Raw genomic sequence first — 115,343 nt, forward strand, 5'->3', positions numbered from 1 at the left:
ACACATCAATCTAACCGGGGAATATCGCTGGCCCAAATCCTTAGCGTAGGATTCCGCCCCCTCCCGCAAACGCCCCCAACATCAGCATATGGGCGACCCCCCGCTGAAATCCTGGCGTATTCGCGCCAAGGAGGATGATCGGCCGTTGCGCGCCAATGCCGAAAATCCGCACGCCGGGATACAGAAATAATGTCCGGCTGATGCGATAGGTGCCGGCGGGCAGGAAAACGATACCGCCCCCGGCAGTCGCGGCTTGGTCGATCGCTTGCTGGATTGCGGCGCTGTCGTCGGCACGACCGTCGCCTACGCCCTTCACTGTGACGGCGCGGGGTTCATCCGGGGCCGTCATGTAAACGGATGGCGACGCCAGCGCCGGCTGCGCGCCCGCCAGGCACAACAGCATGGATGCGCAAGCTCCACTCAATCCGTATTTCATGCAACGCTCTCCACTGGGAAAAATATGTCCCGGCCGTGCAGGGCCGGGACAGGTGGGTGGGGACTGGGAATATCAGATCAGAAGTTGAAGCGCACACCCGCACGATAGATGCGGCCCAATGTGTCATAGAGCGCCGGGTTGATGTCCAGACCGGTGTTGGTCTGCGGCGATGCGACGGGATCTTTATCGAACAGATTGTCGACCTTGCCGTAGATCGATACCTGATCGGTGATCTTGTAGGTCGCGCCCACGTCCATGTAGAAGGCGCCCTTCATCTTGTTATAGTTGATCGTCGGGTGGTTGCCGGTCGACACGGGGCAACTGGACTTACAGACGACATATTGGTTGCCAAAAGTGCCGTCGCTGAACCAGCGTTCCTGCACCGTCAGCGTCAGCTTGCCGGTGTCGTAGGTCTGGACGGCCAGCCATTTCCAATCCGGGGTGGCGCCATTATTGGCCCCGGCCTGATCGACTGGATCGACCCCGGCGATGCCCGCATCGACGATGAACTTGCGGATGTGAGTGCCCAGCGCGCGAACGGTGAAAGTGCCGGGCAGGCCGAGCGGCTGTTGCCACTGGTAGCTTGCCTCTATGTCAAAGCCACTGGTCTTCCAGGAAGCCAGGTTGAACGGCTGGACGTTAACGAAATTCTGCTGCTGGTTCGCATTGTCGAGACTGAATCCCCCGCAGAAGGCTTGATTGCCTTCAAAGCAGAATTGCACGATCTGCTGCGCGGAAAGGCTGGACACGACGCCGTTCAGCTTGATGTTGTAATAGTCGAAGGACAGGCTCAGGCCAGGCGCCCAGGACGGCCGGGCAAGGACGATGCCGACTTCGGTGTTGCGCGCAATCTCCGGCTTCAGGTTCGGATTGCCGATCGTGTTCTGGAAGGTCGATACGGCGACGTTGCGGAACGGGTCGTTGAAGTTGGGCAGCGTCGTCACGGTCGGCGCGGCAAACAGTTCCGACAGGTTCGGCGCCCGCACGTCGCGCGATGTGACGGCGCGCAGGCGAATGCCGTCCAGCGGCGTGTCCCATGTGCCGCCGACCTTCCACGCCCAGACCGTGCCGGACGTGCTGTAGTGGGTGCCGCGGCCCGCCGCATTCAGGTTCGCGCGGCCCGCCCCCTGACTGTCGAAAAGCGGGAGATTGATTTCCAGGAAGCCTTCATAAACTTCATATTTGCCGCGGCCATTCTTGTAATTGCCCGCCGCCCAGTTGCTGCCGAGTTCCGAATTGAGCAGCGGATCGGCCGGATAATTTTCATCATTAGGGCTGAGCGGCGACACGCCCGCCCCATAGGGATCGGCGTTGACGCGATAGAATTCGCGCCGATATTCAGCACCGAACGCGACTGCGAGCGGGCCTGCCCATAGCTCGACCGGTTCGCCCGAAAAGTTGGCGCTGACCACGTCCTGCGTCAATTTGGTGTGTTGGAACGGGCCATTTTCATGCGGCGCGACATAAGCCAGCGCTGACGCGGAAGGTGTGAAGTTGCCGAAGATGTTCATCGGCACACAGCCATTGGCCCGCGCGACCGGATCACGGCACACGACTGCGCCGTTCAGGTTAATGGCATCGGCCGTTGCGACATAGCGATTTTGCAGGACGATATCGCGGACGCGAATGTCGGAAATGGTGATACCATGTTCATAATAGGCGTCGTAATTCCAGTCAGTCCCGCCCAAACCGAACTGTCCCTTGAGGCCGCCAACGAAGCGATATTGTTTGCGGTCAGTATAGACCTGCGGATCGGGCAGTTGCGCGTTGGAGGAGCCGAAGGCGAAGCTAGTGACACCCGCCGCTGCACATTGGTCGCGGATCGTCTGCGGCAGGAAGGCATTGTCGCACTGGACGGTCAGGTTGGCGCGGCCATAGCCGGGGCTTGGCTGGTTGTTGGTCTTCACCTGCGCGATATTGACCGTCAGATAAGCTTCATTGTTGTCGGCAAAGTCGTAGCCCAGGCGCGTATAGCCATTGATCCGCTCCAGCGATGATTTGAGCGATGCGCCAGAACCTGGCGCGCCCGACAGGTCGCCGCCCTGGCAGAAGCTGTTCCCCTGAAAACAATTGCTAACCCGACCATTGCCGAGTGGCTGGCCATTCGATCCATATTGGAAATTATAGGGCGTGCCGTTGGCATCGAAGGCAATGCCCTGGAGCGGGCCATTGTTGATCAGGCCATAGCGAGCATATTGGTATGGCTGCGCATAGTCGCCATAGACATATTGTGGCAGGCCATTGTTGGTCTGCCCCGTATTGAACAGCGTCGTGGCGCGATACCAGTCGCGGCTGCCGGCAAGGTCGGTGCCGAAATCTCCTGCGTCCACGCCGCCTTCATGGTCATATTCGCCACTGACGACGAAATGCAGCCGTCCATCCATCGCCGATGTACCATAGGCCGCCTGGACCAGCGCGGTTTCATCGTCGCCATATTTGGTGATGCTGCCCAGGATGTTGCCCTTGAACCCTTCAAATCGGGTGTCAGTGATGAAGTTGACAACGCCGCCAACCGCGTCCGATCCATAGGAGGCCGATGCGCCGCCCGTCACCACGTCAACGCGCTTGACAAGCAATTGCGGGAACATCGAAATGTCGGGAACGCCGGTCACGTTCGCGCCGACGACACGCTGCCCATCCAGCAGGGTGAGGGTGCGGATGGTCCCCAGTCCGCGAAGGGAGAAGGAGCTGAGGCCTTGCTGGCCGCTCGACGTGCTGAACGTACCGGTGGCGGCGCCCGTCGATCCCTGAAGCGACGGCAACTGTGCGATCGTGTTGAACACATTGGGCTGCGCGTTATTGGCGATCTGCTCCTCGCCGATCACCGTTGTGGGCGTGGGCGCGGTGAAGCCGCTCGTCGTGATACGCGATCCGGTGACTACGATATCCGCCGCTCTCTGCTCGGACGTGGTTTCAGCTTCGTCCTGGGGAGCGACGTCGGCGACGGCCTGTGCGTGCGCCAGGCTCGACAAAGCCATGAACGTTACCGCTACCAGACTTGCGCCCATGCGATGGCGACTGATGGACTTCCTCACCTTCCTTGATCCTTCCCTCTGTCAGCCGCCCTCCCAGGGTCGGCCTCGCCTTGTGCGGCGATTATCGGTGTTCCTATCGCAGCTGCGGTTCCAGGGCACTTACGACATAGGTCGTAGACGCCCCGAAAGCGCCTGATTTCATGGCTTTGCCGCGTACAGCGCGTGATGCGTCAGGATGAAAAGCGTTCGCTTGTCCGGGCCGCCGAACAGGATCTGAAGTGGTCGATCGGGCACATCGATCCGACCCATCTGCGCGCCGTCGGAACCGTAGACAAAAATCTGTCCATTGGCGACAAAGACGCGCCCCTGTCCGTCCACCGCAACGCTTTCCCCGCCGCGATTGGCGAAGGGCTTGAGGTCCACAAGCGCGCCACCCTTTCCGATCGCCCCGCTATAGGTGACATTTTCGGATGCGTTCGTCACGAATATCCGCTCACCCATTTTCCCACTGACAAAGCCGTTCGCATTGAGCCCGTCGGACCAGCGCCAACCGGTGTGATCGATCGGCCCTTGCTGCCACACGCGAAAAGCCGGCAGCGCCAGGCTGCCGTCGGGGGAAACATATTCCTGTGCCTTGGGCGTGCCGACGTCGCGCGCGAACATTTCGGCCAAAGTCGTGAACTCGTAGCTTTTGTGATCGAGCTGATCGCGAAATTCGCCATTATTCCACCAGTTGACTGGCAGCAGCGTGCGCTTCCGGGCGGTAGCCCGAACCGGGGTCGGCTGGATGAGCGTCAGCTGGTCGAGCGGCCCTTCGGGATCTATCGAATAGACTCCGGCCTTAGGACCGAGCGAAGAGAGCACGAGCAGGTGGTCCGATGCGTCCACCGCCAGATTGACCGGATCGAGCGCCTGGTCACGGACGATCTCCAGTCCCTTCGCCTCGCTCCAGCGGTGGATGCGCTGGAACCGCCGGTCGATGAAATAGAGCGCGCCCTTCGTGTCCACCGAGGCCCCGGAAATGGACCAGAAGCCATCTTCCAGCTTCTCGACCGGCGCCATGCTCGCAGTAGGTGTCGGAATCGTCCGGCCGGCCGCGCCGATGTCGAGCTTGGCGAACTCCCGCTCCCGCACGAACAATTTACGGGACACATCCTCGATCGCGTTGTCGAACGGATATTTGCTCGCACGCAGGAACGTTCCGCACCCTTCATCGTCGCAGGTCGCATAGCCGCTTTCGGCATTCACATGGACATTGCGGAAACGAATGTCGCTGGAGTTATACAGCTTCACCGCGCTCTTTTCAGGCGCATAGGTGCGGGTGACGCGATAGCCGTGATAATTGGCGAACAGCAGATTTTTCGAATTGCGGATGTCGAGCGAAACGGCATCCGGCCCATCGCCCACTTCCTGCTCGGTCTGGGGCGCCAGAAATTCCCAGTTCTGCACATTGTCGAGCACGAACTCATTGCGGGCATGATGTTCGACCGACATTTCATAGACATGACCGGGCGTGCTGGTATCGCTGATGTAGAAGCCGGCCTGGGCAAAGCTGTTGGGGCTCCAGACGTCTGCAAATGTTCCCCCGCCCCCATCCGTTACCCAGATGCTGGGATATTGCGCATCCAGCCGATGGTCGGTGACGGGGTCGCCGGTATGCACCGTCAATGATCCCAGCATCTTGCCATCAGCGGTGGGCGTGCCGCCCCCGCCCATGATCTTGACGTCCTCTACCAGGCTTTTTTCGCCCGACCGCCACAAAAGGGCCGACGCACGCGGATTGACGCGGCCCGTGAACAACCCCAGTCCCGACAGGATATTGTCCCCGTCCTTGCGGCTCTCCAGAATCGGCAGCACCGATCCCAGCCCGGCATGACGCGGATTTTCGTCGGGAATATAGAGTTGCGTGATGGCAGGGTGCAGGCCAATCAAAATACTGTCCGGCCGCAGCGTCAGCCTGTCCGTGACCTTGTAGAAGCCGGTCGGAAAATAAAGGATCGGATGGGCATTGATCGCCTTTTGTATAGCGGCGGTATCGTCCGCCTTGCCGTCGCCTACGATCCCCAACGTGCGGACATTGACCCAGTCCTGCATCGGCGGCAGGTCGCGAATGGCAGGCGCGCGCCGCGCCGGCAGGGCGGGCAACGCCTCGATCTCGGCATCGGTGCGATATTCGCCGACATGACCCAGATCCGGCACCATCAAGCCATAGGAAAAGGATGCGACCTTATAGGCATCGCCCTTGCCATCGACCGTGCGCCCGCTCTGGCGGAAGCGCGCGAAGACCGGGCTGTTCTTGGCCAGCGCATTTTCAAAACCGATCTGGGTGAAAACGTTGTTTTCATTTGAGATGACCACGCCTGCTTGGCTGACATTTTCGAACCGGACATCCTTGCCCCACAGGCTATCACCATAGCCCCGGTCGACCTCGATCCCCACCGGCGTGTTGCGGATGGCGACATTGACCATGGTGAGATCAACTTCATGCTCGCGGATCGCAGCGTCGCGCTGGCCATCGAAGGTTGAATCGATCAACGTGAATTGCCAGGCGGGAGAGGTCTTTTCCGTGACGATGCCATAGCGGCCGCCCTGGAAATGGACATTCTCTATGATGTTGCCGGCCTGATAGACGCCGGCAAATCCATCGCCCAGGCGAAATTCCATATGGCTGAGGAAGGCGTGCTGCGCCATGTGGAAGCGCACCCCGGCAGCCGCAGGATTACCCGCGCCAATCTCTATATCGACATTGCTCATCGCCGAATAGAAAGTGCCGGAATTGGCATCGCGCACGACCTTGTCGCGCGGAACGATGGTGGGCACCGGCACGGGCACGTCGCCGACGCGATATTGATCGCCGCCGCCAAACACCATCATCGTCGACACACCCTGTTGGAAACCGGGAGTCCTGGCCCCCAGCAGGATGACGGGCCGCGTCGGCCCCACGCCATAGATGCGCACGCCTGGCGGCACGATGAGCGTGCGGGTGATCCGATAGGTGCCCGAAGGCAGGAAGACCATGCCGTGGCCGGTCTTGTCACGCGCGCTGTCGAGCGCTTGCTGGATCGCGTCGCTGTCATCCGCCCGACCGTCGCCCTTGCCCGCGACGGTGACGGCGGTTGGCTCCTGGGGCGCGGTGGGAAAAACCGAAGGTTCGGCGGCATGTGTCGCGTTCACGCCTGCCATCGCGGTTGCGGTCAGCAGCGCCGCCATGATGTTGCGTCGGATCATCATCGCCTCTCCCAAATATCATTGCATCCAAGGATAAGGGCTAAAGGAGCATGGCGGCTGGGGCACTTGCGACAAAGGTCGTAGTTTTCAGGGGTTGGCCCCAGATCCTATAGCATGGTCGACCATGGCGATGCCTGTGCAGGGGTTGTCGCGCCGATTGCGAGGACCTGCTTTGCCGCCCCTATCCGCCTCTGACACCACCCCGCATTTTGCCGTCATCGTCATGGGGGTCAGCGGTTGTGGTAAATCCACGCTCGGATCGCTGCTGGGAACGGCTCTCGACGCCCCCTTTCTGGAAGGGGATGATTTTCACGCGCCCGAAGCGGTAGCCAAGATGCGGGCGGGCCAGGCGCTGACCGACGATGATCGCTGGCCCTGGCTGGATCGCATTGGTGTGGCCGCCAATGCCGCTATTACCGATCGGGGCCGAACGGTAATAGCCTGTTCCGCGTTGCGCGCGGCTTACAGGGCTCGGCTGCGCGCCGCCATGGCAGCGCCCGTGCGGTTCATCCTGCTAGAAAATAGCCGCGAACGCCTGCTTGCGCGACTGGCGGCCAGGGCGGACCATTATATGCCGACTAGCCTGCTCGACAGCCAGCTGGCTACGCTGGAGCGCCCCGACGAGGACGAGGGCGCCATGATCCTGACGACGGATGCCGACCCTTGCGCCCTGCGCGATGCTGCGCTGCGCTGGCTGCGCTGAGTCGTCGCGGCGTCAGGGCATCAGCCTCCGGCGCCCCTCCCATAAATGCCAGCGCATCGCCAGCGCCGCACCCTCGGGGTCTTGCGCCCGGATGGCGGCGACGATCACCTCATGTTCGCGCAGCATTGTTTCGACGACTTCCGGGGGGCGAGACCGCGAAATGTCGACGCCCGCGCGCATGATCTTTTCCACATCGGGCCACAGCGCGTCGAACGCCTGAATGAAGGCGAGATTACCGGTCGCCGCCGCGATCCGCCGGTGCAGGTCCATGTCTTCGGCATGAGCCGGCTCACTGGACAGCAAAGCCTCGCGCAGCAACGCCATGCCTTCCTCCACATGCGCCATTTCCTGCGCGGTTCGGCGTGTTGCCGCCAGCCGGGCGGCCTCCGCCTCCAGCACAAAACGCACTTCATAACTGCCCAGCGTCGTGGACAATTCACTCATCGGCATGAAGGCCGCCAGCCGCTCGGAAGGCCGGCTCTTGACGAAGGACCCGGCGCCTCGCCGCGCCTCCGTGATGCCGTCTGACGCCAGCCGCACCAGCGCTTCGCGCACGATCGCGCGCGACACCCCAAAGGTTTCCGCGAGCTTCGCCTCCGATGGCAGCCGCGCGCCAACCTCCAGATTTTCCGACTTGATGATCTCGACGATGCCGGCATAGGCCTGATCGGATAACCGGATCTGGCTCATGACGTCGCTCGTCTCGCTGCGATGGCCATGGCGGCTTCGCTCCCTAAAATATGCTGCTCGCCAGCATTACCAGCAGCAGGCCGACCACCGCCACCACCGTTTCCATGATGGACCAGGTCTTGAACGTCCCTGCCATGTCGGTGCCGAGATAGCTTTTCACCAGCCAGAATCCGGGATCGTTGACATGGCTGAAGAACAGCGATCCTGCGCCAATCGCCAGCACCATCCATTCGGGCTCCACGCCCGACGCGGCGACCAGCCCCTGCATCACGCCCGCCGTGGTGATCGTCGCCACCGTCGCCGATCCGGTCGCAAGGCGGATGCAGACCGATACGCCCCAGGCCAGCACCAGCGGCGAAATCGCGCCGCCGTCGGCCAATCTCACGAGAAGGTCGGACAGGCCGGCGGTAACCAGCACCTGCTTGAGCGCGCCGCCCGCACCGATCGCCAGGATGATGCCGCCGGCCGGCGTCATGGCCTCGGTCCAGATCGCGCCCTGGATACGGCTTTCGGTGATGCGCCGGCCAAACAGCAAGGGCAAAGCGACGAGCGTGGCCACCAGCAACGCGACAACCGGGTCGCTGACCCAGGCAAGCCAGGCGAAATGAACCGCAACGGACGCTGGCATAAGCGCGACCGCCTGGCCCGCGGCGATCAGGACCACGGGCAGCAGCACGGCCGTCAGCGCCCGTCCCACCGATGGCGTGGGTACATCGGCGCGGACCGGGTCTAGCAGCGGGGGGCTAAGTTTCACCCCCGGCGCGGTGAAGCGCGCCAATAATGGTCCCGCGATGATCGCGGTCGGAATGCCAACCATTAGGCCGTACAGAAGCGTCAGGCCCAGATTGGCGCCCAGGGCATTGACCGCCAGCAATGGCCCCGGATGCGGAGGCACCAGTGCGTGGACAACGGACAGGCCCGACAGGGCGGGGAGCATCAGGCGCAGCTTTGCCGTATCGCCATTCTGTCCCGCTGGCAGTGCCGCCGCAGCCGACGCGACGATCGGCAGCAACAACACCAGGCCCGTCTCGAAAAACAGCGGCAGGCCGATGACGATGGCCGTGAGAAGGCTCGCCCAGGGTGCCCCGCGCGCGCCCGACAGCCGTAACGCCGCACGGGCAAGGCCGCCCGCCCCGTCGGACAATTGCAACATTGCTCCCAGCCCCAGGCCAAGCGCGACCACCAGTCCGGTGCCGCCAAGGATGGCGCCCGCGCCCTTTTCGACCGCCTTGGCCGTTTCCTCCATCGGAAGTCCTGCCAGAAGGCCCACGGTAAATGCGCCGCAGAGCAACCCCACGAAGGGATGCAACCGCCCGCGTATGATCAGGATGATGGACAGCGCAATGCCGACGATGGCGGCAGCGATCAGGCGATAATCGGCGGGGGTCATGGGCGGCACTCCCTCAGGTCGTGAAAGCCGCGATCAAACCGACGCAACGCTATCGTCATCCTCTCCCCCCATGTTGTCGCTATCCTGAGACTCGCTGCAAATCTGGAACTTGCCTCTGAATCTGTTAGACAGATTTAGTCCATTTCAGGCCGATATCCAGACAAAATATGGTAATATGCAATATTTATGCTTGAACCTGTATGACTAGTCCTCATAAGATACCGCTAACGAGTCCTATTCAGAAGCTCATTGAAAATTTCCGGATCGGAACAGGGAGAGGGAAGATGCACGTCGCCTCGAATCCGCACGGCTATCGCGTTCAGGACAAGGGCCCGCCTGCGCCCGCGGCTCTGGCTCCGCCACGGCTCACCCCAACCCAGATGAAGGTCATGCGCTGCGTCTATTCCGGCCTGCTCAACAAGCAGATCGCCTATGAATTGGGCATGGCCGAAGCGACGGTAAAGGTGCATATGACCGCTCTCATGCGCAAGCTCAACGTGCGTAACCGCACCCAGGTAGCGATTGTCGCCAGTTCGCTCGCTTGGCTGCCGGACGCATCAGAACGGCCCGCTGACCACGTCTCGGACTGAACGCGAAGGCCACTATTCGCTGCTCGAAAGGGGCACGCGCGACGCCAGGGGAGGATGGGTTATGGACGGATCGCGACGGTCGATACTGAAAACTGTCGGCGCAGGGCTCGCGCTCTCTGGCCTTGGCGCCACGCGCGTCCGCGCAGCGCAGCGACCGATCGGCTATGCCATTGTCGGGCTTGGTTCTTATGCGACACGGCAGATCATGCCCAATTTTGCCGGCTGCGACCATGCCCGACTTGTGGCGCTGGTCAGCGGCACGCCCGAAAAATTGCAACGCTATGGCGAGCAATATAATATCCCTGCGACGCACCATTACAGCTACGCCGATTATGATCGCATCCGGAACAATCCAGACATCGACGTGGTCTATGTCGTGCTGCCCAACAGTATGCACGCCGAATATAGCATTCGCGCGGCGCAAGCCGGAAAGCATGTCATGTGCGAAAAGCCCATGGCCATATCGGTCGCCGAATGTCAGGCGATGATCGGCGCCAGCCGCAAGGCGGGCAAGCTGTTGATGATCGGATATCGGTCGCGGTTCGAGCCCTATAACCGTTTGGCTATTGATCTGGCGCGGCGCGGTCATGTGGGGCCGACGCGCATCATCACGTCCGAACATGGGTTTCCGATAAAGCCTAATCAGTGGCGGCTCGATCGGCCCTTGTCGGGTGGCGGATCACTCATGGACATCGGCATATATAGTCTCAACGCGACGCGATATCTGAGCGGCGAAGAGCCGGTTTCGGTCAGCGCGATCGAGGCGACTGATCGATCCGATCGGCGTTTTCGCACCGTGGAAGACAGGATCAGTTTTCTGCTGCGCTTCCCTTCGGGGATCGAGGCGACCTGCGTGTCCAGCTACAGTTCGGCGCATAATGCCTATCGCGTTGTTGGCACCCAGGGCTGGATCGATATGGAACCCGCGACCCCTTATGAAGGCCATGCCATGCGTATCAGGAAGGACGGCGTGGTCAGCCCGCGCGTGCTACCAGCACCGTCTAAAAATCAGTTTGCTGGCCAGCTTGATCATCTTGCGGAATGCATCATGAACGGAACGACCCCGATCGTGCCGGGTGAGGAAGGCCTAGCCGACCTGCGCGTCATCGAAGCCATCTATCGCTCGGCCGCAGAGGGGCGCACCATCGCCATGACTGCATGATAGGCCGTCGGACATTCGTCACGGCTCTGGCCATGCTGCCACTGGCGCAAACGCTGGCACGCGCGGCGGACGATGCCACAACGCCCGGAATCGACCGGTTGGATCCCGCACTGGATCGCATCCTCGCGCCGGACGCGCGGGTCGACATCATTGCACGGGGCTATCGCTGGGCTGAAGGCCCGGCCTGGGTCTCTCAGGGCAACTATCTGCTGTTCAACGATCCCCCCTCCAACATACTATATCGTTGGACCAGGGCGCAGGGCGTGACGCCCTTTCTATCCCCGTCAGGTTTGCAGACATCCGTACCGGAAGGAATAAGAGAACCGGGTCTCAACGGCATTGCGATCACGGCTAGCGGCATGCTGGTGGGCGCGGACAGCGGTACGCGCGCGATCGTTCAGATCGACCTGCGCACCCGGCAGCGCAGGATTTTGGCGGATCGTTATGAGGGGAAGCGGTTCAACAGCCCCAACGACCTGTGCGTCGCGCCGTCCGGGGCGATCTATTTCACGGATCCGCCCTATGGATTGGCGCAGGCGGATGATTCGCCGTTGCGCGAACTGGATTTCTGCGGGCTTTACCGACTTGATCCGGACGGCAGTGTCACTTTGCTCGATCGCAGCCATCGGCGTCCCAATGGCGTCGGCCTTTCGCCTGACGGAACCACCCTTTATCTCGCATTGTCCGATGAAAAGCGCCCTGTGCTGCTGGCCTATCCGCTCGACGCAAAAGGACAGACAGGCACGCCTCGCCTGTTCCTGGATATGCATGCCGAGCTTGCCACCGGCGATCCGGGACTGCCCGACGGCATGGACGTTGGGCCCCACGGCCATGTCTTTGCCACCGGCCCGGACGGCGTGCATGTTTGCGCGCCTGATGGCCAGCGGCTTGGCATCATCCGCACTGGCAAGGCAATCGCCAATTGCTGCATCGGGGAAATGGGCCGGACGCTATTCCTGACCTCCTCCGACATGCTGGCGATGGTGCCTTTGCGCACAAGCTGAACGGGTTCGACTGCATTTACGTCCAAGGCTCGACAGCTGGAACTGATAGCGCTATCAGTTTTGTAATTCGACGGCTTTCCATACGGGGGCACGGCAAGCAGGGGAGAGAATGTCAATGCGCCATCGCAGGAAAGCCATGTTCGGAGCGCTGCTGCTGGGGGTTTCGAGCGCACTCAATGCCGCCCCTGCCCGGTTCGATATGTTTCACTACAATGGTCAGGCGGATGAAGGCGTTGCACCGCAGGCCGGGGAATTTCGCAACCCCATCCTGGCCGGCTATTATCCCGATCCCTCGGTAACCCGCGTTGGCGATGATTATTATCTCGTCAACAGTTCGTTCGCGCATTTCCCCGGCCTTCCGATTTTTAGGTCGAAAGACCTTGTGCACTGGACCCAGATCGCCAACGCGATCGACCGCCCCGGTCAGCTCGATTTTACCGGCCGGCGCATTTCGCAGGCCGTCTTCGCGCCTGACATCAGCTGGCATGACGGCCGTTTCTACATCGTCAACACCTGCGTTGAATGCGGCGGCAACTTCGTCATCACCGCTGACGATCCTGCCGGGCCATGGTCAGATCCTGTCTGGCTCCCCTTCGAAGGCATCGACCCATCCATTTATTGGGAGGGGGATAAGGCCTATATCGTCAATAATCGCGCGCCCGACGAACCACCTCGCTATGACGGGCATCGCGCAATCTGGATTCAGGAATATGACTGGCGCGCGGGCAAAATGGTGGGCGAGAGCACCCAGTTGATCAACGGTGGTGTCAATATCAGCAAGAAGCCGGTTTGGATCGAAGGCCCGCATATTTTCCGCAAGGATGGCTATTATTATCTGACCGCAGCGGAAGGCGGCACCAGCGTCAATCATTCGCAGGTCGTCTTGCGCGCCAAGTCGCTGTGTGGGCCTTATGTGCCATATGAGGGCAACCCCATCCTGACGCAACGCGATCTGGATCCCGCGCGGCCCGACCCCATCGGGTCGGCCGGGCATGCCACATTGGTGCAAACGCAAAAGGGCGACTGGTGGGCCACCTTCCTGGCGGTCCGGCCCTATGCGGATGATTTTTACAATATCGGGCGGGAAACATTCCTATTGCCGGTGACGTGGAAGGACGGTTGGCCGGTCATTCTCCCAAAGGGGCAGGCCATTCCACGGACGCTCAGAGCCCCTAACCTTGCCCGGCAACCCGCGCCGGCGCTGCCGACCAGCGGCGATATCAGCTATACCGAAACATTCGGCGGCCCCGCGCTGCCGATGCAGTGGATCGGCATTCGCACGCCCAAACAGCCTTTTTATCGCCTGACCAATGGCATGCTGGAACTTGATAGCGGCGCGCCGCTCGGAAATCTTGATGGCGTGCCGGCGTTCATCGGGCGACGGCAACAACATGCAAATGCCACCTTCTCCACAACGCTGCGCTATGTTCCGGAAAAGGATGGCGACCGCGCCGGCCTGGCGGCGGTGCAAAGCGACCGCAGCCACGTCTTTTTCGGGCTTACCCAGATTGCAGGGCGTCCGGTGGTGGCGCTTTATACGCGCGATGCGGCGGACGCCGATATGTTGGTAAAGTCCGCCCCTGTCGCCACCAAGGGTCCGATCACCCTCACCATCCGCATGACCGGCGGAACGATGGGATTCGACTATAGCGTCGGTGGCCATGTCCAGACGCTGGCCGACAATATCGACGCGACGCTGCTCAGCACCCAAAAGGCCGGCGGCTTTGTCGGCACGGTGGTCGGGCCTTATCACTATACGCCCGCGTCATGAGCAGCCGAACATGGTTTCGCCTCGGCGCGCTGCTGCTTTCGGCCGGATTCGCTGTCCCGCTGGCTGCGCAGGTCTGGCGATCGGACCAGGGCGACGGCACCTATCGCAATCCGGTACTCTACGCTGACTATCCCGATCCCGACATCATCCGCGTTGGCGAGGATTTCTATTTCGTATCCACCACCTTCGCCAATGCACCCGGCGTGACCATTCTTCATTCGAAGGATTTGGTGAATTGGCGGATCGCAGGTCATGTCGTCGATCGGCTTGATGGCGACCCGCGCTATGATCTGACCCAGGGCGATGCGTACCGCCGTGGCTTTTATGCCGCCAGCTTGCGATACCATGACGGCCTCTTTTACGTCGCCGTGACGCCCGTCGGTCACAAGACGCGCATCTATCGCGCAAGGACGATCGCAGGTCCCTGGACTTACAGTGAACTGGATCGCGAGGCTTTCGATCCTGCCTTGTTCATCGACGATGACGGCACCGCCTATCTCGGCACCTCAATCGGCAGCGACGGCACCGTCACGCTCCTGACATTGAACAAGGATCTGACCGCCGTCACCGCCGCACGGAAAGCCTATTACAACAAGGGCGCGGAAGGATCGAAGATCATCCGTCGCGATGGCTATTATTATCTGTTCAACGCCATCCCGGGCAAGCTGGCGATGACCGTGTCGCGCGCGCGCAGCCTATGGGGTCCATGGGAGACGAAGCCGTCCATCGACGATAAGAGCGGCGGCCATCAAGGCGCTATCGTCGATATGCCGGACGGCAGCTGGTATGGTTTCGTCATGGTCGATGCTGGCGCGATCGGCCGGATGACCAATATCAGCCCGATTTTCTGGAAGGATGGCTGGCCCTGGTGGGGGGCGCCCGACCGACCCGATTTCGTTCCCGAACGATCGCCCAAGCCGATCAGGGGGCACGGTTTTGCCGAACCGCCCTCGTCCGACGATTTTTCGAACCCGGTATTGGGATCGCAATGGCAATGGAATCATAATCCAGATGACAGCAAATGGTCGTTGACGCAGCGGCCCGGCTTTCTGCGGCTTCACGCCACGCGGGCCGACGGCATCTGGACAGCGCGCAATACGCTGACGCAAAAGGCGCAGGGACCGCGCATGCGTGCGATTGCAAAGGTTGATGTGCAAGGCCTCCAGCCGGGCGATCTGTGCGGTTTTGGCAGTTTCGGCAAATATAGCGCGCAACTGTCGGTGGCGGCAGCCGCCGTCGGGCATCGCAGCGTGCGGATGCAGGTCACGGACAGCACGCAGGACGGGCCGCAGACCGAGATGCGCGTGCCCTCGCTCGCGATCGATGCGCCCACCATGTGGCTGCGCGTCGACCTCGATTTCGAGACGGATCTGGGCCGCTTCGCCTACAGCATCGATAACCGGCAATGGCGTGATGTGGGCACCCCCTTCCCGCTCGCCTTCGATTGGCGCACGGGCACATTTCAGGGCCAGCAGATCGCTTTGTCCTGCTATAATTCCGGCCCGGATGGGGGCTATATGGACATCGACAGCGTCACCGTCTCGCCCCTTGCCGGAACTGTCCAGCCATGACTTCTCGCCCCGGCCCATACCAAGGACCCTGCATGACGCTGCTTCGCTCTGTCTTACCGGTCGCATTGCTGGCAGCAGGCACCGCGCTGTCCGCGCAAAGCCCCGCCCCCCTTGCGCCAACCGCGCGATGGACCGCCTATCAAGGGGGCCGCGCGCAATTGCCGCCGATGGGGTGGAACAGCTGGAATGCCTTTTTCACCGAAATCGATGAGGAAAAGCTCATGGGATCGGCCCAGCGCATCGTCGATACGGGCTTGGCGAAGAAAGGCTATCGCTACATCAATATCGATGACGGCTGGTGGCTGAAGCGCCGCGCAAGCGACGGGCGACTCATCATCCGCGCCGACAAATTCCCGTCTGCCCGCGTCGGTAATGGCGATCCGACCTTTCGACCCCTGACAGATCGGCTGCATGGCATGGGTTTCAAGGCCGGCATATATTCCGACCTTGGCCGCAACAGCTGCTCGCAGGCCTATTCGGAAGGCCCCGCGCAATTGCCCGAAGGCAACATGGCCGAACGGGAGGTCGGGCTGTATGGCCATAGCGATCAGGATCTTCGCCTGTTCTTTGCGGAATGGGGTTTCGACGCGATCAAGGTCGATGGGTGCGGTATTCGCGCCTTCGCCGCCGACGCGCCGCGCGTGCGCAATGGTCAATATCGGGCCCTGCCGCCGCTCATTGACCAGCATAGCGTCACGCGATCGGATATCCCGGCGGTCAAGGCGCTATTCGCAGACATCAACCGGTCGCTCGCACGCTACAATCCCGATGGCGACTATATGCTCTCGCTCTGCATCTGGGGCAGCGCCAATGTGCGCGCCTGGGGCAAGGATGTCGGCAATATTTCCCGAACCAGCGACGATATTTCGCCGGACTGGAGCCGGATGCTGACCAATTATGACAGCGCCGTGCGCCGGGCCTTCTATGCGCATCCGGGTAGCTGGAATGATCCCGACATGCTGTTCATTGGCAAGGGCGATTTCGATGCCGCGCACCTTACCGAGGCGCGATCGCATTTTGCGCTATGGGCGATGATGAATGCCCCGCTCCTGATCGGCGCCGACCTGCGCACCGTGCCGCAATCGTTGCTCGACATTTTTGGCAATGGCGACCTTATCGCCATCAACCAGGATGCAGCCGGCAATCAGGCCACAATCGCCTTCGATAGCGATGATGTGCAAATTTTGGTGAAGGCTCTGGCCAATGGCGACAAGGCCGTCGCGCTGTTCAACCGCACCGCCACGGCGGCACAGGCCGTGCTGACGGCCGATCATTTGAAATTCGGTGCGGACAAGACGATCGCGCTCAAGGATATGTGGACCGGCGCCGTCAGCCGGTTCACAGGCGAGCAGGCGTTCAATCTTGCGCCGCGCCAGACGCTGGTGTTCAGGGCCACCGGCCAGAGACAACTTGCGGACGGCCTTTATTTGTCGGAACAACCTGGCCGTGTGAACCCGGCGGTCGACGGTGTCAGCCATCCCGAACCGGATCCGACCATTCATCGATCAATCCCCGGCTGGCGCGGCACGCGCGGCATGGGCGAACGCCCCCTTTATGCCGGCTGGGGCGGTGCCATGCCGGACGCCACACCCTATAACCAACCCCTGGCGATCGCAGGGCAGAATTTCGGATCGGGCGTCGGCGTCCTCGCAAATTCGCGCCTGGAGGTCCGCAATCAGGGCTTTAGCCGCTTCACGGCGAAAGTCGGCGTTGACGACAGCGCCCGCGATGCCACCCATCCCGTTCGGTTCGCCGTCTATGGCGACGGTCGCCTGCTGGCGAGCGAAACCGCCCGTCGGGGCGAGGCTGCCAAGCCGATCGACGTGGACGTGCGCGGCGTTGCGATTGTCGAACTGATCGCGCTGGCGCCGAACGCGCCCGGTGAAATGCTGCCAATCAGCTGGGGGGACGCGGCGCTGCGGCGCTGAGCGGCGGGCGAACCGGCGGATCACTCGGCTCCTCCAGAGCGGTCAGCCTGCGCAATCCGCGCCGCGCCATCGGCGTGGTCAGCATGGTGCTCGCCAGCGCCATCAGCAACAGCGCGGTGAAGCTGCCGCTGCTGACAACCTGCCGGTCAAGCAGGATGTTGACGAAGATGATCATGATCAGCGCCTTGGTCTGCAACAGCCAGCCGATGACGCTGGCCTCCCCCCGCCGCCATCGAAGCAGATGTCCGGCGATGCGTAGACCGATCAGCTTGCCGCCAACCGAAGCAGCAAGCAGAAGGGCGGCCACGGCGATGAGGTCCACGCTACCTATCGACCAGCTTGTGCGCAGACCGGTGCTAAGGAAGAATATGGGCATTACGGTCAACAGCAGCATATCGCGCAGCCGATCCAGCGCCGCTCCATCGAACCAGGACTGGTCGAGGATCACCCCCGCCAAAAATGCACCCACCATGAAATGCAGACCAGCCCAGTCCGCTGCCAGCCCCGCCGCCGCCAGCCAGACCATCGATGCGCGCAGCCGTTCCGGCTGCGCCAGCCGGCGCATAGCCATGCGCACGGCCCACGCCACGACGGGAAAGACGCAGATGAAGCCAAGCTGCCGCTCCATCCGCGACCAGTCCAGCAGGATGATCGCCAGCACTGCCCAAATGGCGATATCGTCCAAACTGGCATAACGCAGCACCCGCTGCCCCAGCGGCGTGCGCAAAATCGCGAGCCGGTCCATCAGCAGCATCAATATCGGAAGGGCCGTCACCGCGCAGGCCATGCCGATCCCGAGGATCGCCTGCCACGGCTCACCCTTCGGCCCGATCCAGCCCGGATTGATCAGAATCAACCAACCTGCGGCGCTGCCGAGAGCCAGCGGGGTCAGCAGCGCCAGCCCGGAGGCCGTCCAGCTGTCCCGCCGCGCCGCCCAGGCCGCGCCCAGATCAAGTTCGATCCCGGCCAGCCATACGAACAGCATCACGGCCCATAACGCGATGCCGTTCAGCATGGTGATCGCGACCGGCGGGAATATCTGGGCATGGAGCGCGGGAGCGGCTGCCCCCAGCACGCCCGGCCCCAGCAGCACACCGACGACAATCTGCACGACCACCAAGGGCGCGTGATCGGCATCGCCCAGCAGCCGCCATATAAGCCAGGGCAGACCCATGACGAGCATGAGGATCAGCAGAAATAGCTCATTGTCCGTCATGCCCGTCTTGGTCCGCTATTCCCACGGCCTCAACGCGCGATCGGCACCTCAGATGGTCCGATCGGCAGAGGCGTTCCATCGTAAAGGTTCATGACAGGATAATCGGCCCAGGCATAGCGGACGCGCTCCGCCGGCTTGCCATCGCCGGTCAGGATGACATGATCCCCTTGCACCTGCGCCTGAACGTAACGGCAAGTGTCGTCGCCTGAACCGCACATTTCAAACCCCAGCGCTTGCACACCGCTCCTAAGGTGCAGCCCACCCTCGACGCCGGTGAAGCGTACGATGACGGCGCCATCGCCGCTTTTGACCGCGCCGGCGGCTTGTGGCCCTGATTTCGCGATGGGCGCACCATAGGCAAGCGCCCGCATCACCCGGGCCAGCCGACGGCCCAGCTCCTGCTTTTCGCCCGGATGGATATCGAAGGGATCGCCCAGATCAACGGCGGTCGCGAGCCCCGCATGGGCGTCGGCCGTCACGGCTGTTCGCTGCGCGTCCCGCAACTGGGCCCAACCGCTCTCGCCCGGCCGGGTCGCCGGCTTGCCATAGCCGGCCAACTGGACGATCGCAAAGCCAAGGTCGGGCTGCCCGAACTGCTGTCGCCAATCCGCTATCATCGCTGCCAGTCGGCCGGCATAGCCGGGAATGTCGGTGTCGGATTCGCCCTGATACCAGGCGACCCCCTTCAGCTTGATGCCGCCAAGCGGCGCGATCATCCCGTTGTAGAGCGTGCTGGTGCCCGTGACGTCGCTCCACGGCACGCGCGGCGCGCCCGGCGGGGAGGTGCGCGCGACCGCATAGCGCCAGCCATCGCCCAGCGGCACGGCATCGCCTTGCGACGGCCGCAGCGCCATATCGTCGGCCGGCCCCAAAAGACCGCCCTTGTCATAATTGTCGACGACATTGACGATCAGCATGTTGCGCCCGGCCTTGAGGATGCCTGGAGGCACACTCAGCGTCGTGGGCTGCCAGGCGCGCGCACCCATCCCGACCGGCTGACCGTTTATCCAGGCGCGGCCCACATCGTCCAGTGTCCCCAGCGACAGCGCCGCTTCGCCCTTGGCCTGTGCCGCGCTCAGGGTGAAGTCGCGGCGAAACCAGACCATGCCATTATAGCTCGCCAATGGGGGGATGCCCCAATCTTCCCACGCGCTCATCGCCGGCGCATCGGCCCAATCCATCTTCGCGCCGGGCTGCCACGGCTCTGCGCCGGCGCGGTCGCCGGTTGCCTTGCGCCACCAACTTTCCCATTGCGCACTTGCCGCCCGCTCGCCTTCTGTCGCGTTGCGAGCGTGGAGCGCCAGCAAGTCAGATTGCGCGCTGTTGCCGACCGCCGCTTGCGCGCGTTCGCCCATCCATGGACTGATCTGCGATCCGCCCCAGCTGCTCGCAATCGCGCCGATTGGCACGCCTGCGCTCTTGCGCAACTCCCGAGCCATATAATAGCAGGCTGCTGAAAAGTCGGGGACGCTGTCTGGCCCGGCGGTCTTCCAAATCGGCGCTTGCGCGAACGCCTGTCGGGGCTGGTCTGCAACCGCGCGAGGGATCGTCATCAACCGGAGCGCCGGATCGGCCGAGTTCCGAATTTGCCCCATCGCATCCTGCGCATGCCGCACTTCCAGCTCCATGTTGGATTGGCCGGAACAGAGATACACGTCGCCCGCGAGCACATCATGCGACACGACGCGACCGGATGGGCTGCGCGCCTCGATATCAAACGGCTGACCTGCGGTGACGGGAGGGAAAGTCGCTGCAAAGCGGCCATCCTTCCCCGCTTTCGCCGAACGCTCCACGCCGCCCATAGATACCGTTACCAGATTCCCGGCTGACGCGGAACCGGTGATGGTGATGGGCTCGTCCCGCTGAATCACTGCATTGCTCCCAAACATCGGGTCAATGCTGAGCAATATGCCCCCATGCGCCAAGGCGACCGATGGTATCGCCGCAGCCAAGAGAAATGATATCGTCAGCGCCTTGCGCATCGCCTTCTCCCTATTTCCAAGTTCGTAAATATGGTATCGCTACCACATGCCCGTTATCCGCCCCGTAGCATCCGCATGACAAGCGCGCGGATACGCCGATAATTGCCCTCTTTCAGCGGCCCCAATATGCCGTGCCGTTCGGCGGGCAGGTGCGCCAGCGGATGGCCGTCCGGCCTGAACACATAATGATCGAAAAAGGCGCGCCACGCGGCCCGTTCCGGCTCCGGCCGCTCGGCAATGGCTATCATCGCCAGCAACATGGCAGCATAGGGCGAATCAGGCCCTGCTGCGGACGCATCCCACCAATAATTGGTCAGGATATTGATGCCATCGCGCGCCTTCACGCCGTGCCACCATAATTTGGGCAGGTACAATGCATCGCCCGGGTTTAGATCAACATGAAGCCTGCGCTGCGCTGCCGCCTCGAAACGCGGAAAGCGGTCTTGCCCGCCGGGGTCTATGGCTGCGAGCGATACCGGCTGGCCCGCCATGGTATGGTCGATCGGTCCCACATACAGGTCGCCAATCGCATCGGGCGGATACAGCGTGAAATGCCGTCGCCCCGCAACCGCGATCGCCAGATTATCAAAGCTGTCATAATGGCAGGCAATGTCGGACGCATTGCCGATCCAGAGGCGGGGCCGGACGGTAGGCGGCAGCAGCGCGCAGCCATGATCCTCGGCGAAACCGGGGAAATAGGTATCGACGGGCAAAGAGCCAATATAGCATGTCTGCGCGCCATCATCCGCGTTCGCCGCAATGCGATCAAGCGCTGCGCCCATCTCGCTGCGCTGACGTGCGAAGTTAAACCCGTCCGGCCCCTCGCCATAGGCGTAACGCCCGCCCAGCTTCGCATCGGCAACGAAATAATCGACACTGCCACCCCTGTGATAGCGCCGCAGATGATCGAGCGCCGCGCCATTTCCGCTGCCTTGCGCCAGACTCACGATCGGCCAGTCCCTGCAGATGCCGCGAATCACGATCGGCCGGCATTGCTCAATTAGAGGCCGCAAATGCTCAGATTGCCGGATCTGCGCGCCCTCTATCTCCTCGATCTGCATCGCGCGCTCCAGCCCCGTCAGCCGATTTGCGTCAGTCGGGCATTGCGCCGACGGGCCATCAAGGCGACATGATGCAGCGACCCAGCCAGGGCGAACGCCGGTTGCAAGTGACCGGCGCGAAACAAACCCATCACCGCCGCGTCCGGCAATTCGCTCAGCGCATCCAGGCTTACAGTATAAAGGCCATCCAGACGCAGTGTCTCGCCATCGTCGAACGACAGGCTGATGTCGACGGGTTCGATCAGGCGATGGGCCAGCATGGCCGCGATGAAAGCGTCCGTCGCGGCCGCCCCGGCCATCAGCCCGCCAATCGCTTTCTGAACGGCGCGCAGCGCTGCAGTGGGCGTCTGATCGGGATGGAAGAGCGCTTCGCTGCCGCCGACAGCAAAGCGCGGGTGATCCGGGTCGAGCGCGATGCTGTCTCCAGACGCGAAGAAGCCTAGCCGGTCGATTTCGAACGGCCGGAATGCCCAGCGGCCATCGGGCGAATCGATCATTGGTTCGCCCCGTCGGAAACCGGTCAGCGCACCGACGTAGAAAGCGCCGCTTTCGGCATGTTTGGAAAAAAACAAAGGGCATGCCGCCGCCGCGGCCGCAATTTCACTGGTCACAATGCGCACCAGCGGGTCGGCCATTGCTTCACCCAAGTGCATGCGCACTGTTGCATGCGTGTCACTATTAAGCAGTTCCAAGCTCATCCTCCCACATGCTTCCTGCTGCACCGATCCGCATATTCTCGCGATTTTCGGCCAGTCCAACCGGCATGATCATGGCCTATATAATTTCGCTTGAACAGCCATTTCGATAGCGCTACCATTTGCAACCATAAAGAGAAGTATCGGGTGAGGGTGACAGTCGCCGAATCGGCGGAATAAAATCACCCCAGATAAAGAATACATGATCGCCGCGACGCTGTTGTCGCGGCGTTCGGGCGAGATATTGTCTGGACTAGGGGAGGATCATGACGTCAATTCAACTTGGTGCTGCACATATGCGCACCCGTATCGGTTTGGCTATGACGGCCAGCTGCTTGGCGCTGGCGATGGCAATGCCCGCCTCCGCCCAACAGGCGGGCCAGAATGACATCGCAGATGATGTCACGACAGCCGACATCGTCGTCACCGGCATTCGCGGATCGCTGCAACGCAATCTCGACATCAAACGGGAATCCTCCGGCGTCGTTGACGTCATTTCAGCGGAAGATATCGGCAAATTCCCGGATTCGAACGTCGCTGCGTCGCTTCAGCGACTGCCCGGCGTGTCGATCCAGCGGTCGGGGTCACGCGGCGAACCGCAAGGCATTTCGGTGCGCGGCTTTGGCGGCGACTTCAACGAAACACTGATCGACGGGCGGCGCCTGTCGACCGCGTCGGGCGGTCGTTCGGTCGATTTCACCACCGTGGGCGCGGACTTTGTCGGACAGTTGGCTGTCTACAAGACGCCCGAAGTGTCGCTGTCCAGCAGTTCGATCGGCGCGACGCTCAATATCTCCTACCCCAAGCCCTTCGACAAGCCGGGCACGCGCATGGCCTTCACGGCGGCCGGATCGGTGCAGGATGAAGCGGGCAAGGTCGTGCCGACCATCGGCGGCCTGTTCAGCACCACCTTCGCCGACGACACGATGGGGATCCTGGTCGACGCGGTCTATACCCGCCGCGACACGCAGGCCAACCGTGTGTATGTTTCGGGCTGGCAGGGCGGGCTTTTTGCGCCATGCCAACTGGCCGGAAGCGCGGCAGCGAGTTGCGCCCCTACGGATGACGCTTTGGCACCGGCCTCGGACCGCAAGAGCGTTGTCGGCTGGTATCAGCAGCAATATGGCGCCGACCAGCGCTATACCAAGGATGAGCGCATCGACGGCCGCATCGCCTTCCAGTGGCAGCCGTCCGACGATGTGGTGCTCACGATTGACGACAATTATTCGCGGCAGAAGGTCGTCACGGATATTGCCGGCTTCGGTATCTGGTTCAACCAGGGCGACCTGCGCAATGTGGAGCAGGACAGCAATGGCACCACCATCAATTTCCTGCAGGCCGGATCGCCGACCGACTTCACCGCAGGTACGGAAACCTCCGTTCTGGAAACCAACCAGGTCGGCCTGAACGTCAAATGGGACGCGACGGAAAATCTCCAGATCGACGCCGACGCCAGCTATTCCAAAAGCCGGCTCAATCCCGATGGCCAGATCAGCAACGAAAATGGCGACATTGGCTATGGCGGCCTGATCGGCACGACCCTGGGCGTTCGGGTCAATGGCAACAGCAGCAGTAGCTTTCCTGAGCTCACCACCTATGGCCCTGCCGGCAATGAAGCGGCCTGGACCGATCAGGCGATCATCGGATCGCACGTCACTGTCCGCCAGCAGCAGCTCAACAGTGACGAGATCAAGCAGTTCCGCCTCGGCGCGACCTGGAAGCAGGATGATCTGACGATCAAGCTGGGCGGCCGCTATATGGAGGATGAATTCGCCCTCGAAAACCGCAACACCTTCGCCAATAATTTCTGGCAGGCCTATGCGGGCTATGGCGCACCGTCGGGCCGCGACACCGGCGTGCCCATCCCGGCCAGCCTGATCGACGGCACGATCAGCACCAAGAACTGGTTGCCCGGCTTCTCCGGTAATCTCCCGCCGGTGCTGCTCAAATATGACGCGCGCGCCTATCAGCGTTATCTAGAAGGACTCTGGCAGGGGCCCGACACGCCGGGCTATAATGCGGGCTGCTGCACGGGCTTCAATGGCACATTCGACCTCGCGCTTGACCCCGGCACTGTCCAGCGGATCACCGAAAAGAACTGGTCGGCCTATGTCAGCGTTAATTTCAAGGCTGACGTTGCCGGCATGCCCTTCCACTTCAATGCCGGCGCGCGCGAGGAAATCGTCAAGGTGATTTCGCGCGGGATCGGCCGCGTTCCACTTTCGATCACGCCCAGCACCGCTGACCCCACGCTCCTGACGGTCAATTTCTCGGACTCGCAGGCCGTGACCGAAAGCAGCAGCTATTCCTACTTCCTGCCCGCGCTGGACATGAAGCTGGAACTGACCGACAGTCTGCATTTGCGGTTCGACGCGTCGCGCACCATGACCCGCCCGCGCCTCGACTATCTGGGGCCGGTGTTGAATGTCGGCGCAGGGCAGCGTGTCGGCGCGCTGACGGCGACAGGTAACAACCCGTTCCTCAAACCCTATCTGGCGGACAATTTCGACCTGGGCCTGGAATGGTATTATCAGCCCAACTCCTATGCTGCGGTGAACCTCTTCCTCAAGGACGTGTCCAACTTCATCGTTGCGGGCACGGATCGGCAGACGATCAACGGCGTCATCGACCCGTCGACCGGGCAGGAAGCCGTCTTCACCGTATCGCGGCGCATCAACGGGCCGGAAGCAACCGTCAAGGGGATCGAGCTCGCATGGCAGCATGTGTTTGGAGACAGCGGCTTTGGCTTCAACGCCAACGCCACCTTCGTCGAAACCAACAAGCCCTATGACGAAAGCGACCTGTCGCAGAGCGGCTTTGCGGTAACGGGCCTCGCCAATTCGGCCAACCTCGTCGCCTTCTACGACAAGGACGGCATCGAATTCCGCACCGCAGTCAACTGGCGCGACAAATATCTGCTCCAATTCGGCCAAGCCCAGAATAATTCGGCCTTCGGCGCGGAGCCGACCTTCGTCAACTCCGCCTTGCAGATCGACCTCAGCGGCAGCCTGCGCCTCACCGAACAGTTCAGTCTCTTTGGCGAAGCGCTCAATATCACGAACGAAACCTACAGCACCCACGGCCGCTTCTCGAACCAGCTGCTGGATGTCTATGGCTATGGCCGGCGCTTCACCGCCGGCGTGCGCTACCGCTTCTGACGGTTCTCGCCCTGGAAGGGATGTCGGTTGACATCCCTTCCCTTTTAATGGTCCCACACACATATGGTCAGACCGGTTCGGAACATCGTGATCGTCGGCGGTGGCACCGCCGGATGGCTTACCGCCGGCGTCATCGCAGCGCGCCATCGCACCCGCATCGGTCAGGATTTGAGCGTCACGCTGGTCGAATCGCCCAATACGCCGATCATCGGCGTGGGCGAAGGGACCTGGCCCACCCTGCGCACCACCCTGTCGCGCATGGGCATTTCGGAAACCGACCTGTTCCGGCAATGTGACGCCGCCTTCAAACAGGGCGCTTGGTTCGCGCGCTGGACGGACGGCACAGCCTCCGACGGCTATTATCACCCGCTCATGCTTCCGCAGAATTTTGGTCAGGTGAACCTCGTCCCGCACTGGCTGGCGCGGGATGGAGACGAGAGTTTTTGCGACGCCGTCTGCGCGCAGGGGCGCATCTGCGACGATGGCCTCGCGCCTAAGACGATGGCGACGGCGGAATATGACGCGCTCGCCAACTATGCCTATCATCTCGACGCGGGCAAGTTCGCGCCCTTTCTCCAGCGCCATTGCTGCGAAAAACTAGGCGTTCGCCATGTTCTGGCCGATGTCGAGCAGGTGGTCCTGCACGATGATGGCGACATTGCCGCCGTCCGCACGACGCAGGCCGGGCTGGTGGAGGGCGACCTGTTCGTCGACTGCACCGGCTTCAAGGCATTGCTGATCGAGGGCGCGATGGGCGTGCCCTTCCGCGATTGCAACGACGTGCTCTTCTGCGACACGGCGCTTGCAATGCAGGTGCCCTATGCCGCGCCCGACAGCCCGATCGCATCGCACACCATTTCCACTGCGCAGAGCGCCGGCTGGATCTGGGACATCGGCATCCAGACGCGGCGTGGCGTTGGCCATGTCTTTTCCAGCAGCCATATTTCAGACGAGCAGGCCGAACGCGAGCTGCGCGCCTATGTCGGCCCGGCCAGCGACGGGCTAAACGTTCGCAAGATCAAAATCCGCTCAGGCCACCGCGAAACCTTCTGGAAGGGCAATTGCATTGCGGTCGGCCTCGCCGCCGGCTTCCTGGAACCGCTCGAAGCATCTGCGATCGTCCTTATCGAATTGTCTGCGAAGATCATCGCCGAACAAATGCCCGCTTGTCGCGAGGTGATGGACATCATCGCGTCGCGCTTCAACGCGACTACCCACTATCGCTGGGGCCGGATCATCGATTTTCTCAAGCTCCATTATGTGCTGACGCAGCGCACCGACAGCGACTTCTGGCGCGACAATGTGCGTGCCGAAACCATGCCCGACCGCTTGCGCGAACTTCTGCATCTGTGGCGTTATCAGTCGCCTTGGTTTCACGATGAATTCGACCGCGCGGAGGAGGTATTTCCTGCCGCCAGCTATCAATATGTCCTCTATGGCATGGGCTTCCGCACGCAGGTCCCGACGGCCGCACTGGCGCGCGACGCCCATCTCGCCGGCCGGGCGATGCGGGAAAATGCCGCCGCAACCGCGCGGTTGCGCGCTGGCCTCCCCCGCCATCGCGACCTTATCGACCGGATTGTGGCGCAGGGCCTGCAACCGGTCTGACCGGCCGCAGGTGCCCCTTCACTCCGCTTGCCGGCTGGCGCTGCTCGCAGCGTTGGCCAGTTCGATCCAGGCCGCCCCTTCGGGGATCACATATTCATTTTCACCCCAGAAAAAGGGCCAATCCTCGTGATTCTCCGGGAAATCGGGTTTGACGATCAGCACGCCGGGCACCACGCCGCCCGCGATGAAGGAAAAGTCCGCGCGGTTATTGCCATAGGCGACCTCCTTTGACCGCGCGCCCACGCCCGACACGAAACTGATGTCGGAACCGGGATGATGCCCGGTCAAAAACGCAATCCCGCGAAACATGGCGTCGCGGTCGACAATCTCCGGAAAGGCGCGGTGCAGGGCATCGGCTGTCAACGCATGGCCCAGCACCGTGCCAGACCCCGCCCAGCCCCCGGTGGTGATGGGCACGCCGAAGGGATTGGCTTTCGCCACTGCCTCACTCTGCGCCTGCCATTGGCGCACGGCCGGGACCATCGCCGCGCGATAGGCGGCCGGCATAAGGGGGATCGCCGCTACCGCCGTCTGCGCACTGGCGGCAAAATGCGGTTCGATCCTGGGCCACAATGTCATAACCGCGCGCGCATAGATCGGCTTTTTCGTGGTCCTCAGCAATTCGACCGCCGCGGCGAACATTTCGGCGTCGAGCGGCCCGCCGGTGGTATTGCCGTGGCTGAACAGATCGGGCGCATGGCCCTGTTCCTGCGTCCAGACCCGCTCGGCCATGGCGAGCGCGCGCTGCGCCAGCGCATCGTCCTGCCTTGCAAGCACGCGGGCCGCCGCCGCCAACCCGGCGACCGATCCATAGTTCAGCGCTGATGACTTGCTGGTAAAGGCCCAGCGATCGTCGGGCGTGCCGCTCCTGCCACCACGGACCTGCCCCGCCTCCAGCGTGGGATCGTAAGGTAGGCCATCGGTTTTCGTCACCGCGTCGCCCAGATGCGTATATTGCGCCACATCCGGTTCGACGATGCCATGGATCGCATGACCTACCGCATCGAACTGCGCCAGCAACTGCAAGGCCCCATGGCCGACCTGCTGGACAATGTCGGGCTTGCCGTCGGGCACATGCATTTCCACATGCCGCCGCGCCTGATCGACGCTCACCGTATCGCGCGTCAGGCCATAGCGTTCGGCCGCATCGGCCAGCGACCGGATGACCTGATATTGGGACTGGGTGCGAATGTCGAAATCGCCGGCATCATACCATCCCCCGACATTGAGGCCCGGAATATGCTCGCCCGGCGCAAAGCGCGTGTCTGTGGTCGGCCCCTGCCGATAAAGGTCGATGTGCTCATGATCGACCGGCGCCTGCCGCGCATCATCGCGATGGGAATCCCCATGCCATGTGCGATAGGCTTCGTTGACCGACATATGATCCATCGCGACAGGGAAATAGACGTCGTTGGTCGGGTGCCAGGCATCGTCATAGACGGCCGCGTCGATCCGGAAGGGCGCGGTGCGCACATTGCCATATTCCAACATATAAAGGCCCGGTTCACGCACCGCGCTGAAATCCAGTTGCAGATAATGGTACCGCAGATAATCGCCCCATTCCCGCGCGCTTTTAGTCAACACAGCTTGCGTCGCCCCATCGGCGCCAATGCGCAGCAGCTTGATCGGCGGCCGGCGCTTGTCCTTCCGGTCCAGTTCGACCGTTGCGATCTTTGGGGCGTCGGGCGCATAGCCCAGTTGCGAATGCGCAATCACTGGCTCGCGCAGCCAGCCGGAGTCAGCCTGCGGCGTGATCGTCCATTGCAGCACCGTCCCGGTCCGTCCTTCGGGCAGCAGCGATCGCAGGACGAACCACCCATTTTGCGCCTGATTGCGCCCATCGAACAAGGCGATCGGCTGATCGCTCTGAACTGTGATCCGTTTCGCCGCATCTTCAGGCGAGAGGACGAACTGTCGGCCGCGCGCGATCGGCAGCGGCTCCGCCCCCGGCCCGTCGCTGCGCCCGCTCGCCGCATTGCGCTCGGTGGTGCGCGTCATGTCGCTGGCGGGATAGAGCGGAAACAGCCCGCTCTGACCATCGGCCATATAGGCGTGATGGAAATAGGCCGACGGCAGGAACTCCAGATTGAAACCGGCCTTCCCCACCAGCGATCGGGGCAGCGGCTTGTCCAGGATCACCTGCACCTGCATGGCATGGCCTTGCCGCTCGGCGCGCACCTTATAGGTGAAATCCTGCGCCGCGTAGCGCAAGCGCGTTTCGATGACTCCCGACTTGGCGTCGATTTTGCGCTCGACCAGCGCGGCCGCCGGATCCCATTGTCCGGGTGTGGCGGATAGCCTGACGTCGCCATTGGTCGCGCTGCGAACACCCCGCTGGATAATCTCCACCCCACCAATCTTGGCATCGGCGAACAGGCCGTCATACCAGTTGGAAAAGGCCAGGATGTTGACCGCCGGCGCTTCGAAATAACCCTTGTCATTGATTTCAAAACCGTCCGGCGCACCCGCCTGCGCGGCTGCCGATCCGCTCATCATGACCGCAACGAAAGCAGCCAGCGAACCCATGGTCTGTCTCATGCCATCCCCCCTGATTGCGCTATCACTATGTTGCAGCGCACTTTCTGACGACATTCTGTCACTTGGATTATCGCTTAGCAATGGCGAATGCAGTCTTGCCGGGTCATATTGTTAGCGCTATCCCTTTTCAGGAAAACAGAACTACTCTTCGGCGCGCACCAGTCGCGCATGGGGCAGAAATTTCGGGTGCGCACAGGCGCTTCGGAACGATTGGGGAGGACGGATGAAGCGCAGGCTTGCCATCACGATCGCCATTGCGGCTGCGCCATGCTCCGGCGCATGGGGTGCCCCAGAACCGGATGCGTGGGCGCAAGCCGACGACAAGGCGCGCGTTATCGTCCGCCAATTGACTCTTCAGGAAAAAACCGAGCAGCTGCTCAACACCGCGCCCGCCATTCCGCGTCTTGGCATACCAGCCTATAATTGGTGGACGGAATCGCTCCATGGCGCGATCGGCCCGGTGCCAACCACCAACTTCCCCGAACCGATCGGGCTGGCCGCCACCTTCGACGCGCCATTGATCCACACGGTTGCGTCCGTCATCAGCACCGAAGTCCAAGCGCTTCATACGCTGGGCCGCCAGACCGGCCATCTGGGCCGCATCGGCACCGGGCTCGACACTTGGTCACCCAATATCAACATTTTTCGCGATCCGCGCTGGGGCCGGGGCCAGGAAACATATGGCGAAGACCCCTATCTGACCGCGCGCATGGGTGTCGCCTTCATCCAAGGGATGCAGGGCGACAATCCCGATCTTCCCGATGTCGTAGCGACGCCCAAGCATTTTGCGGTCCATTCAGGGCCAGAGCCCAGCCGCCACACCGATAATATCTTCGCGACCAAGCGCGATCTGGAGGACACCTATCTTCCTGCCTTCCGCGCCGCCATTGTCGAAGGCAAAGCCGGTTCCATCATGTGCGCCTATAACCGCGTCGATGGCGAACCGGCCTGCGGCAGTGCGATGCTCCTCACTGACTATCTGCGTAATGCCTGGGGTTTCAGAGGCTATGTCGTGTCAGACTGCGACGCCGTCGTGGACATCTACGCCCATCATAAATATGCGCCCAGCCCCGCAACCGGCGTGTCCGTCGCCCTGCGGCGCGGTGTCGACAGCGAATGCAACAACGCCACCCTTTCGGGTCAGGCGGGCCTTGGCGATCGCTACAAGGATGCGCTGGCGGCCAACCATATCAGCATCGGGGACATAGACAGCGCGTTGGTTCGCCTGTTTTCCGCGCGACTGCGCAATGGCGACCTGCCGGGTCTTTCCGCCCGCAAACCCAACAGCACGCCCGTCTCGGCGATCGGGACGCCGGCCCACGGGGCGCTAGCGCTCGATGCCGCCGTCAAAAGCCTCGTGCTGCTCAAAAATGAGGGCGCGCTGCCGCTCAAACCCGGCGTTCGGATCGCGCTTGCCGGCCCTCTGGCTGATGCGACACGCGTGTTGCGCGGCAACTACAGCTCGACGCGAAGCGCGCCACCCATCTCGGTGGCCGATGGGTTGCGACAGGCGATGCCGGATGCCACCGTCACGCTCCTCCCCTTTTCACCCTCCATCACGGATGGCGATCCCGTTCCCGGCTCGGCGCTTCGCACACCCGATGGCCGACCGGGCATCCGCGCGGAATATTATAATCGCGCTACCGACGACCAATATGGGACCAAGCCTGTACTGGTGCGCACCGAAGACAGCATCGTCTCGCGCGCATCGGAATATCGGCAGGTCGCCGATGACCATAAAATCGTCTGGACCGGCTATCTCGTCGCGCCGGAAACCGGCCTTTATCGCCTGGCGCTGACGGGCGTGAAAGGTCAGATTTCCCGCAATGGGCAGCCGATCGTGTCCGCCACCGACTTTTCGCGCTGGGCGGAACCGCTTAAACTGGTCGACGTGCGTCTCACCAAGGGCGAACGCTACCCCATCCGTCTGGAGGGGCAAAGCGGCGTAGCGGCCGCGCCCGCCATCTTCTGGAAGCGTGTCACCGATGATCTAGACCGTGATCTTGCCGCCGGCGTGCGGGACGCCGATGTCATCGTTGCGGTCATGGGCCTCACCTCCGACCTGGAAGGGGAGGAAATGCCGGTCAAGGTCGAGGGGTTTGAGGGCGGCGACCGCACGACGCTGGCCCTTCCCGCGGATCAGATCGCTTTCCTTGAAAAGGCGAAGGCGACCGGCAAACCGCTGATCCTTGTGATGATGAATGGCAGCGCCATTGACCTTGGCTGGGCAAAGGACAATGCAGCCGCCATATTGGAGGCCTGGTATCCCGGCCAGTCGGGCGGCCTTGCCATCGCCAATGTCCTGTCGGGAAAGGCCGATCCGGGCGGCCGACTGCCGCTGACCTTCTATCACAGCGTCGATGATCTGCCGCCTTTCACCGACTATAGCATGGAAGGGCGAACCTATCGCTATTTCAGGGGCGCGCCGGTCTATCCGTTCGGCCATGGCCTCAGCTACACGCGCTTTCGCTATGCGCCGCTCGTGGTCGAACCCATCGATGGCGCGGTGGAAAAAGGGCTGCGCGTGACGACCTGGATCACCAATGTTGGGCAACGGCCGGGCGACGAAGTCGCGCAGCTCTACATAACCCCGCCTGCCTTTGAAGGCGCACCGCGAATCGCCTTGCGCGGTTTTCAGCGCCTGTCGCTGAAAGCTGGCGAAAGCCGCGCCATATCCTTCACCCTGTCGCCCCGCGATCTGAGCTTCGTCACCATGGCAGGCGATCGCATGCTGATCCCGGGCAACTATGATCTCAGTGTCGGTGGCGGCCAGCCGGGCACGCAGGCGCCTGTGGAACGCGCGCGCTACACGATCGGCAAGGCCATGCCATTGCCGAAATAGCCATTGACATAATCGGCCGCCAATTGGCCGGATTGAGTGGGAGAGTGACTTATGCCGTCCATGTCTTGGGTTCCCAGCCTGTCCCTGCATTCGCTTCGGCGCGCTGCCTTGCCGGCCATCGCGCTGGGGATCGTGGCGCTTCAACCCGTCATCGCCGTTCCGCTCGCTCGCGCGCAGGACGACAAGATGACGCCGATCGCGATTCCCGCTCAGCCCGATGCCATTCCCCTCAAGACTGGCCCATTGCCCGGCGCCAAGAACGAGGAAAGCTGGCACAGCCAATATGGCAGCGTGTTTGCCCGCAATGTGACCGAAGCAACCCTCACGCCCTTCCTGCCGGATCCCGCCAAGGCCAATGGCACGGCGGTCGTGGTGACGCCAGGCGGCGGATTCCGCACGCTGTCGATGGAAAATGAGGGCTGGGACGTCGCGCGCGCGCTGGCGGCCAAGGGGGTTGCGGCCTTCGTCCTCAAATATCGTCTGAACCAGACGCCCGCCGACATGCCCGCCTTCGAACGCTCGATGGCGGAGATGTTCTCGGGCGTCGCGCGCCGCCCCCGGATGGACCCGGAACGCGCGATGGAGGATATCGCGCCGCAAATTGCTGACGCCCGCGCCGCCTTCGCCCTCATCCGCAGCCGCGCGGCGGAGTGGCATATCGACCCGCAACGCATCGGCATGGTCGGCTTCTCGGCCGGCGCCATGCTGACCCTGGCGACCGCGCTCAAGGGGCAAGACGCCAAGCCCGCCTTCATCGGCGACATTTACGGTCCGCTTTCTCCCGTCACCGTGCCCACCGACGCCCCGCCAATGTTCGTCGCGTTGGCCGCCGATGATCCCTTCTTCGCCAATGGCGGCTTTGGCCTCATCGACAGCTGGAAAAAAGCGGGAAAGCCCGTCGAATTCCATCTCTATGAACAGGGTGGCCACGGTTTTGGCATGTATCAGAAGAGCACGACCAGTACCGGCTGGTTCGACGCCTTCACCCGCTGGATGGACATGCATGGCTGGCTCAAGCCACGCGGCTGACATCCTGTCGGGTTGAATTGCGCCTCTGGCGCTGCGACAAAGGCGAGTGGCCGACATTTGCCGGCCACCCCGCCAGATATGAGACCCGGCCATGATCCGCAGCGCGCATGAGTGACATTCTTCTCCACGGCTATTATCGATCGACCGCGAGCTATCGCGTGCGGATCGCCCTCAATCTGAAGGCGCTTCCCTATCGCCAGCAATCGCATCATCTGCGCAAGGGCGAGCAGAAGGATCCCGCCTATCGCGCGCTGAACCCGCAGGGAATGGTCCCGGCGCTGGAAATCGACGGCGCGGTGCTGACGCAGAGCCTCGCTATCTGCGACTATCTGGACGAGCGCCAGCCCGACCCTCCGCTTCTGCCGTCCGGGCCGATCCTGCGCGCCAGGGTCCGCGCCTTTGCCCAGATCATCGCGTGCGACATTCATCCCATCCAGAATCTTCGGATCCTCGACCGGCTGCGCGACGCTGGCCTGGATCAGGCCGCCGTCACGCGATGGGCGGCCACCGTGATCGAGGACGGACTCGACGCCTGCGCTGCCATGATCGCGGACCAACCCGGTCCCTATTGCTTCGGGGCACAGGTCACGCTGGCCGACCTGTTCCTCGTGCCGCAACTGGTCAATGCCCGCCACTTTGGCGCACAGTTGCGCTGGCCCCGGCTGCTGGAGATCGAACGCGCCTGCCTTGCCCTGCCGGCCTTCGCCGATGCCGCACCGGAACGACAGCCGGACGCGGAATAGCGCGCGAAAGCGTCAGCCTTTGTTGGCCTGATACCCTGCCAGGAACAGCGCGCCGTCCAGCGCATCACCCGCTGCTGGACTGAGGCTGGCGACCGTTCGCGCCCGCAACCATGGCTGCATGCGCGGCGCCAGCCCGCCCAACAAAGCGCACCGCTCCGCGCCGCGTTCAAAGATCGTCTCGATGAACTGCTCGATATGCTGGACAGCATCCTCGACGATGGATCGGGCGATGGCGTCGTCGGCTTCGGCATGGTCCATGACCAGCGGCGCGAAACTGCCATAGTCCTTCGGGCTGGCCTGATCCATCCATGCAATGGCGCGCGCGGTGTCGTGGTCGAACCGCTGCGTCACCGCGCGGCTGAGCGGCGTCGCCTGCGTTCGCCCGTCGAGCGCGCGCAGCGCATGGCGCATCGCGCTCAATCCCAAGGCCGCGCCGCTGCCCTCATCCGAAATCGGAAAACCATATCCCCCGATGGTGAAATCCCGACCCTTTGCGCGCACCTGCGCGATGCTGCCGGTCCCCAGGATCAATATCGCCCCATCGCGACCGCCATGCGCACCCAGATTGGCGATGAACGCATCGGTTTCATAGGCCACCGACGCAAAGGGAAAGGCAAAGCCGTCCAGCGCATCGCGCACGCCGGGCCGCGATATGCCCGCAATCCCCATGCCCGCACGGATCGTCGCAATCTCATCGGCGCCAAGCCCGCCTTGCGTGACCGCCTGCTCGCACACGGCGCGCAGCGTATCGTACAGCGCGTCAAGGCCGATCCGCGCATTGGCGGTCCCGCCCTGCCCGGTGCCGATGACCGCGCCATCGCTCCGCACCAGGCGCGCGCGGCAATGGCTACCGCCAGCGTCGATCCCCAGATAATAGGTCATGGACGCGCCGCCTCCTTCTGCTGCCCGCCCCAGTAGCGCTGTCGCGTGGTCTGGCCAAGGCCCGGATTGCACTGATTGCGCGGATCGAGACTGCGGTAGAAGCGCTCCAGCGCCGGCTTTGCGCGATACAGATGCCCGACATTATGTTCGGCCGGATATTCCGCGCCTCGTTCATCCAGCAACGCCCAGATACGATGCTCGAACGCCAGTGGATCGACGCCGCGCCGCACGATATAGTCCTGGTGAAAGACATGGCAGAAAAAGTGGCCATAATAGAGGCTGTGGATGGATTGCGCGGCCAGGTCCGCGGGCAATATTTCCTGCCACGCGGTCGCGTTGCGCGGCAACGCAATGTCCAGCGCCACGATATCCGCCACCGCCTGTCGATGCACCGCGCGATAACGAACGGCCGCCCCCGCCGCTACGAAGCGGTGTAGAAAGGCCTTGGCCCCCAGCGCGGGCGTACATTCGAAATGATCGGCCTCACCTCCGTCGAAATCGGCCGCCAGCAGCTCGCGCGCCTCGGCCGCGGCGCGCGCGGGCATTTTCAGCAGCAGATGGTGGGCGAACCGATCGCGAAAGCGCCGCATCTCCGGCGGCAAATGGTCAGGGAGCAAGCGGCCGAACCGCTGCATCATCCGATCGCTCCAGCCCGGCCTGATGCAAGGCAAATTGTCGACCCACGATTTGGCAGCAAATAATCTGGGCAGGCGGGCCGTGCCCATGCGTTCGATCGCGACGAACATATCCTTGCCATAGCGGTCGGCAATGTCGAACGCATCGCGATGCATATATTCGCCAGCGATGGGCAGGGCGGAAAAATCGCGCAATATCGTGCGGCGCAGCCGCGTCAGGCGGGCCGGATCATTGGTGCCGACATAGAAAGTGACCGCGCCTTCCTCCTTGGGAAAGCTGTCGACCCGCACGGCGAAGACGATCGCCTTGCCTGCACTGCCCGACGCCTCGAACAGCCGTCGCGAATCGGCGTTGAAACGGGCAGGCTCCGCACTGTCGATATCGCGCACATGGGCGGCATAGGCATGATCATGCGCCCAGCGATCCTTAGCATCCTCGATATCGGAGGCGTCGAAGTCACCCGCATCCAGACGCCGCAGCACCGTTTCGGGGTCATCGCCCAGCGCCACGCCCAGATGATTGACCAGATCGAGCGCGCCATCGGGCCGTACGATCGCATGGAGGCTGAGCTGCGTGAAGGCGGGGCCACGCTGCACCAGCGAACCGCCGCTGTTATTGCAGATACCGCCGACCACCGACGCACCGAAACAGGATGAACCGATCACCGAATGCGGCTCGCGGCCCAGGGGTGCCAGCGCCTGTTCCAGCGCATGCAGCGTGGTGCCGGGCAGGCAGATGGCCTGCCGGCCGCCGTCGATCAGGTGCAGCGTCGAAATCCGCGTCGTGCTGATGATGACGCAGCCGCCCGGATAATCGTCTCCATCCGGGGTCGATCCGCCGGTGAGCCCGGTATTGGCCGCTTGCATGACGATCGATATGTCCGCCGCGACGCAGGCCTGTACGACGCGCCATTGTTCCAACAGATTGCCCGGTCGCACCACCGCCAGCGCCGCGCCCGATCCGGTTCGGTATCCCGCCCGATAGCGCGCCGTCTTGCGCGCGCCGGTCAACACATGCCAATACCCGACGATGGCGCGCAACCGGGACAGCAGGTCGCTCACTCGCCTTGCTCGCTGATATCGCCGGCAATCCAGCTTCGTCGCACCTGACGCTGCACGTCCAGATGGACCAGATCAGCGCGCAAGCCGGGCAGGATCGCGCCGGTTTCCTGCTCCAGCCGCAGGAATTTTGCGGGGTTGCCGCTTGCCATGCGTGACGCGTCCATCATGGAGCAGCCGAGCATGTCCATCGCATTGCGAAAGGCCTGCGCCATGTTGAGCGCAGACCCGGCCAGCGTGTCATCCGGGCCGCGGCATGTGCCGTCGACCACGTGAATATCCTGGCCCATCAGGGAAAAGCGCGCATTGCTGCCACCAACGGGCGGCATCGCGTCGGTGACCAGCATCGCGCCGTCGATCCCCCGCGCCGCCAGCGCCACGCGCATCGCGGCCGGATGCACATGCAGACCATCGACGATCAGCCCGAAATGACTGGCCCGATCCAGCAAAGCGGCGGCAACCATACCCGGCTTCCGGCTGCCCATCTGCGTCATTGCGTTGAACAAATGGGTGAAGCCCGCCAGCCCCTCGGTCAAAGCCATAACCGTCTGGTCATAATCGGCTAGACTGTGGCCGGCAGCCACGATCACATCCGCCTGCGCGAGCGCCCGGATCGCGCCGGGCGGCGCCAGTTCGGGCGCCAGCGTCACAATGCGCCGTCCGCGCGTCGGTTGTGTCAGTCGCGCCAGCACGGCGGAATCAATCGGCGCGAACTTGGCCGCGTCATGAATGCCCTTCTTGCCGGGGTTCAAATGCGGCCCTTCGACATGCACGCCCAAAATGCCCGGCACCGACTGCGCCATCGCCGCCTCGCCAGCCGCGATTGCTGCGTCGACCTTATCCGCCACATCACTGATCAGCGTCGGCGTCATCCCGGTGGTGCCGAAGCGGCGATGCGCCTGCGCGATCGCGCGCATGCCCTCGACATCGGGACGATCGTTGAGCAGCACGTCGCCACCGCCATTGACCTGCGTGTCAATAAAACCGGGCAGCAACCAGCCGCCTTCCAGCATGATGTGCGCGCAACCGGACGGCAGCCTATTCTTGGGCACCACATCGACAATATGCGCGCCCTCCATCAGCAAGGCATGATCCTGCGCGATGCCATGCGGCTGCACGATCGCCGCGCCGACCAGGGCCGTCAGGCTCATAGCGTCCGCGTGACCTTGGCCAGATGCGGTGGCTGGTCGGGATCGAGCCCCCGCGCCAGCGCCAGCGCATTGGCGAGACCATAGAAGCTTTGCACCTGCGCGATGGCCGCGAGCACGGGATCAACCGCCGCCACGCCGGGCAGCGCCAGCGTTGCATCGACAATATCCTCATCCAGCCCCGCCGCGATGACATGCGCCCCGCGCGCGCGGAAATCCGCCAGCCGCTCGCGCATTCCTTCGCGCGCCACATCCATCGGTCCGAACGCCAGCACCGGGTCGCCCTCGCCAATCAAGGTCATCGGGCCATGCGCCACTTCCGCGATGCTGAAGGCTTCGGCATGCACGCGCGACGTTTCCTTGAGTTTCAGCGCCGCTTCCCCCGCGATCGGCAAAGTCAGCCCGCGCCCCAGCACCAGCATGGCGCGCGCATCCTTCAGTAACGGCACAGCACCCCTCCAGTCCGCCGCCAGGGCGCCCTGCAAGGTCGGGCCGATGGCTGGCAGCGCATCGCACAACCCATTGTCTCCGCTCCATTCCGCCACCAGATGCGTGAGCGCCACCAGCGTCGCGATGAAGCTTTTGGTCGCAGCCACGCTGGTTTCCGGCCCGGCATGGATCGGAATGCAGATATCGGCCAAGTGGGCGAGCGGTGCTTCAGCGTCATTGACGATCGCGATCAGCAACGCGCCCTGGCGTTTGGCATCCTGCGCGGCCGCGATCAGGTCCGGGCTGCGGCCCGACTGCGAAATCGCGATCAGCGGTACGTTCCGGAAATGCGCGGACGTCAAGCCATAGAGCGACCCGATCGACGGTGCATGGCTGAGCGTCGGCACGCCCGCGCGCGTTTCCAGCAGCACCTTGGCGAAGGCGGCGGCATGGTCCGAGCTGCCGCGTGCCAGCGTTGCGGCAAAGGGCGGGGCCAGCGCGCGCAATCTTGCGCCCGCCTCCCGCATCAGGTCGGCATTGCGCGCCAGTTGCTGCGTGCAGCGTTCGGGCGCCTGGGCCGTCTCGCGCGCCATGATCGTTGCGAATAAGTCCGAAGGATCAGTCATGGGGCAACCATACCAAATCACCGCCCAAGGGCAATTGGATTTAATTTGGTTGCATCATCCTGCCCAAATGATGATACCAATGAACCAACGGACACAAGGCGGTGATGCCGCCGGTCCGCATCGATGCCCTTTTTCAGGAGCATGTATGAGTACCGAAGCCATCGATCCCCGCTATGTCGACATCGACCAATGGCCGACCGCGCTCGCTGTAGAGGCAATGCTGGAAGGGCAGATGGCCGCCATTGCCGCCATAGGGTCGCAGACCATGGCCATCGCGCAGGCGGCCGAAGCAGCCGCTGCACGCCTGGGCAGCCAGGGGCGGCTGGTTTATGTCGGCGCGGGCACGTCCGGCCGCGTCGCGGTGCAGGATGGCGTGGAGCTCTACCCCACCTATAACTGGCCGGAAGATCGCCTGCTCTTCCTCATGGCGGGCGGGCTCGACGCGCTGACGCAAGCGGCTGAAGGCGCGGAGGATGACGCCGGTGCCGCCCGCGCCGCCGTCGCAGCCTCGCATATCGGACCGCATGATGTCGTGATCGGCGTCGCCGCCAGCGGCCGAACGCCCTTCACCTGCGCCGCCATCGCAGCCGCGCACGAAGCCGGCGCGCTCACCGTCGGCGTCGCCAACAATGGCGCCACCCTGCTTCTGGAGGCCGCCGACCATGGCATCCTCGCCGAAACCGGGACCGAAATCATCGCCGGATCGACCCGCATGAAAGCGGGCACGGCGCAAAAGGCGGTGCTCAACATCCTATCGACTGCCATCATGTTGCGCATGGGCCTCGTATATCGGGGCCGCATGGTCAATATGCGCATATCCAACGCGAAGCTGCGCAAGCGTGGCGAAGCGATGATATGCGACATTGCGCAGGTCGACCAGGCCACCGCCGCGCAGGCGCTCGACATGGCCGGACAGGACATCAAGCTGGCGGTGCTGATTGCCAGGGGGCTAGACCGCCAGGCCGCCGAAAGCCAGCTGGCGGCGCATGGCGACAATCTGGCCGACGCGATCGGAGCGGCGCAAGGGGGGGCATAAGCGATGCGAGACAAGTTGGTGGCGCGCAGCGACGATGGAACGCCCCTCTACCTGCAACTGGCGCGCAACCTGCGCGACCATATCGACAGCGGCGGCATCAGCCCGGGCAATGCCCTGCCCTCCGAACGCGACCTCAGCGAAATGGCGGGCATCTCGCGGGTCACCGTGCGCAAGGCGATCGAGCAGCTGATCGAGGAAGGCGTGCTGTTCCGCAAACAGGGTTCGGGCACCTTCGTCGCCCGCCGGATCGAGGCGCCCGCCTCCGTCTTGTCCAGCTTCACCCATGACGCCCGGTCGCGCGGCGAGGATCCCGGCGTCATCTGGATGATGAAAAATTACGCCCAGCCGACCGAGGAGGAAGCCGCCGCGCTCGCCCTTTCCCTGTCGGCCCGCGTCGCCCGCCTAGGCCGCGTGCGCCTGTCTGGTGGCGAACCGCTCGCAATCGAACATGCCGTCGTGCCCGCCGATTGCCTGCCCGACCTGTCGACCATCGGCGATTCTCTCTACGAAGCCATGGGCCGCAGCGGCTTTCGCCCGACATCGGGCACGCAGCGGGTGCGCGCCTCGCTCGCCACCCCGACCGAAGCGGGCTTGCTCAGCGTCCGCCAGAATAGCGAAGTGCTCCGGATCGAGCGGCTGACCCGCATTCCCGGCGGCCGCGTGGTGGAATTCACCCGCTCCGTCTATCGCGGCGACCGCTATGACTTCGTGACTGAACTCAAGGAGATCGACGGATGAGCGCGCCCGCCACGGCCCAGTCCGCACCCGCGCCAGCATCATCGCACGATGGCCCACGGCCCCCGATGCGCACGCTCGGCCTGTATCTGCTGCTCGGCTTTTCCGCGGGCCTCCCCTTCTATATGTTCAACGCGGTGCTGACGCTGCGGCTTGCCCGCCATGGCATCGACATCGTCATCATCGGCTTCTTCGCGTGGATCGCGCTGCTGCCGACCTTCAAATTCGTCTGGGCGCCGCTGCTTGATCGCTACAGCGTCCCAGGCTTCTCCCGCTTCTGGGGCCGGCGGCGCGGCTGGATCATGCTGTCGCAGCTCGGCATTTTTCTTTCGATGGTCGCCATGGCCTTCACCTCCAGCGACCAGAGCCTGCCACTCACCGCCCTCTTCGCCATCCTGCTCGCTTTCTGGACCACCACGCTGGAGGTCGCCGCCGATGGCTGGCGCATCGAGCTTGCGCCGACGCAGGCGCAGCAGGGACCGATCGTCGCGGCGAACCTGTGGGGCTATCGCAGCGCCATGGTCGCGGCGGGCAGCGGTGCGGTGCTGGTCGCCGCCTGGGCGGACTGGACCTGGGCCTATCTCGTCATCGCTGCGGCCGCCTTTCTTCCCTTCCCCATTCTCGCGGCGATGCGCCCGGAAGAGGATGGCGCGCGCGGCCGCGCCGGCGCGCTCATCGGCGGTACGCTGTTCGCGCTCCTGATCCTCACCGGCACCGGCATCGCCACGGCGGTCATAGGATGGGGCGTGCTGTCTGCGGTCCAGGGCGCGGGCTTTTCGGCAGAAACCAATGTCACGCCCATCGTTCTGGCGGTGGCGCTGCTTCCCTTTGTCGCGCTCGCCATCGCTCTGCCGCGCATCCGCCGCCTGCCCGCCGACGCGCCGGCGAAAATGCCTGGCTTCATTGCGCCTTATGTCGAAATTTTCTGGCGTTATGGCTATGCGGTGCTGCCGGTTCTCGCCTTCGTTTCCTTCTATCGCATGGGCGACGTGCTGACCCTCACCCTGTCGCACCCGCTCTGGAATGCTGCGGGCTACAGTCTGGAACAGATCAGCATGGCCGATGGGCTCGTCGCGCTGACCTGTTCGATGGCGGGCGTGGCGGTGGGCGGCTTGTGCGCCGCGCGCCTGCCGATGACCGTCGCGCTCATCATCGGGGCCTGTGCATCGGCGATTGGTAACTGGGTGTTCGTCTGGCTCTGGTATGCGGAACCCTCGGCCTTCGTCCTCTATGTCGCGGCTGGCGTCGATCAGTTCGGCCATGGCCTGGAGGGGGCGGTGTTCGTCGTCTATCTGTCCATGCTGGTCAGCCCGCGCTATCCGGGCACGCAATATGCCTTCCTGTCAGGCTTCGCCTTCCTGCTGCCCCGCCTCATTGGCGGCGCGGCGGGCGCGATCCAGAAACAGATCGGCTATGACGGCTTCTTCATCCTGTCGGGTGCGCTCAGCTTTGCTGCCATCTTCTTCCTGCCCTTCGTAATGCGGGCGCGCGCGCGCACTGCCTGAGGCCCATGACAATGATCGAACAATATTGTGACGCCGCCTTCGCGCCCGCCGCTCAGGCCGTGGCGGACGGCCGCATCCCCGGCGCGGCGCTTGGCCTCGTCACCGCCGACGGGCGCAGCGCCGTGCGGATCACCGGATCGGCCGCGATCGTGCCGGATCGCGAAGCCCTGACCCGCGACCATTGGTTCGACCTCGCATCGGTGTCGAAGGTGATCGCGACCACGACGATGATCCTCACATTGGCGGAGCAGGGCCGGCTTGATCTGGACCGCCCCCTCACCGACGCCATTCCCGACCTGCGCCAATATGATGTCGCCAATGCGGCGGAGCGCCGCCTAACCTTTCGCGACTGCCTCGCCCATCGCACTTTCCTGCCGGCTGTCGAGCCGATCTATACTTATGGCGACGATCCCGCCCGCCTGCGCGCTTTCGTGCTCCAACGCGAATGGCGCCATGGACCGGCCGTGTACTCCGACATCAACTTCATCCTGCTCGGCATCGCGATCGAACGCATCACCGGCGCGCCGCTGTCGGACTGGCCGCTGGGCGAAGGCCTCTCCTTCGGCCCGCCGCCCGGCCCCGCCGTTGCCACCGAAGCGTGCAGCTGGCGCGGCCGGGTGCTGAAGGGCGAAGTCCATGACGAAAACGCTTACGCGCTGGGCGGGGAGCCCGGTCATGCCGGGCTGTTCGGCACGGTCGATGGCGTGCTGCGCTTTGCGCGGGCGATGCTTGATGGGTCGCTCCTCTCGTCTGCCATGATGGCGCAAGTCCGCATTGCGCAGGAAGGCCACCGCACCTGCGGCTGGGAACGCGCTTTTCCCGGCTGGTCGGGCGGCGACGCCTGCTCTGCGGAGACGATCGGCCATACCGGCTTCACGGGCACCGGCTTGTGGATCGACTTCGATCGCGGCCTCGCCTGGACCCTCCTGACCAACCGCGTCCACCCCTCTCGCCACGCCGATAGCGGTATCTTCACCCTGCGCCCCGCCGTGGGAGATGCGCTGATCAGGGCGTGGGATCAGGAATGATGGCGCAGGCCTGCCTGACTGACCGCTCTTACCGGCTAGGACGTCTGGCCGTAACCGGCTTTCTTCTGATGGCGAACAGCCAATATCGCGACCGTCTCCCCATCAACGCGATATAGGGCGACATAACTGCTATTGCCGAAATCGATCAGCCGTGGCACGCTGGCGGCCCGACATCCTTGCCGGCTTCCAGCTTCGCCAACCAAGCATCGGCTTCCTCATGAGACAGATGCAGGCCGGTCCGACGATACTCTTCCCAGGCGCGGATGGCATCCTGTCACAAGGCCTCCCGCTTCTCCTCGCGCTCGACATATTGCGCGATGGCTTCCCGCATGATCCAGTGCGAACTGCGTCGACGGACTTCCGCCAACTGCCGGGCACGCCCTTTCAGGGCATCATCGAGTTGATGGATGTCACCGCTGCCATGGCCTTGCTTTCTGCGAAGGCAATACCTTACGCTAAATTATCCTACCTGCACGATCCTGTCCCTCCTGCAGAAAATTCCAGTGTCGGCTGCTCACGCAGTGCCGATCCGCCTATTCCTCTGTCAAAGTAGGATTTTGTCTGATTTACCCTGTGAAATGGACCCCACTGCCGCTCTCTTCGCACCCATAAGCTCTTCCCACGGTCTCCCCTGCCCCGTGTCGCTTCGTGGTCGCTTCGCGGTCGCGTTCCTGTCGCCAAATGGTCGTTTCGTACCGGAAAAGGCCGGCGACACTGTGAACTTCGGTGCCGGAAGAGGCGACTCACTCGGGGAATGGATTTCTGGTGCCAAGGGCATTGCCGAAGGTTATGGATTGGACCGCGCCTGCGTCTGTTCAACCGGTCTGGTTGCGGTCTAGGATCGGGTTCATGCGCATCCTTCTTCCCCTCGTCGCCCTCGTCCTGCCACTTGCCGGCGCCGCCGCGCAGAACGCGCCACCACCCCTGCTGGCCGGGATCGAACAGCAGCTGGAGCAGGGACCCGAGGGAACGCGATACGGCCTGCTGGTCGCAACCCTCGATGGCGCGCCCGTGCTCGCCATTGCGCCTGATGAACGCTTCATTCCCGCCTCCAACACCAAAATCTTCACCACCGCCACCGCTTATGCCGACCTGCCGGCACTCGACCGGGCGGCGCAGGGCACGGGCGTGCGGATCGATCAGGGGGACGTCATATTGGAAGGACGCGGCGACGCGCGCCTTTCCAGCGCACCCGATTGCACGGTCGATTGCCTTGCAACGCTGGCCGACGCCATTGCCGCCCGCACCCGGCGCGTGCGCGATGTGGTCGGTGATGACAGCTGGTATCCGGATGAACGGTGGGGGCCGGGCATGAGCTGGAACAATATCCAGTCCCGCTACGGCACCGGCATTTCCGCGCTGACGCTGGACGATAATCACCTGACGGCAACGATCGCCCCCGGCACGATCGGCGCGCCGCCGACGGTGCAGGCGCCGGGCTATTACACCATCGACAACCGCATCGTCACGGTGCCGGGTAAGGGCGAGGCGATCGTCGCGGACCGCGCGCCCAATGGCCGGCTGGTCCGGCTGACGGGCACCATCGGCGTCGATGCCTCACCCGAAACGCTGCATTTCAGCGTCGATGACCCCGCGCATTATGCGGCATGGCGGCTGCGCGACTTGCTGGTCGCGCGGGGCGTAACCGTCACCGGCGACATACGCACCCGCCATCGGCCGCTCAGCCCCGCCGACGATCCCGCAATCCGGGGCGGCGCGCCTGCCGCCCGCCCGCCCGCAGCATCGTTGCTCGCGCAATTGCCAGCACTCCCGCTGGCCGATGACATGCGCATCATCAACAAACAGAGCCAGAATCTCCATGCCGACCTGATGCTGCGCCGCGTCGCGCGGACGCAGGGCAGCGGCTCCATCGCCGATGGGCAGGCGGCGCTCGACCAGCTTATGGACCAGGCGGGCGTGAACAAGGCCAGCTACAGCTTCGCTGATGGATCGGGCATGTCTTCCTATAATCGCGTCAGCCCGCGGGCGGCCGTCACCCTGCTGGCCTGGATCGCGCGACAACCCTGGGGCGCCGCATGGCGGGACACGCTACCAATTGCAGGGCAGGACGGCACTTTGCGGAACCGTTTCAAGGGCACCGTGCTCGAGGGCAAGCTTTTCGCCAAGACCGGCTCGCTCAACGCATCGCGCGCCCTGTCGGGCTATCTCATCACCAGGAGCGGCCGTACCCTGGTCTTCTCCGCCCTCGCCAACGACATGCCCGACGGCACCGATGCGCAGGCGAGCGCCGCGGTGGACCGGGCGCTCGTCGCTCTTGCCGACGCGATGTAACGATCAGCCGGGCGTCACCAGCGTGCGCGCCACAGCATGGCGCTCCACCGCTTCCCGGCTGAACCAGAGCGGCTGCATCTGTCCCGCCAGCCAGCGCGGATAGAAATCGCGATAGCGCGGCGAGCGGGGATCGGCAGACTGACCGGGGAGCAGGAGGAAGCGGCTATTGTCCCAAGCTCCTACGTCCGCGACCAGCAGGTAGCTGGCGCCGTGCGACACCTGATAACCCCGTTTGGCATTGAATCCGCGCGCCATGGGCGTGTAGCTGTCGCCGCCCGAACGGCCACCCTCGATCGGTGGAAATGCCGCCGCGATCGCCGGCAGCGACGACGCCAGCGGATGCGTGATCTTGACCCGGTGCAAGTCGCCCCAGCGCCACGCCGCAGGGTCGCCGCCCGCCTGCGCCTGGGCCTTCCTCCACCCGGCCGCCAACGCCCCGTCGATCAGGGCATCGCGCGCCGCAGCGGGGTCGGTGCCCAGCCGTTTGTCCGGCTTGGCCAACAGGGTCAGCATTTCGAACAGGTTGACCGAGGGAATGAAGGCTTTGGCGGCCGCTGGCACCACCGCGTCACGGAAATCGCTCAACAATTGCGGCATCACCATTTCATACAGCAGCGCCGCCGCGCTATCCGCCTCGATCCCGCAATCCCACCGGCGCAACAGCCCGGCGGCCTTTGCGGCATCGGGGGACAGCTTGGTCGGGATCAGCGCGATCAGCGACCGGGCCGGCAGCGACTGAACATCATGTTGCAGCGCGACGCTGTCGGCGACGCTGTGCCGCGGCTGCGCGTTCAGCACTTCGGAAATGCGGTTATACCGAAACGGATCGCTCCAGTTGAAGCTGATGATCTTCTTGTCATAGGGATAATCGGTCGGGATGTTCATCTGGTTGGCCGAAGCGAACCATCCTTCCTTCGGATTGTGAACATGGGGCATCTCCTCCACCGGCAGGATGCCTGTCCAGTCATAATCGCCGTCGCCGGGCGCGGGGAACAGGCCGTCATGCTTGGGCCGGATCGGCGTATAGCCGATGGTCTGCCACCCGGTATTCCCATCAATATCGGCATAATGGAAATTGGTGGGCGAGGTATGGATGCGAAACGCCCGGCGCAGGCTGGTCCAGTCCTTTGCCAGATTGATGGCGATGATGGCAAAGCGCATATTGCCGCCGGGCAGCATCGACACGGTCGCAAAGGCACTGGCGCGCTGGCGTTCGGGATCCTGCGCGACAATCGGCCGGCCCTGGGCATAACGCTGCGTGACCCGCTGCGGCGGAGCATCCTTGACGCTGATCTCGTCCTCAAAGGTCTCGAACCGCTTCCATTCGCCCTTGTGCCAATAGAGATTGGGGTCTTCCTTGGCGGTGCGCAGGATGAACAGGTCGGTTTGGTCGATATGGAAATTGGTGCGGCCGAAGGCGAAACGGTCCGTATGCCCCTGCATGATGCCGGGTAGGCCAGGCGCGCCGCCGCCGATAACGTCAAGGCCCGGCGCGGTCAGATGCACCATATGCCGCGGGCTGAACCCGCCAATGCCCAGATGCGGGTCATTGGCCAGGATCGGCCTGCCGGTGGCGCTGCGCGACGGCGCGATGGTCCAGGCATTGCTGCCCTGCGCGAAGCGATCGGCCCGGCGTTCGGCCGGATCGAGAGCGGCTTCCTGAATGGCGTCGAACGGCACCGGCCGCGCCGACGGCAGCAATATGCCTAGGTCCGCTTCGCTCACCGCCGCGCAGTCGAGCCCCTCGGGCACCGTATAGGACCAGGCGGGCCGCAGCGGCGCCATCAACTGATCCGCGTCCAGCACGCCCTGCGCCTGCATCTGGGCGCGGCGCACCTCATCATCGGCATCGCCCATGCCGATGCCCCGGGCGCGGACAAGATCGCGCACATCCCACCGCATCGGGCTAATGCCCAATATGCCATATTCCAACGGCATCTGCGCCGGGTCGGCCTCCAGTTCCGCGATGCGCGCGTTGACGCCGGCGACATAGCCTTCAGCGCATTCCAGCACGCCCGGCGGCAAATCGGCGAGTTCGGCGTCGATGTCACCGCGATAGTGAAACAGGCGCGCCGCCTTGTCCGCAGCGACGAAGGCATCGCCAAAGGCTTCGGCCATGCGTCCCATGTCACGCCGATGATCGATATCGATCTGGAACAGCCGATCGCGCGCGACGAGATAACCCTGACCGAAATAAGCATCGTGCAGCGAGCCGGCGCGTACATGGGGAACGCCCAGTTCATCCTCGACAATGTCGATGGGCGCGCGCGCTCCGGTCAATCGCACACGGGTAGACCGGCCCTTTACCAGCGGTTCTCCCCAAGCAGAAACAACAGGCACAGTGAGCGCGGCTGCGGTGGCCAACAAAAATGCACGACGCTGAATCAATACAGCCTCCCTTTCCCTTATTCGTCTGAAATACCGAGCGCGAAGCTCATGAAACCTATCGCAGGAATGCCGCCCCGGGCTATAGCAACGCACCTGCTACCCATAACTTGGGGCTATCCAGCTTCACGCTTCAGTCGCTCGGCAACCCGCCATTCCGCCTGGCTATACCTTTATGCGATCAAAGTAATACCAAAACTATTGACCAGCCGCGACCGGCCTGTAACCTTCATGTCATGGAACCGGTCATGGCCGCCAGTCGGCGGCGGGGCGCGGCGCCTCGGCGGCGGCAAGCGGACAGCGCCTTGCTGCGCCGTCGTCATCGTAAGAATGGGTCGGGCAAGACGGCGCTCTGACGCTGCGCACGCCGCAACCGCGTGCAGCCCCTCCCTGATAGAGGGGGTTTATATGGGTGATTTCGGAACAGTTCGCCGGCCGATCGGCCACCGGCACGGTCTGGGGCTGGCGATGACCGCCATCGCCCTAGTCCATGCGGCTCCGTCGCTCGCTCAGGATGCGGGTGCGCCGCAGGAAAGCGCGGCGGCCGGAACGGCGGATCAAATCATTGTGACAGGGACGCGCATCGCACGCGACGGTTTCCAGTCGCCGACACCGCTGACGGTCGTCACGCAGCAGGAAATACTCAACCAGTCGCCAACCAACAACCTCGCCGACTTCATCAACCAGATTCCCGCGCTTGCCGGCAGCACCCGCCCCGCCAACTCGCGCCTTGCGATCAGCTCGGGCCTGGCGGGCATCAACACGATGAACCTGCGCAACCTGGGTGAAGTCCGCACGCTGGTGCTGCTCGATGGTCGCCGTTCGGTCGGCTCCACGATCACTGGCCTGGTCGACATCAACACTTTCCCGCAGGCGTTGGTGAAGAATGTCGAGATCGTGACCGGCGGCGCATCGGCCGCTTATGGGTCGGACGCTGTTGCCGGCGTGGTCAACTATGTGCTCGACAAGAAATATACCGGGTTCAAGGTCAATGCCGATGTCGGCATTACCGACCGGGGCGACGGGTTCAACTACAGCTTCTCCGGCGCGGGGGGCATGGATTTCGCCGATGGTCGCGGACATATCCTGGTCGCGGGCGAATATGCGCACAAGGACGGCATTTTCGAGGTTGATCGCGGGTGGAACCAGATTGGCTACCGGACCTTGTCCAACCCCGATTATACAGCCGACAACGGGCAGCCCGCGAATATAGTCGTGCGCGGCGCGGGCACCTGGAACTCAACCCCCGGCAGCATCATCCGGTCGCAGGTCGGCGGGACCACCGCCCTGCGCGGCACCTATTTCGCGCAAGGCGGCGTAGCCCAGCAATATCAGTTCGGCAGCATCACCGACAGCAGCCAGACGGTGGGCGGCGACTGGCAGATCAACGACACGTCGCGCCGCATCGGGCTCGACGCGACCGACGATCGTCGCGGCGTCTATGGTCGGCTGAGCTACGAGCTGGCCGACTGGATCGAAGTGTTTGCCGAAGCGTCCTACAACTGGAACAAGACGCTGTTCAATGCGGGGCCGCAGGCCGCGACCTTCACCTTGCAGTCGGACAACGCCTATCTGATCCAGGCGCTTGGGCCAGCAGCCCTGGCCGGCGTGACGTCGGTTTCGCTGGGCACGTCGGCGGCCGACCTGCCCTATCGCAAGAATAACAGCACCCGCGAAGTGCAGCGTTATGCGCTGGGCGCGGGCGGTGAGTTTGCGGCATTTGGCAACAAGGCCGTGTGGGATGTCTATGCCCAATATGGGCAGACCGACACGCATGAGCAGCTGCGCGACATCATGAATACGGCGCGGCTGGGCCTGGCCACCGACGCGGTGTTCGCGCCCGACGGGTCGATCGTCTGCCGCTCGACGCTCACGGATCCGGGCAATGGCTGCATTCCGCTCAATCGCCTGGGCATCGGTGTCGCCAATCCGGCGGCGGTCGACTGGATCATGGGCGATCCCTATCGCAACCAGCGGTTCAAGCAGACGGTCGCGGGCGCCAACCTGTCGGTCACGCCGTTCGCCACCTGGGCCGGCGATGTCAGCGTCGCGATAGGCGGCGAATATCGCAAGGAAGAAGTGTCAGGATTCGTCCCGCCCGAGTTCAGCTCCGGCTGGTCGGTTGGCAATTTCCGTCCGACCTTCGGCAGCTACAATGTCAAGGAAGCCTATCTGGAAACGCTGATCCCGCTTGGCCTGGGCGCGGAATTTAATGGCGCGGTGCGCGCGACCGACTATTCGACGTCGGGTTATGTGACCACGTGGAAGGCGGGCCTGACCTGGCAGCCGATCGAGGATATCCGCCTGCGCGGCACAAGGTCGCGCGACATTCGCGCACCCAACCTCAACGAACTGTTCCAGTCGGGCACGTCGCGCACCAACACCTTCGCCACCAATACGGCGGTGGGACAATATGCCGGCGCGACATTCCGCGAACTGACCACGGGCAATCTGAACCTCGACCCGGAAAAGGCCGACACGCTGACGTTGGGCGCGGTGCTCCAGCCGCGATTCCTGCCCGGCTTCTCCTTCTCGGTCGACTGGTTCCGCACCAAGGTGTCGGATGCGATCAGCCAGTTCTACGCCGACGACATCGCCCAGCGCTGCACCGAAGGCTTCCAGAGCTTCTGCGCGGCGATCGTGCCCGACCCCGAAGGGGTACGCGACTATTTCGTGTCGGCAAGCCCCTTCAACTTCGCCCGGGTGAAGGTGCGCGGGATCGACTATGAAGCGAGCTATCGCGTGCCGCTCGACAAGATCTTCAACGGCAGTTCGAGCAACCTGACGCTGCGCGGGACAGCAACCAACTATCTGGAAAATACCGTCGACAACGGCATTTCCGTGCCGGTCGACACCGTTGGCCAGAATAGCGGGCAGTCGAGCACCCCGGACTGGATCTTCCGCATGTCGGCGACATTCGACACGCCAACCTATTCGGTCACGGCGGTCGGGCGCGGGGTGAGTTCGGGCACCTACAACAACACCTATATCGTGTGCACCACCAACTGTCCGACCAGCACGGCGACCAACCCGACGATCAACAGCAATCATATCGACGGGACATTCTATACCGACCTCAACTTCACGGCGAAGATCAATGTCGGCGGCGCGGACGGGCAGTTCTTCCTGAACGTCACCAACCTGTTTGATACCAACCCGATCCTGCTGCCAGAAACGGGGCTGTCGGCCAATTCGACCTATAGCGACCTGCTGGGCCGGGCCTTCCGCATCGGGGTGCGGTTCAAGACCAATTAAGAGCATCAGAGTTCAAAGAGAAAGGGCGGGGAACCACCGGTTCCTCGCCCTTTCTCTTTGCCCGGCATCGGTGAACGCGACAGTGATAGCGACAACTGCGCGCTATGCCCAAATGGTTAGTTAGCTACCTAATTATAGGATAGCCTCACGCCGGCGGACAGTGGGCCGGCGTGGGGCGGAGCAGCGCGCGGCCGGGTGTGGCGCCGGTCGTCTGGCTGTCACTCACGGCGAGCGTGCCGTTAACGAACAATTTGGCGACGCCGACGCTGAGTTCGCGCGGGTGCATATAGTCGGCGCGGGGCGCATAGCGCGCAGGATCGATCACCACGACATCGGCATAATAGCCAGGCCGCAGGTAACCGCGATGGTCGATGTTATAAATGTCGGCCGTGCGCCCGGTCGATTGCCGTACGAAGGTGCCTAGGTCGATCACCTTGCGCTCCCGCACATAGCGAACATATTTTTCCGGGAAGGTTGCGAACATGCGGGGATGGCCGTTCGAACCGTCGGACGATGTCACTATCCAGGGCTGGCGCATCAACAGATCGACATCGGCCTGCGCCATGTTGAATGACGCAACCGCAGTGCCCCGACCCTTATCCTTTTCTATACTCTGGCGGATGATGCGGAGCGCGGCGTCCCTGGGATCAAGCTGCCATTGCGTCGCGACCTCCTCCAGCGTCTTGCCGGTCCAGGGAAAGCCCTGCGCGATCAGCAGCAGGGATTTGGCACCCCCGCGCCGGCGCATATTTTCGGACATTTCCTGCCGGATGCGGACCAGCGTCGTCGGATCGTCCAGCCGCTTCAACAGCGCGTCCCCGCCGCCATCGACCGCCCAGCGCGGCAGGAGCGACGCATCAAGGCTGGAGCCGGAGGCGAGCCAGGGATATTGATCTGCGGTCACGTTCTGCCCCGCTTTGCGGGCAGCGTCGATTTCGGCGATCACGGCAGGGGCCTCCCCCTGCACGTCCACGCCCAGCGCCTTTAAATGCGCGAAGTGCACTGGCATGCCCGCTTGCTTGCCAATCTCGATCGCTTCGCGGACCGAACCGAGCAGCCCGATGGAATAGCTGGATTCATCGCGCTGATGCGTGTCGTAGAGGCCGCCGCGGATCGCAGCTTCGCGCGCGACGGCGATCACCTCGTCGGTCTTGGCGAAACTTTGCGGCGCGTAGAAGAGGCCGGCGGAAAAACCGGTCGCGCCTTCGCACATGCCCTTGGCCACCAGACTCTTCATGGCGCCCAGTTCCTGTGCATTGGGTGCGCGGGCGTCCTGACCCAGAACGCGCTGCCGCACCGCGCCGAAGCCGACGAAGGGGATGAAGTTGGTACCGACACCCGACGCCTGGATCTTGGCCGCGTCGTCGCCGACGTCCGGCGTGCCATAGCCATCGACGCCGATCACCACCGTGCTGACCCCCTGGTCGAGCCAGGCGGGATTGACCCGCTCCGCCGCATCGGATGACCGCAAAAAGCCGTCGGCATGGGTGTGGGCGTCGATGAAGCCGGGCGCGACGATCATCCCCTTGGCGTCGATCCGCTGCGCCGCCTTCATCGGGGCAGAGCGGCCGACATAGACGATCCGGTCGCCTTTCAGCGCGATGTCACCGACATAGGGCTTGCCCGTCCCGCCATCATAGATTGTGCCACCGGTGATGAGAACATCAGCGTTGTCCGCGCCAGATGCGCTGGCGGGTTTGTCGGCGGTGGCTGCAGGAAGAAGCAGGATGCTGCCGGACAGCAGCAGGGCGCGGGCCGCCTGGCGGACGCGGCGGCGAGCGGGAAGAAGCGGCATGGGCAAGGGTCCTCGACTGAACGACGCAAATCCGCACCATGGGCCGTCTGTATCCCACCCGTCCAGAGCGGGTCTGTTGCACACGCCATAACCAAATGGCATAGCGGGGCGGTGCACCCGGATCGTCGCGCCGGACGGACAGGCGGCAGCCGAAGAAAGTGAAGCCATGAACCTGCGCCAGATCGAGATTTTCCACGCCGTCTATCTGCACGGCACGGTCAGTGCGGCGGCGCGCGCGCTTAACGTGTCGCAACCCGCCGTGACCAAGGTGCTGCGCCATGCCGAACGCTCCATCGGCCTGCCCCTGTTCGAGCGGGCCAAGGGGCGGCTGATCCCCACGCAGGACGCGCGGACCTTGTTCGACGAAGTGGCCGACATACAGGAGCGCGTGCGATCGCTGCGGCAGGCGACGCAGAATATGCGGCATGGCCGCGGCGGGCTGCTGCGGATATCGGCCCTGCCCTCCCTTGGCCTGGGCGCCATTCCCGATGCGGTCGCGCGGTTCCTGCGCGGGCATGAAGACATCATGTTCGACCTGCAGACGTTGCATCATGATGAAATGGTACGCAAATTATACGAGCGCGAAACCGATATCGCGATCAGTTTCGAAGTCCCGCTGTCGGCCCCGGTTGCGCATCAGGTCGTGGGTGAAGGCGAATTGGTCGTGCTCTATCGTGAGGAGGATATGCCCGACGCGCCCAGCCGGCTGCATCTGGAGGAATTGCGCGAGCATAAATTCATCAGTCCGGTGCAAAGCGGGCCAATCGGCCGAGTCCTATCGAGCGAACTGAAGCGGCAGGATGTCGAGTTGAACGAGGTCGTGTCGGCGCGGACCTATTATATCGCCGCCGCGCTGGTGCGGGCGGGCGTGGGCATGGCCATCGTGGACAATTTCACCGCCCATGCCAGCGTATCACCGGGCCTGTCCAACCGGCCGCTGCAACCGGCGATCACCTTCGACATCAATGCGGTCTATTTGCAGAACCGGCCACCATCCAGGACGGCGTCGGAATTCCTGACGCTATTGTCGGAGGTTATCGAGAGCCTATAGCAAAAGGCTATAGGCTATGCGGCCATGGATATTGGGGAACGGCACGGACGGGCGATAAGGTCGCGATCCCATATTCAAGCAGGTTCCTCCATCCATGATTGCGACGCCCTATCTCCTCTACCTCGGCCACAGCAATGACGAGATCGGCATCAAGACATCGCGGGGTCTGGCGGTGTTCCGGCCCGACATCTGCGTTGGCGAATATCGCCATGACGATTGTGGACTGACGCTGAATCTGCCGCGCATGGATTTTGCGCAGGCCCATACGACGGGCGCGCGGACGCTGGTGCTGGGCATTGCCAATGCGGGCGGGCGGCTGGGCAGCGATCTGGTCGATGACGCGCTCGCGGCCATGGAGGCCGGGCTGGATATCGCGTCAGGCCTGCACCAGCGGTTGAAGGACGAGCCGCGACTGGTCGAAGCGGCGGCGCGGCTGGGCCGGACGCTGCACGATGTGCGCGATCCCCGGCCCGATATTCCGGTGGGCACCGGCAAGCGGCGTGCGGGCAAGCGGCTGCTGACCGTCGGCACCGATTGTTCGGTCGGCAAAATGTATACGACCTTGTGCCTGACCCGGGCTTTGCAAGCGCGCGGGGTCAAGGCCGATTTCCGTGCGACGGGCCAGACCGGCATACTGATCGCGGGCGACGGCGTGCCGCTTGACGCGGTGGTGGCCGATTTCATTTCCGGCGCGGTCGAGCAGATTTCGCCCGATCGCCATGATGGCGGCTGGGACCTGATCGAAGGGCAAGGATCGCTGTTCCACCCGTCTTTCGCGGGCGTGTCGACCGGCCTGATCCACGGCGCGCAGCCCGACGCACTGGTGCTGTGCCATGATCCGATGCGCCGCACGATGCGCGGATTGCCCCATTATCAGCCGCCATCGCTGGACGACTGTCTGGAAGCGAACCTGCGCGCGGCGCGGTTGACCAACCCGGATGTGCGCGCGGTGGGCATCGCGCTCAACACGTCGGCGATGGACGAACACGCGGCGGCGGAACTGTGCGCCCGCACCGCCGACAATATGGGCCTGCCCTGCTGCGACCCCTATCGCATGGGTGTCGACGCGATGGTCGATTTGCTGTTAGCCATGGATGCGCCCGCCGCCGCCACGGAGACGATCTGATCCCCATGCCCCGTTCATTGACCGTCACGGGCGAGACATTCCCGCTCGCCACCCCCTTTCGCATATCGCGCGGCGTCAAGACGGCGGCCGATGTCGTCACCGTGACGATCGCGCAAGGGGAGATTGAGGGGCGCGGTGAAAGCGTCCCCTACCCGCGCTATGGCGAAAGCGTCGCGGACAGCATCGCCGAAATCGAAGCCGTGCGCACCGCGATCGAGGGGGGCGTGAACCGGCGCGGGCTGCTGGAAATCCTCCCGGCGGGTGCGGCGCGCAATGCGGTGGATTGCGCGCTGTGGGACCTGGAATTGCGGCTTGAAGGGCGGGATTTCGCGGCGGCAGCCGGGATCGCGACGCCGTTGCAGCCGATCGCCACGGCGATGACGGTCGGGCTCGACACGCCGGACAAGATGGGGCTGGCGGCGGCGGCGCTTGCTGACGTGCCGCTTATCAAGGTCAAGGTGGACGCCAGCGACCCGGTCGCGCAATTGCGGGCGGTGCGGGCCGCCGCGCCTGATCCGCGCCTGATCGTCGATCCCAATGAGAGCTGGAGCATCGCGCATGTCGAGGCCATGCAGGCGCTGGCGCGGGAATTGCGCATCGACCTGCTGGAACAGCCATTGCCGGCGGGCGAGGATGATACGCTGCGCGGCTATGCGTCCGTCATCCCCATCGCGGCGGACGAGTCCGTGCATGTCGCAGCCGATCTCGACAGCTTGCCCGATGGCTATGGCGTGGTGAACATCAAGCTGGACAAGGCCGGCGGGCTGACCGCCGCCCTGGCGCTGGCGGAAGCGGCGCGGGCGCGCGGACTGGGCGTGATGACCGGTTGCATGATCTGTTCATCGCTGTCGATCGCCCCGGCCTGGGCGATCGCGGCGCAGAGCGACTTCGTCGATCTGGACGGACCATTATGGCTGGCGACCGATCGGGCGGGCGGCTTCGCGGGCGACAAGGGCTATCTGTTACCGGCCCAGCCGGGCTTCTGGGGCGGCCTTTGACCATGGGGCCAGCGCGCCGCTGGTTTGCCATTCCGCTGTGGCAGCGAGTGGTCGGCGGGCTGGTCCTGGGCGTTGCGATCGGGCTGTTCTGGCCAATGGCCGCGCCATGGATCGCTTTCATCGGCGAATTGTTCGTGCGGCTGATCCGGATGCTGGTCGTGCCGATCGTGTTCGTGTCCATCGCATCGGGCGTGACCGCTTTGGGCGATCCCCGGCGGCTGGGCGCTGTGGGCGGCCGCACGGTGCTGCTGTTCGCGGCGACCACGGCTTGCGCAGTGTCGATCGGCATGGCGCTGGGCCTCATCATCGACCCGGGCGGCGGCGCGGCGCTGGGTGGGGCAGCGCCCCATGCGCTGGGCGAGGCTAAGTCGGTGCATGATCAGCTGATCGGCATCGTACCGGTCAATATCGTTGCAGCGCTGGTCGAAGGCGACATGCTGGCGATCATCTTCTTTGCGATGCTGTTCGGGTTCGGCGTCATCCTGGCGGGCGAGGACGGACGGCCGATGGCGGGCGTACTGGATTCAGCGAGCCGCGTGCTGTTTCACCTGGTGCGGATCGTGATGGAGGTGACGCCCTTTGGCGTGCTGGCGCTGATCGCGCAGGCGGTGGCGGACAATGGCATTGCGGTGTTCACCAATATCGGCTGGCTGGCGCTGTGCGTCGTGCTGGGGGTGGCGGCGCAGATCCTGATGGTGCATTTGCCGCTGATCCGGCTGGCCGCACGATTGTCGATCCGGCGCTTTTTCCGCGCGGCGGTGGACCCGTTGCTGGTCGCCTTTTCCACCGCATCCTCGGCGGCCACCCTGCCCGTCGCCCTGCGCGTCGCGCAGGAGGATCTGGCGATCGAGCCGGCCGTCGCCTCCACCGTGCTGCCGATCGGCGCAAGCATCGGCAAGGACGGAACGGCCATGTATGTCGGGCTGCTCAGCGTCTTCAGCCTGCAGGCGCTGGGAGTGCGGGCGGACGGGACGATGCTGGCGATCATGCTGCTCACCGGGTCGCTCGCCGCCTTCGGCACCGCACCCATTCCGTCCGCTTCGCTGTTCATGCTGGCGGCGGTGCTGTCGGCAGTGGGGGTGGCGCCTGAACAGACGGCGCTGGTGGTGGGCTTTGTCCTGCCGTTCGACCGGCTGCTGGACATGACGCGCACGGTCGCCAGCGCCAGCGCCAACCTGACCGTCACCGCCGTCGTCGCGCGGCAGGAGCGCAAGGCGCTGGCCGGATCGAGTCCCCCCGCCCCGGCCAGCGACGCGCCGATCAATCCAGCGACTTGACGATTTCCTCCACCATTTTCTTGGCGTCGGCCAGCAGCATCATGGTGTTGTCCATGTAGAAGACTTCATTGTCGACGCCGGCATAGCCTGCGCCGCCCATGGAGCGCTTCACGAACAGCACTGATTTGGCATTGGCGACGTCTAGGATCGGCATGCCGTAGATGGGCGATGTCTTGTCGGTCTTGGCCGCTGGGTTGGTGACGTCGTTCGCGCCGATGACGAAGGCGACGTCGGCCTGACCGAATTCGCTGTTGATATCCTCCAGTTCGAACACTTCGTCATAGGGGACATTGGCTTCGGCCAGCAGCACGTTCATGTGGCCGGGCATGCGTCCCGCAACGGGGTGGATCGCATATTTGACGCTGACGCCTGCCTTCTTGAGCATGTCGCCCATTTCGCGCAGCGCATGCTGCGCCTGGCTGACGGCCATGCCATAGCCCGGCACGATGATGACGCTGTCCGCCTGGCTCATCAGGAAGGCGGCATCCTCCGCGCTGCCGCGCTTGTAGGGGCGGTCCACCGCTGCCGCGCCGCCCGACGCGCCGCCGCTTTCCGCGCCGAAGCCGCCCGCAATGACGCTGAGGAAGCTGCGGTTCATCGCCTTGCACATGATGTAGCTCAGGATCGCGCCCGACGATCCCACGAGCGCGCCGGTGATGATCATCGCGCTGTTGCCCAGCGTGAAGCCCATGGCGGCGGCGGCCCAGCCCGAATAGCTGTTGAGCATCGACACGACGACGGGCATGTCCGCGCCGCCGATGGGAATGATAAGCAGGAAGCCGATGACGAAGCTGAGCGCCGTCACGGTCCAGAAGACCCATGGGCTCTGGTCGGTCACGAAATAGGCGACAAGGCCCAGGATCGCCGCCAGCGTGCCAAGGTTGATGAGGTGGCGCGCAGGCAGCATGATCGGCTTGCCCGACATATTGCCATTGAGTTTCAGGAAGGCGATGATCGACCCGGAAAAGGTGATCGCGCCGATCGCGACGCCCAGGCCCATTTCCACCCGGCTGGCCTGATGGATCTGGCCGGTCAGCGTGTCGAGGATGCCAAAAGCCCCCGGATTGAGATAGGCGGCCGCGCCCACCAGCACCGCGGCGAGCCCGACGAGGCTATGGAAGGCCGCGACCAGCTGCGGCATCGCGGTCATGGCGATACGGCGAGCGATGACGAAGCCGATGCCGCCGCCAATCAGGATAGCGCCGATGATTTCCGGCAGGCTGGCAATGTCATGGGTGTAGAGCGTCGTCACGACCGCGATGGCCATGCCGATCATGCCCATGCGGTTGCCGCGCCGGCTGGTCGCCGGGCTGGACAGGCCGCGCAGCGCCAAGATGAAGAGGACGCCCGCAATCAGATAGGCGAGGGCGACGAAGGGCGAGACGGGAGCAAGCTCGTGCATCACTTGCGCTCCTTCTTCTTGTACATGGCGAGCATGCGTTCGGTAACGGCAAAGCCGCCGAAGATGTTGACCGAGGCAAAGACGACCGCGAGCAGGCCCAGATATTTGGCCGCCGCGCTGCCCGCTTCGGCCGACGCGACCAGCGCGCCGACGATGATGACGGAAGAAATGGCGTTGGTAACCGCCATCAGCGGCGTGTGCAGCGCCGGCGTCACCGACCAGACCACATAATAGCCGACGAAACATGCCAGCACGAAAATCGACAGGATGGAGATGAAGTCCATCGTTCCTACTCCCCGTTCACCCTGTCCGAGGCAGGGCGGTATCACGCGGTCCGGACCTGATGGCCGGCCGCGCCCAAATGAGCGTCAGCCCAGCAAACGTTCGTTGACGACCTTGCCACCCTGCGTCAGGCGGATGGCATTGCCGATTTCCTCGTCCAGCACCGGCGCGTTCCTTTCCTTGTCCCAGAAGGCGGACAGGAAATTATAGAGGTTGCGCGCAAACAGGGCGGAGGTGTCGGCGGCAAGGCGCGAGGGGACGTTGCGGTGGCCGACGATCTTGACGCCGTGACGTTCGGCCACTTCGCCAGCAACCGCGCCTTCGACATTGCCGCCCTGTTCGACCGCCAGGTCGACAATGACGCTGCCCGGTTTCATCGTCGCGATCTGGGCGTCGGAGATGAGGCGCGGCGCGGGACGGCCCGGGATCAGCGCGGTGGTGATGACGATGTCCTGCTTGGCGATATGGCCGGACACGAGTTCGGCCTGCGCGGCCTTATAGTCCTCCGACATTTCGGTGGCGTAGCCGCCGCTGCCTTCGCCCTCTATCCCCGCGACCTTTTCGACGAAAATCGCCTTGGCTCCCAGGGATTCGATCTGCTCCCTGGTTGCGGCGCGCACGTCGGTGGCGCTGACCTGCGCGCCCAGTCGTTTGGCGGTGGCGATGGCCTGAAGCCCCGCAACGCCCACGCCCATGACGAAGACCTTGGCGGCGGACACGGTGCCGGCCGCCGTCATCATCATCGGAAAGGCGCGGCCATATTCGGCCGCCGCGTCGAGCACAGCCTTGTACCCCGACAGGTTCGATTGCGAGGAGAGAATATCCATCGACTGCGCGCGGGTGATGCGGGGCATGAATTCCATCGCCAGCGCTTCATAGCCCGCCGCGGCATAGGCATCGACGCGCGCGCGATCCCCAAAGGGGTTGAGGCCGGCGACGATCCACGCGCCCGGCTTGGCACCTATCAGGCTGTCGGGCGATGGCCCCTGCACGCCCAACAGAATGTCGGCCCCCCCGACCGTGGCGGCGCGATCAGCAACAGTCGCGCCAGCGGCAGCATAATCAGCGTCGGCGATCGAGGCGGTAAGCCCCGCGCCAGCTTCGATGGCGACGTCCGCGCCCAGCGCCTTGAATTTTTTCACCGTCTCCGGCGTGGCGGCGACCCGGCGTTCGCCCTCCGCCTGCTCCCGCACGATCGCGATTTTCACTATCCCCTCTCCCTTCTCCTGCACCGGGACGCCGAACGCGCCGGTAATGCGCGGGGGCCAGCAGGACGCGCCTATGCATCGATGCGCCCGATGCCCCCGATCTTTCCTTGCCCGCCTCTATTTCTGTCTTCTGGCGACGGCAACACGCATCATGCGTATCGTTTCTATCAGCTTCCAAGCAATATCTTTATGCGCCTGTTCGTCAGGAGCTTGGCGGACTGGGGTAGACGATCAGCGCGGCGGCATCCGGATCGCGCCGTCGAGGCGTATGACTTCGCCGTTCAGCATCGGATTGCGGATGATGGATTCGACCAGTTGCGCATATTCGTCGGGGGCGCCCAGGCGGCTGGGGTGCGGCACCTGCGCGCCCAATGCATCCTGCACATGCTGCGGGAAGCCTTCCACCATCGGCGTGCGAAAAATGCCGGGGGCAATGGTCATGACGCGGATATGGTGCTGCGCAAGATCGCGCGCGACCGGCAATGTCATGCCGACCACGCCCCCCTTGGACGCGGCATAGGCGGCCTGGCCGATCTGACCGTCATAGGCCGCGACCGACGCTGTGTTGACGATGACGGCACGTTCACCCGCCACATCGTCAACAGCGGCGGCGCGCGCAGCGAATTTCGACATGAGGTTGAAGCTGCCGATCAGATTGACCTCGATGGTGCGGCGAAAGAGGTCGAGCGAATGAGGCGCGTTTTCCTTGCCCACCGTCTTGCTGGCAGGCGCGATGCCCGCACAGTTGACGAGAATGCGCGCGACGCCATGCGCCTTTTCGGCCTCATCAAGCGCGGCGGCGACGGCGGCGTCTTCCGCGACATTGAGCGCGAAGGCGATGGCGCCCATCTCTTGCGCGGCGGCGTTCGCCGCCTCCTCGTTCAGATCAAGAATGGCAACCTTCGCGCCATTGGCGGCCAGCATCGCGGCTGTCGCCTTGCCGAGACCTGATGCGCCGCCGGTGACGATGGCGGCCATATTTCTGATGTCCATGGATTTCGCCCCCCGTTCAGACCAGCTCGACAGCCATGGCGGTGGCTTCGCCGCCGCCGATGCACAGGCTTGCGACGCCGCGCTTCAGCCCACGATTTTGCAGCGCCGCAATCAACGTCGTCAGGATGCGCGCGCCCGATGCGCCGATGGGATGGCCGAGCGCGGTCGCACCGCCGTTGACGTTCAGTTTTTCGGCCGGGATCGACAGTTCGCGCGCCGCGATCATGGCCACGACGGCGAAAGCTTCATTGACTTCGAACAGGTCGACATCCTCAATCGACCACCCCGCCTTGTCGAGCAGCTTGCGCATCGCAGGGACGGGCGCGGTCGTGAATTTGGAAGGTTCCTGCGCATGGGCGGCGGTCGCGACGACCTGCGCCACGATCGGCAGACCAAGCCGGTCGGCGACGCTGCGCCGTGTCATCACCAGCGCGGCGGCACCATCGGATATGGAGGAGGCATTGGCAGCGGTGATCGTGCCATCCTTGGCGAAAGCCGGCCGCAGCGACGGAATTTTGTCTGGCTTCGCCTTGCCGGGCTGCTCGTCGGTATCGATCAGCATGTCGCCACCACGCCCGGAGACAGTCACGGGGGTGATTTCGCGCACGAACGCACCCGACGCAATCGCGTCACTGGCGCGGGAGAGCGACCGGATCGCATAGTCATCCTGCTCGGCGCGGCTGAACTGATAGTCGCGCACGGCTTCTTCGGCAAAGACGCCCATCGCCTTGCCCGGTTCATAGGCGTCCTCCAGCCCGTCCATCATCATCGTGTCGATGATGCGGTCATGGCCGATGCGCGCGCCGGCCCGATGCTTGGGCAGCGCATAAGGCGCGTTGGTCATGCTTTCCATGCCGCCCGCCACGATGATGTCCGCCGCGCCGGCCGCCAGCGCCTCATGCGCCATGATCGCGGCCTGCATGCCCGATCCGCACATCTTGTTGACGGTGGTGGCCTCCGTATTGAGGCCAAGGCCAGCGCCGAGCGCCGCCTGGCGCGCGGGCGCCTGACCCAGGCCAGCGGGAAGGACGCAGCCCATATAGATGCGATCGACGGCATCGGCAGGGAGCTTGGCGCGCTCGATCGCTGCCTTGACCGCGGCCGCGCCGAGATCGGTTGCCTTCAAGGGTGACAGCGCGCCCTGAAAACCGCCCATGGGGGTGCGGGCATAGCCGGCGATGACGATGGGATCCTGTGCCATTTTGCGTCCTCTTCCTGCGCGACGTCGGTCGAGACGTCGATAAATCTACTGGTGAGTATATTGCTTATTCATGCGTTTTTTGTCAAGCTGAAGGGCGGAGACGAGACGTGCAGATAGACATGGACAACAGGCCCGCTTCCCCGTTTCGGACAAGGGCGGAAAAGGCGCAGGAGCGTGCGCAAAAGCGGGACGCCGTCCTGACGGCGGCCGTCCGCATGTTCAATGCGCGGGGGTATCATGCGACATCGCTGGATGATGTCGCGGCGTCATTGGGGATCAGCAAGCCCACCATCTACCATTATCTCGGCAATAAGGAGCAGGTGTTGATCGAATGCGTGACGCGCGGGCTGGAGCCGCTGCGGGCCGCAGCCGATCAGGCGCGCAGCGAGGAAGGGCGGGGCATTGATAGGTTGCGGCGCTTCTTGATCGCTTATGCGCGTACGAACATGGATGATTTTGGCCGGTGCATGGTGCGGACGGGCGATGAACTGCTTTCGCCACCAAGCGCAGCGGAAATCCGTGCGCGCAAAAGCGAGATCGACAGGACGCTGCGCGCCCTGATCGCCGATGGCATCGCGGACGGATCAATCGCGCCGGTGGACGTCAAGATGAGCGCCTTTGCCATTGCCGGCGCGCTCAACTGGCCGGCGCGCTGGCACGATCCCAACGGACCGTCCAGCGCGGAAGAAATTGCCGCCGCGCTGGTCGATACGCTGATCGGCGGCTTGGCGCCGCGCCCCTGCGCCCCGATCAGGGGATGAAGACCGCGCCTATTTCTTCACCCTGACGGCATAGACCTGGTTGCTGCCGTCCATGTTGGAGCGGAAGATCATCCATGCGCCATCGGGCGTGAAGGTGATATTGGGTTCCAACCGATAGTCATGGCGCGCCATATCGACGATCTTTTCCGCGTCGAACGTGCCGGGCGCGACGAGATCGGCCGCATTGTCGGCATGAATGCCCGCCACGTCGGGAATGTCTTTGGGTGTGAAGAGATAGAGATATTTTCCGTCGGGCGCATGGGCGACCATTTCGCTGTCACCGCCATCGCCGGAGAAATGTTGCAGATCGGGCGCCTGATTATAATGGACCGACCACATATTGCGGTCGACATGATACCAGCGGCGATGGCCGGTCGCGAGTTCATAGCCCGCGAGCCAGAACACCTCCCCGCGCGGCGTCTGCAGATCGTACCAGATCCATTTTCCGTCCGGCGAGAAAAATTCGTGGCCGGCGATTTCCATGTTCATGAAACGTTTGTGGACAAGTTGCTTGCCCGTGCCATCGGTGCGGATGGTCCAGATGCGATCGACCTTGTGCCAGGGACCTTCGTGGCAATACATGATAAGGCCGGGATCGGTGGGCGAGAATTGGACATGGTTGAGCCAGTCGGTCGAGGCGACCACCACCTTCCGCTCGCCGGTGCGAATGTCGATGGTGAAGATCTCCATCGGAATCTTCGCCTCCAGCCGTTCATTGAGGCGCACTTCCTTCGCTTCGGCGAACGTCAGCGGCTGGCCGTCGGGGCCGGTGGCGGCGTAGTTGGCCTGGCCGAACTGCTGCTTGATTTCCGGTTCGCCACCCTTCTTCGTGCCATCGGGCTGAAGCGGCTTGTCGCTCGCCGCCCATTGGCCAAGCAGCAAGGTTTCGTCAGCATTGATCGAGCCGATCGAGCCCTTTGCCACGGTCGCGATGCGCCGCGTCTTGCCGCTGTCGATGTCGGCGGCGAAAATGGTCGTCGCCCCGCCTGCATCGTCGCGACGGTGGCCGGCATAATAGGCCGTGCGCGTCCGGCGGCCGGTAAAGAGCAGTTGCAGGTCGCGCCCCTTGACCAGCGGCGTCACGCTCCAGTCGGCCAGCGTCACGACGCTGATGCCATCGGGCGTCGAGATGACCATCTTGTCGCCCTGGGGCGTATAGCTGTTCTGGTGGAAATAGAGGCTGGCCGCGCCGCCAGGCGCATCGGTGATCTGGACGATCTCATGCCCGGTGGTGGCGTCGGTCCACTGTTTCACCGGCTTGGCCACCGCAGCGCCGGTCCAGGCGAGCGCCGCCAGCGCGAGGAGCGAGATGCCGCTTTTCATGGAGATATCCTTCTTCAGCCTTGGGCCGGCAGCGCATCGGGGATGAGCGCCAGATTTTCGATCGCCGCCAGCCCCCATTGGGCCGCGGCATTGGTGGAGACATGGGGCCATTCGACCGTGGGGCCAAGGATTTGCGGTCCTTGCAGCGTCACGCGCGGATCGCCATGCGACAGGCCAAGGCCCGCTTCGCCCGAGAAAAACTCCTCCCAGGCGCGGCGCGCCATCGCTGGATCGCGCGTCTCATGCGCCAGATAGGCGGTCAGGCGAGAATGACCTTCACGCAGATTGCGGCCGCGATAAGGGAAGGGGAATTTCGCCTCCCATTGCGCGCGCGGGGCGTTGAACCAACGGCAATAGTCAAGCCAGGCCGTGCGGTAGGCAGGCACATCAAGCAGGTCGAGCAGTTCGGCATTGAGTTCGAGCGCGCCGAACACGGCATTGAGATGCGATACCGATATGCTGTCGCCCTTGCCCAGGAAGCGGCCAGTCGACAGGTCGAACGGCGCGGTCCCGGTCAGCCAGCCATATTGCAGGCCGCCGATGCTGGTCATGCCGGCAAGCAGCCGGTCGCGCCATTTTCGCTCGCCGGTCCGTTCCCACTCGGCAAGCCAGGAGGAAGCGACCGCGCACCAGGTGGTGCCAAAGGTCATCTCTATGACGCCGTCGGGCAACGTCTTGCGTTCCGCGCCCGGCACCTTGCGGCCGATTTCGACATGGGCGAGCGTCTGGTCGGACAGTAGCAGGTCGCGCATCAGGTCCCCGACCCGTTCGTCGCCGGTCAGATAATAATAGATGCGCCGATAGATCGCGTTGGAAATGCGCGGCTGCTTGCTGCTGTCGCTCCAATGCTGGACGCCATGACGCGTGCCCAATCCCTTGAAGCGGCCGAGATGATAGACGTCGACCTCGCCCGTATGGCGGGTCATCGCCTCGGCGAAGCGGAACAGGCCCGCATCGCCGGTGCGCAGGACGCTCAGCCACAGCCACAGGTCGGGCGACAATTCGCTATTGTCCCAGGCAAAGCCGCCAATGTCGTAGCGCCACTGGTGCCGGTCAGCGTCATAGGTGTGCATGACGTCGCCATGATTCCAGAAGCCATACCAGCGGCGACGATCAACCTCTGCTTCGTAGAAGGCGGCGAGATTGGTGATCTGGTCCTCGATCCGCGCCTTCATCGGCGTCGATCGGTCGGGCAGCGCCCAGGGACCAAAGACATTCGCGGCATGGATGCGCTGCGGTTCGACCATCAGTTGCGGTGGCACGGCGTTGGCCTGCGCCATGGCGGCGAGCCGATCAGCGCCAGGCGTGGCGGCGCAGGCCCAGAGCGTCAGTTCGCTGGTGCGGGCAGTGCCGGTTGCGCTGTCCCAGCCGGGCTCATAATCTTCATAGGTGATGGCGAGCCCTTCATTCTGGGCATCATAACCCTCCATGCCGAGCACGCCGCGATAGGGGCGCATATCCATGGGACGTGCATCGGGCGACCACAGCCAGAGCGCCAGACGCGCCTCGTCGGATGCGGCATCGCTGATATCGATCTGGGTCGGGTGCCGCTGCCAGAAATAGCGGGCCGCGAGCGCCACGCCGCCCATCGGCGAGCCGACATAACCAAGCCCAAGCGCGCGGGTCCCGGCCGTGGCGTCGACCCAGGCATGGCCGGCCTGCGTGCGCTTGACGATGGCGAAACCGTCGGCGCTGAGCTGGCTTAGGCTGAAATCGCTCCACGTCGGGATGCGATCCAGCAGGGGGCGGACGCTGTCGGCCATCGCGTCCATCGGCACGGCGCGACCCGCGATCTGCGCCGCGCGTGCCGCCTCTCCCGGATCACGGCGCAGACCGGTAAGCGGGCGGACGGCTTCGGAAAAGAGATGCCCCTGCGTGGTGGCGAGGCGGACATGGCGGTCATGCGGCGCGCCGGCCATCGGCACGGCGGCGACAAGGCCCAGGCTGCTGACAAAATCCTTTTCCGGATCGCCGTCGAAGATGAAACTGTGGACGATGCGCAGATGATCGCCGCCGGCATAGGCATAAAGCCGCACGGTGAAGGGCAGCAGGCTGCGCCCCGCCCCTGCATGAATACCCTCTATCCTGACAACCGCGCGCACCGGGCCTTTTTGTTCGACCGTCACCCGGTCGATCCGGCCGGTCAGCTGGGTGCGGCGGCCGTTTTCGGGTGCGTCATCAATACTCGCGACGAGCGTGAGCGGCCCCATCACTTTCCGATCGCCCGCCCAGGCACCGGCGATCGCAACCGCACCGCTGCGCGGGATCCGCCAGCGTGTCGCGCCGCTGACGATTTCGACCATGTCCGCCTGTTCGCGGACCATGACGCCCGCCTTCGGCGCCGTGGGCCGGCCGGGTGCGACGTCCAGGGTCGCGGGCTGGTCCATGCCGGCGGGCAGCGCATGCGCCGACCATTTGAGCGACCCGTCGGGCCAGGTGGCGAGCGTCCAGTGCTGGGACGGGAGCGGCTTGCCGTCGCCGCGCACCGCCAGTGGCGCGCCCGGCTTCACGGCCCCGCGCGGCCAGGGCACGCCGAAGGTCGGGCCAAGGCTGAGCGTGGGCGCTTCGCCGTCGATCCAACGGACCGGCGTGCTGCGCGGCATCGTCGATGCGGCGCGGGCAGCGGAGGGGATCAGCGCGGCGGCGCTGCCCATCAGGCTGGCGCGCAGCATGTCGCGGCGGCCGATGGTCAAAATGCTGGTCATTGTCCCCTCCTATGCCGGTCTTCAGAGCCGGGTGATCGAGAATTTACGTAGCTGGATATGGCTTTGGGTGGTGCGCACGCCAAAATGGCCGCTGCGATAGGGATGCCGGTCCGTCATGGCGAAGAGGGTTTCCCCGTCACGCTCCACCGCGATATGGGCGCCATCCGCGATCAGACGCAGATGGAACCAGCGATTGGGCGTGAGCATCGCGGCCGGATCGGTCCGATCGTGCACGGGCAGCAGCGGCCGATCACCGGCGCGGCCGACATAACGACGCATCCGCGTGGTGCTGTTCCGATTGCCGCCGATGCCCACATAATAGGTGCGCAGGCTGTCATAGTCTTCAAACACGCCGGTGCGGCGGGCGGCGAGCGCCGACCCGCCCGGCACGGCGGGGTCCTGCGCCATCCAGAAGGCGTTGACGTCGCTAACCGCGTCCTGCGGTCCACCGGCCTGCACCGCGCGCACGTCATAGGCGATCGCGACCGGTCCTTTTAGCGGCTGGCGAAACCAGAGAGTTAGGCCGGCGGGCGTGTCGATGTCGAGCACGCCCTGCGCGGCAGACACGCGGGCCTGAGGAGACGCGGCTTCCAGTTGCCACTGATCCAGACCGTGGGAGAAATCATCCCGATAGAGCATCTTGCGGGCAGCGCGCGCCGCGACTGGCGTGGATGCCAGCGCGGCGAGCAGTGTTCGGCGCGAAAGGCCGGTCCCGATCACAGTTTCAGGCGGACACCGCCATAGACACGGCGACCGAAGGTTTCGATGATCGTGCGGCGATAGACGCTGTTCGCATTCTCCTTGCGCGTGGCGTCGAGCAGGTTGACCCCTTCAAGGAAGAAAGCGACGCCGGGCATCACCGTGATGTTGAGCGACGCGTCGAGCTGGCCATAGGCTTCGCCAAATTCCGGGTTGCCGCCGCGACCGGCGGCGTTGATCAGATATTTGGACCGCCAGTTATAGGCGCCGCGCAGGCTGACCACATCATCTTCATAATAGGCCGACAGATTGTAGCTGTGGCGCGAGAGGCCCTGGAACGGCAGGGAGTCGCCGGTGAAGCGATCCACGCCTTCATAGCCGCTATCCTTGGAATAGGTGTAGTTGGCGATGACGCCCATCTGCTTGAGCACAGGGACGTCGAGGAAGTCGAACGCAAGCTGCGCGCCGGCTTCCACGCCGTTGATCGTCACCTTCTGCGTGCCGTTGGTGGGCACGGTGATGGTATAGGTGACGTCCGTCGCCGGATCCGTATAATCCTCCGTCGTGTTCTGAATGAAGCTGCTGATTTCCTTGCGGAAATAGGTCACCGACGCAAAGCTGGTGCGGTTGATATAATATTCCAGGCCCGCATCATATTGGCGCGCGCGGAAGGGCTGGAGCCCCGGATTGCCGCGCGATCCGGTGAGGCCCACCACATCCAGCGTGAAGCGCGGCGCAAGCTGCTGCGGCAGCGGGCGCGCCATGACTTCGGTCGCCGTGACGCGCGCCATCAGCTTGTTGGGAATAAGCTCCGCCTTCATATTGAGCGAGGGCAGGAATTCGGTGTTCTTGCTGTCATAGGCGACCGGAGAGACGATGCCGCCCTGGCTCAGATAGCCCGACGTGTCGACCTTGGTATTGACGACGCGCGCGCCGATGACGCCCGTGACCGGCACCGCGCCGACATCAAAGGCGAAGGCGGCCTGCGCATAGCCGGCCAAGTTCTTTTCACCCACTTCCCACGTGTCAGTGAACACCTGGCACGTGCCGCCCGGACGCGTCGGGCAGCCATTGGCTTCGAACGGATCGGGCACGCCGATCGCGTCGGCCACGCCCTGCGTCATGTTGAGCCAGCGGCGATAGCCGTCGCTAAAGCCCAGATCACCGGTGTGGAAGAAGGGCGCGGTACCCAGCGATGCAAAGCCGACCGCATTGTCGATCTGCTGCTGGACGGCGGGATCGGAAAACCCGTTGAGCACGGTCGAACGATTGAAGAATTTGCTCGTGACCTTGAGATCGCGAAACTGACCGCCGATCTTGATCGACGTCAGAAAGCCGCCGTCGGGCTTATATTCCGCGTCCAGCTTGGCCATTTTCTCCGACTGATCGTCATAGCGCGGGCGGCGCAGGACGGTCAGCTGGTTGATCCCCGCACGGGTGGTGGGATCATTGGGCAGGATGATGTTGGGCGCATTCTGGCCATTGGCATAATCGACGATCAGGCTGTCCATGCCGGTGACGGCGGCGGTCGCGTTGATCTCGTTATTATAGGCCTTGGCCTTGGAATAGGAGATTTTCGGCGTCAGCGTCAGATTGCCGGTCGTCCATTCCGCGCCCAGCGCCAGATTATAGGTGGTGCGGCGAATGTCGCCCAGAATGTTGCGGTAGGAAACGCCCAGCTGGCTGGTCTGTGCCAGTGCGGGATTATTGGTCATTTCCAGATGCTGGACCGTATTGTCCGGCCCGATGATGGTGTTTTCAGTATCGACGATGCCGCCGCTGGTGCCGGTTTGCAGATATTGCGAGGTGACGGACTGGTTGGACCGCGTCCAGTTGCCTTCGAAATAGGCTTTGAGGTCATCGCTCGGCTGCCATTCCAGGATGCCGTTCAGCGCATAGCGACGGGTTTCCAGGCGGTTGATGACATAGCGGGGAATGTCCGGGAAGAAATCGCCCATGCCATCGTCGTTAAGGTCATAAAGATCGCCATTGGGGTCGCGCAGCTGGACCCAGCCGGTGGTGCGGGCCTGATGGCTTTCGACATTGCGGTTTTCGAACGTGCCCGACACCAGGATGCCGATCGTGCCGTCGGCGAAGGTGTCGCTGCCGATCAGGGCCAGGCGCGGGTCCATATGGTCGCCGATATCGGCATAGATGGCCTGCGCCGATCCGGCGAGATAGGGCTTGCCGCCATTGTCGAACGGACGACGGGTGATGATGCGCACGGTTCCGCCCACGCCGCCTTCGGTCATGTCGGCAGTGGCGGACTTCACCACTTCCACGCGATTGACGAATTCGGAAGGCAGATCGCGGAAATCGACGTCGCGGCCGCCGCCGACCGTGGTCGACAGGGCGGTGGTGCCGTTGATTTCGACCCGGTTCAGGCTGGGATCGGCACCACGGATGGTGACGCCCGACCCTTCGCCGTCGGAACGGGTGATCTGGACGCCGGTGACGCGCTGCAACGCTTCGCCGACATTCTTGTCAGGGAATTTACCGATATCTTCCGCCGAGATCGCGTCCAATACGGTTGGCGAATTGCGCTTCGCATTGAGCGCGCCCTGAAGGCTGGAGCGGATGCCGGTGACGACGATGTCGGCGACGTCATCATCCTGGGTGGCTTGAGGGGCGACATCCTGTGCAGCGACGGCAAGCGGCGCAACCGCCGCCAGAGCCGCATAAGAAATCGTAGCAAGTTTCACATAACGCAACCGCACCAGTCATCCTCCCTTTTCCAATATTCCACATATTGGGCTTTGATTGCGTTATTTGGAAAGAAATCATGCTTGTTGTCAAGCGTCCCTTTTCGGCGCGGCGAAAGGGCCAAGCGAAAAGCTCGGGGAAATCAGCGTCTTGCTCGCGAAAAATATGAAGCGACGAAGCCCAAAGTGACCGGCCCGACGGTCCCGCAATGTGGTCGACAGTATCGCCCGCTGCCTAGGAAAGCGCGACTCCGTCGCGTATGATCGGCGCGTCGGACCCGAATATCCTGCCTGTGCCGCGCATATGGCGTTTGGCCTGGTAAAGGGCGAGATCGGCGCGCCGCATCAAGTCCAGTTGCGTGACGCCGGGGCCGTCGGCGAGTGTCGCGCCGACTGTGGCGGATACGCGCCGCGTCTGGCCATCCTGCGTGATGGACACCTGAAGCTGATCCAGAACCCGTTGGACATAGGATTCCAGATCTGCACAATCGCGCGGACGGGTGACCAGCAACGCAAATTCGTCGCCGCCCAGTCGCGCCGCAAAAGCGTTGGCCATACAGCCTTCGCGCATGCGCGCCGCCATTGCCCGCAGGATATCATCGCCGGCCGCATGGCCAAAACTGTCATTGACCGCCTTGAAACCGTCCAGATCGATGAGCAGGAGCGCAACAGGCTCCGCCCGTCTCTTCAACCGCGCCAGAGTTTCGCCCAGACGCTTTTCAAAGCTCGCGCGATTGGACAGGCCGCTCAAGCTGTCAGTGCTTGCGCTGTGACGTAATTCCTCCTCGCGCAGGTGCCGTTCGGTGACATCCTGAAACACGCCGACGATAGCGGCGGGCCGGTCATGCCGGAATTCGACTTCGCCAATGCTGCGCACCCGGCGCATCCGCCCATCAGCAGCAATCAGATCGGTTTCGAAGTCGAACCCCTCCCCGGTTCGCATGGCCTTGCGCAGCCTTTTTTCGATCAGCCGCGCCTCCTCCGGAGAATAAAAGGCAAGGGCCTCTTCCAGCGGCGGGGTGGACCCGATCGGCAAGCCATGGATGGCATAGACCTGGTCGGACCATTGAACCACGCCATCATCCAGCGACACACGCCAGGACCCGACGCCAGCCAGTTTTTCCGCCTGACGCAGGAGCCGATGCTGGCCGTCCAATATGTCCGCCCGCTCCTCAGCCAGTTCCGCCAGATAGTGCGCATCCTGCGCCGTGGCATGGGCACGCAGAAGCGATTCCGCGACAGCGGCCAGATCGCGCAAAATGTCCCGTTCCTCATGCGACAGCGCGCGCGGCTGCGTATCGATGACGCAGAGAGAGCCAAGCCCGGGAAGCATATCGGAATGCCCGTCATGATGCGGTCGCAACGGGACCCCGGCATAAAAACGGATATGCGGCTTGCCCACCACGAGCGGGTTGCGCGCGAAGCGCGGGTCGGCGCTGGCGTCCTCTATCACCAGCAGATTGTCCTGATGGATGGTATGCGCGCAAAAGGCCTGATCGCGCGGCGTTTCCCGCACCTGGCCCAGACCCTGCGCCGATTTGAACCATTGCCGATCCTGATCCACCAGCGACACCAAGGCGATCGGGCAGTCGAGCAGCCGCCGCGCCAGCGCGGTCAGCGCGTCAAAATCCCGCTCCGGCGGCGTATCGAGGATGTGGAAGCTCGCCAGCTTGCGCAGGCGGGCGTCCTCCAGCGTCTGGTGCATGCGCCCTTTCCTTCTTGCCTAACAGTTTAGCGCCCAATCCTAAGATTTCCTTACCAGAGCGGGCACATCGCCGCCCTATCGGCTCGAACGGTCGCAGCGGCTGTTCGGTTGCGCTTGTCACTGTCAGCGGTTTTTCCGATTTCCTTTCGCGGGGGCTGGGGGCTTATAGTTCTAACGCCGCGACATCCCCTGAGCGGCCGATTGAGAGAGGAGTCAATCCATGGACGCAAGGACAAGTGGAAGCCCCCTGAGCGATCCGGGCAAGGAGCCGGCCGCGATGCGCAGCCTGCTGGGTCGCACGAACCGCGACTGGTGGCCCAACCAATTGTCGCTCGACATTCTCCATCAACAGGGTCGCACCGGCGATCCGATGGGTGATGATTTCGATTATGCCGCGGAATTCAAGACGCTGGACCTGGCTGCCGTCAAGCGCGACCTGACCGCGCTGATGACCGATAGCCAGCCCTGGTGGCCGGCCGATTATGGCCATTATGGTCCCTTTTTCATCCGTATGGCGTGGCATAGCGCGGGCACCTATCGCACCGGCGACGGACGCGGCGGCGCGTCGTCCGGCACGCAGCGCTTCGCGCCGCTCAACAGCTGGCCCGATAACGCCAATCTGGACAAGGCGCGCCGGCTGCTCTGGCCGATCAAACAGAAATATGGCCGCAAGCTGAGCTGGGCTGACCTCATGATCCTGGCGGGCAATGTCGCCATTGAATCAATGGGCGGGCCGGTGTTCGGCTTTGGCGGCGGACGCGCGGACATATTCGAGCCGGAAAAGGATATTTACTGGGGCACGGAAGAATTTTGGGTCGGCCAGGAAGGCAATCTGACGCGCATCGACGAGGAAGAGGGTCGCGCGCTGGAAAACCCGCTGGCTGCGATCCAGATGGGCCTCATCTACGTCAATCCCGAAGGTCCGGGCGGCAAGCCCGATCCGCTCCAGTCTGCGCGCGACATTCGCGAAACATTCGCCCGCATGGCGATGAACGATGAAGAGACGCTGGCGCTGACGGCGGGCGGCCACACCTTCGGCAAATGCCATGGCGCGGGCGACGCATCCCTGGTCGGCGCGGAGCCCGAAGGCGCGGACATCGCGCAGCAGGGCCTTGGCTGGCAGAGCGGCCATGAAACCGGCATCGGCGATCATACCATCACCAGCGGCCTAGAGGGCGCCTGGACGCCGACGCCGATCCAGTGGTCGATGAACTATTTCCGCATGCTGCTGGACTATGATTATGAGCTGGTGAAAAGCCCGGCCGGCGCGCAGCAATGGCAACCGATCAACCAAAAGCCCGAGGATATGGCGCCCGGCGCGCACAGCCCGGACAAGCGGTTGCCCACGATGATGACGACCGCCGACATGGCGTTCAAGATGGACCCCGAATATCGCAAGATCGCCGAGCGCTTTTACGCCAATCCCGACCAGTTCGCCGACGCCTTCGCCAGGGCCTGGTTCAAGCTGACCCATCGCGACATGGGGCCCAAGGTCCGCTATCTCGGCCCCGATGTGCCGGAGGAGGATCTGATCTGGCAGGACCCGGTTCCGGCGGGGCCAGTGCTGAGCGATGCCGACGTCGCAACGCTGAAGGACAAGATCGCCGATAGCGGCCTCAGCATCAGCCAGCTGGTCAAGACCGCCTGGGGGTCGGCCGCGACCTATCGCGATTCCGACAAGCGCGGCGGCGCCAATGGCGCGCGCATCCGCCTGTCCCCGCAAAAGGACTGGGACGCCAATGAGCCCGACGAACTGGCCAAGGTGCTGGCTGTCTATGAGGGCATCCAGCGCGATTTTGGCGGGCGCGTCAGCATCGCCGACCTGATCGTGCTGGGCGGCAATGTCGGGGTCGAACAGGCGGCAAAAGCCGCGGGGCACGACCTGCATCTGCCCTTCGCTTCAGGCCGGGGCGATGCGACGGACGAACAGACCGACGCCCACAGTTTCGAACCGCTGGAGCCCAAGGCGGACGGATTCCGCAACTATCTGCAGGTGCGCTTCAACGTACCGACAGAAGAGCTGATGGTCGATCGCGCGCAGCTGCTGGGCCTCAGCGCGCCGGAAATGACCGTGCTGGTCGGCGGTTTGCGCGTCCTGGGCGCCAATCATGGCGGCACGTCGCACGGCGTTCTGACCGACCGGCCCGGGCAGCTGACCAACGACTTCTTCGTCAATCTGCTCGACATGGGCACGGCGTGGAAGGAAGTAGACGATCGCGGCGACGAGGTGTTCGTCGGCACCGACCGGGCGAGCGACGAGGAACGGTGGACCGCCACGCGCACCGATCTGGTGTTCGGCTCCAACTCGCAGCTGCGCGCGCTGTCCGAAGTCTATGCCGCGTCCGACGCTGGCGACAAGTTCGTTGCCGATTTCGCCCGCGCCTGGACGAAGGTGATGAACGCCGACCGGTTCGACCTCAAGGCATGACGATCAGCCGCCGGGGTGCGCAGCGCATCCCGGCGGCTCATCCCCTTATTGCACGGCGGCGATCAGGTCTGAAACCTGATGAACGACGCCATTGGCGACCACGGTCTTCACCTTGAACGTGTTGGCGATGTCGGCGCGCGGGTCCCCTTCGATCAGCGCGATGTCGGCCAGTTTGCCCGGCTCGAGCGTCCCGGCGTCGAGATTAAGCGCGCGCGCGGAATTGACCGTTGCGGTCTGCAACGCCTGAAACGGGGTCAGGCCGCCATCGACATAGGACGCGATTTCCGCATGAAGGTTGGTCGCGATCATCGTATCGGTGCCGGCCACGACCTGCGTGCCCGCGTCATACATCTTCTTCATGGAGGCAAGGCCCCCCTTGAGCAGCGGGCCGACGATGCGGGCGATCGCATCATCATCCTGGGTGACGCTCTCCTGCGCCCAGCTGGGATAGAGCTTGACGCGCGGATCACTGCGATAGTCGGGATGCCGTTGCAGATAGCCGGTCAGCGCGCCGAAATTGGTCGGCGTCAGCGTCCGCCGGCTTTGTCCGAACAGCTGGATCACGTCCTCATAGGCCATGCCGCCCGGCCCCTGTTTGGGCGAATAACCGCGCCGGCTGGTCGCACCCATATGTTCGGTGCCATCCACGCCAGAATAGGCGGCGGGGAAGATTTCATGGCCTGACACCGGAATGCCCATGGCGTGCGCCGCCTCCACGATGCGCCGCTGATAGAGGTCGGGCATGCGCACATAGCTTTTCTGAATATCATATCTGAGCGCGCGGGCGCGGCCCAGTTCGCGCTCCAGATGGGCGGGGCTGGAGACGGCAATGCCCATCTTGTAATAGACACGCTGCCATTCAAGCAGCGGGCCGCCAGTATAGAGGCGCGGGCTGATCCGCACCCCTGCCTCCGCCGCCTCGCGATCCTCGACCGCATCATAGACCTGAGTGCCTGGATCGCGCACGGTGGTGATGCCATAGGCCAGCCACGCCTTTTCCAGGTTCGAACCGAAATCCTTCTGGATATGGGAATGATATTCGATGAGGCCGGGAATGGCCGTCAGGGTGCTGGCGTCGACATAGCGGGCGGTGGCGTCGCTCCTGGCCGGATCATGATCGCGAATGGCGGTGATCCGGTTGCCGTCGATGACGATGTCCTTGTTCGTCTGCGTCGCGTCGGTGACGGAATCGACCAGTGCGCCGACGTGAATGATGGTGCGCCCGGTCGGCTTGGCAAGGCGGTAAGTGAGGTTGATCGGCACGTCGGTGACGACGCCGGTTTCCAGATTGACGGTCTTGAGCGCGTCGTTCGACTGGACCAGAATGGTTTTGCCATCCCCGCTCCAGTTCGGGAAGAAGGCGATGTCCGACGTATAGCTGCGCGCCGGGCCCAGCGGCTTGGCGTCGGCCGCCACCGGCCAGACCTTGAGCAGGCCTTCGTAAATCCCCGCCATGCGGGTGCCATCAGGCGACCAGGCCGGGCCGCTGCCGCTGCGCGTGTCGAGCGACATATTCTCTTGGGGAATCTGCCAGAAAGGCTTTGTCGTGCCGTCGACCGGGATGACATAGACCTGATTGGTGCCTTCGCGGAAGCTGTTGGAATATTTGTAGGACAGGCTGATGACGACATATTTGCCGTCCGCCGACCAGCTGGGGCTGCCAGGCTGACCGAGCGACGTCTGAAGCCGTGTCACCTTGCCGCTCGCGACATCCACGACGCAGACGCCCGCCACGCCCCAGCGGCCATCGACGTCGATGAAGGCGATCTGCTTTCCGTCCGGCGACCATGCCGCGCCCAGCGGCTGGGTGTCCATGTTCGTCAGTTGCCGGTCCTTGCCGGTCTTCAAATCCTTGATGAACAGCTGCGGCAGGCCGCCGACCCGGTCGGAGGAAAAGACGATGCTCCTGCCATCGGGCGACCAGTCGGCGTCGGCGTCAAGCGCGGCGTCCTTGGTCAGATTTTCAGGCGTGCCGCCCTTGGATGAGACAACATAGAGATCGCCAAGCGCGACAAAGGCGATGCGGCTGCCATCGGGCGACAGGCGCGGATGGGTGATGCCCAGCGCCTTGCGCGGCGCGGTCGAATCCCAATCGCGTTTGGCGCGCGTGTAGCTGGGCCGCACGACTTCGAGCGTCGCTGCGAAATCGACAGTGGACTTACGCGGGCCGCCCTGCCGAACCTTGCCGTCCGAGACATAATGATAACCACCGCGCGTCCCCCAGGAGACACGGAAGGGGAAGACATTTTCGGCGCCGCTAACCTGCTTGTCGTCGATGAACAAATGGCTGCCGCTTGCATCCTGCACGACATAGGCAAGCGCGCCGCCGGGACCAAAGGAGGGGGCATCCGCCTTGCCGTCCACCTTTTTGAGCAGGCTTTCCTGCCCGGTGGCGAGATCGGTGACGTAGAGCGCGCCGCCCATCATGCCCTCCGCTCCGGCATAGGCCACACGCCGGCCATCCGGCGACCAGGTCGGCATCCGGTCTTCGCGCGGATTGCTGCTGATCTGCTTCATCGCGCCGGTCGCCACGTCCATCGTCCAGATGTCGTAATTGCCGCTGCGGTCGGAGGAGAAGGCGATGGTCTTGCCGTCGGGTGAATAGACCGGCTCGCGATCGTCATAGGCGCCCTGCGTCAATCTGCGCATGTCGCTGCCATCGGGCTTGATGGTCCAGAGGTCGTAGCCGCCGTCGCGATAGGCGAAATAGAGAAGATGCGATCCGTCGGGCGCCCAGACGGGCTGGCGCGCGTCGTTGAAATAGTCGGTGATGCGCCGCGCCTTGCCGCCGGCGGCAGGAATGATCCAGAGGCTGCCTTGCAGGTCGACCGCCAGCCATTTGCCATCGGGGGAGGCCGATACTGCCATCGACGTGCCTTCATGCACGTCGAAAGCGATCGGCTTTTCGCCGCCGGGAGGCGGGAAGTTGGCAGGCTGGGCCAACACCGGCGCAGCCGTGCCGAGCCATGCGATGAGGGCCATGGCCCTGAGCGACGATGTCATCCTGTATCCCCCTTACCAACCAAAGACATAGCGTTCGCGCCGCACATCCGCCGCCCCGCGCAGGGTGCCGGTTTCCGGCACGACGCCCGCCGCGACGATGCCGGTCGACACGCCAAACGGCCCGAGCACGTCCAGCTTGTGCCCACGCGCGGCCAGCCCGTCGCGCACCGCCTGGGGCACCCGATCCTCAATCTCCAGCACCCCCGGTTCATCCTTCTTGATCGCGAAGGAGCCGTGGAAATGGCTGGAATTGATGCGGGGCGCCTCGATCGCGGCCTGAAGCGGCTGACCAAAGGCGAGCACGCGCAGCAGCACGTTCATGATCTGCTGGTCCTGATTGTCGCCGCCCGGCGTGCCGATGGAGAGATAGGGCGCGCCATCCTTCATCACCATCGAAGGCGACAATGTGGTGCGTGGCCTTTTGCCCGGCGCCAGGACATTGGGGCTTTCGGGATCCAGGTCGAACACGGTCATGCGGTTGCTCATCGGCACGCCCGTGTCGCCAGCGATATAGGCGCCGCCCAGCATCCAGCCGGAACTGGGCGTGCAGCTGAACAGATTGCCGTGCCGGTCGACCACTTCGATCGCCGTCGTGTCGGCGGTGGGGATCGGCGGCTTTTTCAGCATATGCGGCGTGAAGGCGGGCGTCGGTCGCTTGCCGCCCTCCATCGCCCATGGGTCGCCATAGCGATGCTCCAGCGACGCCCTGGGTCCGATCAGCTTCGCGCGCTCGGCGGCATAGGCCTTGGACAGCAACGCCTTGGCCGGCACCTTGGCAAAGTCGGGATCGCCGAAATAGGCATTGCGGTCGTCAAAGGCGAGCTTGATCGATTCCGCCAGCGTGTGAAGATAGGCCTCGCTGCCCGGTTCCATAGCGCCGATGCCGGCTGCTTCCGCGATGTTCAGCGCAATCAGCAGCGCCGGCCCCTGGCTCCAGAAGCCGCCCTTGCAGATGGTGTAGCCGAACACGTCCGTCGTGACCGGTGCTTCCAGCTTGCCCCGATAATCGGCCAGGTCGCCATAGCGCATCAGGCCGCCATCCGCTTCCATCGCCGCGCCAATGCGTCGGGCGATGTCGCCTTTATAGAAAGCGTCGCGCCCGGCTTGGATCGCGGCCTTGCGATCCTTGGTCCGGGCAAGGGCCGTCTTGTCCGCCGCGGCGATGACGCGCATCGTGCGCGCCAAGTTGGGCTGGCGGAATATCTCGCCGACCCTGGGCAGCGTCCCACCGGGATAATAAGTGTCATAGGCGGTCTTGTATTTCGCGGTCGCCTTCTGCTGGCTGACGAAAACCTCGGCCAGGAAGTTATACATGACGAAGCCATCGGCCAGTTCGATCGCGGGCTGCATCACCTGATCGAGCGTCATGGTGCCATTGAGTTGCAGCGCGCGCGCCATGGCGTCCACCATGGCAGGAATGGTGCCGCCCATCGGGCCATTGCCCGGGATCATGCCAAGCTGCGCGAATTTGTCGGGCGTGGCGAGCGCCGGGGCTGTCCCCTGCCCATTGATGACGGTCACGTCCTTCGTGCCGCTATCATAGATGATCGTCGGCGCTTCACCGCCAAAGCCGAAATGCGATATTTCGGTCACGGCCGCGGCAAAGACGGCCGCGACCCCCGCATCGGTGGCATTGCCCCCCGCCATCAGGATGCGCGTGCCTGCGGCCACCGCATAATGACGACCGGCAGCAACGATGCCGAAATTGCCGACGATTTCGGGCCGCAGTGTCTCGCCCGCGCTCTTGAGCCGCGTGGGTTCGGGCGGCGGCGGCGGTGTCTGGGCGGTCGCCTGCGGCAGGCCTGCGACCATGGCCGCGCCGCCGCCGACCGCCCATGCGCCGAGCGCGCGACGGCTCAATCCCGCTGGCGGGTCCTGTGTCTTCATGTCTGCTTCTCCCCTGTTCCCCGTGGCATTGCAGGAGGAACGCATTGCGGTTGCCCGTACCGATCAGGTCGGACTCAAGATGATGCGGCCGGCCTCGATGCGCGTTACGACGCCCAGACTTTCCGCCACCGCCTGCGCGAAACCGCGCGGATCATTGGCGATGAACAGGCCGGTGATGGTTTCCTGCGCCAGCACCGGATCGGCAATGACGATATGTTCGTCATTATAACGGGCAAACTGCGCGGCGGCGCTGGCCAGCGTGGTGTCGCGAAAGGCGATCTTGCCTTCGCGCCAGTAAAGCTCCTGCTCAATCGTGTCAGACGCGATCGCAGCGGTCTCGATCGGCGTGGCGGCGCGCGGATCGACCACCGCACGCATCCCCTGGGACACGCGGACAGGCGCTGCCCTGGCCTCGCTTACTTCCACCACGCCTTCGCTGACGATGACGTCGACCGGGCGGCGCGCTTCGTGCCGGACAGTGAAGGCCGTACCCACCGCGCGGACCCGCGCGTCCCCGGCGATGACGACGAAGGGACGGGATGCATCCTTGGCGACAGCGAACAGCGCCTCGCCACCCCGCAGGATGATCGTGCGCTGCCGATCGGTGAATTGCACGTTCATTTCGCTGGCGGTGTTGAGGTTGACGATGCTGCCATCCGACAGGGCGATGCGCAGCATTTCGCCCTTGCCGGTCGCATAATGATCGCCGTCGCTCCACAGGCCCAGGGCAACCGCCCCGACCGCTGACGCCGCCAGCGCCATGCCAGCGCCGCGCAGCAGGAACCGACGGGTGAGCCATGGGATACGGGCGGCGGGATGGGTGCTACCGGACGCCTGCGCAAGCTCCACCCGCGCCAACGCCGCCCGTGCCATCGCCCAGGCGCCCAGCCTGCGGCTATCGCCGGAAAGCCAGGCATCCAGATCCGCCTGTTCCGCCGGGGTCAGCGCGCGCGCGTCAAGACGGGCCGCCCATATGGCCGCCTGTTGCTCGATCTGCGCGCTGCTTTCCCTTGCTGTCATAATGCTCCGTATCCGGGATTTGGTCGTAAGACGCGGGCTGACCGGATTTTCCGCCACGTCCGAAAATATTTATCAAATGGCGGATGCCGCGCCCGACATGCTTTTCCACGGTGCTTTCCGACAAACCCAGCAGTTGCGCGGTTTCCCGCTGGGACAATCCCTGCACCTTGCGCAGCATGAAGGCTTCGCGGCATCGCGCAGGCAACAGGTCGATCGCGTCGGCAACCAGGCGAAATTCCTCGCGCTGTTCTGCCTGAATATCGGGCGGCAGGTCATCGGCGGCGAAGTTCAGCCGCTCTACTTCGCTCAGCGTTTCCATGGATACGACCGGCGCTCGACGCAATTCGCTGGCCACCACCGACAGCGCGGCGCGAAAGAAATAGGCGCGCGGATTTTCGATATGGTCGACCGCTGCCAGACTGGCGAGCTTGGCGTAGGTTTCCTGAATGACGTCGTCAATCTGCAAACCATGCTGGATCCGCCCCGAAAGCCAGCGCCGTAGCGCCGGTTCGTGCGGACAGATATGGCGTGCAAGCCAGAAAGCCCTGCTGTCCTGAATCGGTCGGCCCCTTCCCCAAGACGATCATGGCTGTTCAACGAAGTGTCCGGGCAAATCCGCCGTATCGGGTGAAAAACAGGGCGCATGTAAAAAATGTGACGGTGGCCATGGCGGATAATGCGCGCGCCGCTGTCTTTCCCAATGTGACCAGCGGCCATGCAGCCGGGCGCAGGGAGGGGATGCCGAGGCTTTCCACAAGGAAGGCGAGAAGGGCGCCAGCCGGCAGTGATACCGGCATCGAAGCAGTGGGATTTCTTGTCGATCAGCCAGTCCGGTGCGCGGCAGTAGCCGTGCGCCCGGGGGAAGGCGCGCGCCCATGGCGCGTCATGAGGGGGAAGCAAAGACATGACCAGATTGAAATGGACGGCCATGATCCTGGGCGGGGCGAGCGCGCTGGCGCTCGGCGCCGGCACGGCTATGGCGCAGCAACGCAATTTCGATTTGCCCGAAGGCCGCGCGGCCGACGTGCTGCCATCCTTTGCCCTGCAAAGCGGATTGCAGATCATCGCGCCGTCAAAGAAACTGCGCGACACGCGGACGCCGCGCCTGCAAGGCGCCTATGACGCACGTCAGGCGCTCAAGCGCATCATTCGCGGGACCGATCTGGTCATCGCGTCCGACCGCAATGACGTGGTGACGCTGCGCGACAGGAATTTGTCGGCGCTGCGCGGTGACAATGCGGCACAACGCCCCATTGCTTTTGCGCAAATGCAGGTGGCAGGCACGATGTCGGACGCCGCGCCCGCGCCGCTGCCCGCCGAACCACAGGGCAATGACGGGGCGGAGATCGTCGTCGTCGGCACGCAGATCAGGGGCGCGAAGACCACCGGCGCGCTGCCGGTCAGCGTCGTCGGCCAGGAACAAGTCGATGCCGTCGCCGCCGTGTCTGGCGGCGATCTTTTCCGCTCCATCCCGCAGCTGGGCGGCGTCACCTTCAACGAACAGGTGCTGGGCGGCGGTTCGGGCAATGCGGCGCGCGGCGACGTGTCGACCGTATCATTGCGGGGCCTGGGCCAGGGCAACACGCTGCTGCTGATCAATGGCCGCCGCACGGTGCTGCACCCCACGTCGCAGGCCATCACTGGCGTGGTCGATTCCGGCGTGCCGACCTTTGGCTTCAACGCCAACACCATCCCGGTGGGTGCGATCGAGCGGGTCGAAGTGCTGCGCGACGGCGCGGCGGCGCTTTATGGGTCCGACGCGGTCGCGGGCGTCGTCAACAATGTGCTGAAATCCAATTTCACCGGCGCCACGTTCGACGCGCAATATGGCGCGGCCGAAGGCACCAACCTGCGCGAATTCACGGTCAACGGACTGGTCGGGTTCAATTTTGGCGGCGGACGCGGCAACATCTCGCTCTTTGGCGGCTATGCCCAGAAATCGAAACTTTACTTAAGCGATCAGGACTATACCGCCAATCTGGACCGGCGACCCTATGTTGTTGGCACGGCGTTCGAAGGCAATGCCGCCTTCAACGGCACATCGACCAGTACGCCCTGGGGCACGTTCCAGGCGACCGGATCGGGCATCATCACCAGCAATGGCGTCGCACTGACCAACGCGTCGCAGCAGTTTCACATCCAGCCGGCGACCAATCCGGGGTGCCAGGTTGCGGCCACGACGCCGGGCATGTGCTGGGACGATGCCAGCGGCACGACGCAGATGGCGACGGTGGATTCCAACCTGCGCTACGACGCCAATCAGACATTCCCGGACCTGACCACCCAGCCGTCCGTCAAACGCATCAACCTGTTCAGCTTCATCAATTACGAACTGACCGACAATCTCGATTTCTTCGGCGAACTGGGTTTCTACCGGGGCAAGACCGACGCCATCATCGGCAGCGGCGGGTCGCTGGGCAATATCCCGATCACGGTGGCCGCCGACGCCTATTGGAACCCGCTTGGCCCGACCTTGCTGGCCGACGGATCGGCCAATCCCAACCGCTTGCCCGGCCTGGTCGGCGTGCCCGACGAAGGACTGCCGGTCACGATCCGCAGCCTCAACTATGTCGACGCGGGCCAGAAGCGCGTGAACGTCACCAATTACCAATATCGGTTCCTGGGCGGCCTGCGCGGCAGTTTTGGCGACTGGAACTGGGAAACGGCCGGCCTTTACACCTGGGCGACCGTCAAGGACGTGATGGACGGCACGTCCAGCACATTGTTGCAGGCCGCGATCAACAAGACCACGCCCGACGCCTATAATCCCTTCAACGGCGGGTGTGTCGATACGCCGGCAGTGGGCGATTGCACCCCCAATGACGAAGCGGTCGTAGACAGTTTCCGCATCCAGTCGACCCGGCGCAACAAGACCTCGCTGGCGCTATGGGATCTCAAGATATCCAACGCCAACCTGCTCGACCTGTGGGGCGGCAACAGCATCGGCATCGCCAGCGGCGTCGAATTCCGGCGCGAAACCTACAGGGACAACCGCGATCCACGCCAGGGCGGCGTCGCCGGCGTCGACATCACCTATACTGATGCTGTGACCGGCATTTTCTACGGATCGGACCTGATGGGGGCCAGCCCCAGTCCCGATGTGTCGGGCAGCCGCAAGGTCTGGTCCGCCTATGCCGAACTGGCGCTCCCGCTGGTCAGCCCGGAGATGGAAATTCCGATGATCCGCTCCTTCGACATTCAGGTCGCGGGCCGGTACGAACGCTACAGCGATGTCGGCGACGTCGCTAAGCCCAAGGTCGCTGCAAGCTGGGACCTGCTCCAGGGCTTCCGTCTGCGCGGGTCATGGTCGCAGGGCTTTCGCGCCCCCAATCTGGAAGTGCTCAATACCGCGACGCTCGACCGGGTGAATGGCGGCATCGAATATATCTTGTGCGAAGCGGACCTGCGCGCCGGCCGCATCGGCAGCTTTTCCCAATGCGCGCGCAACGTATCGGTGTTGCGGCGGTCAGGCGGTAATCCGGACCTGAAGCCCGAGGAATCGACCAGCTGGAATTTCGGCGCCGTGCTTCAGCCGCCTCTGCCTGACGGGCTGGGCCAGGTGACCTTCACCGTCGACCGGTGGCGGATCAAGCAGAAAGGGGTCGTGGGCCTGCTCGATTACCAGAATGCGCTGAACCTCGACTATCTGCTACGCGTGCAGGGCAGCAGCAATCCGGCGGTCGTCCGGCGCGATCCCACGGCGGACGATATCGCGCTGGTCGCTGGCACGGGCCTCGCGCCCGTGGGCGAGCTGCTCTATGTCACCGCGCCATTCCAGAACCTGTTGCCGATCCAGGTGGATGGCATCGACTTCAACCTGGACTATCGGGTCAACACGGGTTCGTTTGGCAATTTCAGCCTGAACGTCAATGCCGCGCGACTGATCAAATATCAGGTCGATGCCCCGGCCGCCGTCCAGGCCGTCATCGACGGACAGGCGGACGGAACGATCAACGCCGCCGTGCCGGTGTCGGGCGGGGGCGACGTGGTGAAGCGCGACGGCCAGCCGCGCTGGCGCATATCGGGCAATCTGACCTGGGACTATGGCCCGGTGCGGATCGGCACCTTTACCCAGTTCATTTCGGACGTCTATCAAAATGGCGTGTTCGACGCGGCTGGGAATAATTTCGTGGTCAAGGGCCAGACCACGGTCAATCTCTACGCCACCTACAGGTTCGACCAGGGCATGATGAAGGGCACGGCGATCACCATCGGCGCGCGCAACATCTTCGACAAGAACCCGCCGCTGGCATCGACCGGCTACCTGTCCAGCCTCTACCAGCCGCAGGCGCGTTACTGGTATACGAGCATCAAGAAGAGCTTCTGATGCAGGACAAGGGCCTTGCCCGCCGCGAGTTGATCGCGGCGGGCCTCGCCAGCGCGGCGGTCGGCCTGCCCATGGCCACGCTGGCGCAATCAGGCATGCGCGCGCCCGATGCCCCGCGCAGCGCGCCGGCCACGGTCCGCGCCCACCGCGTCGAAGTGCCCATGCCCCATGGCGGCGTCGCCGCCGGGCATCCCCTGGCCGCGATGGCGGGAACACGGATGTTGTTGCAGGGCGGCAGCGCGGCCGATGCGGCGGTCGCGGCAATGGCGGTGATGAATGTCGTCGAACCCTGGGCGTCGAGCGCGGCGGGCAATGGCTTTGCCACCTGCCTCGACCGCAAGGCGGGACAGGTCCATTCGCTCGCCTTCACCGGCGGCGCGCCTGCCCTGTTCGATCCGGCCATCGATCCGGCGGAACTGGACAGCGGCCACAAGGCACTGACGGTGCCCGGCGCGTTTGGCGGCTGGATCGCGCTGGCGCGCCGGTTCGGGCGATTGCCGCTAAAGACTTTGCTGGAGCCGGCAATCGGCTATGCCCGCGATGGCCATCCGCTCGATGCGTCGATCGCGATGTTCATCGGCCGGCAGCAGGCGGTGCTCGCCCGCTATCCGACCAGCGCCGCGATCTTCCTGCCCGATGGCAAACCCCCTGCCCCGCGCGCCCTGTTCAAGAACCTGCCTCTCGCGCGCACGTTACAAAGCCTGGCCGACGCGGAGACGCACGCGCTGCAAGGCGGCGCGGATCGCGACACGGCGCTGCAAGCCGCCTATGACCATTTCTATACCGGGCCGGTGGCACAGGACATGACCCGCTTTTCAGCGGCCAATGGCGGCTGGCTGCGCATGGCGGACATGGCGGCCTACAAGCCGATCTGGGAAGCGCCGGTATCGACCCGCTATCGCGGGCTGGACGTCTATTGCAGCCCGCTTACATCGCGCACGGGCCTAGAATTGTGCGAACAACTCAATATCGTCGAAGGATGGGATCTTGCGGCGCTCGATGCGACTGATCCGCTGCTGACGCACTGGCTGATCGAGGCGATCAAGGTGACCAAGGCGGACGTCTACCGTCCTGCCGGCGATCCGCGCTTCGTCACGGTGCCGGTCGATCGCCTGCTATCCAAGGACTTCGCCGCCCAGCGTCGCGCGATTATCGACCGCGCCCGCGCCATTGCCTTTCCCCAGGGCGCGGACATCGCGCAGCTGGGCGTTCCACCCCTGTTGGCGATGGCGGACACGCGGTCGCGGGGCGGGGATACGACCAGCCTGTCGGTGGTGGATGCCGATGGCAATGCGATCGCGGTCACGACGACGGTCGGTGGCGGCTTTGGCACATCCGTCGTGATGGGCGACACGGGCCTGCTGTGCAACAACGGCCTGCGCATCGGATCGACCGCGCCCTATGACGGCCATCCCAATCGCGCTGGGCCTGGCAAGCGGGCGTTGCTGGGCAATGGTCCTGTCATCGTGCTGGACAAGGGGCGGCTCAAACTGGTGTGCGGCACGCCCGGCGGCGAGACGATCGGTCAGACGCAATTCCAGTTTCTGGTGAATGTCATCGACCGGGCCATGCCGATCCAGCAGGCGATCGAAGCGCCGCGCTTCGCGCTGCATGCCGAACCCAGCTTTTACAAAGCGGGAGCAGCGATCAGCGTGCAGATGGAAAGCCGCTTCGACCCGGCCATCACGCAGGCGCTGGCCGCTATGGGACACAGGCTGGACATGGTCAGCCCTTACGCCATTGGCAGCATCCAGGGCGTGCTGGTCGATGCGTCCGGCGCGCGCATGGGCGGCAGCGATCCCCGCCGCATGGGCTATTCAGTGGGATATTGATCCGATTGAAAGAGGGGGCACGGTCAGATCGGCAGTTCGTTGGTGGACTTGATCTCCGACAGGGCGACGGTCGAATGAATTTCCTGAACGCCCGGCAATTTGCTCAACTGTTCGAAGAAGAAGCGTTCATAGGCGTCGATGTCCTGCGTGACGATGCGCAGCATGAAATCCATCGTGCCCATCAACACATAGGCGTCGAGCACTTCGGGAAAGGCACCGATGGTTTTGCTGAATTCGTCCAGATTGGCGCGGCCATGGGCATTGAGCTTCACCTGCGCGAAAATTTGCGCGTTGAGGCCGACCTTGCGCCGGTCGAGCAGCGCAACGCGCTTGCGGATCAGCCCTTCGCGTTCCAGCCGGTCGATCCTGCGCCAGCAGGGCGAAGGCGTCAGCCCCACCCGTTCGGCGATCTGCGCCGTCGTCAGGCTGGCATCGCGTTGCAGTTCGCGAAGAATCTTGCGCTCAAATGGGTCGAGTTCGATCATGTTTTCCGCTCTAGCGGCACATGCGGGATAGATCATCCCGAATAACACCGCGCCAGTCCGATTTCGAGCAAGACTCTTCGCATGTCTGCGTTCATAAGCCGGCCCGCAAATGCCCCAGAGGAGAATATGATGGTCGATCACGCCCCTTCCCCCAGCCAGACGATGCGGACCGTGCCCCTGCGCGACGCGGCCAGCGGCCTTGACGGGGTGATCGCCATTCATTCGACAGCGCTTGGCCCGGGCGCGGGCGGCTGCCGCTTCTGGCGCTATCCCGATATCGAGGCCGCGACGCAGGATGCCTGCCGCCTGGCCAAGGGCATGAGCTACAAGAACGCGATGGCGGAACTGCCGCTGGGCGGGGCGAAGGCGGTGCTGCGCTATCCTGAAGGCGATTTCGATCGCGTTGCCCTGTTCCAGGCCTTTGGCAAGGCCGTTGAGGCGCTTGAGGGGCTCTATGTAACGGCGGAGGACGTCGGCACCAGCGTGGCGGATATGGAGCAGGTGTCGACCATGACGCGCCATGTCGCGGGCCTGCACCCGGCGCAGGACATGGCGGGCGGCGATCCGTCCCCCTGGACGGCGCTCGGCGTGTTCGATTCCATGCGCATGGCCGCGCAATTGGCGCTGAAGGCGGACCTTGATGCGCTCACCGTGGCGGTGCAGGGTGTCGGCAATGTCGGCGCGAGCCTGTGTCGCCAATTGGCCGAGGCCGGCGCCAAACTCGTGATCGCCGACATTGACGCGGAGCGCTGCCGCGCGCTGGCCGACGAACTGGGCGCGCGCATGGTCGATGTGGCGGATATCGCCGCGGTGGAGGCCGACATCTTCGCGCCCTGCGCCCTTGGCGGCGCGCTGACGCAGGACAGCGTTGCAGCGATGAAGGCGCAGCTGGTCTGCGGCGCGGCCAACAACCAGCTTGCGACGCCAGACGTCGCCGACGCCCTGCTGGCGCGCGGCATCGTCTATGCCCCCGACTATGTCGTCAATGCCGGCGGCATCATCAGCGTGTCTGCCGAATATCTGGGCGAGGACGAAGCAAGCGTGCGCACCCGCGTCGCCCGCATCGGCCCGCGCGTCGCTCGCATTCTGGAGCAGGCCGCCCGCGAAGGGCGATCGCCGGCAGTGGTGGCCGATGAAATGGCCGAAGCGGTCATTGCCGGCGCAGCGGAAAAAGCCGCCTGATAAACGGCCCCGGCGCGCGCCCGGTGCAAGGGCGCGCGCCGGGCTTCGTTGTGCCACCATTCACCCGGCTCGCGAACTTTACCAACTCGTGGCAATTAATCCTCGATGATAGGGATTTGCACATGATGGCATGAGCCGTCAGTCTAAAAAATCGTGCAAATCTGAGCTTTTCATGAAACTGGCACACCCCCTGCAATGATGATGGCACGATCCACAAGGGACCGTGACACAGTCAGGGAAGGAACCACATCATGAAGACCATCATTCTCGCCACCGTCGCCGCCGCTTTTGTCGCCACCCCCGCTCTGGCGCAGCCTGAAGGCAATTTTGGCCGCGCCAAGGTCAGCTATGACGAACAGTCCGACACTTATTGCTTCCGCGAAACACCTGCCGGCTCCATGGTGCCGCGCACCGAATGCCGCACCAAGGCGGAATGGGCCGAGGCCGGACTGACGATCAGCCGCAAGTCCAGCATGCAGCTGGCCCAGCGTTGAGCCGACGGAGCAGGCCCGGCGCGGCGGATATGCCGCAAGGCCGGGCCTGTTGGCTAAGTCTAGTTGGTTTCGCGCTTCAACCGCTCGGCCAGAGCCTCGATCTCATCGGGCTCAAGCAGCCAGGTCCGCGTCTTGCGGCCTTCGCGGTGGACGGGCTGGGTCAGCACTATGCGCGCCTGCGCGCGGGCGGCTGGCTTATATAAGCCGAAATGCACCGCGCAATCGCGGATCGTGCCGATCAGCGGCGGCTTGCCGTCCAGGTCGATCATGGTCGCGGGTTGATCCCAGGGGATAGACGCGACGCCGGGAAATTTCTGTTCCATAGCAATGCGTCACCACGGCGCGCGCGCGAAATCAAGGCCTAACCGAGCAGGGCGATCAGCACAGGATCGCCGGTTGCGCGCGGATCGCGGCGGATTTCCGCCTCTTCCTGTCCGATCGCACGGAAAATCGCGTCGCCGATCTGATTGGAGACATTGGTTGCCATCGCAGCATAGTCCCGCCCGCCGCTGGCGGACAGTGCGGCCGAAAGCATTTCGAACATATCCGACCGGAGCGCGCGCGATGCGCCGGGGATCAGCGCGTCGACCACAGCTCCGCGCGTTTCCCGGGCGAGCAGGTCGCTCGCCGCGGTCGGGCCGCCGCGCAGCACCGATACCGCGTCGGCCAGGGTCATCCGCTGCACGGCGTCCATGACGATCGGCGCGGCATTGTCGGCAAGATCGACCGCCACATCATTCAGCGCCATCGCCACCCGGTTGCGGACGGCATTGGTGCGCAGCAAAGCGGACAGAACCGCGCCGCCCTTTCCGCCCCCCAGATCGGGCGGGCTGATGCGCGTCAGTTGGTTATCGTAGAAACCACCCGGTTCGGTCAGCCGCGCAAAGGCGCGCTCGCTCGACAACTGCAACAGGCGACGCACCGCCTGTTCGACGGTGTAGCGGCCCATCGGCGTCGCGCAGGCGGCGAGCGGAAGCAATGCCAGCGCTGCAATGAAGCTGCGCCGGTTGGAACGCATATGGGTCGGCTGCATGATGTGTCTCCCTCAGTACGCCCTGGCGATGAACCTGGCGGCTTTGACGCAGGCTGAACGCATGAACGCCGCATGATGCTTCGCGTTGCGCGCAGGCGGCGCGGTTGCCAAATCCATATGCGCGATATACTCGGACAATATGGGGCAACAGGACTTCATTGCAGTCGATTGGGGAACCACCAACCGGCGCGCCTATCGCATCCGCGAAGGCCAGGTCATTGACAGCATGCAGGACGCACTGGGCGTGACCGCCGTCCCGTCAGGCGGCTTTGAACAGGAAGTGGCGCGATTGCGCGCGTGTCTTGGCGACGCACCGATGCTGCTGGCGGGCATGATCGGGTCCAATCGCGGATGGATGGACGCGGGCTATGTGGCGACGCCCGCCACGCTGGCGCAGATTTCCGCCGCCATGGTCGCGCCGATGGACGGCGTGCACATCGTTCCTGGCGTATCTCACGTCGCGCAAGGACGCGGTGATGTGATGCGGGGCGAAGAAGTGCAGTTGCTGGGCGCGATCTGCGCGAACCTGGCTCCGTCCGACGCCCTGCTGTGCCAGCCGGGCACGCATTGCAAATGGGCGTGGATGACAGATGGTGCGATCGCTCGGTTCGTCACCGCCATGACCGGCGAGATGTTCGCGCTGCTCAAGCAGCATGCGCTGATCGGGCAGGAGATGACGGGCGAAATCAGCGCAGGCGACGCCTTTGCCGACGGCGTGCGCGATGGTGCGCGCGGCGATCTGCTGGCCTCGCTGTTCGGCGTGCGCCCAGCCAGCCTGCTTGGCTTGCGCGCGCGCGCCGACGCCGCCGCCTATGTCAGCGGCCTGCTGATCGGCGCGGACTGCGCCGCTTATGCCACCGGGCAACGGGTGCATCTGCTTGCCGACGCGGCGCTGGGCGCGCTCTATGCCAGCGCGATCTTGCAATTGGGCGGTCAAGCGGTGCGGATCGACAGCCGGGCCGCCTTCATCGCCGGCGCCACCCGCCTTTGGGAGAATCTGACATGAGCCTCGATTTCACGACCGCTTTCGCCCGCTGCCCTCTGGTCGCCATCCTGCGCGGCGTTCGCCCGGACGAGGTTGAACCGATCGGCGACGCGCTGGTGGAGGCGGGCTTCACCTTGATAGAGGTGCCGATGAACTCGCCCGATCCGCTGGTCAGCATCGGGCGGCTGGCGCGTCGGCTGGAAGGCAAGGCGCTGGTGGGCGCGGGGACGGTGCTGACGCCCGATCAGGTGGACGCGGTGCAGCAGGCCGGCGGACGGCTTATCATCTCGCCCAACAGCAACCTGTCGGTGATCGCCCGCAGTGCGGAGGCGGGGCTCATTTCCATGCCCGGCTATTTCACCCCGACTGAAGCCTTCGCGGCGGTGCAGGCCGGAGCGAGCGCGCTCAAACTCTTTCCCGCCGAGGCCGCTACGCCCACCGTCTTGAAGGCGCAGCGCGCCGTGCTGCCCAAGGAACTGCCGGTCCTGGCGGTGGGCGGCATCAATCCCGGCAATATGGGGCCATGGGTCGCTGCTGGTGCGGACGGCTTTGGCCTGGGATCTGCGCTCTACAAGCCGGGCGCGACTGCCGCGCAGGTGGGCGAGGCAGCACAGGCGTTCATGCAGGGCTGGAAGGCCGCGACGGACTGACATGCACGCCCGAAACCCTTGCCACATCTGCTAATGCGATTGACTCGCATGTTGTGATTTCCTATCGAGCGATCACGCAATTTGCTCGAAGGATCATCATGCATCGTTTCTCTGGCCATCTTCAGGGTCATCCGCGCCCGCTGACGGCGCTGGGCGGAAGCGAGCGCCAATGACAACGGGCGCGCGGCGGTCAATAGGGTGGCGCGATCGCGGCAATGTCGCACTGCGCGTGCTGGCCGGGACTTTGGGGGCCTATCTGGTGATGGCGCTGACGGCGGCCTTGCTGGCGCGAACCCTGCCCATGAGCCGGGTTGAGGCCGTGACCGTCGCCACGATGATCGCCTATCTCGTGGCCCCTGCCGTCACCATCTGGGCGTTTCTGGCGTCCGGGCCATGGCGCGCGCTGGGGGGCGTCGCGGGTGTCGCGGGATTGCTGGCGATCGGTGCGTGGGCCGCGGGGCAACCGGCATGAGGGGATCGGCGCCTGCTGCCCTGCGCGATGGCGCGCGCCAATGCATGACCTGGCTGCACGGTTGGACCGGGCTGCTGCTGGGCCATGTGCTGTTCCTCATGTGCCTCACGGGCACGTTGACCGTGTTCAAGGCCGAGATTGGCCGCTGGATGCGGCCCGAAACGACCGCTATCGCCGCGCCAGCGGACGCGATCGTCGCGGCGACCCGCTGGCTCGATGAGAATACGCATGGTTCGGCCGGCTGGTATCTGACCGCCCCCGACGCCCACCAAAATGCGGTGCAGGCGACCTATGACAGCGACGGCGCCTATGTGACCCGCGCGCTCGATCCCGTCAGCGGGGCGCCAGTCGCGCGTGAAACGCTGGGCGGCGAATTTTTCTACCGGCTCCATTTCGAATTGGAGCTGCCCTACCCGTGGGGGCGGCTGCTTGCCTCGCTCGCGGCCATGATGATGCTGGTCGCGCTGGTGACGGGCATCATCGCACACAAACGCATTTTCAAGGATATCTTCACCTTCCGCCCGGCCAAGGGCCAGCGCAGTTGGCTGGACGGGCATAATGCGCTCGGCGTTCTTGCCCTGCCCTTTCACATCATGATCACCTTCACCGGATTGGTGACGCTGGCATCGGTCAACCTGCCCTGGGGAATCGCGGCGGGCTATGGCGCGGACGTCACAACCATGTACAGCGACCTTGCGCCCGGCTCCGTCACCCGCGCGGCCACCGGTGAAAAGGCGCCGCTCGCGCCGATCGCGCCGATGCTGGCGACCGCGCAGCGCCAGTTTGGTGGCGCGCCGATCGGCCGAGTCTATGTCTTCAACCCCGGCGACACGGGGGCGGTGGTGGTCGTTTATCCATCGGAGGCACAGTCCATCGGCTACATGTCTGGTGAGGTCAGTTTCGACGGCGCGACCGGCCAGATGCTCAAGGCCTGGACCGAACAGCGCGCAGGCGTGCGCGCCTATCAGACCGTCTATGGCCTGCACATGGCGCGCTTCGCGCCCGACGTGACGCGCTGGCTTTATTTTCTGGGCGGCGCGATGCTGACCATGGCGATCGCAACCGGCATGGTCCTTTGGACGGTCAAGCGCCGTGAACGCGCGCCTTTGTCGATTGGCAATCATATGCTGGAACGGCTCAACGTCGGCGTGCTGACCGGCGTGCCGATTGGAGCGGTGGCATTCCTGATCGCCAACCGGCTCTTGCCGCTCGACATGGCCGCGCGCGCGCAGGCCGAGGTTTCGGCCGCGCTCTGGACCGCCGGGGCCGTGGTGCTCGCCGGACTCTTGCTGCGGCCCACGATCGGCTGGCCGCTATTGCTCGGCCTGCTGGCGCTCGCCTGCGCCTGCGCGGCCTTGCTGGGTCCGGTCTGGACGATCGAGCCGGGCATGCTGACGATCAACCTGATGCTGCTGGGCGTAGCGGGCGCGCTGCTGCCGGTGATCCTGCGCCAGGCCCGGCGGCGCGACCGGACAACACCCGTTCGTCACCGGGCCGTGCCGGCATGATCGCGGCGGCCGGCCTTCTCTATCTCGGCCTGTTCTTGCTCGCCAGCAGCATGAGCCGGCATCAACGCGCGCTGGCTGGTCCCTGGCATCAGCCCGCAATGACTCCGCTGCTTGCTCCTGTCGGTTGGCTGCTGATCCTCGCTTCATCGATGGCGATGCTGCCCCACTGGCAAGGCGGCATCGGGCTGGTCAGCTGGCTCGGTCTGCTGCCCCTGGTGGGCGGATTGCTGCTTCTGGGCCTCAGCTACCGGCCACACTGGCTGAAGCAGGGGGCTGCCGGCGCGATCGCGCTCGTCATCCTTGGCGTCGCTAGCGGCGCCTGACGCCTTATCCCTTCATATCGATGGTCGCGACAACGCCGCCTTCGGGCGCGTTGCGCAACCGCACCGAAGCCTCGAAACTCATCGCCAGCGACCGCGCGATGGTAAGGCCGATGCCCGTGCCATGCCGCCCGCCGGGCTGGCTGCTCGGCCCGCGCGTAAAGGGTTCGAACATCTGGTCGATCTGATCAGCCGGGATGCCGGGCCCATGATCGCGCACATCGATCATCAATCGTCCGCCCGACCGCGTGCAACTAATGTCGGCGCCACCGCCATATTTGACGCCATTGTCCACCAGATTGGCGATACAGCGGGTCAGTGCATTGGGCTTCACCCGCACGGTCCCGCCACACCCGCTGACGAAGCGCACCGGCGCGCCAAGATCCTCTGCATCCTCGGCCATGCTGGCGAGCAGCGAGTCGATGTCGATCACTGACCATTCCTCCCGCGACTCGGTGCTGCTCGCAAGGTCGAGGCCCTCGCGCACCAAGGTCTGCATCGCCTGATGATCGGCCAGCAGTCGTTCGCGAAGATCGGCATTGTCGACCAGTTCGAGCCGTAAGCGCATGCGGGTGAGCGGCGTCTGGAGATCGTGACTGATCGCCGCCAGCAATTGCGTGCGCTCGGCGAAGCCCGCCCTCGCCCGGCGCTGCATCAGGTTGAAGGTCGACAAGGCGGCGCGCACCTCTTCGGGACCACGCTCGGGAATCTCCTCCGGGTCGAGCGACAGCGAAAATGCCTCCGCCGCGCGCTCCAGCCGCCGCAAGGGCTTGGCCACCGATCGCGCGACCAGGATCGCCAGTCCCGCCGACGCCGCAACGATGACCAGCAGATAGGCCGGGTTGAAGATCGTGCTTGGCGGCTTGATCAGACGGGGGAAACTCAGGGCCATGGCGCGGCGCGCGCCGCGCACGTCGGTGAAGCGCACGATCCAGCAATCCGGGCGCGGCGCGTCGATCACGCCGGCCGCGCGTTCCCTGTTCCCGCTGGGAAAGCACAGGCCGGCCGGCACCTGCCCCGCTTCGGGCTGCGAGCGCCTCCCGAGCCGTTCGGTCAGGATCGATTCGAGTTCGGCATCGGTGTCGCTGAGCGCCACGCCGGCGGGCGCCATCGCCGCGCCGACGATGCGATGGTTGGCCATCATCGCCTCGACGCGGGCAGGATCGCGTTGCAGCCGATCGGCGATGTCGACCGCGCTTGCCACCACGCGCGCGCGGCGCACCCGTTCGAAATCATGATGCCGCGCCTGTTCCGCCACCAGCAGGGCGATGATCGCGGCCACCGACATGCCCAGCGTCAGGATGAGGAAAATCTGCCCTGCCATCGTCCCGAAAAAGGCGCGGATCCGCTGCACAGGCCGCATGCCCGTCATAGCTGCTCCACCCCGCTGGCGAGGACATAGCCCTCGCCCCGGACCGTCAGGATCAGCTCGTCCCCACCCGGCACCGTCGCCAGCTTCTGGCGCAAACGGCTGACCTGCAAGTCGATCGACCGATCGAAGGCAGCGGTCGCACGCCGTTCGGGCACCAAAGTCTCGCGCGACAGAACGACATTGGGTTCTTCGATGAAGCGCGACAGAAGGCGAAATTCGGCGGATGACAGCATCACCAGGCTATCGTCGGGCGCGACCAGCCGTCGCTGTTGCAGGTCCAGTCGCCAGGGGCCGAAGCGGGCGAAGCGCGCCGCCGCCGGCCGCGCGGCGGGATCGCTGCGTCCGCGCCGCAAGAGGTTGCGGATGCGCACCAGCAATTCGCGCGGTTCGAACGGCTTGGTCAGATAATCGTCCGCCCCCAGTTCCAGTCCCAGCACTCGGTCGATGGCGCTGCCGCGGGCCGTCACCATGATGATCTGCACATCGGCGCCTTCGGCGCGCAATTCCCGGCACAGCATCAGTCCATCGCCATCGGGCAGGTTGAGGTCGAGGACGATGAGGTCCACCGCCTCCTCCTTCAACGTGCGGCGCAGCTCGGCCAGGCTGGCCGCAGCGAGAAGGCGGTAATTTTCCTGATGCAACTGACCGATGATGAGGTCGCGAATATCCGCATCGTCGTCGACCACCAGCACGGTCGCCTGTCGGGCAGGGGAGGAATCCAGCATGCCTCTTCCTACCGCCTCGTCCACCGAAAGTCTGCGCCTCTTCGCGCGCGATACAGGCTGATACAAAGGGATACCAAGGCGCACGGCGGCGCAACAGTTGGAGCGGAAGCGAAAACAACTCGCACTATGACGTGACGGGCAAACTCTCGATGAGGATGGGGTCGGCTGACCCCCTGTGGCCGACGCAAAGCGGAGCTCCTGCGATGACCCCTCGCCGCTGACGCGGCTGGAAAACCCGAACGAGCAGGCCTGATCGGCTTGGCGCACGACCCCTCCCCCTCCCCTGTGCGCCCGATCATCCCCCTGTGTCTGACCGGCGGCATCGCAGGAGCCCGTAACGCCGATGCCAAGGAACGATCGCCGATCCATGCCGACCTCCGCACGATCCCACGGCCTTCGGGTCGCACCGATTGCCCTAATGATGATGCTGGCCGCATGCAGTCAGGAAAAGGCCCCGAAAAAGGGACCGGTGGAGGTCGGCGTGGTCACGCTGGCGGCGCGCAATGTCACGGTGGACAGCGAATTGCCCGGCCGGACGGTATCGACCTTGATGTCGGAGGTCCGGCCGCAAGTGTCTGGCATCATCCAGAAGCGCCTGTTTACAGAAGGCGCACTGGTAAGTGCCGGCCAGCCGCTTTACCGGATCGACCAGCGCCTTTATCGCGCATCGCGCGACGAGGCGCTTGCCACGCTGGCAAGCGCGCAGGCCACCGCCGCCGCCGCGCAGGCCAAGGCGCAGCGCTATCGCAGCCTGGGCGACACCGAAGCGGTGAGCGCGCAGGACCGGGATGACGTGATCGCCACGGCACGGCAGGCGCAGGCCGCCGTGCAGCAGGCCCGCGCAACCCTTCAGACGAGCAACGTGAACCTGGAATTCACGCTGGTCCGCGCGCCGATCAGCGGGCGTATCGGCCGCACCCTCTTCACGCCTGGCGCACTGGTGACAGCCAGCCAGGCCGACCCGCTGACCACGATCCAGCAACTTGATCCCATTTATGTCGATGTGACACAATCGAGCGCGCAACTGCTGGCGCTCCGCCGGTCGCTGGCATCAGGCAAGACCCTGCCCGCCAGCGCGACCATCCGGCTGAAGCTGGACGATGGCAGCGACTATCCGCTGGAAGGCCGCATCGAATTCGCCGAACCGATCGTCGATCCCGACAGCGGCACAGTCACGCTGCGCGCGCGCTTCCCCAATCCCGACGGCCTGCTGCTGCCCGGCATGTTCGTCCGCGTGGTCGCGCCGCAGTCGGTCGTCCCCAACGCCATATTGGCGCCGCAGCAGGGGATCACCCGCGATGCCAAAGGCAATGCCACCGCCCTTGTGGTCGGCAGCGGCAACAAGGTCGAGCGCCGTACAGTAACCGCCGCGCAGGCGATCGGCGACACATGGCTGATTACCGCCGGGTTGAAGGCCGGCGACCGGTTGATCGTCGAAGGCACAGACAAGGTTCAGCCCGACGCCGCAGTGAAGCCCGTGCCGGTCGGCGCGAAATAGGGGCCGATCATGCTCAGCCGCTATTTCATAGACCGTCCCATCTTTGCCTGGGTCATCGCCATCGGCATCATGCTGGCGGGCCTGGGCGCGATGCTGTCGCTGCCGATCGCGCAATATCCCGACATCGCGCCGCCGGGCGTCGGCATCAGCGCAACCTATCCGGGTGCCAACGCCGAAACCGTGGAAACCAGCGTCACGCAGGTCATCGAGCAGCAGCTGACCGGCATTGACGGCCTTATGTATTTCTCGTCCTCCTCCACCAATAACGGGCAGGCGCGGATCACCGTCACCTTCCAAAAGGGCACCGACCCGGACACCGCGCAGGTGCAGGTGCAGAACAAGGTGCAGCAGGCGCTCAGCCGCCTGCCCAATGCGGTGCAGCAACAGGGGCTGACCGTCACCAAGCAGCAGACCGATTTCCTGCTGGTCGTGGGCCTGTATGACGAAACGGACACGGTCACACAGGCCGATGTTGCAGACTATCTGGTCAATAACTTCCAAGACCCGATTGCGCGGATCGACGGCATCGGCGCGACCCAGGTGTTCGGATCGCAATATGCGATGCGTATCTGGCTTGACCCGTTCAAGCTGGCGACCGTCAAGCTGATGCCATCGGACGTGCAGAGTGCGATCCAGTCGCAGAATGTCGAGGTTTCGGCGGGACAGATCGGTGCCGATCCCGCGCCCGATGGGCAGCAGCTCAACGCCACGGTCCGCGCCCGATCGCGCCTGCAAACGCCCGAACAGTTCCGCAATATCATCGTTAAGACGCAATCGGACGGGTCGGTCGTCCATCTGTCCGACATTGCGCGGGTGGAACTGGGCAATGAAAGCTATACCACCTCGGCGCGACTGAACGGTCATCCCGCGTCCGGCATGGCCTTGCAGCTGGCGCCGGGCGCGGATGCGCTCAAGACCGCTGAACTGGTGAAGGCCAAGGTCGCCGACCTGTCCGCCAACCTGCCCCATGGCTACAGGGTCGTCTATCCCCGCGACACCACCCCGTTCATCCAGCTGTCGGTCGATGAAGTCATCCACACGCTGATCGAGGCGGTGGTGCTGGTCGTCATCGTGATGTTCCTGTTCCTGCAAAGCTGGCGCGCGACGCTGGTCCCCGCCATCGCCGTGCCGGTCGTATTGCTTGGTACCTTCGGCATTCTCGCCCTGTTCGGCTATTCCATCAATACGCTGACCCTGTTCGGCATGGTGCTCTCGATCGGCCTGCTGGTCGATGACGCCATCGTGGTGGTGGAAAATGTCGAACGATTGATGGAGGAGGAAGGGCTTTCGCCGCGCGACGCAACGATCAAGTCGATGGGCGAAATCGGCGGCGCACTGGTCGGCATCGCGCTGGTCCTGTCCGCCGTCTTGTTGCCCATGGCCTTTTTCGGCGGGTCGACCGGCGTCATCTATCGGCAGTTTTCCATCACCATCGTGTCGTCAATGCTACTGTCGGTGCTGGTCGCGCTGATCCTGTCGCCAGCGCTGTGCGCGACCTTGCTCAAGGCGTCGGCGCATGACCAGCGGCAGCGCGGCTGGGCTGGCAAGTTCAACCGCTGGTTCGATCGCCTGACGCGGGGCTATGTCCACCGCACCGAGCAGATACTGGGCAAGCGCATCCTGTTCTGGGGCGCCTATGTGGTGATCCTTGCGGTCCTGGCGCTGCTGTTCACGCGACTGCCCACCAGCTTCCTGCCAGTCGAGGACCAGGGGCAGGTCATGGCGCAGGTGTCGCTCCCGGCCGGTGCGAAGTCCAGCCGCACGGCGGTGGCGGCCGAACAATTGCGGCAATATTTCATGAATGATGAAAAGGACAATGTCGCCTTCGCCTTCATCCTCACCGGCTTTAGTTTCCAGGGCCAGGGCGAAAATGTCGCGCAAGGTTTCATCAATCTGGCCCCCTGGGACGAACGCAAGGGCAGCGCAAATTCCGCCGGCGCCATTGCCGAACGCGCCAACAAACAGCTTAGCGCGATCCGGGATGCCAAAGTGCTGGCAATGACGCCGCCCGCGATCCGGGGCCTCGGCCAATCCAACGGCTTCACCTTCGAGCTATTAAACAGCGGTGGATTAAGCAGGGACCGGTTCCTGGCGCTGCGCAACCAGTTGATCGCCGCCGCAGCGAACGACCCGATCCTATCGGGCGTGCGTGCCGCGACGCTGGAGGATACGCCGCAGCTTCAGGTCGATATTGACTCCGAAAAGCTGGCGGTTCTGGGCCTCACCCAGTCCAGCGTCGACAATGTGCTCTCATCCGCCTGGGGCAGCACTTACATCAACGACTTTGTCGATCGCGGGCGGGTGAAGCGCGTCTATATGCAGGCCGACGCGCCCTATCGCGCATTGCCTGACGATCTCGACAAGTGGATGGTGCGTCAGAGCGCGACCGGGCAGATGGTGCCCTTTTCCGCCTTCGCCACCACCCATTGGGTGATGGGCCCGACGTCCGTTTCGCGCTTCAACGGCCTCCCTTCCTTCGAAATACAAGGTCAGGCCGCGCAAGGCGCCAGCTCGGGCGAAGCGATGGACCGGATCGTCGAATTGCAAAAGCAATTGCCCGCCGGCACCAGCTACGCCTGGAGCGGCCTGTCCTATCAGGAACAGCTGTCAGGCGGGCAGGCGCCTTTGCTCTATGGCCTCTCGGTCCTCGTCGTCTTCCTCTGCCTTGCCGCCTTGTATGAAAGCTGGTCGATCCCGCTCGCGGTGCTGCTCGTCATCCCGCTGGGCCTGGTCGGCGCGATCATCGCGGTCTGGGCGCGGGGCCTGGAAAACAACATCTTCTTTCAGGTCGGCCTGCTCACCACCATGGGCCTTGCCGCCAAGAATGCGATCCTGATCGTCGAATTTGCCGAGCTTGCGCATCATCAGGGCAAAAATGCCTGGGACGCGGCGCTGGAGGCCGCGCGCTTGCGCTTCCGCCCGATCCTGATGACCAGTCTGGCCTTCATCGCGGGCGTGGTGCCGCTGGCGATCGCAACCGGTGCGGGCGCGCAAAGCCGCGTCGCCATCGGCACGGCGGTGATCGGCGGCATGACGACCGCGACGCTGCTGGCGATCTTCCTCGTGCCGCTCTTCTTCGTGACGATCCTGCGCCTGTTCGGCAAGGACAAGCCCGCCGGCCCCGCCGCCAATATGGAGGCCATGGCATGACCCGTGTGCTGATCGGCATCAGCGCGCTGATGCTCGCGGGATGTTCGATGACGCCCGCTTATGAGCGACCGGCCGCGCCCGTGCCCGCCACATTGCCGCAGGGCGAAGCCTATGCCCCGCGGCCCGCCGGCGCGCAGGCAGGCCTTGCCTGGACGCAGCTGGTGCAGGACGCCCGCTTGCGAACCATCATCGACCGGGCGCTCGCCAATAACCGCGATCTGCGCGCGGCCATCGCCAATGTGCAGTCCGCCCGCGCGCAATATCGGGTCCAGCGCGCAGCACGGCTGCCGACGATCACCGCGGATGCCGGGGCAAGCATCAACCACCGCAACGACGCGCGCCTGGACAATTACAGCGCCGATATCGGCTTCAGCGCGTTCGAGATCGACCTGTTCGGCCGGGTGCGCAGCCTGACGCAGGCCGCGCTGGAATCCTATCTGGCGACGGAGGAGGGCGCGCGCGCGACGCGCATCGCGATGATCGCGGAAACCGCCAGCGCCTATGCCACGCTGGCGGCGGATCAGGATTTGCTGGCGCTGGCGCGGCAAACGCAGGCCAGCGCGCAGCGGACGCTCGACCTCACCCGAACGCTTAATGCGGCCGGTTTGGCCGGAAAGCTGGACGTACATCAGGCCGAAACCATCGTCGAGCAGGCCGCGTCCGACGTCGCGGCGACCGTGACCCAGGTGGCGCAGGATCGCAACGCGCTGGACCTGCTGGCTGGCGCACCGGTCGAGGACGCGCTGCTGCCCCAGTCGCTCGACAGCCTGATCTCCGGCATCGCGCGCGTACCCGCCGGCCTGTCGTCGGACATATTGCTCCAGCGGCCCGACGTGCTGCAAGCCGAGCATCAACTCAAGGCCGCCAATGCCGATGTTGGTGCGGCCCGTGCGGCGATGTTCCCGACGATCAGCCTGACGTCGGCCATTGGTGTAGCGAGTACGGCCCTGTCATCGCTGTTCGGCAGCGACGCATTCGGCTGGTCCGCCAGCCCGTCGGCGAGCCTGCCGATTTTCGGCGGCCCCAACCGCGGCAATCTGGACTATAGCAAAGCGCAGCGCGACCTGTATCTCGCGCAATATGAAAAGGCGATCCAGACGGCATTTCAGGAAGTGGCGGACGGATTGGCGCGGGCCGGAACGATCGACGCGCAGCAGGTGGCGCAACGGCGGCTCGTGATCGCCAGCAGCAGGGCCTACGACCTTGCCGAACAACGCTATCGCGCCGGCATCGACACCTTCCTGACCGCGCTCAACAGCCAGCGATCCCTCTACAATGCGCAGCAATCGGCGATCGCCACAGATTTGGCGCTCGTCAACAATCGCGTCCTGCTCTACCGCGTCATCGGCGCCGATCAGTGAGAGGCCCCCGTTTGTAGGTCGGCCAGACATGCGCGAGCGCGGGGCCGCGCCCACTTGGCCGTCCGCTGGCCACGGAAATATTTTCCAGCAGACTGTCGATATGATCGCTGTCCACACATGACTCGCATGCCAGCCCAAGGCGAAGACCCACGCATATCCGTACCGGATCGTATCATTTGCGTCGCGCAGCGCTCCGCCGCTTTTCATGAGGGCAGCTTATGATATGATCGGTGCCAAAGAAAATGGTGGAGAGGATCATGCTTCGGATAGCAGGATTTATGGACTGGCTCTGCGCGCTGTTCGCGTCCGGCGCGCAGGACGCCATGCGGCTCAATCAGCTTATTTGTCCCTTCTCGCGTCACGCCGGGAAATCAGATGGACCACCCCCGCGCTGACTGCCGTAGCGAGTAGGTAAATTCTTGAAAAAAAAGGGCCGATCCGAAGATCAGCCCATGAAAGTTTTAGGAGAGGATGCCTGAAAGGCAGGATCGTTTTCATACAAAATCGATTTTGCTGCAAGTGCGAATGGCTTTGTTACGGTTGCAAAATCTGCAATCGTGGCGGAATGAAACCCTTTCCGTAACGGAAATTGCCGCTCTTCTGGGTGATATTAAATGATCCGCGCCTTCCCCATAGGTGCGACTCGCAGCGATGCTCCGGCTGCGATCAGGAGCGTCAAGGCCGCGAACGCCATTGTCCAGATCGGTGCGCCGGGGAAGAACGCCTTCATGATCGAGCCCATGACCGTAGCGACCAGCAATTGCGGCAATACGACGAAGATATTGAACAGGCCCATGTAAATGCCGATCTTGGACGGCGGCAGGCTGGACGCCAACATGGCATAGGGCATGGCGAGGATGGAGGCCCAGGCGACGCCGATGCCCACTTCGCTCAGCAACAGCCAACGGGGATCGCGTACGATCAGAAAGCTCGCAAATCCGGCAGCCCCGACGGTCAGGCACAGCGCGTGGGTCTTCGCCTGGCCGATCCGCCGGGCGACCCACGGCAGCAGCGTCAGCGCCGCCACCGCCGCCACGCCGTTATAGACGGAAAACAAGACACCCACCCAGTTACCGCCCGCCTGATAGGCCGCGCTCGCCGGATCGGCCGACCCGAACATATATTGCGCAACGACCGGGGTGGTATGGATCCACATGATGAACAGCGCGGACCAGCTGAAAAACTGGATCACCGCCAGCCGTCGCATGATCGGCGGCATGGCGGCGACATCGCCCACGATATGCGCCAGCATCGTGTCGGCGCGACCGGCACGCGCCAACGCAATCGCGCCCATGCTTGCAAGGCCATAGCCCGCCAATAGCGCGGCGAGAAGATAGACTTCCTTTTCCATGTTCCAGGCATTGACCAACCCCGCAACCAAAAGGCCCGCAGCAATCCAGCCCCAGCATGGCGTCATCCGGCGACCGGCAAGGTCGGGCCCGACCGGCGCGTCGCCCCCGCCGTCAAAGCCGCGCAATTGTTCGGGCGCATATTCGCGCGTCGTCAGCACGGTCCAGAGGACCGCGCCAAAGAGCGCCGCGCCACCCACCCAGAAACTGTAGCGCACCGTATCGGGCACGGCGCCCGCCGCCGCGACATTGGAGACGCCCAGATGGTCGAGCGCATAGGGAAAAAGCGACCCCACTACCGCGCCCGCGCCGATGAACGCGGTCTGCACCGCATAGCCCGCCACATGCTGATCCTTGCCTAGCATGTCGCCGACAAAGGCGCGGAACGGCTCCATCGAGATATTGAGGCTGGCGTCCAGCATCCACAGCAGCAGCGCTGCCATCAACAGACCCTGGCTTTGCGGCATCGCCAGCAGCGCGACCGCAGCCAGGATTGCGCCGGCCATAAAATAGGGCCGCCGCCGCCCCAGTCGCCCGAGCCATGTGCGGTCCGACAAATGCCCGATCACCGGCTGCACCAGCAGGCCGGTCAAAGGCGCGGCGACCCAAAGCGCGGACAGATCGTCGATGCTGGAGCCCAGCGACTGGAAGACGCGGCTCATATTGGCATTTTGCAGCGCAAAGCCGATCTGGATGCCGAAAAATCCGAAGCTGATATTCCACAGCCCGGCAAAGCCCTGACGCGGCTTGTCCATGCCTTCCCCTTCCCGTCCCGCCGCGGCCGGCCTTGCGCCGCCTGCGCCTGCCCCCAGCGCTGACATGGGCGCGCAGGCGAGGCAAGGGCGCATACGAATACATGCGACCCTCGCCTTGTCGCTTCCGCGCTCCCGAAATCGGCTGACAGTCACCTTGTATTTTGTATGAGTAATAAGCTATTGTCTCGGAAATGGCGCGGTCAGGCGCCGGCAACAGGAGAGAAGCCGTGCCCAAGACCCCATCCTGTACTGGCCCTTCGCGGCGCGATCTGTTGGGCAGCGCGGGCGCGGCGACCGTCATGGCCAGCGCCGCGACGATGCTTTCTCCAGCGCCGACTTTCGCGCAGGCCGCGCCTTCCGCCCCGGTACGACCGGCTCCCCTCAAACCGTTCGACATGGCCGACGTCACCCTGGACGATGGACCGTTCCTGCATGCCCAACGCATGACGGAGGCCTATCTGCTGCGGCTTCAGCCCGACCGCATGCTGCATAATTTTCGGGTCAACGCCGGCTTGAAGCCCAAGGCGCCGGTCTATGGCGGATGGGAATCGGAACCGACCTGGGCAGAGATCAACTGCCATGGGCATACGCTGGGCCATTATCTGTCCGCCTGCGCGCTGGCCTACCGATCGACGCGGGACCGCCGCTTCAAACAGCGCCTGGACTATATCGCGAGCGAACTGGCCGCGTGCCAAGAAGCCGCGCATTCGGGCCTTGTCTGCGCCTTTCCCGATGGACCTGCCCTGGTCGCGGCGCATATCAATGGCGAACCGATTACTGGCGTCCCCTGGTACACGCTGCACAAAATCTATGCCGGATTGCGCGACGCGGCGCTCCTTGCCGACAGCAAGGAGGCGCGCGATGTCCTCTTGCGCCTCGCCGACTGGGGTGTCGTTGCGACACGCCCGCTGAGCGACGCGCAGTTCGAAGCGATGCTGGCGACCGAACATGGCGGCATGAACGAAATCTACGCTGACTTGTACGCCATGACCGGGAAAGAGGAGTATCGCACGCTCGCCCGGCGCTTTTCGCACAAGGCGGTGATGGAACCGCTGGTTGCGGGCAAGGACTTGCTGGATGGCATGCACGCCAATACGCAAGTGCCCAAGATCGTGGGATTTCAGCGCGTCTATGAAGAAACCGGCGACGATCGCTATGCGAAGGCGGCGGATTTCTTCTTTCGCACGGTCGCGCACACCCGGTCCTTCGCCACGGGGGGGCATGGCGACGATGAACATTTCTTCGCCATGGCCGACTTTGAAAGCCATGTCTTTTCGGCCAAAGGTTCGGAAACCTGCTGCCAGCATAATATGCTCAAACTGGCGCGACTGCTGTTCATGCAGGACCCGCAGGCCGACTATGCCGATTATTATGAGCGCACCCTTTATAATGGCATTCTCGCCTCGCAGGACCCCGACAGCGGCATGGCCACTTATTTTCAGGGGGCGCGGCCGGGATATATGAAACTCTACCACACGCCTGAGGACAGTTTCTGGTGCTGCACCGGTACGGGTATGGAAAACCACGTCAAATATCGCGATTCCATTTATTTCCATGACGACCGGTCGCTTTATGTCAGCCTGTTCGTGCCCTCCGCCGTCCAGTGGGCTGACAAAGGCGCGCGACTGGAACAGGCAACATCTTTCCCCGACACGCCGTCGACCAGCTTGAAATGGACATTGGGCGCGCCGGTCGAGATCGCGCTGCACCTGCGCCACCCACGCTGGAGCCGTACGGCAACGGTCCGCGTCAACGGTCGGGAGGTGCTGCGATCAACCGCGCCGGGGCGTTTTTTGGAAGTCACGCGGCTGTGGCGGGATGGCGACCGGGTCGAACTGACCCTCGACATGATGCCGGGCGTGGAAAGCGCGCCGGCCGCGCCGGATATCGTCGCCTTCACCTATGGCCCGCTGGTTCTGGCCGGCGCGCTGGGCCGGCAGGGGCTCGACCCGGGCGCCGACATCATCGTCAACGAACGCAAATATGGTGACTATAATGACGAAGCCGTAGCGGTCCCCGTCCTTGCTGGCGATCCCAGGCGACTGGCCGAGCAGGTGAAGCCTGGCGACGGTCCGCTGGAATTCACGATCCCGGCGGAAAATGGCGCGCCGGTGCGCCTGATCCCCTATCACCGCATCGCGCATGAACGCTATGCGACCTATTGGCGAGTGAAGCCTGTCAGGACCTGACCAGTACCTCCAGATCCATCGGGAAGGACAATCTTCCTAATCTCCATCAGTATCGCAACATTTGTCGGAAACATCGGTCATCGCGGGTGGTTCGTGGTCGCAGGGTCATGACGACCAACAGGAGACCGATTTCCATGGCGACGCACACAGGCAGCAATGCATCCCCTACTGGCAAAAAGGGGAAGGATGCCGCGCCCGATCTGTCCGACAGTTTCCAGGAAGAACAGGGTCAGGGCGGCGAAACGCACCAGACCACGCAGGATGGCGGCGCAGTTTTGACAACATCGCAAGGCGTGCCGGTCGCTGACGACCAGAACAGCCTGAAACAGGGTGCGCGCGGCCCGACGCTGCTGGAGGATTTCCACTTCCGCGAGAAAATCTTTCACTTCGACCATGAGCGGATTCCCGAGCGCGTCGTCCATGCCCGCGGCTATGGCGCGCATGGCTATTTCGAACTGACGGAGAGCCTGTCCGACATCACGCGCGCCGACATTTTCCAGCGCGTCGGCGAAAAGACCGAGGCCTTTGTGCGCTTTTCCACCGTCGCGGGGTCCAAGGGGTCGCCCGACGTCGCGCGCGACGTACGCGGTTTTGCCGTCAAGCTCTACACCAAGGAAGGCAATTGGGACATTGTCGGCAACAATATCCCGGTCTTCTTCATTCAGGACGCAATCAAATTTCCTGACCTGATCCACGCCGCCAAGCCCGCGCCCGATCGCGGCTTTCCGCAAGCGCAGACCGCCCATGACAATTTCTGGGACTTCATCAGCCTCAGCCCGGAAAGCATGCACATGGTCATGTGGATCATGTCCGACCGGACGATTCCCCGTTCCTTCCGCATGATGGAGGGCTTTGGCGTCCACACCTTCCGTCTGGTCGATGCCGACGGCCAATCCTCCTATGTCAAATTCCACTGGAAGCCCAAGCTCGGTCTCCAATCGGTGGTCTGGAACGAGGCGGTCAAACTGAACGGCGCCGACCCCGATTTCCACCGCCGCGACCTGTGGGACGCCATCGACGCCGGCGATTTCCCCGAGTGGGAGTTGGGGGTCCAGATTTTCGATCAGGAATTCGCCGACAATTTCGACTTCGACGTGCTCGACGCGACCAAGATCATCCCGGAGGAGCTGGTGCCGGTGCGGATCGTTGGCCGCCTGGTCCTCGACCGGCAGGTGGACAATTTCTTCGCCACGACCGAACAGGTTGCCTTCTGCACGCAGAATATCGTCCCCGGCATCGACTTCACCAACGATCCGCTGCTCCAGGGCCGCAATTTCTCCTATCTCGACACCCAGTTGAAACGCCTGGGTTCTCCCAACTTCACGCATCTGCCGGTTAACGCGCCCCGCTGCCCCTTCGCCCATTTTCAGCAGGACGGGCATATGGCCATGCATAATCCCGCCGGTCGCGCCAATTACGAGCCCAATAGCTGGGGGCCCACGCAGGGCGGCCCGCGTGAAGACCCGGCGCGCGGATTCACCAGCGTTGCAGCAACGCCTGATGGCGACAAGCTGCGCATCCGCCCGGAAAGCTTCGCCGATCATTACAGCCAGGCGCGGCAATTCTACGTCAGCCAGACCCCGATCGAGCAAAAGCATATGGGCGACGCGCTGGTGTTCGAATTGTCAAAGGTGGAACGGCCCGACATCCGATCGCGTATGCTGTCGCATCTCATGCATATCGACGATGGCCTTGCCGGCACGGTCGCCAGCGGGCTTGGCCTGCCCCTGCCCGAAAAGGCCAAGGCTGCGGTCTCGCCCAAGACCGATCTGCCGCCGTCCGACGCGCTCAGCATCGTCAAGAACGGTCCCAAGGCTTTCGCCGGCCGCAAATTGGGTCTGCTGGTGAGCGATGGCGCCGATGCCGCACTGGTGAAGGCGCTGATGGATGCAGTGAAAGCGGCGGACGCCCTGTGCGAAGTGATCGCGCCCAAGATTGGCGGCGCGACGCTGAGCGATGGGGCGCTGCTCCCCGCGCAGCAGAAGATCGATGGCGGGCCGTCGGTCCTTTATGACGCGGTCGCGGTGATCGTATCGGACGAAGGCGCAGCCCTGCTGTCGAAGGACGCGCCATCCAAGGATTTCGTCGCCGACGCCTTTGCCCATTGCAAATTTATGGGCCTGTCGCCTGAAGCCAAGCCGCTGCTGGTCAAGGCCGGAATAGCGGAGGATCTGGACGATGGCTGCCTAGGCCTCAAATCCGCCGATGACGCCAAGGCCTTTGTCGCCGCACTGGGGCCGCTGCGCTTCTGGGACCGGGAAAGCAAGGTCGATCTTGACGCGATGACCGACTGAGCCATTGCGGCAGGCGAAGAACAGGGCGGACCCAAGTCTGCCCTGTATCTGCCTATTGCAGTAATAACACACTCCCCTTTGCATCTTGCGCAATGCTTGACCAAGTGAACGTTATCAAATAGGTGAACGTTCACAACAACGCACCAGATGCCGAGTCGCGGCACGGGGGAGGGGATATATGCGCATTTCCAAAGCACATCGTGTGTCGGCATTTGTCTGCGGCGCGTCAGCCGTCGCGATGGCTGTCGGCAGTCAGTCAGCCTTCGCCCAGGACGCGGCGATCGACGACCAGCCCGCCGAGATCGTCGTGACCGGCATCCGCGCCAGCCTGTCCGCCGCGCGCGATATCAAACGCGACGCGCAGGGCGTGGTGGACGCGATTTCGGCCGAAGATATCGGCAAATTTCCGGACACCAACCTGGCGGAATCGCTCCAGCGCATTACCGGCGTATCGATCGACCGCTCCAATGGCGAAGGGTCGACCGTTACCGTTCGCGGCTTCGGCCCGGAATTCAACCTGGTGCTGCTGAACGGCCGCCAGATGCCGACATCCAGCCTGGGCGACGGCGCCAGCGCGCCCGCCAGCCGCTCCTTCGACTTCGCCAATCTGGCGTCGGAAGGCGTCGCGGGCGTCGAAGTCTACAAATCCGGCCGCGCGACGCTGCCCACGGGCGGCATCGGCTCGACCATCAATATCAAGACCCCCCGCCCGCTCGATCGTCCCGGTCTTCGCGGCAGCTTCGCGGTGAAAGGCGTCTATGACAGCTCGCGCAACAACAGCGACCCGATCACGCCTGAATTGTCCGGCATCATTTCCGATACCTTCGCCGATGGCCTGTTCGGCATCGCCGTCACCGGATCGTGGCAAAAGCGCAAGGCAAGCGTCAATCAGGCCAATGTCGGCTGGCGCGACGGTTATCTTGGGTCTGAAAATAACTGGGGCTCGCTGCCGATGGAGGGCGACCCGCGTTTCGCCAATATCGAAAATCGTCCCGGCCCCAACGACGTCTATCAGGTCCAGCAAAATGCCAGCTATGACCTCAACGACATCAGCCGCGAACGCCTGAACGGGCAAGTCGTGCTTCAGGTCCGCCCGGCGGAAAATCTGACCGCGACGATCGACTATACCTATTCGCGCAACACCGTTCAGGTGCGCAATTCCAACGTCGGCATCTGGTTCAACTTCAATGACGTGTCGAGCAGCTGGACCGACGGTCCGGTCGCCGGTCCCAATTTCTATACCGAGCGGTTCGGCGTCAATGAAGGCAAGGACCTGTCCTATTCGGGATCGCTGACCGAAAACCGGTCCGAAAACAAGTCGCTGGGCGGCAATATCGCCTGGGACGGTCCTGGCGGCCTGCGACTGGAACTGGATGCGCATCATTCGACCGCGGTGTCCGGCGCCAACAATCCCTACGGCACCAGCACGTCGGTCGGCACCGCCATTTTCGGCGTCGCCAGCCAGACGGTCGACTATACCAACGACCTGCCGGTCATTTCCGTCACCATGCACGACGGCATTGACCCGCTGGACGCGGGCAATATCCAGGCGACCGGCAACGCCTTCCGCCACGCCTATTTCAAGGATCGCATCAACGAAGCGCAGCTGCGCGGCAGCTATGATTTCGACAATTCGATTCTCGACAGCCTCGATTTCGGCGTGACCTATATCGAAAACAAGGTGCGTTCGGCCTACGGCTATATCCAGAACGACACCTGGGCCGGTTCCACCACCAAGGAACAGATGCCCGACGACTTGTTCACGCTGACCAGCATCCCCGACAAGTTCAAGGGCGTGTCGGGCGCCAGCGACCCGGCGATGATCCAGCAATTCTACACGTTCAACTTCGAAAAAATGGTGTCGTTCCTTGATGATCTGAACGGCATCTGCGGCGGCGACGGCAATTGCCTCTCCTCCTTCACCGTCGACCGCCGCATCCGCGAACGCACCGTCGCCCCCTATATCCAGGGTAATTTCGAATTCGACGTCGCCAATCGCCCGGCGCATTTCCGCGCCGGCCTGCGCTATGAAAAGACCAAGATCAAGTCATCGGCGCTGGTGCCGGTGCCGACGGCGACCGAATGGGTGTCGATCAACGAATTCAACCTGGTCTTTGGCGGCGGCAGCGATTTCACCACCTTCCGGGGCGATTATGACAACTGGCTGCCCGCCTTTGACGTCGACTTCGAACCGATCGACAATGTGAAGCTGCGCGCTAGCTACAGCCATACCATCACTCGCCCCGACTATGCCTCGATGCAGGGCGGTCAGACGCTCGATCAGCTGTTCCGCATCGGCGGCGGCACCGGCGCGCGCGGCAATCCGGGCCTGCTGCCCTACAAGTCCAAGAATATCGACCTGTCGGCCGAATGGTATTATGCCCCGGCCAGCTATCTGTCGGTCGGCTTCTTCGACAAGCGGGTCAGCAATTTCATTTCCAGCACCCGGGTCGACACCGACGCCTTCGGCCTCACCAACCCGGCAGACGGTCCACGCTATCAGGCGGCGGTCGCTGCGCTGGGCGCCGGCGCCAGCACGACGGCGATCCGCAACTATATCTTCGCCAACTACCCCTCGTCGGTGGAAATCCAGAGCTTCGACCCTGTGACCGGCAATTATACCGGCAAGATCCTGGGCCTGCCGGAAGACAATCCGGTCAATTTCCAGGTGACGACGCCGATCAACTCGGACCAGACCGCGCATCTCTATGGCTTTGAATTCGCGATCCAGCATAATTTCTGGGATACCGGCTTTGGTACCATCCTCAACTATACTATCGTCCGGGGTGACGCGACCTACGACAACAGCCAGCCGTCCAGCGTTGCGCAATTTGCGCTCACCGGCCTGTCGGACAGCGCCAACGCGGTTCTCTTCTATGACAAGAACGGCATTCAGGCCCGTGTCGCCTATAACTGGCGTGACGAATTCCTGTCTGGCACCGGCCCCAATCCCTTCTATGTCGAAGCCTATGGCCAGGTCGACGCCAGCGCGAGCTGGGAGTTCAAGAAGGGCTACACCGCCTTTGTCGAGGCGATCAACCTCACCGGGTCCAGCCGTCGCGGCCATCTGCGCAGCGACCAGAATGTCTTCTTCGCCTCACCGGGCTATGCCCGTTATGGCGCGGGCATTCGCGTCAATTTCTGACCCGGCTTGATCACCGTCCCGCGGGATGGGACAAGGCCGCGCCGGGCATTGCATCCGGCGCGGCCTTGCCATCGGGGCGGGGCCAAGCATTGGAGCGTCCCGCCTGTCATGAGCCAGCACCAGCTTCTCGACTCCCTCAACCATCGCGATCTGCGCGTGCGCACCGACAGCGCGGCGGAGCTGGGCGACTGCGTCATGGCGTGCCTGCTGATGCCCGCCGAATTCCGCCAGGCGCAGGCGCATTTCCCCATCCTCTTCCGCCGGGATCAGGCCAGCGGCGCGTTCAGCGCAGTCGCGCTGTTCGGATTTGAAAATGGCGAAAATCTTTTCCTTGAGGACGGGCACTGGGACGCGGGCTACAAGCCTCTGGCCCAGGCGGTGCAACCTTTCCTGATCGGACGGGGCGTTGATGGTCAACCGGGCGGTCAGGTCCATATCGACATGGCCAGCCCGCGCATCCTGCACGACGGGGAGGATGGCGAGGCGCTGTTTGACGCCGCCGGCAAACCCAGCCCCTATCTGGACCTCATCGCCCAACGCCTGGGCGATCTCGACGCGGCCTATCGCGCCAGCGCGGACTTTTTTGCCGCGCTCGTGCGGCATGACCTGCTCGAACCCTTCACTATCGACGTGCCGCTGATCGACGGATCGAACAATAGCCTTGTCGGCTTTCACATCGTCAATGAAGATCGTTTGCAGGCGCTCGATGCCGATGCGCTCGCCGACCTGCATGGCGCGGGGCATTTGATGCCGCTGTTCATGGCGGTCGCGTCCGTCGCGCAATTCAGCGAACTGGTCGCGCGCAAGAATCGCCGGATCGCCCATGGCTGAACTGGCCCCCGCCGCCCTGCCCCCGGTGCGGGAGCTGAAGGTGACGGATGCGGCGGCGCTCGATGCGCTGCTCGCCAGCGAAGAAACGCCCTTCGTCGTGCGCGGGCTGGTCGCCGACTGGCCGCTGGTGCAGGCGGCGCGGCAGGGTGATCGGGCGGTGCGCGCCTATCTGGCGGACAAGGCCCGTCCGATCGACTTTACCGTCTCAATGGCTGGCCCCGACATTGGCGGCCGGCTGTTCTATGACGATGCGATGGGCGTCAATTTCCGCATGGGCAAAGGCCGCCTGCCCGACATTTTCGCTGGTTTTGACAAGGCGGAAAATCTGCCGGCCGATCAGGTGCCGACCGTCTATCTCGGCTCGGTCGACGTCCATCAGTTTTTCGACGGCGTCGCGCAGGATAACGGGCTCGATTTGGGCGCACGCACGCCCCTCCTGTCGCTGTGGATCGGCAATGCGACGCGGATCGCGGCGCATAATGATTTTCCCGACAATCTGGCCTGCGTGGTCGCGGGGCGGCGGCGCTTCACCCTGTTCCCGCCCGATCAGTTCGCCAATCTCTATCTTGGTCCGATTGACATTACCCCGGCGGGGCGGCCCATTTCCATGGTGGATTTCGCGGCGCCCGACTTCACCCGCCATCCCCGTTTTCGCGAAGCGCTTGGCCAAGCGCAGGTCGCCGAGCTGGAGCCTGGCGACGCCCTCTTCATCCCGTCGCTCTGGTATCATCATGTCGAGGGGCTGGCGCGCTTCAACATTTTGATGAACTATTGGTGGCGCGACAGCCCACGCTATCTGGGCCAGCCCAACAACGCGCTGCACCATGCGATCATGACGATCCGCGATTTGCCCGACCATGAACGCGCCGTGTGGCGGGCCATGTTCGACCATTATGTCTTTTCCGGCGGTGCGGACGCGCGCGACCATGTTCCCGCGCAGGGTCAAGGCGTGCTCGCCCCGCTCGATGCGCAATCTGCCGCCCGCATGCACCAGTTTCTGCTGAGGAGCCTGTCGCAATGACACAGCCGTCCCTCCCCCGCCGCATCATCGTCGCCGGTGGTGGCACCGCCGGCTGGATGACCGCCGCCGCGCTCGCCCGCACGCTGGGTCCGGTGGCGCAGGTGACGCTCATTGAAAGCGAACAGATCGGCACGATCGGCGTGGGCGAAAGCACCATCCCACCCCTCGTCGTCTATAACCGCATCCTGGGCATCGACGAAGCCGATTTCATGCGCGCGACCCAGGCGACCTTCAAGCTGGGCATCCAGTTCGAAAACTGGCGCGTGCCGGGCGAAAGCTATTTCCACAGCTTCGGCGGCACCGGCAAGGATCACTGGTCAGCGGGCTTCCAGCATTTCTGGATGCATGGCACGGCGCAGGGCCATGACGCGCCCTATGACGAATATTGCCTGGAATTGAAGGCGGCGATGGCCGGGCGCTTTGCGCACCTGCCCGACGACCGGATGAACTATGCCTATCATCTCGATTCCGGCCTCTATGCAAAATTCCTGCGCGTCATGGCCGAAGGCGACGGCGCGACCCGGATCGAAGGGCGCATCGTCGCTGTCGATCTGGATGGCGCAAGCGGCGATATCGCGGCGTTGCGGCTGGACGGCGACCGGCGGATCGAAGGCGACCTCTTCATCGATTGCACCGGATTTCGCGCGCTGCTGATCGAAGGCGCGCTCCATGCCGGCTATGACGACTGGACCCACTGGCTGCCCTGCGACGGCGCGGTCGCAGTCCAGACCGCCAGCGTGCGCGCGCCCGTGCCCTATACCCGCGCGATTGCGCATGATGCGGGCTGGCAATGGCGCATCCCGCTCCAGCACCGGCAAGGCAACGGCATTGTCTATTGCAGCGCCTTCATGGAGCCGCAGGCCGCGCAGGACCAACTGCTCGCAACGGTCGAGGGCGACCGGTTGGTGCAGCCCAACCCCATCCGCTTCCGCACGGGCGCGCGGCGGCGGCAATGGCATCGCAATTGCGTTGCAGTGGGTCTTTCGGGCGGCTTCATGGAACCGCTCGAATCCACGTCCATCCACCTTATCCAGCGCGCTGTGCTGCGCATCCTGCGCATGCTGCCCGCCGGCGCGATCAGCCCGCGCGACATTACGGAATTCAACGACCAGCAGATGGCGGACATGGAACAGATACGCGATTTCCTGATCCTGCATTACAAGGCGACCGACCGCCGCGACACGCCCTTCTGGCGGCATTGCGCGGCGATGGCCGTACCCGACAGCCTGACGCACAAGATGGAGCTGTTCCGCGAAACCGGCCGCGTCTTCCGCAAGAATGAAGAATTGTTCGCCGAAAACAGCTGGGTGCAGGTCATGATGGGACAGGGGATCACGCCGCAAAGCTATCATCCCGTCGCCGCAAAGCTGCGCCCGCAGGAACTGGAGCATCTGCTTACCACGCTGCGCGATCAGGTGTCGCGCACCGTCTCCGCCCTCCCCGACCATGGAGCCTATGTCGCGC

At 63.9% G+C, this 115,343-nt stretch carries 78 protein-coding genes and 1 pseudogene (1 of these 79 running past the window's edge); 43 read left to right on the top strand and 36 right to left on the bottom strand.

All coding sequences use genetic code 11. The features are described 5' to 3' along the window. Nucleotides 1-58: 58 nt before the first annotated feature. The 3 genes and pseudogenes from LL253_RS11165 to LL253_RS11175 all read right to left on the bottom strand — a co-directional run. Nucleotides 59-436, bottom strand: a pseudogene (locus tag LL253_RS11165) (glycosyl hydrolase family 28-related protein); the annotation flags it as partial. A 77-nt stretch (nucleotides 437-513) separates the two neighbouring features. After that, nucleotides 514-3,414: a TonB-dependent receptor plug domain-containing protein gene (locus tag LL253_RS11170; RefSeq protein ID WP_228227278.1), complete on the bottom strand. Its 2,901-nt coding sequence runs from the start codon at nucleotides 3,412-3,414 to the stop codon at nucleotides 514-516. A gap of 195 nt (nucleotides 3,415-3,609) precedes the next feature. Further along, nucleotides 3,610-6,639, bottom strand: a complete 3,030-nt coding sequence (locus tag LL253_RS11175) for a glycosyl hydrolase family 28-related protein (RefSeq protein WP_228227279.1) — start codon at nucleotides 6,637-6,639, stop codon at nucleotides 3,610-3,612. Nucleotides 6,640-6,862: 223 nt separating this feature from the next. On the opposite strand from LL253_RS11175, the gene LL253_RS11180 reads away from it, so the two are divergent. Continuing rightward, nucleotides 6,863-7,342: a gluconokinase gene (locus LL253_RS11180; RefSeq protein WP_228227280.1), complete on the top strand. Its 480-nt coding sequence runs from the start codon at nucleotides 6,863-6,865 to the stop codon at nucleotides 7,340-7,342. Nucleotides 7,343-7,354: 12 nt separating this feature from the next. Here the strand turns inward: LL253_RS11180 and LL253_RS11185 are convergent, their stop codons facing one another. Beyond that, entirely contained in the window at nucleotides 7,355-8,032 is a 678-nt protein-coding gene (locus tag LL253_RS11185; protein WP_009823590.1) for a FadR/GntR family transcriptional regulator, read from the bottom strand. Nucleotides 8,033-8,075: 43 nt separating this feature from the next. Then, nucleotides 8,076-9,422 (bottom strand): GntP family permease, encoded by a 1,347-nt coding sequence (locus LL253_RS11190; RefSeq protein WP_009823589.1) that lies wholly within the window; start codon nucleotides 9,420-9,422, stop codon nucleotides 8,076-8,078. A gap of 284 nt (nucleotides 9,423-9,706) precedes the next feature. Here LL253_RS11190 and LL253_RS11195 point away from each other — a divergent pair, with 284 nt between their 5' ends. From LL253_RS11195 to LL253_RS11220, 6 genes are all read left to right on the top strand, one after another. Continuing rightward, nucleotides 9,707-10,012, top strand: coding sequence for a helix-turn-helix domain-containing protein (locus LL253_RS11195; RefSeq protein WP_009823588.1), 306 nt, complete (start codon nucleotides 9,707-9,709; stop codon nucleotides 10,010-10,012). A gap of 61 nt (nucleotides 10,013-10,073) precedes the next feature. Further along, entirely contained in the window at nucleotides 10,074-11,174 is a 1,101-nt protein-coding gene (locus tag LL253_RS11200; protein ID WP_228227187.1) for a Gfo/Idh/MocA family protein, read from the top strand. Next, nucleotides 11,171-12,178: an SMP-30/gluconolactonase/LRE family protein gene (locus LL253_RS11205; RefSeq protein WP_228227188.1), complete on the top strand. Its 1,008-nt coding sequence runs from the start codon at nucleotides 11,171-11,173 to the stop codon at nucleotides 12,176-12,178. Before LL253_RS11200 ends, LL253_RS11205 begins: the two co-directional genes overlap by 4 nt. 115 nt (nucleotides 12,179-12,293) lie before the next feature. After that, nucleotides 12,294-13,949: a glycoside hydrolase family 43 protein gene (locus tag LL253_RS11210; protein WP_228227282.1), complete on the top strand. Its 1,656-nt coding sequence runs from the start codon at nucleotides 12,294-12,296 to the stop codon at nucleotides 13,947-13,949. Beyond that, the gene (locus LL253_RS11215; RefSeq protein ID WP_228227189.1) at nucleotides 13,946-15,520 is read left to right on the top strand and encodes a glycoside hydrolase family 43 protein; all 1,575 of its coding nucleotides are present in this window, start codon (nucleotides 13,946-13,948) and stop codon (nucleotides 15,518-15,520) included. The genes LL253_RS11210 and LL253_RS11215 overlap by 4 nt, the downstream gene beginning before the upstream one ends. 32 nt (nucleotides 15,521-15,552) lie before the next feature. Next, the gene (locus LL253_RS11220; RefSeq protein ID WP_228227190.1) at nucleotides 15,553-17,448 is read left to right on the top strand and encodes an NPCBM/NEW2 domain-containing protein; all 1,896 of its coding nucleotides are present in this window, start codon (nucleotides 15,553-15,555) and stop codon (nucleotides 17,446-17,448) included. On the opposite strand, the gene LL253_RS11225 is transcribed toward LL253_RS11220, so the two are convergent. The 4 genes from LL253_RS11225 to LL253_RS11240 all read right to left on the bottom strand — a co-directional run bounded on the left by LL253_RS11225 (nucleotide 17,417) and on the right by LL253_RS11240 (nucleotide 22,405). Further along, a complete protein-coding gene (locus LL253_RS11225; RefSeq protein ID WP_228227191.1) occupies nucleotides 17,417-18,664 on the bottom strand; it encodes a cation:proton antiporter in 1,248 nt (415 codons plus the stop codon). The two genes, LL253_RS11220 and LL253_RS11225, sit on opposite strands and share 32 nt — an antisense overlap. A gap of 29 nt (nucleotides 18,665-18,693) precedes the next feature. Continuing rightward, a complete protein-coding gene (locus LL253_RS11230) occupies nucleotides 18,694-20,553 on the bottom strand; it encodes a sialate O-acetylesterase (protein WP_228227192.1) in 1,860 nt (619 codons plus the stop codon). Nucleotides 20,554-20,699: 146 nt separating this feature from the next. Beyond that, on the bottom strand, nucleotides 20,700-21,707 hold the full coding sequence (locus LL253_RS11235) for a cupin-like domain-containing protein (protein ID WP_228227193.1): 1,008 nt from the start codon (nucleotides 21,705-21,707) through the stop codon (nucleotides 20,700-20,702). Between the two features lie 17 nt (nucleotides 21,708-21,724). Then, nucleotides 21,725-22,405: a SapC family protein gene (locus tag LL253_RS11240; protein ID WP_228227194.1), complete on the bottom strand. Its 681-nt coding sequence runs from the start codon at nucleotides 22,403-22,405 to the stop codon at nucleotides 21,725-21,727. A gap of 263 nt (nucleotides 22,406-22,668) precedes the next feature. Between LL253_RS11240 and LL253_RS11245 the strand changes: the two genes are divergently transcribed. Together LL253_RS11245 and LL253_RS11250 are read left to right on the top strand one after the other, a co-directional pair. Then, complete coding sequence (locus tag LL253_RS11245) at nucleotides 22,669-25,560, top strand: TonB-dependent receptor (protein WP_228227195.1); 2,892 nt, start codon at nucleotides 22,669-22,671, stop codon at nucleotides 25,558-25,560. Between the two features lie 63 nt (nucleotides 25,561-25,623). Continuing rightward, complete coding sequence (locus tag LL253_RS11250) at nucleotides 25,624-27,168, top strand: tryptophan halogenase family protein (protein ID WP_228227196.1); 1,545 nt, start codon at nucleotides 25,624-25,626, stop codon at nucleotides 27,166-27,168. Nucleotides 27,169-27,186: 18 nt separating this feature from the next. Here the strand turns inward: LL253_RS11250 and LL253_RS11255 are convergent, their stop codons facing one another. Further along, the gene (locus LL253_RS11255) at nucleotides 27,187-29,706 is read right to left on the bottom strand and encodes a glycoside hydrolase family 9 protein (protein ID WP_228227197.1); all 2,520 of its coding nucleotides are present in this window, start codon (nucleotides 29,704-29,706) and stop codon (nucleotides 27,187-27,189) included. A 223-nt stretch (nucleotides 29,707-29,929) separates the two neighbouring features. Here LL253_RS11255 and LL253_RS11260 point away from each other — a divergent pair, with 223 nt between their 5' ends. The 3 genes from LL253_RS11260 to maiA all read left to right on the top strand — a co-directional run bounded on the left by LL253_RS11260 (nucleotide 29,930) and on the right by maiA (nucleotide 34,320). Beyond that, nucleotides 29,930-32,548 (top strand): glycoside hydrolase family 3 C-terminal domain-containing protein, encoded by a 2,619-nt coding sequence (locus LL253_RS11260; RefSeq protein WP_228227198.1) that lies wholly within the window; start codon nucleotides 29,930-29,932, stop codon nucleotides 32,546-32,548. A 60-nt stretch (nucleotides 32,549-32,608) separates the two neighbouring features. Further along, complete coding sequence (locus LL253_RS11265) at nucleotides 32,609-33,577, top strand: alpha/beta hydrolase (RefSeq protein WP_228227283.1); 969 nt, start codon at nucleotides 32,609-32,611, stop codon at nucleotides 33,575-33,577. Between the two features lie 107 nt (nucleotides 33,578-33,684). After that, nucleotides 33,685-34,320 (top strand): maleylacetoacetate isomerase, encoded by a 636-nt coding sequence (maiA, locus tag LL253_RS11270; protein ID WP_228227199.1) that lies wholly within the window; start codon nucleotides 33,685-33,687, stop codon nucleotides 34,318-34,320. 12 nt (nucleotides 34,321-34,332) lie between these two features. Here maiA and LL253_RS11275 read toward each other — a convergent pair whose 3' ends face one another. From LL253_RS11275 to LL253_RS11290, 4 genes are read right to left on the bottom strand one after another with little or no spacing between them, the layout of a single operon-like run. Further along, on the bottom strand, nucleotides 34,333-35,202 hold the full coding sequence (locus LL253_RS11275; protein WP_228227200.1) for a BadF/BadG/BcrA/BcrD ATPase family protein: 870 nt from the start codon (nucleotides 35,200-35,202) through the stop codon (nucleotides 34,333-34,335). After that, nucleotides 35,199-36,899: a D-lactate dehydrogenase gene (gene dld / locus LL253_RS11280; protein WP_228227201.1), complete on the bottom strand. Its 1,701-nt coding sequence runs from the start codon at nucleotides 36,897-36,899 to the stop codon at nucleotides 35,199-35,201. The genes LL253_RS11275 and dld overlap by 4 nt, the downstream gene beginning before the upstream one ends. Next, nucleotides 36,896-38,047, bottom strand: coding sequence for an N-acetylglucosamine-6-phosphate deacetylase (gene nagA / locus LL253_RS11285; protein WP_228227202.1), 1,152 nt, complete (start codon nucleotides 38,045-38,047; stop codon nucleotides 36,896-36,898). Before nagA ends, dld begins: the two co-directional genes overlap by 4 nt. Continuing rightward, a complete protein-coding gene (locus tag LL253_RS11290; RefSeq protein WP_228227203.1) occupies nucleotides 38,044-39,066 on the bottom strand; it encodes an SIS domain-containing protein in 1,023 nt (340 codons plus the stop codon). Before LL253_RS11290 ends, nagA begins: the two co-directional genes overlap by 4 nt. Before the next feature lie 178 nt (nucleotides 39,067-39,244). Here LL253_RS11290 and LL253_RS11295 point away from each other — a divergent pair, with 178 nt between their 5' ends. The 6 genes from LL253_RS11295 (at nucleotide 39,245) to dacB (ending at nucleotide 45,695) form a co-directional block, all read left to right on the top strand. Then, entirely contained in the window at nucleotides 39,245-40,135 is an 891-nt protein-coding gene (locus LL253_RS11295) for an N-acetylmuramic acid 6-phosphate etherase (protein ID WP_228227204.1), read from the top strand. A 3-nt stretch (nucleotides 40,136-40,138) separates the two neighbouring features. Beyond that, a complete protein-coding gene (locus LL253_RS11300; RefSeq protein ID WP_009823566.1) occupies nucleotides 40,139-40,873 on the top strand; it encodes a GntR family transcriptional regulator in 735 nt (244 codons plus the stop codon). After that, nucleotides 40,870-42,375, top strand: a complete 1,506-nt coding sequence (locus LL253_RS11305; protein ID WP_228227205.1) for an MFS transporter — start codon at nucleotides 40,870-40,872, stop codon at nucleotides 42,373-42,375. Before LL253_RS11300 ends, LL253_RS11305 begins: the two co-directional genes overlap by 4 nt. 5 nt (nucleotides 42,376-42,380) lie before the next feature. Continuing rightward, the gene (locus LL253_RS11310) at nucleotides 42,381-43,403 is read left to right on the top strand and encodes a serine hydrolase domain-containing protein (RefSeq protein ID WP_407696095.1); all 1,023 of its coding nucleotides are present in this window, start codon (nucleotides 42,381-42,383) and stop codon (nucleotides 43,401-43,403) included. 151 nt (nucleotides 43,404-43,554) lie between these two features. Next, entirely contained in the window at nucleotides 43,555-43,956 is a 402-nt protein-coding gene (locus LL253_RS20060; RefSeq protein ID WP_456115073.1) for a hypothetical protein, read from the top strand. Nucleotides 43,957-44,252: 296 nt separating this feature from the next. Beyond that, nucleotides 44,253-45,695 carry a D-alanyl-D-alanine carboxypeptidase/D-alanyl-D-alanine endopeptidase gene (dacB, locus tag LL253_RS11325; protein WP_228227206.1) on the top strand — a complete coding sequence of 481 codons (1,443 nt, stop codon included), beginning with the start codon at nucleotides 44,253-44,255 and terminating at the stop codon, nucleotides 45,693-45,695. Nucleotides 45,696-45,698: 3 nt separating this feature from the next. Here the strand turns inward: dacB and LL253_RS11330 are convergent, their stop codons facing one another. Then, the gene (locus LL253_RS11330; RefSeq protein ID WP_456115074.1) at nucleotides 45,699-48,062 is read right to left on the bottom strand and encodes a penicillin acylase family protein; all 2,364 of its coding nucleotides are present in this window, start codon (nucleotides 48,060-48,062) and stop codon (nucleotides 45,699-45,701) included. A gap of 426 nt (nucleotides 48,063-48,488) precedes the next feature. Between LL253_RS11330 and LL253_RS11335 the strand changes: the two genes are divergently transcribed. Further along, entirely contained in the window at nucleotides 48,489-51,335 is a 2,847-nt protein-coding gene (locus tag LL253_RS11335; RefSeq protein WP_228227207.1) for a TonB-dependent receptor plug domain-containing protein, read from the top strand. Nucleotides 51,336-51,480: 145 nt separating this feature from the next. Here LL253_RS11335 and LL253_RS11340 read toward each other — a convergent pair whose 3' ends face one another. After that, nucleotides 51,481-53,130: an N-acyl-D-amino-acid deacylase family protein gene (locus LL253_RS11340; RefSeq protein WP_228227208.1), complete on the bottom strand. Its 1,650-nt coding sequence runs from the start codon at nucleotides 53,128-53,130 to the stop codon at nucleotides 51,481-51,483. Between the two features lie 166 nt (nucleotides 53,131-53,296). On the opposite strand from LL253_RS11340, the gene LL253_RS11345 reads away from it, so the two are divergent. The 4 genes from LL253_RS11345 to LL253_RS11360 all read left to right on the top strand — a co-directional run bounded on the left by LL253_RS11345 (nucleotide 53,297) and on the right by LL253_RS11360 (nucleotide 57,582). Further along, a complete protein-coding gene (locus LL253_RS11345) occupies nucleotides 53,297-54,181 on the top strand; it encodes a LysR family transcriptional regulator (RefSeq protein WP_009823557.1) in 885 nt (294 codons plus the stop codon). Between the two features lie 94 nt (nucleotides 54,182-54,275). Continuing rightward, the gene (gene dgcN, locus LL253_RS11350; RefSeq protein WP_228227209.1) at nucleotides 54,276-55,307 is read left to right on the top strand and encodes an N-acetyltransferase DgcN; all 1,032 of its coding nucleotides are present in this window, start codon (nucleotides 54,276-54,278) and stop codon (nucleotides 55,305-55,307) included. A gap of 5 nt (nucleotides 55,308-55,312) precedes the next feature. Beyond that, on the top strand, nucleotides 55,313-56,305 hold the full coding sequence (gene dgcA, locus LL253_RS11355) for an N-acetyl-D-Glu racemase DgcA (RefSeq protein WP_228227210.1): 993 nt from the start codon (nucleotides 55,313-55,315) through the stop codon (nucleotides 56,303-56,305). 2 nt (nucleotides 56,306-56,307) lie between these two features. Continuing rightward, nucleotides 56,308-57,582, top strand: coding sequence for a dicarboxylate/amino acid:cation symporter (locus tag LL253_RS11360; protein ID WP_228227287.1), 1,275 nt, complete (start codon nucleotides 56,308-56,310; stop codon nucleotides 57,580-57,582). On the opposite strand, the gene LL253_RS11365 is transcribed toward LL253_RS11360, so the two are convergent. From LL253_RS11365 to LL253_RS11385, 5 genes are all read right to left on the bottom strand, one after another. Then, nucleotides 57,566-58,984 carry an NAD(P)(+) transhydrogenase (Re/Si-specific) subunit beta gene (locus LL253_RS11365; protein ID WP_228221910.1) on the bottom strand — a complete coding sequence of 473 codons (1,419 nt, stop codon included), beginning with the start codon at nucleotides 58,982-58,984 and terminating at the stop codon, nucleotides 57,566-57,568. The genes LL253_RS11360 and LL253_RS11365 overlap by 17 nt on opposite strands. After that, nucleotides 58,984-59,268, bottom strand: coding sequence for an NAD(P) transhydrogenase subunit alpha (locus LL253_RS11370; protein WP_009823552.1), 285 nt, complete (start codon nucleotides 59,266-59,268; stop codon nucleotides 58,984-58,986). The genes LL253_RS11365 and LL253_RS11370 overlap by 1 nt, the downstream gene beginning before the upstream one ends. 84 nt (nucleotides 59,269-59,352) lie before the next feature. Then, the gene (locus tag LL253_RS11375; RefSeq protein WP_228227211.1) at nucleotides 59,353-60,474 is read right to left on the bottom strand and encodes an NAD(P) transhydrogenase subunit alpha; all 1,122 of its coding nucleotides are present in this window, start codon (nucleotides 60,472-60,474) and stop codon (nucleotides 59,353-59,355) included. A 231-nt stretch (nucleotides 60,475-60,705) separates the two neighbouring features. Next, complete coding sequence (locus tag LL253_RS11380) at nucleotides 60,706-61,467, bottom strand: SDR family NAD(P)-dependent oxidoreductase (protein ID WP_228227212.1); 762 nt, start codon at nucleotides 61,465-61,467, stop codon at nucleotides 60,706-60,708. A gap of 16 nt (nucleotides 61,468-61,483) precedes the next feature. Next, nucleotides 61,484-62,668 (bottom strand): acetyl-CoA C-acyltransferase, encoded by a 1,185-nt coding sequence (locus tag LL253_RS11385; protein WP_228227213.1) that lies wholly within the window; start codon nucleotides 62,666-62,668, stop codon nucleotides 61,484-61,486. 119 nt (nucleotides 62,669-62,787) lie between these two features. On the opposite strand from LL253_RS11385, the gene LL253_RS11390 reads away from it, so the two are divergent. Continuing rightward, nucleotides 62,788-63,429 carry a TetR/AcrR family transcriptional regulator gene (locus LL253_RS11390; protein ID WP_228227288.1) on the top strand — a complete coding sequence of 214 codons (642 nt, stop codon included), beginning with the start codon at nucleotides 62,788-62,790 and terminating at the stop codon, nucleotides 63,427-63,429. Nucleotides 63,430-63,438: 9 nt separating this feature from the next. On the opposite strand, the gene LL253_RS11395 is transcribed toward LL253_RS11390, so the two are convergent. The 5 genes from LL253_RS11395 to LL253_RS11415 all read right to left on the bottom strand — a co-directional run bounded on the left by LL253_RS11395 (nucleotide 63,439) and on the right by LL253_RS11415 (nucleotide 72,563). Continuing rightward, nucleotides 63,439-64,752 (bottom strand): oligogalacturonate lyase family protein, encoded by a 1,314-nt coding sequence (locus tag LL253_RS11395; protein WP_009823547.1) that lies wholly within the window; start codon nucleotides 64,750-64,752, stop codon nucleotides 63,439-63,441. Between the two features lie 14 nt (nucleotides 64,753-64,766). Beyond that, nucleotides 64,767-67,457, bottom strand: a complete 2,691-nt coding sequence (locus tag LL253_RS11400; RefSeq protein WP_228227214.1) for an exo-rhamnogalacturonan lyase family protein — start codon at nucleotides 67,455-67,457, stop codon at nucleotides 64,767-64,769. Between the two features lie 21 nt (nucleotides 67,458-67,478). Next, a complete protein-coding gene (locus LL253_RS11405; RefSeq protein WP_228227215.1) occupies nucleotides 67,479-68,177 on the bottom strand; it encodes a DUF6250 domain-containing protein in 699 nt (232 codons plus the stop codon). Further along, entirely contained in the window at nucleotides 68,174-70,873 is a 2,700-nt protein-coding gene (locus tag LL253_RS11410; RefSeq protein WP_228227216.1) for a TonB-dependent receptor, read from the bottom strand. The genes LL253_RS11405 and LL253_RS11410 overlap by 4 nt, the downstream gene beginning before the upstream one ends. A 220-nt stretch (nucleotides 70,874-71,093) precedes the next feature. Then, nucleotides 71,094-72,563: a diguanylate cyclase domain-containing protein gene (locus LL253_RS11415; RefSeq protein WP_228227217.1), complete on the bottom strand. Its 1,470-nt coding sequence runs from the start codon at nucleotides 72,561-72,563 to the stop codon at nucleotides 71,094-71,096. Nucleotides 72,564-72,783: 220 nt separating this feature from the next. Here LL253_RS11415 and katG point away from each other — a divergent pair, with 220 nt between their 5' ends. After that, entirely contained in the window at nucleotides 72,784-74,991 is a 2,208-nt protein-coding gene (gene katG, locus LL253_RS11420) for a catalase/peroxidase HPI (RefSeq protein ID WP_228227218.1), read from the top strand. Between the two features lie 45 nt (nucleotides 74,992-75,036). Here katG and LL253_RS11425 read toward each other — a convergent pair whose 3' ends face one another. The 4 genes from LL253_RS11425 to LL253_RS11440 form a co-directional block, all read right to left on the bottom strand. Next, nucleotides 75,037-77,973 carry an LpqB family beta-propeller domain-containing protein gene (locus LL253_RS11425; RefSeq protein ID WP_228227219.1) on the bottom strand — a complete coding sequence of 979 codons (2,937 nt, stop codon included), beginning with the start codon at nucleotides 77,971-77,973 and terminating at the stop codon, nucleotides 75,037-75,039. 33 nt (nucleotides 77,974-78,006) lie between these two features. After that, nucleotides 78,007-79,881: a gamma-glutamyltransferase family protein gene (locus LL253_RS11430; protein ID WP_228227220.1), complete on the bottom strand. Its 1,875-nt coding sequence runs from the start codon at nucleotides 79,879-79,881 to the stop codon at nucleotides 78,007-78,009. 63 nt (nucleotides 79,882-79,944) lie between these two features. Further along, on the bottom strand, nucleotides 79,945-80,901 hold the full coding sequence (locus LL253_RS11435) for a FecR family protein (RefSeq protein WP_228227221.1): 957 nt from the start codon (nucleotides 80,899-80,901) through the stop codon (nucleotides 79,945-79,947). Further along, nucleotides 80,837-81,460, bottom strand: coding sequence for an RNA polymerase sigma factor (locus LL253_RS11440; RefSeq protein ID WP_050763059.1), 624 nt, complete (start codon nucleotides 81,458-81,460; stop codon nucleotides 80,837-80,839). The genes LL253_RS11435 and LL253_RS11440 overlap by 65 nt, the downstream gene beginning before the upstream one ends. Before the next feature lie 345 nt (nucleotides 81,461-81,805). Here LL253_RS11440 and LL253_RS11445 point away from each other — a divergent pair, with 345 nt between their 5' ends. Further along, nucleotides 81,806-85,228 carry a TonB-dependent receptor gene (locus tag LL253_RS11445; RefSeq protein WP_228227222.1) on the top strand — a complete coding sequence of 1,141 codons (3,423 nt, stop codon included), beginning with the start codon at nucleotides 81,806-81,808 and terminating at the stop codon, nucleotides 85,226-85,228. Further along, nucleotides 85,228-87,060, top strand: coding sequence for a gamma-glutamyltransferase family protein (locus tag LL253_RS11450; protein WP_228227223.1), 1,833 nt, complete (start codon nucleotides 85,228-85,230; stop codon nucleotides 87,058-87,060). Before LL253_RS11445 ends, LL253_RS11450 begins: the two co-directional genes overlap by 1 nt. A gap of 23 nt (nucleotides 87,061-87,083) precedes the next feature. Here the strand turns inward: LL253_RS11450 and LL253_RS11455 are convergent, their stop codons facing one another. Beyond that, nucleotides 87,084-87,545 carry an Lrp/AsnC family transcriptional regulator gene (locus tag LL253_RS11455; protein WP_009823535.1) on the bottom strand — a complete coding sequence of 154 codons (462 nt, stop codon included), beginning with the start codon at nucleotides 87,543-87,545 and terminating at the stop codon, nucleotides 87,084-87,086. A gap of 129 nt (nucleotides 87,546-87,674) precedes the next feature. On the opposite strand from LL253_RS11455, the gene LL253_RS11460 reads away from it, so the two are divergent. Next, the gene (locus LL253_RS11460) at nucleotides 87,675-88,727 is read left to right on the top strand and encodes a Leu/Phe/Val dehydrogenase (RefSeq protein ID WP_228227289.1); all 1,053 of its coding nucleotides are present in this window, start codon (nucleotides 87,675-87,677) and stop codon (nucleotides 88,725-88,727) included. Between the two features lie 251 nt (nucleotides 88,728-88,978). Beyond that, a complete protein-coding gene (locus LL253_RS11465; protein ID WP_228227224.1) occupies nucleotides 88,979-89,221 on the top strand; it encodes a hypothetical protein in 243 nt (80 codons plus the stop codon). 59 nt (nucleotides 89,222-89,280) lie between these two features. On the opposite strand, the gene LL253_RS11470 is transcribed toward LL253_RS11465, so the two are convergent. Together LL253_RS11470 and LL253_RS11475 are read right to left on the bottom strand one after the other, a co-directional pair. Continuing rightward, entirely contained in the window at nucleotides 89,281-89,544 is a 264-nt protein-coding gene (locus tag LL253_RS11470) for a hypothetical protein (protein WP_009823532.1), read from the bottom strand. 38 nt (nucleotides 89,545-89,582) lie between these two features. After that, nucleotides 89,583-90,254 (bottom strand): DUF4197 domain-containing protein, encoded by a 672-nt coding sequence (locus tag LL253_RS11475; protein WP_228227225.1) that lies wholly within the window; start codon nucleotides 90,252-90,254, stop codon nucleotides 89,583-89,585. A gap of 139 nt (nucleotides 90,255-90,393) precedes the next feature. On the opposite strand from LL253_RS11475, the gene LL253_RS11480 reads away from it, so the two are divergent. From LL253_RS11480 to LL253_RS11500, 5 genes are all read left to right on the top strand, one after another. Next, nucleotides 90,394-91,260 (top strand): 2-dehydro-3-deoxygalactonokinase, encoded by an 867-nt coding sequence (locus LL253_RS11480; RefSeq protein WP_228227226.1) that lies wholly within the window; start codon nucleotides 90,394-90,396, stop codon nucleotides 91,258-91,260. Beyond that, a complete protein-coding gene (locus LL253_RS11485) occupies nucleotides 91,257-91,889 on the top strand; it encodes a 2-dehydro-3-deoxy-6-phosphogalactonate aldolase (protein WP_228227227.1) in 633 nt (210 codons plus the stop codon). Before LL253_RS11480 ends, LL253_RS11485 begins: the two co-directional genes overlap by 4 nt. A gap of 169 nt (nucleotides 91,890-92,058) precedes the next feature. Next, complete coding sequence (locus LL253_RS11490) at nucleotides 92,059-92,361, top strand: ketohydroxyglutarate aldolase (RefSeq protein WP_228227228.1); 303 nt, start codon at nucleotides 92,059-92,061, stop codon at nucleotides 92,359-92,361. After that, the gene (locus tag LL253_RS11495) at nucleotides 92,358-93,869 is read left to right on the top strand and encodes a PepSY-associated TM helix domain-containing protein (RefSeq protein ID WP_228227229.1); all 1,512 of its coding nucleotides are present in this window, start codon (nucleotides 92,358-92,360) and stop codon (nucleotides 93,867-93,869) included. The genes LL253_RS11490 and LL253_RS11495 overlap by 4 nt, the downstream gene beginning before the upstream one ends. After that, a complete protein-coding gene (locus tag LL253_RS11500) occupies nucleotides 93,866-94,192 on the top strand; it encodes a DUF3325 family protein (RefSeq protein WP_228227230.1) in 327 nt (108 codons plus the stop codon). Before LL253_RS11495 ends, LL253_RS11500 begins: the two co-directional genes overlap by 4 nt. Nucleotides 94,193-94,196: 4 nt before the next feature. On the opposite strand, the gene LL253_RS11505 is transcribed toward LL253_RS11500, so the two are convergent. Then, a complete protein-coding gene (locus LL253_RS11505) occupies nucleotides 94,197-95,561 on the bottom strand; it encodes an ATP-binding protein (RefSeq protein WP_228221932.1) in 1,365 nt (454 codons plus the stop codon). Then, nucleotides 95,558-96,286 (bottom strand): response regulator, encoded by a 729-nt coding sequence (locus tag LL253_RS11510; RefSeq protein ID WP_228221933.1) that lies wholly within the window; start codon nucleotides 96,284-96,286, stop codon nucleotides 95,558-95,560. The genes LL253_RS11505 and LL253_RS11510 overlap by 4 nt, the downstream gene beginning before the upstream one ends. 367 nt (nucleotides 96,287-96,653) lie before the next feature. Between LL253_RS11510 and LL253_RS11515 the strand changes: the two genes are divergently transcribed. The 3 genes from LL253_RS11515 to LL253_RS11525 are packed head-to-tail and all read left to right on the top strand — an operon-like array spanning nucleotide 96,654 to nucleotide 102,295. After that, complete coding sequence (locus LL253_RS11515; RefSeq protein WP_228227231.1) at nucleotides 96,654-97,784, top strand: efflux RND transporter periplasmic adaptor subunit; 1,131 nt, start codon at nucleotides 96,654-96,656, stop codon at nucleotides 97,782-97,784. Nucleotides 97,785-97,793: 9 nt separating this feature from the next. Further along, nucleotides 97,794-100,934 (top strand): efflux RND transporter permease subunit, encoded by a 3,141-nt coding sequence (locus tag LL253_RS11520; RefSeq protein WP_228227232.1) that lies wholly within the window; start codon nucleotides 97,794-97,796, stop codon nucleotides 100,932-100,934. Further along, the gene (locus LL253_RS11525) at nucleotides 100,931-102,295 is read left to right on the top strand and encodes an efflux transporter outer membrane subunit (RefSeq protein ID WP_228227233.1); all 1,365 of its coding nucleotides are present in this window, start codon (nucleotides 100,931-100,933) and stop codon (nucleotides 102,293-102,295) included. Before LL253_RS11520 ends, LL253_RS11525 begins: the two co-directional genes overlap by 4 nt. A gap of 610 nt (nucleotides 102,296-102,905) precedes the next feature. Here the strand turns inward: LL253_RS11525 and LL253_RS11530 are convergent. Next, nucleotides 102,906-104,399, bottom strand: coding sequence for an MFS transporter (locus LL253_RS11530; protein ID WP_228227234.1), 1,494 nt, complete (start codon nucleotides 104,397-104,399; stop codon nucleotides 102,906-102,908). Between the two features lie 191 nt (nucleotides 104,400-104,590). On the opposite strand from LL253_RS11530, the gene LL253_RS11535 reads away from it, so the two are divergent. The 6 genes from LL253_RS11535 to LL253_RS11560 form a co-directional block, all read left to right on the top strand. Next, nucleotides 104,591-106,588, top strand: coding sequence for a glycoside hydrolase family 127 protein (locus LL253_RS11535; protein ID WP_228227235.1), 1,998 nt, complete (start codon nucleotides 104,591-104,593; stop codon nucleotides 106,586-106,588). A gap of 134 nt (nucleotides 106,589-106,722) precedes the next feature. Beyond that, nucleotides 106,723-108,882, top strand: a complete 2,160-nt coding sequence (katE, locus tag LL253_RS11540; protein ID WP_228227236.1) for a catalase — start codon at nucleotides 106,723-106,725, stop codon at nucleotides 108,880-108,882. A gap of 178 nt (nucleotides 108,883-109,060) precedes the next feature. Further along, entirely contained in the window at nucleotides 109,061-112,027 is a 2,967-nt protein-coding gene (locus LL253_RS11545; protein WP_228227237.1) for a TonB-dependent receptor, read from the top strand. 108 nt (nucleotides 112,028-112,135) lie between these two features. Beyond that, on the top strand, nucleotides 112,136-112,858 hold the full coding sequence (locus tag LL253_RS11550) for a SapC family protein (protein ID WP_228227238.1): 723 nt from the start codon (nucleotides 112,136-112,138) through the stop codon (nucleotides 112,856-112,858). Further along, nucleotides 112,851-113,879 (top strand): cupin-like domain-containing protein, encoded by a 1,029-nt coding sequence (locus tag LL253_RS11555; protein ID WP_228227239.1) that lies wholly within the window; start codon nucleotides 112,851-112,853, stop codon nucleotides 113,877-113,879. Before LL253_RS11550 ends, LL253_RS11555 begins: the two co-directional genes overlap by 8 nt. Then, nucleotides 113,876-115,343: the 5' portion of a tryptophan halogenase family protein gene (locus LL253_RS11560; RefSeq protein WP_228227240.1), read on the top strand. 35 nt of this gene lie beyond the right edge of the window; only the first 1,468 of its 1,503 coding nucleotides appear in the window; it begins with the start codon at nucleotides 113,876-113,878; its stop codon lies off the right edge, out of view. The genes LL253_RS11555 and LL253_RS11560 overlap by 4 nt, the downstream gene beginning before the upstream one ends.

Origin of the sequence: Sphingobium soli (assembly GCF_020782245.1) — a bacterium.
Classification (GTDB): domain Bacteria; phylum Pseudomonadota; class Alphaproteobacteria; order Sphingomonadales; family Sphingomonadaceae; genus Sphingobium; species Sphingobium soli.

What these genes read in the sequence shown, in the direction of transcription:
- LL253_RS11245 (WP_228227195.1), top strand. Translation starts at nt 22,669, where the DNA reads ATGACGTCAATTCAACTTGGTGCTGCACATATGCGCACCCGTATCGGT.
- nagA (WP_228227202.1), bottom strand. Translation starts at nt 38,047, where the DNA reads ATGAGCCTGACGGCCCTGGTCGGCGCGGCGATCGTGCAGCCGCATGGC.
- LL253_RS11210 (WP_228227282.1), top strand. Translation starts at nt 12,294, where the DNA reads ATGCGCCATCGCAGGAAAGCCATGTTCGGAGCGCTGCTGCTGGGGGTT.
- LL253_RS11290 (WP_228227203.1), bottom strand. Translation starts at nt 39,066, where the DNA reads ATGGCGCGCGAGACGGCCCAGGCGCCCGAACGCTGCACGCAGCAACTG.
- LL253_RS11425 (WP_228227219.1), bottom strand. Translation starts at nt 77,973, where the DNA reads ATGGCCCTCATCGCATGGCTCGGCACGGCTGCGCCGGTGTTGGCCCAG.
- LL253_RS11385 (WP_228227213.1), bottom strand. Translation starts at nt 62,668, where the DNA reads ATGGCACAGGATCCCATCGTCATCGCCGGCTATGCCCGCACCCCCATG.
- LL253_RS11535 (WP_228227235.1), top strand. Translation starts at nt 104,591, where the DNA reads ATGGCGCGGTCAGGCGCCGGCAACAGGAGAGAAGCCGTGCCCAAGACC.
- LL253_RS11445 (WP_228227222.1), top strand. Translation starts at nt 81,806, where the DNA reads ATGACCAGATTGAAATGGACGGCCATGATCCTGGGCGGGGCGAGCGCG.
- LL253_RS11345 (WP_009823557.1), top strand. Translation starts at nt 53,297, where the DNA reads ATGAACCTGCGCCAGATCGAGATTTTCCACGCCGTCTATCTGCACGGC.
- LL253_RS11260 (WP_228227198.1), top strand. Translation starts at nt 29,930, where the DNA reads ATGAAGCGCAGGCTTGCCATCACGATCGCCATTGCGGCTGCGCCATGC.
- LL253_RS11335 (WP_228227207.1), top strand. Translation starts at nt 48,489, where the DNA reads ATGGGTGATTTCGGAACAGTTCGCCGGCCGATCGGCCACCGGCACGGT.
- maiA (WP_228227199.1), top strand. Translation starts at nt 33,685, where the DNA reads ATGAGTGACATTCTTCTCCACGGCTATTATCGATCGACCGCGAGCTAT.
- LL253_RS11495 (WP_228227229.1), top strand. Translation starts at nt 92,358, where the DNA reads ATGAGGGGATCGGCGCCTGCTGCCCTGCGCGATGGCGCGCGCCAATGC.
- LL253_RS11380 (WP_228227212.1), bottom strand. Translation starts at nt 61,467, where the DNA reads ATGGACATCAGAAATATGGCCGCCATCGTCACCGGCGGCGCATCAGGT.
- LL253_RS11515 (WP_228227231.1), top strand. Translation starts at nt 96,654, where the DNA reads ATGCCGACCTCCGCACGATCCCACGGCCTTCGGGTCGCACCGATTGCC.
- LL253_RS11465 (WP_228227224.1), top strand. Translation starts at nt 88,979, where the DNA reads ATGAAGACCATCATTCTCGCCACCGTCGCCGCCGCTTTTGTCGCCACC.
- LL253_RS11340 (WP_228227208.1), bottom strand. Translation starts at nt 53,130, where the DNA reads ATGCCGCTTCTTCCCGCTCGCCGCCGCGTCCGCCAGGCGGCCCGCGCC.
- LL253_RS11370 (WP_009823552.1), bottom strand. Translation starts at nt 59,268, where the DNA reads ATGGACTTCATCTCCATCCTGTCGATTTTCGTGCTGGCATGTTTCGTC.
- LL253_RS11455 (WP_009823535.1), bottom strand. Translation starts at nt 87,545, where the DNA reads ATGATCGAACTCGACCCATTTGAGCGCAAGATTCTTCGCGAACTGCAA.
- LL253_RS11200 (WP_228227187.1), top strand. Translation starts at nt 10,074, where the DNA reads ATGGACGGATCGCGACGGTCGATACTGAAAACTGTCGGCGCAGGGCTC.
- LL253_RS11230 (WP_228227192.1), bottom strand. Translation starts at nt 20,553, where the DNA reads ATGTTTGGGAGCAATGCAGTGATTCAGCGGGACGAGCCCATCACCATC.
- LL253_RS11435 (WP_228227221.1), bottom strand. Translation starts at nt 80,901, where the DNA reads ATGACAGCAAGGGAAAGCAGCGCGCAGATCGAGCAACAGGCGGCCATA.
- LL253_RS11360 (WP_228227287.1), top strand. Translation starts at nt 56,308, where the DNA reads ATGGGGCCAGCGCGCCGCTGGTTTGCCATTCCGCTGTGGCAGCGAGTG.
- LL253_RS11205 (WP_228227188.1), top strand. Translation starts at nt 11,171, where the DNA reads ATGATAGGCCGTCGGACATTCGTCACGGCTCTGGCCATGCTGCCACTG.
- LL253_RS11510 (WP_228221933.1), bottom strand. Translation starts at nt 96,286, where the DNA reads ATGCTGGATTCCTCCCCTGCCCGACAGGCGACCGTGCTGGTGGTCGAC.
- LL253_RS11505 (WP_228221932.1), bottom strand. Translation starts at nt 95,561, where the DNA reads ATGACGGGCATGCGGCCTGTGCAGCGGATCCGCGCCTTTTTCGGGACG.
- katE (WP_228227236.1), top strand. Translation starts at nt 106,723, where the DNA reads ATGGCGACGCACACAGGCAGCAATGCATCCCCTACTGGCAAAAAGGGG.
- LL253_RS11490 (WP_228227228.1), top strand. Translation starts at nt 92,059, where the DNA reads ATGACAACGGGCGCGCGGCGGTCAATAGGGTGGCGCGATCGCGGCAAT.
- LL253_RS11365 (WP_228221910.1), bottom strand. Translation starts at nt 58,984, where the DNA reads ATGCACGAGCTTGCTCCCGTCTCGCCCTTCGTCGCCCTCGCCTATCTG.
- LL253_RS11555 (WP_228227239.1), top strand. Translation starts at nt 112,851, where the DNA reads ATGGCTGAACTGGCCCCCGCCGCCCTGCCCCCGGTGCGGGAGCTGAAG.
- LL253_RS11470 (WP_009823532.1), bottom strand. Translation starts at nt 89,544, where the DNA reads ATGGAACAGAAATTTCCCGGCGTCGCGTCTATCCCCTGGGATCAACCC.
- LL253_RS11390 (WP_228227288.1), top strand. Translation starts at nt 62,788, where the DNA reads ATGGACAACAGGCCCGCTTCCCCGTTTCGGACAAGGGCGGAAAAGGCG.
- LL253_RS11430 (WP_228227220.1), bottom strand. Translation starts at nt 79,881, where the DNA reads ATGAAGACACAGGACCCGCCAGCGGGATTGAGCCGTCGCGCGCTCGGC.
- LL253_RS11215 (WP_228227189.1), top strand. Translation starts at nt 13,946, where the DNA reads ATGAGCAGCCGAACATGGTTTCGCCTCGGCGCGCTGCTGCTTTCGGCC.
- LL253_RS11530 (WP_228227234.1), bottom strand. Translation starts at nt 104,399, where the DNA reads ATGGACAAGCCGCGTCAGGGCTTTGCCGGGCTGTGGAATATCAGCTTC.
- LL253_RS11545 (WP_228227237.1), top strand. Translation starts at nt 109,061, where the DNA reads ATGCGCATTTCCAAAGCACATCGTGTGTCGGCATTTGTCTGCGGCGCG.
- LL253_RS11295 (WP_228227204.1), top strand. Translation starts at nt 39,245, where the DNA reads ATGAGTACCGAAGCCATCGATCCCCGCTATGTCGACATCGACCAATGG.
- LL253_RS11400 (WP_228227214.1), bottom strand. Translation starts at nt 67,457, where the DNA reads ATGACCAGCATTTTGACCATCGGCCGCCGCGACATGCTGCGCGCCAGC.
- LL253_RS11195 (WP_009823588.1), top strand. Translation starts at nt 9,707, where the DNA reads ATGCACGTCGCCTCGAATCCGCACGGCTATCGCGTTCAGGACAAGGGC.
- LL253_RS11395 (WP_009823547.1), bottom strand. Translation starts at nt 64,752, where the DNA reads ATGAAAAGCGGCATCTCGCTCCTCGCGCTGGCGGCGCTCGCCTGGACC.
- LL253_RS11220 (WP_228227190.1), top strand. Translation starts at nt 15,553, where the DNA reads ATGACGCTGCTTCGCTCTGTCTTACCGGTCGCATTGCTGGCAGCAGGC.
- LL253_RS11525 (WP_228227233.1), top strand. Translation starts at nt 100,931, where the DNA reads ATGACCCGTGTGCTGATCGGCATCAGCGCGCTGATGCTCGCGGGATGT.
- LL253_RS11180 (WP_228227280.1), top strand. Translation starts at nt 6,863, where the DNA reads ATGGGGGTCAGCGGTTGTGGTAAATCCACGCTCGGATCGCTGCTGGGA.
- LL253_RS11235 (WP_228227193.1), bottom strand. Translation starts at nt 21,707, where the DNA reads ATGCAGATCGAGGAGATAGAGGGCGCGCAGATCCGGCAATCTGAGCAT.
- LL253_RS11255 (WP_228227197.1), bottom strand. Translation starts at nt 29,706, where the DNA reads ATGAGACAGACCATGGGTTCGCTGGCTGCTTTCGTTGCGGTCATGATG.
- LL253_RS11480 (WP_228227226.1), top strand. Translation starts at nt 90,394, where the DNA reads ATGGGGCAACAGGACTTCATTGCAGTCGATTGGGGAACCACCAACCGG.
- LL253_RS11300 (WP_009823566.1), top strand. Translation starts at nt 40,139, where the DNA reads ATGCGAGACAAGTTGGTGGCGCGCAGCGACGATGGAACGCCCCTCTAC.
- LL253_RS11305 (WP_228227205.1), top strand. Translation starts at nt 40,870, where the DNA reads ATGAGCGCGCCCGCCACGGCCCAGTCCGCACCCGCGCCAGCATCATCG.
- LL253_RS11310 (WP_407696095.1), top strand. Translation starts at nt 42,381, where the DNA reads ATGACAATGATCGAACAATATTGTGACGCCGCCTTCGCGCCCGCCGCT.
- LL253_RS11175 (WP_228227279.1), bottom strand. Translation starts at nt 6,639, where the DNA reads ATGATCCGACGCAACATCATGGCGGCGCTGCTGACCGCAACCGCGATG.
- LL253_RS11185 (WP_009823590.1), bottom strand. Translation starts at nt 8,032, where the DNA reads ATGAGCCAGATCCGGTTATCCGATCAGGCCTATGCCGGCATCGTCGAG.
- LL253_RS11550 (WP_228227238.1), top strand. Translation starts at nt 112,136, where the DNA reads ATGAGCCAGCACCAGCTTCTCGACTCCCTCAACCATCGCGATCTGCGC.
- LL253_RS11500 (WP_228227230.1), top strand. Translation starts at nt 93,866, where the DNA reads ATGATCGCGGCGGCCGGCCTTCTCTATCTCGGCCTGTTCTTGCTCGCC.
- dacB (WP_228227206.1), top strand. Translation starts at nt 44,253, where the DNA reads ATGCGCATCCTTCTTCCCCTCGTCGCCCTCGTCCTGCCACTTGCCGGC.
- LL253_RS11450 (WP_228227223.1), top strand. Translation starts at nt 85,228, where the DNA reads ATGCAGGACAAGGGCCTTGCCCGCCGCGAGTTGATCGCGGCGGGCCTC.
- LL253_RS11485 (WP_228227227.1), top strand. Translation starts at nt 91,257, where the DNA reads ATGAGCCTCGATTTCACGACCGCTTTCGCCCGCTGCCCTCTGGTCGCC.
- LL253_RS11240 (WP_228227194.1), bottom strand. Translation starts at nt 22,405, where the DNA reads ATGAGCTTGGAACTGCTTAATAGTGACACGCATGCAACAGTGCGCATG.
- katG (WP_228227218.1), top strand. Translation starts at nt 72,784, where the DNA reads ATGGACGCAAGGACAAGTGGAAGCCCCCTGAGCGATCCGGGCAAGGAG.
- dgcN (WP_228227209.1), top strand. Translation starts at nt 54,276, where the DNA reads ATGATTGCGACGCCCTATCTCCTCTACCTCGGCCACAGCAATGACGAG.
- LL253_RS11275 (WP_228227200.1), bottom strand. Translation starts at nt 35,202, where the DNA reads ATGACCTATTATCTGGGGATCGACGCTGGCGGTAGCCATTGCCGCGCG.
- LL253_RS11250 (WP_228227196.1), top strand. Translation starts at nt 25,624, where the DNA reads ATGGTCAGACCGGTTCGGAACATCGTGATCGTCGGCGGTGGCACCGCC.
- LL253_RS11520 (WP_228227232.1), top strand. Translation starts at nt 97,794, where the DNA reads ATGCTCAGCCGCTATTTCATAGACCGTCCCATCTTTGCCTGGGTCATC.
- LL253_RS11460 (WP_228227289.1), top strand. Translation starts at nt 87,675, where the DNA reads ATGGTCGATCACGCCCCTTCCCCCAGCCAGACGATGCGGACCGTGCCC.
- LL253_RS11225 (WP_228227191.1), bottom strand. Translation starts at nt 18,664, where the DNA reads ATGACGGACAATGAGCTATTTCTGCTGATCCTCATGCTCGTCATGGGT.
- LL253_RS11415 (WP_228227217.1), bottom strand. Translation starts at nt 72,563, where the DNA reads ATGCACCAGACGCTGGAGGACGCCCGCCTGCGCAAGCTGGCGAGCTTC.
- LL253_RS11170 (WP_228227278.1), bottom strand. Translation starts at nt 3,414, where the DNA reads ATGGCTTTGTCGAGCCTGGCGCACGCACAGGCCGTCGCCGACGTCGCT.
- LL253_RS11190 (WP_009823589.1), bottom strand. Translation starts at nt 9,422, where the DNA reads ATGACCCCCGCCGATTATCGCCTGATCGCTGCCGCCATCGTCGGCATT.
- LL253_RS11475 (WP_228227225.1), bottom strand. Translation starts at nt 90,254, where the DNA reads ATGCAGCCGACCCATATGCGTTCCAACCGGCGCAGCTTCATTGCAGCG.
- dgcA (WP_228227210.1), top strand. Translation starts at nt 55,313, where the DNA reads ATGCCCCGTTCATTGACCGTCACGGGCGAGACATTCCCGCTCGCCACC.
- LL253_RS11265 (WP_228227283.1), top strand. Translation starts at nt 32,609, where the DNA reads ATGTCTTGGGTTCCCAGCCTGTCCCTGCATTCGCTTCGGCGCGCTGCC.